Below are 90,559 nucleotides of genomic sequence, written 5' to 3'. Positions count from 1 at the left end.
TGCGAATAAACAATACATTGGCTATACCAGCAGAAGGTAAGGCGGTAGCCTTGACTAGTTTAAAGCCGTTGCGCAACGTCCTAGACTTACAAATTGGACAATAACAAGTATAAGTTTGGATTAAATGAATGATATGGACTTTATGGTGATGATAAATACCGTTATAAATAGGAGAATCATAAAATTTAGGATCAAAATCGAGTCTAAGGTCTTTAATTCCGAGTGAAATTCTAGTAAAATTATTCATGAGAAAACATTCTTTCTTAACTTGTCAAAAGGCAAGTTTTATTTGAAGGTGAAGTGACGAGACTTCATCTTTTTTAGTATAAAACAAAAAATGGTATTGATAGAATATTTTTTCTATCAGTACCATATATTATAGAACCAAAAAAATTGCAAACAATAGCTTTTTAATTGTGACTAGTATCGTATTTTATGCTAAACTAGTATTGTTACAACTCATTCCCGAAAGGATTCATAGTAGTGTGAAGATGCCTTGTAACCAAATAAAAAATATGGGGGAATATATAATTATGTCAGAAAGACGTTTATTTACATCAGAGTCAGTTTCAGAAGGACATCCAGATAAAATTGCTGATCAAATTAGTGATGCAATTTTGGATGCTATGTTAACGCAAGATCCAGACGCACGAGTTGCTGTTGAAACTACTGTTACGACAGGATTAGTGGTAGTTGTTGGTGAAGTTTCAACAAGTGCATATGTTGATATTCAAAAAGTTGTTCGTAACACAATTAAGGAAATTGGTTATACTCATGGTAGGTATGGATTTGATGGAGATAATTGTGCAGTTTTAGTTGCTCTAGATGAGCAATCATCTGATATTGCTCAAGGAGTTGATAACTCTCTTGAAGTAAAAAAAGGCAATGGTGATGTTTTAGATCAAATTGGTGCGGGAGATCAAGGCATGATGTTTGGGTATGCTATTAATGAAACACCGGAATTAATGCCATTACCAATTTCCTTAAGTCATAAACTAATGAGAAAAATTGCAGAGTTACGAAAAGATGGTTCTATTTCTTATCTAGGTCCAGATGCTAAAGCTCAAGTAACAGTTGAATATGATCAAGATAACATAGCTAAAAGAGTTGATACAGTAGTTTTATCAACACAACACAGTGATGAAGTATCATTAGAACAAATACGTAGTGATATAATAAGCAAAGTTATAAAAACGGTAATTCCTGAAAAATATCTTGATGAGGATACTAAATATTTTGTAAATCCAACAGGGCGTTTTGTTATTGGTGGACCGCAAGGTGATGCTGGTTTGACAGGACGGAAAATTATTGTTGATACGTATGGTGGAGCAGCTCATCATGGTGGTGGTGCTTTTTCTGGTAAGGATGCAACAAAAGTTGATCGCTCTGCTAGTTATGCAGCGCGCTATATAGCAAAAAACATAGTTGCTGCTGATATAGCAAGTGAAGTTGAAGTTCAATTAGCTTATGCAATTGGTGTTGCACAGCCAGTATCTATTTCTGTTAATACATTTGATACTAGTAAGTATAGTAATGAAAAAATTGTCAGTGTTATACGAAAAGCTTTTGATCTTCGTCCAGCTGGAATAATTAAAATGTTAAATTTAAAGCAACCTATATATAAAAAAACGGCTGCTTATGGACATTTTGGTCGTACAGACATTGATTTACCATGGGAAAAAACAGACAAAATTGATGAACTTAAAAAATTAATTGAAGAGATATAAGATACTATTTTAATGGAGCAAGATCATTGCTCTATTTTTATGCTTATAAATATTTTTTTACTTTACAGAAACATTACAAGTGATTTAATTTTAACAAAAGTAATAAAAAAATCATTATAATAAAAGAAAAGAGTTATAGTTGTTATTAGGTGTATCGGTGGAGGGATTCGCATGAAAAAAAGAAAAGAACGAATTGAACAACAAAAAACATTTCACATAGTAAATAATTTAAAATCAGTAAAAAAAGCTACCACATATATTGGTACAACTGTTTTAATGGGTACAGCAGGTATTACACTTAGTAAGACAAAGGTTGCAGCTGATACTGTAGTTAATTCTAATATGAATTCTGCCAGTAGTTCATCTACAACAGATAGTGCAGTGTCCGAAACAGAAAGTTCAAGTTCAGTAACTACAACTAGTGTTGATACTGCTTCAAGTTTAGATAGTAGTAGTTCTGATTCAAGTGCAAATCAAAGTTCAGTGCAGACTACAACTAAATCAATAGATAATAATAGCGTAGTTTCGTCAAGTTCAAATACCACATCCTTGGTTACAAGCAATATAGTAAGTGCAAAAGCGGTTACTACATATTCAAGCAATGTATCATCGTTTTTGAGTAGTATAGCTTCTTCTGCTCAAACTATTGCAGAACAAAGAGGATTGTATGCTTCTTTGATGATTGCTCAAGCTGCTCTAGAAAGTGGATGGGGAACTAGTACTTTATCTACATCTGCTTATAATCTTTTTGGAGTAAAATGGAATGGTTCAGGTGCATATGTAACTATGAATACACAGGAGTACTATAACGGTTCTTACCATGTGGTTTCTGCAAAATTTCAAAAGTATTCCAATTATTCTGAATCATTGAATGCATATGCGAATCTAATCATAAATAATTTTCCTAATTCAACAAAAACTAATGCTTCTACACCAGAAATTGCAGCTAAGAATTTAAGCAATGGTGTGTATGGAACATATGCAACTGATCCCAATTATGCGACAATTTTATCTAATTTGATTAAAACTTATAATTTGACACAATATGATTCATCATCAGATAATTCAAATTCAGATAACAATTCAAATAATAATAATTCAGATAATTCAAATACAAGCACAACGACATATACGGTAAAATCAGGCGATAGTCTATGGGCAATAGCCAATAAGTATGGCATATCAGTAGCGACATTGAAGAGCTTAAATAATTTGAGTTCAAATACTATATATGTAGGTCAAACGCTGAAAGTAAGCAGTACAAGTAATAATAATGATAATTCAGATAATAATAATTCAGATAATTCAAACACGAGCACAACGACATATACGGTAAAATCAGGCGATAGTCTATGGGCAATAGCCAATAAGTATGGCATATCAGTAGCGACATTAAAGAGCTTAAATAATTTGAGTTCAAATACTATATATATAGGTCAAACGCTGAAAGTAAGCAGTACAAGTAATAATAATGATAATTCAGATAACAATTCAAATAATAATAATTCAGATAATTCAAATACGAGCACAACGACATATACAGTAAAATCAGGCGATAGTCTATGGGCAATAGCCAATAAGTATGGCATATCAGTAGCGACATTGAAGAGTTTGAATAATTTGAGTTCTGATATAATATATATAGGTCAAAGCTTAAAAGTAAGTGGTACAAATAGTAGTGATGGCAATTCAGATAACAATTCAAATAATAATAATTCGAATAATTCAAACACGAGTACAACAACATATACAGTAAAATCAGGGGATAGTTTATGGGCGGTAGCTAATAAATATGGTATATCAGTAGCAACGTTGAAGAGTTTGAATAATTTGAGTTCTGATATAATATATATAGGTCAAAGTTTAAAAGTAAGTGGTACAAATAGTAGTGATGGTAATTCAAATAATAACTCAAACAATAATAATTCGAATAATTCAAACACGAGTACAACAACATATACAGTAAAATCAGGGGATAGTTTATGGGCAATAGCCAATAAATATGGGTTAACGGTAGCCAAACTGAAAAGCTTGAATAACTTGAGTTCAAATACGATCTATATAAATCAATCGCTAAATGTTACTAATAATAGTTCGGCTACAACGAATCAAAGTTCTAGTTCAACTACGTATACAACAAAATCAGGAGATTCATTGTGGAAAATTGCATCAACTTATGGGACAACTGTTAGTCGATTAAAATCATTAAATAATTTAACTTCAGATATTATATATGTGGGTCAAACATTGAAAATTAATTAGTTAGCTTGCATTTGATGGTACATTTTGCTAAGATAATGACAATAATAGATGCAGACAAGGAGTAGTAGTTAATAAGTTAATTACAGAGAGTGTGTGAATTGTTGAAAACACATATTAACACGTTAATGAACTCACCTTTGAGTTTTCATATTGAATAGTTAAGTAGGTATGAACGTTTTTTCGCGTTATGAAAATGAGCGTCAACATGTACATGTTGGAATATAGGTGGTACCGCGAAGAAAATTCGTCCTATACGAGTCACTGTGTGGGCTTGTATAGGATTTTTTGTATTTAATTTTACAACTACTAAATCTTGGTAAACTGCGAAATACAGAATTTTATTAATGGAAGGAAGAATTAGTAATGTCTTACAATCACAAGGAGATAGAAAGAAAATGGCAACATTACTGGGACGAGCATAAAACGTTTAAAACAACAGAGGATGAAAAGAAATCAAACTATTATGCTTTAGATATGTTTCCATATCCATCAGGACAAGGGTTGCATGTAGGACATCCTGAAGGATATACAGCAACAGATATAATCGCTCGAATGAAAAGAATGCAAGGGTTTAACGTATTACATCCAATGGGATGGGATGCATTTGGGTTACCGGCTGAACAATACGCGCTCAATACAGGACATTCTCCACGTGAGTTTACGAAGAAAAATATTAATAATTTCCGCCGTCAAATTAAATCTCTAGGTCTGTCATATGATTGGGATAGAGAAATTAATACAACAGATCCTTCATATTATAAATGGACACAATGGATTTTTGAACAACTTTATAAACGTGGATTGGCCTATGAAGCCAAAATACCTGTTAACTGGAGTCCAGATTTAGGTACAGTTGTTGCTAATGAAGAAGTTATTGATGGTAAGACTGAACGAGGTGGCTTTCCTGTTATTCGCAAACCAATGCGACAATGGGTGCTAAAAATAACAGCATATGCAGACCGTTTAATTGATGATTTAGATGACTTGGATTGGCCTGAAGCAATTAAGGAACAGCAACGTAATTGGATTGGCCGATCGATTGGTGCAAGTATCAAATTTGCAGTAGATGGTTTTGAAAATGTTGGAATTGAAGTGTTTTCAACACGACCGGATACTATATTTGGGGCTTCCTGTTTGATTTTAGCGCCAGAACACGAACTAGTAAAGAAGTTAACAACTGACGATCAAAGGGAAAATGTTGAGGCATACATAAAGGAAGTATCACATAAATCAGATTTGGAAAGAACTGATTTAGAAAAGAACAAAACAGGTGTATTCACTGGTAGTTATGTAATTAATCCTGTTAATGGTGCAAAGGTTCAAATATGGATTGCTGATTATGTTTTAGCATCATATGGAACTGGAGCAATTATGGTAGTTCCTGCGCATGATGAACGAGATTATGAATTCGCAAAGAAATTTGATTTGCCTATTATTCCAGTTATTGAAGGTGGAGACATTGCACAAGAAGCCTATATAGGTGATGGGAAGCATATCAACTCTGGATTTTTAAATGGTTTGGGCAAAAAAGATGCTATTGAAAAGATTATTTCCTGGTTGGAAGAAAGACAAATTGGAAATAAAAAAATTAATTATCGATTAAGAGATTGGACTTTTTCAAGACAACGTTATTGGGGTGAACCAATTCCTGTTATTCATTGGGAAGACGGAGAAACAACATTGGTTCCTGAAAATGAATTACCATTACGCTTGCCAGTAGCAACAGATATTAAGCCATCTGGTACAGGAGAAAGCCCACTAGCTAATTTAGATGATTGGATGAATGTTGTTGATGAAAATGGCAGAAAAGGCAAACGAGAGACTAATACAATGCCTCAATGGGCAGGTAGTTCTTGGTATTTCCTAAGATATATTGATCCACACAATCATGAAAAAATTGCAGATGCAGAAAAGTTAGAAAAGTGGATGCCGGTAGATCTATATGTAGGCGGTGCAGAACATGCTGTACTACATTTATTATACGCACGTTTCTGGCATAAATTCTTATATGATATAGGTGTTGTTCCAACTAAAGAACCTTTCCAGAAACTAGTCAATCAAGGAATGATTTTAGGAAATAATCATGAGAAAATGTCTAAATCTAAGGGAAATGTTGTAAACCCAGATGATATCGTTGAAAAATATGGTGCTGATACTTTGAGACTATATGAAATGTTTATGGGACCATTAGATGCATCTATTGCTTGGAGTGAAGATGGGTTAAATGGAGCAAATAAATTTATTAATCGTGTTTGGAATTTAATTATTGATGAAGATAATAAATTACGTGATAGAATAACAACTATCAATGATGGGAAACTTGATCGAGTGTATAATCAAACCGTAAAAAAGGTAACGGAAGATTATACAACGTTGCATTTTAATACTGCGATTTCACAAATGATGATTTTTGTAAATGAATGTTATAAAACAGACGCAATACCATTTGAATATATTGAGAACTTTGTAAAAATGTTATCACCATTAACACCACATTTAGCAGAAGAACTATGGATGAAGTTAGGAAACGTAGGCAGTATAACTTATGCAAAATGGCCATCATACGATAAAAATAAATTGGTTGAAAATGTTATTGAAATAGTAGTTCAAGTTAATGGAAAAGTGCGTCAACATTTACAAGTAGAAAAAGGGACATCTAAAGAAAAATTAGAAAAATTAGCTTTAAATGATGAAAAAATTAAAAGTGAATTGAAAGGTAAGACAATTAATAAGGTAATTGCAGTACCTAATAAATTAGTTAGCATCGTAATTAAGTAACTTGAAATTACAATAATAGGAATTGAGTCCGAGACGAAAGTCTTTGGACTCTTTTTATCTCCGAATATTCGATGAAAATTCTACTTTAAAAAGCAGCTAGATATACTTAAATCCGTAAGCAAGACAGCGTAGAACTCAGATTATTCGATATACAATGTTAATGTAATCTAGATGACTTTTGTTTGTTTCACCAGCAAATATGTTTAGAAAAAGTGGAAAATATAATTAGAATATTTTCATAAATACACTTGCTTATTATAAATATTTTTTATAAAATAGTATGTACAGTTAATTTTTGTCTAAAAAGTTAAATTATACAATTTCAAAGGAGTTTTTTACATGAAAAACGAACTATCGCGTTCTTTAACGCATCGTCATGTGCAAATGATTGCAATTGGCGGTGCTATAGGGACAGGTTTGTTCTTAGGCTCAGGTTCAGCTATTCAAAAAGCAGGACCATCATTAATCTTGGCATATCTAATTGCTGGAATTTTCTGTTTTTTCATGATGCGAGCAATTGGAGAATTAGTTTTATCAGATCTTTCAAAAACATCTTTTATTGAATTTATTAGTGAATATATGGGTAAACGTTGGGAATTTATTATTGGATGGACATATTGGCTATGCTGGATTAGTTTGGCAATGGCTGATTTAACAGCTAGCGGAATTTATATTCGTTATTGGTTTCCCAATGTACCTCAATGGTTAACAGCACTAATAATTATTGTAGTATTACTAACTTTCAATTTATTAAGCGTTGGATTATTTGGTGAATTAGAAACATGGTTTTCTAGCATAAAAGTTACTGCAATTTTAGCATTAATAATTACAGGCCTGATTCTGTTAGTTACTTCAGCAGATATAGGTGGACATCATGTAACTATTTCAAATTTGGTTAATTATGGAGGCTTTTTCCCTAAGGGAATAGGCGGTTTGTTAGCAGCTTTTCCGATGGTTATCTTTGCTTTTACAGGAATTGAGATGGTAGGATTAACTTCAGGAGAAACAGCAAATCCTGAGTATGATTTGCCACGAGCAATAAATAGTTTACCTATTAGAATAGGATTATTTTACATAGGTTCAATGTTTGTATTAATGTGTCTATATCCATGGAATGATATTGTAACAACTTCAAGTCCCTTTGTTCAGGTGTTTAAAGGGATTGGAATTAATTTTGCTGCTGCCATTATTAATTTTGTAGTTCTTACAGCGGCATTATCTGCGTGCAATAGTGCTATTTTTAGCACAAGTCGTACTTTGTTTGTATTAGCTAATAGTAAACAAGCGCCTAAAGGTCTAGGCAGTACAAATAATCGTAGTGTTCCGGTAAAAGCTTTATTATTTTCTTCAAGCATTCTTTTTATTATTGTTATATTAAATTATGTATTACCTTCAACAGTATTTGAAATTGTATCAGGTGTGGCAACTGTTAGCTTTGTTTTTGTATGGATTGCTCTAGTATGGTGTCATTACAAGTATCGAAAATTAAATCACAAAAAGAAGATCCTTTTTTCAATGCCATTCTACCCGATGACTAATATTTTAACAATTATTTTCTTTTTTTCTGTATTAGTTTTACTTGCTTTTAGTAAAAGTACATTGATTTCTTTAATATTTTCATTAATATGGTTTGCTGTTTTAGCTATTATATATAGTGGTATTCAAATTAATAAAAGAAAGTAATATTTTTAATATATTGATCTATCAAGAAGATGGACGCTATACAAAAGAGCGACTATCTTTTTTTATATTCAAATTACTTAGCTAATGCTAAAATTGATATAAAAAGAAAAAAAGTGTAAGATTAAATTGTTTAAAATATGAAAGTAGGTTTATCATTGGTTGAAAAATCAGTTCACAAAATAGATAAAGAAGTAAGTTCAAAAGAAAAAATGCTGCGTGGATCAGCATGGATGACATCGGCGAGCATTTTTTCACGTATTTTAGGAGCGATATATATAATACCTTGGTATAGTTGGTTTGGTACACATCGATTACAAGCAAATGCACTGTATGCAAAAGGCTATACGGTTTATGCTGTTTTTTTAATGCTTTCAACAGCAGGTATTCCGTCAGCAGTTTCTAAACAAGTGGCACATTATAATTCATTAAATGAATACGGAATTGGCAGAAGATTATATAAACGTACTTTTATGTTAATGCTACTTTTAGGAATATTAATGGCGATAGTATTATGGTTAGCTGCACCAATATTAGCTGCAGGTGATTCAAGGACTATTCCTGTATTTCGTTCATTGGCTATTGCCTTAGTAATTATTCCATGCATGAGTTTAACGCGTGGCTTTTTTCAAGGATATCAAGATATGGCACCATCAGCTGTATCGCAGCTAGTGGAACAAGTTGTTAGAGTTATATATATGCTTGCGACAGCTTTTCTAATAATGAAAGTTATGAATGGTAATTATGAATTTGGTGTTGTACAATCAACATTTGCTGCTTTTGTTGGCGCAATAGGAGGAATGTTAACTTTAATTATTTATTATTTTCGAAAAAAGAGAAAATTTGATAATTTAAATGTAAATAGCAATAACGTTATTGAAGTATCGAATGGACGACTAATAAAAGAACTATTAGCACAATCTATACCTTTTATTTTTATTGGCATTTCGTCAACATTGTATAATTTAGTCGATCAGTATTCATTTCCTTCTATTATGAAAGCTGTAACAAATTATAGTGACAATTATATTGATGCAATGTATGCATTATTTGCAGCAAATGCTAATAAATTGATTATGATTAGTATTTCTCTAGCGTCAGCAATGGCTGCAACAACAATACCTTTACTAATAGAAGCAATTACAAAAAATGAAAAAAAAATTGCACAAAAACAACTTGTTGATACAATAGAACTTTTCTTTTTTATAATGTTACCAAGTTCGTTAGGCATAGCTGCGGTTGCTCGACCATTGTATGTTGTATTTTATGGATATAGTACATACGGTGTTTATATATTAAAGGTTTCTGCATATACAGCGATAGCTCAAGGATTATTTGTGATATTAGCGAGTTTATTACAAGGAATCTATGAAAATAAGCGAGCGGTGATTTATGCTATTATAGGATTAGTAGTTAAATTGGCTGTTCAGTATCCGTTGACTGTTTCATTAGCAGCTTTTGGGCCATTAATTGCAAGTGCGATTGGAATGCTAGTATCTAGTTTTTTAATGTTTCGTTTTTTAAAGAGAAACTATAGTTTAAATCTCAAACAAATTCAAAAAACCTTTAACTTATTAATGACGTTCACCTTTATAATGTTCTTGATTGTTAGTGTTTTAGTCTGGATACTAGGATTATTGTTTAATCAAGAAAGTCGCATAATTGCTTTAATAGAGATTTTATTTTCTGCAAGTATAGGCGGGTATATATATGTATTATTGTCTTTGAAAACACGAGTAGCTGACCATATATTAGGCGCAAAGGTTGAACGTATTCGAACATTATTACATATAAAATAAAAAGAGGTAAAAATGAGATTAGATAAATATTTAGCATCATGTGGCGTAGGAACACGAACAGAAGTGAAAAAAATATTGAAGCAAAAAAAGGTCAGTATTGCTGGACAAATAGAAATTAATCCTAAATTGCAGATTAATGAAGCAACAACGGCTGTTCGTGTTGCGGGTCAGCAAATTATTTATGCAAAATATCAATATTTTCTTTTAAATAAACCTACAGGAGTAATCACAGCTACTAAAGATAAAAATCAAAAAACAGTTTTAGATTGTATTCACCCAAATGATTGGCAAGAAGACTTATTTCCAGTTGGAAGATTAGATAAAGATACGACCGGGCTAGTATTAATAACTAACGATGGATCATTAGCGCATAAATTATTATCTCCCAAGAAGCATATCAAAAAAGTATATAGTGCGGTGATAAGTGGAGAGGTTAATTCTCAAACAATAAAAAAATTTTCTAAGCCAATGCGTTTAAAAAATGGTGATATTACCAAACCAGCAGATTTAGTATTAAAAGAATATAGTGCAAAAAGAAATATTTCCCAGGTAATAATAGCAATTAGTGAAGGTAAATATCACCAAATAAAAAGAATGTTTGCTGCTAATGGTATGCACGTCGAAGCATTACAGCGGATTAAAATGGGAAATCTAATTTTGCCAAGTGAATTAAAGCAAGGCGAATATCGGAGATTAACAGAAAAAGAAGTAGAAAATCTAAAAGTACAATAAAAAGTCATACTAAAGAGATACCAAAAAAGATTAACTTTTTGGTATCTCTTTATATATCACAAGTGTTTTATTATTTTTTCTGAGATATAAGCATGTAATGTTGCAATTCAGCAATGATATCAGAAGGTAAAACGACATATTTTTGAGTAGCTAAACTGGATGCAACAGCACTATGGATATAGACAGCAGCATCTATTCTATCAGAAGTGGAAACTTGTTTGAATTGGCATAAAAATGCAGCGATAATACCAGTCAATGTATCTCCCATACCACCTGTAGACATATAAGGACCGCCAATTGATAATTGTGAGATAGAGCCATTTGTATGATAGATCTCAGTGTGGTATTTTTTTAGAACAACATTAGCAGAAAGTGATTCTTGTTTACTTTGATTACTTTTTATGTCTTGATTGGGAATTGGAATTCCTGACAAGCGTTGCCATTCCATTTCGTGAGGAGTAAAAATGACATTAGCAATTTTAAGTTGAGATAAAAGATTACGATTTTTTGCTAGAAGAGTTATTGCAGAACCGTCAACGATAATAAAATGATTAGCAGAAAGAGCAGCAATTGTTGTTTTAAGAATGGCTAAGCTTTGCGCAGTAGTCCCAAGGCCTGGACCTATAACAACGACATTGCTTTTTGTTATTGCTTGGTTGAGTTTAGTTGTATCAGTATAGTCAATAAACATGGCTTCGGGTAGCTGTGCATGAAGTGCGGTTACATTGATTTTAGAAGTAGCGCAAGTTACAAGCCCAGCGCCTGCATGTACAGCTGCATTAGTGGCCATAATAATTGCACCACCATATTCTTCATTACCACCAATAGTTATTACACGGCCAAAGGAACCCTTGTAGCTTATAATAGGACGAGATGAAATTACTTTATTTAAAATATCGTCTGCAATTTTTTTCATAAAAACGCATTTCCTTTCTATTATAGTTAAATTATAACGCATTATCATAGAAGTCAAGATTCTTTTTGTATGGTAAAATGAACTAAAGTGATTTAGGAGGAATAAGGATGATAATTAATTGGCAAACTGAAGTATTAAAACGTAAAGAAGACTTATTAAGAGATTTGAAATCAATGTTACAAATTCAAAGCGTAAGAGATGAAACACTTGCAACTAAGAGTGCACCACTAGGGCCAGGCCCCAAAAAAGCACTTGATAACTTTTTAGAAATTGGGAAAAGAGACGGGTTTGAAACTTTAGAATTAGATGGATTAGCTGGACATATAGCGTATGGGCAAGGAGATGAGACACTTGCTATTTTGGGGCATGTCGATGTAATGCCTGCAGGTAAAGGATGGAATACGGATCCTTTTGTACCAACAATAAAAGATGGTCGCTTGTATGCCAGAGGTGCATCTGATGATAAAGGACCTAGCATGGCTGCTTATTATGGACTTAAAATTGTGAAAGAGTTAGGCTTACCAATTAACAAAAAAATTAGATTTATCCTTGGAACAGACGAGGAAAGTCAATGGCGTGGAATGACACATTATTTTGATAAAATGCCAGCACCAGATTTTGGCTTTTCGCCGGATGCTTTTTTTCCAATTATTAATGGAGAAAAGGGAAATGTAACATTTGTTGTAAAATTTAAAGGAGATAATAAGAAAGCACCAACAAAATTACTACACTTTGAAGCTGGATTACGTGAAAATATGGTTCCACGAGATGCATCAGCAATTATTATTGCAGATAATTATAGTGAAATTGCAGATGATTTCAATAAATTTATTCAAAGCAATCCAATTTCAGGGGAAATACATGCTAAAAATGACAAAATAGTGCTTGAATTAATAGGCAAAGCAGCTCATGCACAAGAGCCAAAAAATGGTGAAAATGCTGGAACCTATTTAGCTAAATTTTTACAAAAATATGAATTTGCAGGAGATGCCAAAGATTTTATTGATTTTGCGGCAAATTATTTACATCTTGATTCTAGAATGAAAAAAATGGATGCAGCATTCAGTGATGAAATAATGGGTGATCTGACGATGAACGCTGGGATTTTCAATTTTGATGAAGAATCAACTAATAATACAATTACGTTAAATTTCCGTTTTCCAAAGGGAATGGACGAAAATGATATAAGGAGTAGTATTGATAAAGTTACTTCAAAAATGAATGTTTCATTAGAACAAGGTAGAGTGCAAGTACCGCATTACGTTTCACCTAAAGATCCACTAGTTAAAACATTACTTGATGTTTATCAACGCCAGACAGGTCAAGAAGCCCAAGGAATGGTTGTTGGTGGTGGAACTTATGGTCGACTTATGAAGCGCGGCGTTGCTTTTGGAGCAATGTTTCCAGGTGTTCCGGATACAATGCATCAAGCAAATGAGTTTATTCCGGTAGATGATGTACTAAAGGCAGCAGCAATTTATGCTGAAGCAATTTATGAATTAACAAAATAATTTGATATATTTATTGAGAGATAAGACTAAGAAGTTTTTCTTTTTAGTCTTATTTGTTATCTATTTATAAAATAGTTGATAATGTTCAATTACAAAGAAAGCTAATAGAATACAGAGAAAATGTATTATTGAAGTAGTAAATCGAAATATGAATATAGGCAGTGGTTTGTAATTCTTTGAAAAAATAAGTTAAAAGTTGTAGAATTAAATTATAGTTATGAAAGGAGTTTCAAATATGGTGGAAGTCAATAATAAATTTATTAAGCAGGTTTTAGACAATGTAATTGCAAGTGATAGCAATTCAAAAACATATTCAGTTCCTAGTAGGCGCGAAAATTTAGAAATTCGTATTGATAATAATGTGCTAGATAAACTAATAAGTAATGATCGTTTTGAAAAGATGATCAAAAATTTGCTTCGTACAAAGTCTAAAGCTACTCAAAAAGAAGTAGTCAATATTTCTAAAAGAAACTATCGTATTTTTTTATAAGTTAATTTCTATGTTTTATTTAAAGAAAGGCTTGCTACTTGAGAAGGAGATGAAGAATATGTTAGAAATATTTTATACGGCTGATGGTGAAAAGAAAAGTATGCAATTTAAAGATCCAGCAGCATTTGTTGCAAATTTACAACTTGAGGTGCCTGCTTTACAAGATCACTACAGAGTGGATAATGTTCTGATTAATGGACAGAAAGATATAGACTTTAAAGGTAAAACGGTAGTAGATTTATTCAATTTTTATCTTTAGTGCAAATGAATGTATTTTTAAGTATCAATGTAAAAGAGTAGAAAGTTATTAGAGTTAGCAGGCAAGTAATTGATATATTGTTGAAATAGCAACTGTAGATTGGATATTCTTCTAATCTAGGTGCTTTTTTTTTTAAACTTTTTAATTGGACTGCTAAAAAATGAAATTAGTTACAGAACTTGATCAGTATAAGTTAGATAATAATAAAGTCAATTATATATCTAAAAAAATATTGTGTAATGGTGTAAAAAAATCCGAGAATATATTGTAACTACTCGGATATTTATGTAAATTTATTAGTAATTGAAGTTGAATGTTTTATAATTCAATAACGATTCTGATGGCTTTACCTAATATTCTTGCGGGATTATCCTCATTTATTATAATTGGGCTATAGTCTGAATTATCAGGTATCAAAAAAGTTACACCATTCGATCTTTTAATTCTTTTAAGCGTGGCTTCATTATTATTCATTAATAAAACTGCCGCAATTTCCCCATCTTCGACATCATTTTGTTGTCTAATTAAGACCTTAGAACCATTTGGAATAGTGGGTTTCATGGAAAAGCCTTCTGCTTTTAAATAAAAACATTTTCCCGACGGTAAATAAGTAGATGGTTCATCAATGTAACCATCTATATTTTCTTCAGCTAATATAGAATCGCCACAGGCTATCGTTCCGAGTAATGGGATTTTAACTGTTTTAATTACAGGAATAACATTAGGGAGTTTACGTTCGACTAAATCTATTTTCTCAATGTTGAAATAGTTAGCTAGTAATTCAATTTTATCAATTCGAGGATAGGTTTTGCCATTTATCCAATCACTAACTGTGGTGTATTTTAGATTTAAATCTGCTACAAGCTTATTACGATCAATTCCGCGCGATTTCATATAATATTTAATGTTTTCAGACATTATCTCTTTATTTCCTAAGTCAGACATTAATTCATCTCCTTTACAATTGAATATTATACGATTGAACCGTAAATAATACAATTAAAAGGGTTATTAATTACGGTTTATGTTGAATATGTCATTGACTTTACGGTTAAACCGTTATATCATATTTGTAAAAAGGAGGATTATCTATGAAATTAACGCTAAAAGCATTGCGTGTATTATATGGTATGACACAAAAGGAAGTAGCTGAAAAGATTGGTGTTAGCGTCGATACATGGTCAAGCTATGAAAATGCAAATACTTTTCCAAATACAAAAATACTAAATAAAATCCAGGAAATATTTGGAATAAGTTATAATGATTTAGTTTTTTCTCGTTATATACGGTTAAACCGTGAAAATGAGATAAAAAATCATAAAACTAAGCCGTAAAGAAATAATTTTATGATTTTTATAATATTCAAATTTGAGTTAGTACATAATGTATGGAACAAATAGTAAGAATAGCTTAATTATTTTCTTGTTCTAGCATTTTCTTAATTACAGGAACTTGACCTAATGAGGTTATTTCATCTTTTGAAAGTACAATCAGATTTGTTTTAGATTGAGCTAATTCGCTAAAAGCATGGATACTTTGATCTTTAAAGTAATTTTCAGTAACTGTTTTTAAACTGTCTTGTATTTTATTTATTCGATAGTTTTCAGCATCAGCTTGTGTTCTCGTTGCTTGAGCTTGGGCTTGAGCTGTTTCCACTAAAGCCTTATTATGTGCATCTGTGGTTAATTTAATATTCTGGGCTTCACCTTGAGCTCGCGCAATGGTTGCAATCCGTTCGCGATCAGCTGTTAGTTGTTTATCCATAGCTTCTTGAATGGAGGTAGAAGGTGTCAATTCATCAATATTAACTCGATCAACATTAATACCATAAATATTTGTTAGATCACCGATAGCACTTGCAAGATCTGCATTAATTTTGGACGTCGAACCTAGAGCATCAGTTAACTCAAGTCTACCAATAATATCACGTAAATGTCCACGAACTAATTGGGCCATTGATTTTACTGAATCAGTATTTTCATATACATATTTTTGTGCATCTGTGACATGGTAGTTTAAAGTTACGCTAGCTTTAATATCTGCATTATCTTTTGTAATAACAGAGTATTGTGAAAGCTGTAAAGGCCGCATTGCAAGATTTACAGTTTGAATGTGTTGGATTAGTGGAATATAAAAATGCAATCCAGCATTAATACTGTGACTGTATTTTCCGAGCGTTTCGACTAAGCCTTGACAATTTTGTTGAACAATTTTGATTCCGAACATTGTATTTCCCCCATATAGTTTAATAAGTTTGATGAACTATTTAATTGGTCGTAAAGTAAGAATATTTCCGTTAGCTTCGATTACAATATATTTTTTAGTAGAATCAAAGCTTAAATTGCTTTCAATTAGATACCGATAAAATATGCCATTTACCTGAACAAGACCATTTTTTGAATCAACTTGTGTGTTTGAAACTATTTGACCGATGAATTGTCTATTTTCAAGCGAAGTAGCAGAATCTGGTCGATTAGATAAAAAGTCTTCAATTATATTTTGCAAGAGACTATTTAAGCTACGATTCTGATCTTTTGCAATTGATTCTAGCTGGCTTTTTAGATTCTTGGATATTCGCAATAGAAAACTAGTTGTATCATTCATTTTGGTCACCTCTATTTCTAGATAGTTAGTTAACTGATTGAATGATATCATAATGATATCAAAAAAGCAAAAAATATTGAGTGTTTTTTTAGAAAATGAAATAAAACACGACATTAAAATGAATTTTTTATGGGATTTTAAAATGAAGGCTTGCAAAAGCGCGAAAATCAGTGCAATATAATAGTTATAACTATTATTTGAGGAGTTTTCAAGCATGTCTAAAAGAGGAATGTTAATAGTACTTTCAGGTCCTTCAGGTGTAGGTAAGGGAACAGTTAGAAAGGCTATTTTTTCACAAGATAACAACAAATTTGATTATTCAGTGTCAATGACCACTAGACCGAAGCGTCCAGGAGAAGTCGAAGGAAAAGATTATTATTTCGTATCCAAGGAAGAATTTGAAAGAGAAATTGTAGAAGGCGGCATGCTTGAATATGCGCAATACGTTGACAATTATTATGGTACACCGTTAAAATATGTTAACGAAATGCTAGATGAAGGAAAAGATGTTTTCTTAGAGATTGAAGTCAGAGGTGCAATGCAAGTTAGAGAAAAGGTTCCTGATGGCTTATTTATCTTTTTAACGCCACCTGATTTGATGGAATTACGTCAACGTTTGGTTAATCGTGGTACTGATAATTTAGAGGTCATTGATATGCGCATGAAAAAGGCAGTTGGCGAAATTGAAATGATGCAGAATTATGATTATGCGGTAGTAAATGATGAGGTTGCTGAAGCGGCTGAAAAAATCAAAACAATTATTCGAGCTGAACGTTGGCGTGTAAAGCGTTTCTTGCCAGATTATAAAAAACAAATAGGAGATGTGCTTAAATGATATTATATCCGTCAGTAGATGATTTATTAGAACGTGTTGATTCACGGTACTCGTTAATTATGTTAGCTTCAAAACGTGCTCACGAATTGGATAGTGGAAAAATGCCTATGTTGAATAAGTATCAATCAGTTAAAAGTGTGGGACGCGCATTAGAAGAAGTTGTTGCTGGTGATTTAAAGATTAAAGAATAGGTATCAGCAAAGTCAACTTTAGTGATATAAACACTATAAAGCTAAGAAAAGAAGGTGGCACCAAGATAGCGCCTTTTTTCTTAGCTTTTTTAGCTTGGTATATCTAATAAAAATTGTTACAATGGATTTAAGATTGACTTGAAAGGAAGGCGTTGAATGTGGAACAAAAACGCATTGCAGTATATATTACAGGTGGTATTGCAACATATAAAGCAGTATCTTTAGTCCGTTTATTGATTAAAAACGGTATGTTAGTTCGAGTAGCAATGACAAAAGGAGCACAAAAATTTGTTACCCCCTTAACTTTTGCAACTTTGACAAAACATGATGTATATACGGATGTTTTCAATGTTAACGACAATGAATTTGTACCACATATTGCTTTAGCAGATTGGAGTGATATTGCACTTGTTGTACCAGCAACTGCAAATATAGTTGCTAAAATGACACATGGAATTGCGGATGATATTGTTTCAACGGCTTTATTAGCAACTGATACACCTAAATTTGTAGTTCCTGCAATGAATGAAAAGATGCTACTAAATAAAGCAACTATTCGTAACTTAAAGCAACTTGTAGCCGATGGAGTACATATTCTAGAACCGGCTACAGGCTTTTTGGCAGAGGGATATAGTGGTAAAGGTAGAATGCCAGAACCTGAAGAAATATATGAGTGGTTGCAAGCTAGTTTTAAGATACAACAGGATTTTCTAAATAAGAATATTGTTATAACGGCTGGAGGTACACAAGAAAACTTAGATCCAGTGCGTTATTTGACGAATAGATCAAGTGGAAAAATGGGATATGCTTTAGCTAAAGTGGCTCAAAAAAGAGGAGCTAATGTTACTTTGATTTCTGGAGTAACTAAGCTAAGTCCACCAGTAGGAATAGAAGTTAAAAAAGTAATAACAACCGCTGATATGGCAACTACTGTAAAAATAGCTTTTGAAAAAGCAGATATAATGATTATGGCAGCAGCAGTTTCTGATTATCGTGTTGCTAATCCTGCAAAGCAGAAAGTAAAAAAGGATAATGACCATTGGCTAGTTGATTTAGTAAAAAATGAAGATATTTTAAAAAGTTTAGGTAAGTTAAAGGGAAAGCAAATTTTGGTAGGCTTTGCAGCTGAAACAGAGAATTTAATAGCTAATGCATCTAAAAAAATGTTAGCAAAAAATCTTGATTTATTGGTTGCAAACGATGTTTCGCGAAATGATATTGGCTTTGGAACTGATGAAAATGAAGTTACATTATTACAGCCTAATCAAGATGCAATTCAGCTGAAACGAGCGAATAAAGATAAGATAGCAGATAAAATTCTTGATACAATTCTTAAAATTAAAAATTAAAGAGCGAGGAAATTAAAATGTACGCAGAGGTTATTGTTGATGTAGCAACAATGCAGACCAATCAACCATATACATATGTAATCCCGTCAGAATTTGTTAATCAAATTGAGGTTGGGATGAGAGTTGTTGTTGGATTCGGTCGAGGTAATCGGCGCGTGCAAGGTTTTATTACTAAAATATTAGCAGAGACGACACTTGCTGGACCAATCAAACCAATACTTTCTATTCAAGATATAACACCAGTTTTAAATACCGAAGCAATGTTATTAGCTGATTGGTTGGCGAAATACACTTTTTCTTTTAAAATAAGTTGTTTGCAAGCTTTATTACCTAGTGCAATGCGCGCAAAATATCTTAAAACATTACGTTTAAAAACACAAGATGTTTCACATGAAGTTTTGACTCTTTTTGAAGATAAAGATGAAATTAACTTTGATGATGATAAAATATGCTCAAATTTGCGAGCAGAATTAGTAAGGTTATGTAAAAAAGACAAGTTAGAGATTATTTCGCATGTTAAAGATAAAGTGCAAGTGAAAAAAGTACCAGCTATAATTCGTATTTTGGATGACCATGATTTGCAATTAGAAAAAAGTAAATTACGTCAAACAGCAGCCAAACAGCTAGTTTTGCTAAATTATCTATTGAATATACCTGTCGGAAAAGAAATTTTGCAAGCAGATATACAAGCAAAAACAGGGTTGACGGCTGTTAATTTTAAAAATGGAGCTACTAAGGGGTGGCTAAGGCAAGTAAAAGTTGAAAAGTATCGTAATCCATATATGGATGTAAATATTAAAGCAACAAAGCCCCTAAAATTACTTCCGCAACAACAAGAAGCTACAAAAAAAATTAATGATGAAATTTTGCAGCATAATCATCGGGTATTCTTATTACAAGGTGTAACAGGTAGCGGGAAAACAGAAGTATATTTACAGTCGATAGCCTATGCTTTAAAACAAGGGAAGCAAGCGCTGATGCTTGTCCCAGAAATATCCTTAACTCCACAGATAACCCGACTTGTTAAAAGCCGCTTTGGACAAGATGTTGCAATGCTACATAGTGGATTATCTGAGGGTGAAAAATATGATGAATGGCGGCGAATCGAACGCAAGGAAGCTAATGTTGTTGTTGGAACACGTTCGGCAATTTTTGCGCCATTGACAAATATAGGCATTATTATTGTAGATGAAGAACATGAATCTAGCTATAAACAAGAAGACATGCCACGCTATCATGCGCGCGATGTTGCAATTTGGCGAGGTAAGTATCATGATTGCCCAGTTATTTTAGGAAGTGCAACTCCAAGTTTGGAAACACGAGCAAGAGCACAAAAAAATGTGTATGGTTGGTTACAATTAACGCAGCGGGCAAACGGTAATGCACTTCCACAAGTTAAATTAGTTGATATGCGACAAAAAGCACGCTTTGCACCTGCACCAGATATATCTAGTGATTTATTACAGGTTATTCAAAACAGGTTAAACAAAAAAGAGCAAGTCGTTTTAATGTTAAATAGACGTGGTTATTCATCTTTTGTAATGTGTCGAGAATGTGGATTTGTTTTAAAATGTCCTAACTGTGATATTTCGTTAACTTTGCACATGAATACAAGAAGCATGCGTTGTCATTATTGCGGTCATGAAGAGGCTATTCCTCAAAGTTGTCCAAGTTGTCGCGGAAAACATATTGGATATTATGGAACAGGAACAGAAAAAATTGAAACAGAGTTGCAAGAACTTTTGCCAACTGCGCGAATTTTACGAATGGATGTGGATACAACTAGACGCAAAGGAGCACATGAGCGTTTATTAACTGAATTTGGCGAAAAAAAAGCGGATATTCTGTTAGGAACACAAATGATTGCTAAGGGATTAAATTTTCCAAATGTTACTTTGGTAGGAGTTTTAAATGCTGATACAGCACTTGAGTTACCTGATTTTAGAGCTAGTGAGAAGACATTTCAACTATTAACTCAAGTGAGTGGGAGAGCAGGGAGAGCAGAAAAAAAGGGTGAAGTTTTAGTTCAAACATTTAATCCTGATAATTATGCAATTAAATTGGCACAAGCACAAAACTATGAACAATATTTTAGTAAAGAAATGAGATTGCGCCATCGAGGAGGATATCCGCCATATTATTATACGATTCAAATTACGACGAGTTTTAGTGATGAAGTAACGGCTGCCAAAAAGATTTTTCAAATTGCGGAACAGTTAAAGCAAGTTTTAACAGCAGAGGCACAAATTTTAGGGCCAACACCACGTTCTATTATGCGGATAAATAATCGTTACTACTATCAACTAGTAATTAAATATAAAAATGAACCTAAATTGAATGAGTACTTACAGAAACTACTTATTCATAGCCAAAAAGATGAAAGAAAAGGATTGAAATTGATTATTGACAGAGATCCGAGAAACTTTATTTAAGGACGTGAAAAAGATGACATCAATTGTATTTATGGGGACACCACAGTTTGCAGCTGTAATTCTAGAAGGGTTAATTGAAAAGAATTATGACATTAAAGCGGTGGTGACACAACCAGATAGGCCAGTGGGAAGAAAACATGTTTTAACAGCTTCTCCAGTGAAGAAAATAGCAGTTAAATATGGGATTGAAGTTTTGCAGCCGCAAAAAATGAGTGGCAGTTTTGAAATGCAACGTATAATAGAAATTGCACCAGATTTAATTGTAACAGCTGCATTTGGACAGTTCTTACCTGATAAATTAATAGCAGCGGCTAAACATGCGGCTATTAATGTTCATGGTTCATTATTGCCTAAGTATCGTGGAGGAGCACCTGTACAATATGCAATAATGAATGGAGATAAAAAAACAGGTGTGACAATCATTTATATGATTAAAAAGATGGATGCGGGCGATATGTTAGCCCAAGCAACTCTTCCAATTGAAATTGATGATGATAATGCTTCAATTTTTGCTAAAATGAGTATCTTAGGTCGTGATGTTTTATTAGAAACAATTCCTAAGTTAATGACAGGTAAAATTAATGCGAAAAAGCAAGATGAAACAAAGGTGGTGTTCTCACCTACGATTAAACCGGAAGAAGAAATGTTAACACTTATGATGGATGCCAAACAATTGGATTGGAAGATTAGGGCATTACGTCCAGCGCCTGGTGCATATTTTCCTAATATGAATGGTAAGCGTACGAAGCTTTGGAACATTACCCCGCTGGATGTTAAAACAAAGGATCCAGCTGGAACAGTTGAACTAGTAACCAAGCATGAATTACATGTAGCTGGTGCAAATGGAAGTATATACAAAATAAATGAGCTACAACCAGCTGGCAAGCCACGTTTAAAGGTGACGGATTACTTAAATGGTGTAGGTAAAGAAATAAAACAAGGTCAAAGGATTATTATGGATGAATAAAAATATTAAACAAACACCTCGTTATTTAGCGGTAGAATTATTAACTAATGTTTTGCAACAAGGAACATATTCTAACTTGGGCTTAAATCAAATAATCTTAAAGCAGCGGTTATCTGATCGAGATGCACATCTATTAACCAATATTGTGTATGGTGTGATTCAAAATAGATTAACACTTGAATATTATTTAGCCCCATTTATAAAGAAAACTAAAAAAATAGATTTTTGGGTAGAAATGTTGTTACTTTCGGCAATTTATCAGATGGAATATTTAGATAAAATACCAGTACGAGCTATTTTTAATGAAAGTATAGAAATTGCCAAAGCCCGTGGACATGAAGGAATCCGTAAATATGTAACAGGAATATTGCATAGTTTGAAACGACATGGAGTTCCACCTTTAACAGAGATTAAAAATGAGAAAGATCAACTTAGTATTTCATCAAGCACACCTATGTGGCTAGTGGAAGAATTAATTACGCAAGTGGGGATAAAAAAGACGAGAAACATTTTGGCGACTATCAACCAGGTGCCTCAGCAAAGTGTTCGTGTTAATTTAGCCAAAACAAGCATATCCAAAGTTATACAAGACTTAGCAACAGAGGGTTACGATATAAATCAAAGTACTCTTACACCACTTGCATTGCATTTTAATAAGGGCTTTGCACCAGATAGCAAGGCATTTAAACAAGGCAAGATTATAGTTCAAGATGAAAGTGCAATGCTTGCAGTTGAATCTATGCAAATTTGCGCAAGTGATTATGTGCTAGATGCTTGTGCGGCTCCTGGTGGCAAAACCACTCAAATTGCAATGGAACTTGATGAGAAAAAAGAGGGCTGTGTCTGTGCATTAGATATCCATGCTCATAAAGTAAAATTAATAGAAAAAAATGCCAAAAGATTAGGTGTAGCAACACGAGTTGCAGCACAAAAATTAGATGCACGCAATGTTCAAAGTGAATTTTCTATAGAAAGTTTTGATAAAATACTTGTTGATGCACCATGTTCTGGTATAGGATTAATACGACGCAAACCAGAAATAAAGTATATGAAGACAAAAGAAGATTCGTTGAATCTACAAAAAATTCAAGCAGCCATTTTAGATGCTGTTGCTCCAACCTTAAAAAAAGGGGGATATCTAACATATAGTACTTGCACAATTTTAAATACAGAAAATCAAATGGTAATTGATGCTTTTTTAAAGAGACATTCTGATTTTGAACAGATTAAAACAAAAACAGCCAATGAAATTAAAGAAACGAGAGAAGAATTAGGATTAACAATATATCCAGATGACTATTTATCAGATGGTTTCTTTATTGCAACTTTACGCAAGAAATAACGATGAGGCTGTTGGTTGGGAGCTAAAAATGGATATAGCATATCAAAGTGATGTTGGACGTGCTCGTGAAAAAAATGAAGATAGTGTAGGCTATTTTAAAAATAAAGCTGGTGTTATTTTTGCAATTGTAGCAGACGGTTTAGGTGGACATCAAGGTGGAGAGGTTGCTTCGGAAATGGCTGTTTCTCACTTGGGATATCAATTTGAACAAACCAATTTTGAAGACTTGCAAAAAGCAATATTCTGGTTAGAAAATAGTGCTAAATACGAAAATGAGATGATTTTAAAGCGTGCGGATCAGTATTATGATTTAAATGGTATGGGAACGACCCTTGTCTGTGTGCTAGTTTTTAAAGATAGCTTTGTATTAGCTAATATTGGTGATAGCCGAGGCTATCTTTTACGAGAAGGCAAGTTGTCACAGTTGACAGAAGATCACTCATTGGTTAATGAATTGGTAAAACGTGGTGAAATTAGTGCTGAAGAAGCACGCAATCATCCTCAAAAAAACATAATTACACGTACATTAGGTATTTCTAATGCTGCAAAATTAGATATTAATAGTTTTGCAATTCAAAAAGATGATTATATATTGCTATGTAGTGATGGTTTAACTAATATGTTGACTAATGATCAACTGCAAGATGTTGTAAAAGATAAGAATCTATCGTTAACTTCAAAGTGTCAGAAACTAATTAAGAGTGCTAATGCAGCTGGTGGGTCGGATAATATTACATTATTGCTAATGCATTTAGATCGCGAGGTGAGTGACTAATGCGAGCTGGATATGTATTAAATGAACGCTACAAAATTATCCGAACGCTTGGAGAAGGTGGGATGGCCACAGTATATCTTGCAAAAGATATATTTTTGAATCGAGAAGTAGCAATTAAAATATTACGGTTAGATTTGCGGGATGACTCTAACGCTTTGAGACGCTTTCACAGAGAAGCACGAGCTCTTACAGAACTATCAAATCCACATATTGTTAATATTTATGATATTAGTGAAAAAAATGGACTACAGTATTTGGTGATGGAGTATGTTCCTGGAACAGATCTAAAAGAATATATCAATAAGAACTTTCCCTTTTCATATCAACGAGTTGTAGAAATTATGCAACAAATTTTAACTGCTGTTAGTGAGGCACATGAACATGGTATTATTCATCGCGATTTAAAACCACAAAACATACTAATTGATAATAATGGTGACGTTAAAATAACAGATTTTGGGATTGCTGTAGCAGTTGCTGAGGATACATTAACAAGAACGAATACTTTAATGGGATCAGTGCACTATATTTCACCAGAACAGGCACGTGGAAGTGTAATAACAAAGCAGTCAGACATCTATTCTTTAGGAATAATTATGTTTGAGATGCTTACGGGCCATGTTCCATATGAAGGAGAAACAGCTGTTTCAATAGCTTTAAAACATTACCAAAGTGAAATGCCTTCAGTGCGTATATATGATGAAAAAGTTCCACAAGCACTGGAAAATGTTATATTATGTGCAACGGCAAAGAACTTACATGATCGCTATCAAGATGTTGATGCAATGGCAAAAGATCTTGCTACTGTGTTAGCGCCAACACGAGCAAATGAGAGTAGATGGCAACCTACTAGTCAAGGCGATAACGATCAAACGATGGTATTGCCAAACTTAAATGAGACAAAAACAGTTGCTACTAAAAATAAGAAAAAATGGACTAAGAAAAGAAAAATAGTTACAGTTGGGATAGCATTGTTATTATTATGTGTTGGTGCTTTTTTGGTGTATCTTTTTAGCACACCAAAAGAAGTGAAAATTCCTGATTTAAGGGGAATGACACAAACAGAAGCAAAAGAAAGTTTGGAAGATGAAAGGTTAAAGATTGGAAAAGTAACTAAAAGATATAGTGATCGCTATTATTATGGTCAGATCATTACTACAGATCCAAGTGCAAATACTGTTGTCAAGCAAAATGGTACGGTTGATATAGTTTTATCTAAAGGTGAACAGAAGGTTAAGTTTGGAGATTATGAAGGTCAGTCTTATGATACCGTGGCTAAAAAGCTTAGGAAAAAAGATGTTAATGTAACTAAAACAAGTAGTTACTCAAATAAAATCGCCAAAGGGCATATTATTTCACAAAGTATATCGGCATCAAAAAAGGTTACTTTAAATAGTACAAATGTTGTTTTTACAGTAAGTGCAGGTGCTAAAAGTGAAAAAATACGTGATTTAACAAACTATACAGAAAAAAGTGTCCAAGATTATGCAAAAGATTTGGGCTTAGAATTAACGGTTACTGAAGAAGAGTCTAGTTCATCAATGTCTGGATTAGTTATCAGTCAAACACCTAGTGCAGGTACGAAAGTTACTTCAGGTGATGCACTAACAGTTGTTATTGCAAAATCCAATAATAGTGATTCATCAAGTACAAGTACTTCGACAACTAGCTCAGGAGCAACAACTTTTAGTTTTGATGTTACAGTTCCATATGCTTCAACGACTAGTTCGACAAACAAAGTTCAAATTTATTTATCAGATGACTCACATTCTTTTAGTGATGTTTATCAAACAGCAAGTATAACGCAAGATACTAATTTTACATTGACGTTTACGTTAAAGCCAAATGAAATTGGTAAATATAAAGTGGTTCGTGATGGTCAAACAATTGCTGAAAATGATAATGTATCTCATTAATATAAACGTAGTTAAGTAAGTGATAAAGAAGTATTTTAATCTCAACTTTAATTTGAAAAATAATTTTTTTAGATTGGTTGAGACAAATACTTCTTTTTTTATAATTTTGGTATTTAACTGGCACAATCGTTAAAATTTTAGTAAACTGTGATGAGAAAGGTAGGTCAATTATTTGGTAAAAGGACAAATTAGGCAATCTCTTAGCGGTTATTACGATGTAATGGGAGAAGATGGTATTGAATATCGAACACGAGCGCGAGGAAACTTTCGAAAGAAAGGAAAAACGCCATTAGTGGGGGATTGGGTAGATTTAAAAGCTGATAAGCCAAAAGAAGGTTATATATTAAAAATATATCCACGTAAAAACGAATTAATTCGGCCTCCAGTTGCTAATGTAGATGCAGCTGTTGTGGTAACAGCGTGTATAGAGCCGACATTTTCTAGTAATCTTTTAGATAGACAACTATTAATGCTAGAGATGAATAACATTAAGCCTATTTTGTATTTTTCAAAATTTGACTTATTGGATGATACAGAGACTTCAAAAATGCAAGTAATTATAGAATATTATAACCAACTGTATCAGACTTTTTGGAATAGCGAGCATTTTGAAGAAACTAGCTATGCTAGGTTATTAGATGCATTAAAAAAACAAATAGTTGTATTTATGGGGCAAACAGGTGCAGGTAAATCAACATTACTTAACAAACTAGATCCAAAATTGAATTTAAATACCGGCGAAATTTCAAAGGCATTAAGCCGCGGAAAACATACAACGAGAAAGACAACTTTATTGCCAATTGCGGAAAGTTTATTAGCTGATACGCCTGGCTTTTCTTCTTTTGATATTCTTGGAATAACTAAAGAAGAATTACCTAAGCTTTATCCTGAGTTTCGAAGACTAGCGGCAAAATGTAAATTTAGAGGTTGCTTACATGTAAATGAACCTAAGTGTGCAGTTAAAGATGCTGTTACTCAGGAGAAGATTCTTGCTAGTCGATATGATAATTACTTACAATTTCATAAAATGATTTTGAACCAAAAACCAAAGTATTAAAGTAAGGAGCGATTGAAAATGAAAATTGCACCATCAATTTTAAGTGCAGATTTTGCAAATTTAGAAACAGATATAAAAAAGGTAGCGAATGCAGAATATCTTCATATTGATATAATGGATGGTCACTTTGTAGATGATTTGACCTTTGGTGCTAATGTTGTACAGGCATTACGTAAGCATTCTGAGCAAGTTTTTGATTGTCATTTAATGGTTGAAAATCCAGACAAGTATATTGATTCATTTGCTCAGGCAGGTGCTGATATTATAGGAGTTCATGTTGAAGCAACACCGCATATTCACCGCGTGTTAAGTCATATAAAAAAAACTAGCGCAAAAGCAGGGGTTGTTATTAACCCGGGGACACCAATCACAGCGATAACAGAAGTTTTAGGTATGGTAGATCAAGTTTTAATAATGACTGTAGATCCAGGAATGGGTGGACAGGCTTTCTTAGAAGAGACAGTTGGTAAAGTAAAAGAACTTGCTCACTTAAAAGCGCAACATGGTTATAAATATGAGATTGAAGTAGATGGAGGAATTAACGACCAAACAATTAAAAAAGTTGCCGCAGTTGGAGCGACAGTAGCTGTGGCGGGATCATTTGTTTTTAATGCACAAGATCCTACTAAGCAGGTAGCCATATTACGTGAGGCGGCACAAATTAATGGAGATTAATATCTTAGTTGGAGGACCGAAAGAACAATTACCAGATAATTTTGCGCAAATTGTATTGTCAACTAAAGCTCCTGATGTGTGGGTAGGCGCAGATTATGGGGCGGTAACACTTTGTAGAATAGGAATAAATCCAAGTTTATCAATTGGAGATTTTGATTCTTCAGATAATGCGGAGCAGTTTTTAGTACAAATTAAGAGTCAAAAAATCATTAGTTCACGTTCTGAAAAAGATGATACGGACACGCAATTAGCTGTGCGATTAAGTAATCAATATTTTCCACATGCATCTGTAATAAGAATCTATGGTGCAACAGGTGGACGCTTAGATCACCTACTGTCTAATATTTTCTTTGTTTTAGCAGATGAATTTAAAAAAATTGCGCCTAAAATTGAGTTAATTGATCGTCAAAATAGCGTTAGATTTTATTTACCAGGAACCTATATTATTGAAAAAGAGCTAGATAAGAAATATCTAGCGTTTATACCACTAACAGCGGTTAAAAGTTTAACGTTAGTAGATGAAAAATATCGACTTACTAAAACTGATTTTAATGAACCTGTTTCGCTTGCTAGTAATGAATTTATGGGAGCAACAGGGACATTTGGCTTCTCATCAGGAGTTGTTTGTGTAATTCAAAGTACTGATTAAAATGAAACATAGAAATAGGGTAGATTGAGAAAATAATAGTCAATCTACCCTATATGTTCATTAAAATAATAGTTAGCAATTAAACGCGAGTAACTTTACCGGATTTTAATGCACGTGTTGAAACCCAAACTCTTTTAGGCTTACCATCAACTAAGATACGAACCTTTTGCAAATTTGGTTTCCAGCTACGGTTTGTTTGGTTTAAAGCGTGTGAACGTTTTTTGCCAAAAGTTGTTTTACGGCCTGTAATGAAATCTTTTGCCATGATTAATTTCCTCCTAATCAAATACAGATTTATTGAGTAATTATTTTACTCACTCACTAAATAAAATTATCATAGATAGCGTGCAAATGCAAGAAAAACCTGTAAAGAAAAAATACTTGTCAGTTAAAAATATTGCTAAATTAAGTAGGTTTGGTATTATTATAATTGAAGTATATATAGTTATAAGATGTCTAGGCAAAAAGCACGTCAGCTTTTTTTTAAATACGGACTATGATAAAATATTAATATGATTATCTGGAAAACTAAGGAGGCTATGTTTAATGGCTGTGAAGATTCAAAATCAATTTGGTAATATTGATATCAGTAACGATGTTATTGCTACTGTTGTGGGCGGTGCTGCTACGGAAATCTTTGGAATTGTTGGAATGGCAAGTAAAAACCAAATCCGAGATAATTTGAATGGAATATTAAAACGTGATAACTATTCCAAGGGGGTTGTTGTGCGCCAAGAAGAAGAAGGTGTAGCAATCGATGTTTATATTATCGCCGGATATGGAACCAAAATTTCAGAAGTTTGTCGTAATGTTCAAGAAAAAGTCAAGTATAATTTGGGATCCATGCTTGGAGTAACAGCAAAATCTGTAAACGTCATTGTGCAAGGCGTGCGGGTGATTGAAGATTAAAATCATGGAGAACCAAGGAGGAAAGTTTGCTTTGAAAGTTACAAAAATTACTGAAACAGAATTTCGCAAGATGATTTCAGTTAGTTCGAAGAGATTAAGTAGTAATGCGGAATTTATTAACTCACTCAATGTATTTCCTGTACCAGATGGAGATACCGGAACGAATATGAGCTTATCATTAGCTAGTGGGGAAAAATACGTATCTGAAGCTACTACAACAAGTGTAGGAAGTTTAGCTAATTTTCTTGCTAAAGGTTTGTTGATGGGGGCCCGAGGTAATTCAGGTGTTATTTTATCTCAAATTTTTCGTGGCTTTAGTAAAAATGTTGCAAAAAAAGATGCGCTTAACGCTAAAGATTTAGCACAGGCTTTATCTGCAGGGGTAGAGACAGCCTATAAAGCTGTTATGAAGCCAACCGAAGGGACAATTCTAACGGTGGCTAGAATGGCAGCTGAAGCAGCAAGAAAAGCTGTTAAAAATAGTGATGATGTAATAGTAGTTATGGAAGCTGCGTATAAGGCTGCTGATGCAGCTTTGCAGACCACACCAGATTTGTTACCTGTTTTAAAAGAAGTTGGTGTGGTCGATTCAGGTGGACAGGGGTTAACATTTGTCTATCAAGGTTTTTATGATGCTTTAACTGGAAATGAGCGAAAAGAAGATATGCATCAACCATCAGTTGTAGAAATGGATGAGATGGTTAATGCTGAACACCATAAAAGTGTCCAGAGCCAATTGAGTACAGAGGATATTAAATATGGTTATTGTACAGAAATTATGGTTCGTTTAGGTGCAGGGCGCCTAGTGGAACATCAATTTGATTATGATAGCTTTCGTGATTATTTAGCACAAAAAGGTGATTCTTTATTAGTAATTGCAGATGATGAAGTTGTTAAAGTGCATGTTCATACAGAACATCCAGGAGAAGTTTTGTCATTTGGGCAAGAATATGGATCTTTAATTAAAGTTAAAGTTGATAATATGCGCTTACAGCATGAAACAATTTTAGAACATGATGAAGATGATAAAGTACAAGTTAATGAAGATTTAACGGGTGATTATGGTGTAATCGCAATCGCTTCTGGAGAAGGTATTTCACAATTATTTAAGAGCTTGGGTGTTACTTATATTTTAAGTGGTGGACAAACAATGAATCCTAGCACACAGGACATAGTAGATGCAATCAAAAAAACAAATGCTAAAAAAGTATTAATTTTACCGAATAATAAAAATATTTTCATGGCTGCAAAACAAGCAGCACAAGTGGCTGAGATGCCAGTAGAAGTTATTCCAACTACAACGATTACGCAAGGTTTATCTGCGATGCTAGGCTTTGATAAAGATGCAGATTTAGCTGCTAATAAAGAAGCAATGCTTTCTGAACTTGATGGAGTTAAATCAGGGCAAGTAACGATAGCCGTGAGAGATACAACTATTGAGGGACGCGAAATCAAAAAAGACGATTATATGGGAATAGTCGATGGAAAAATAGTCGCTACAAATTTGAAGCAAAAAGATGCCGCTATTGAAATGGTTAAGCAAATGTTAGATGAAGATAGTGAGATTATCACAATTATTTATGGCGAAGAAGGTTCTAAGCAAGAGGCTATTGCTATCAAGGATGCAGTTGAAGAAATTGATGAAGATGTTGAAGTTGAAATTCATGCTGGAAACCAACCAGTGTATTCATATCTAATATCAGTTGAATAAATTTTAAATAATAGTAAGCAGATAGCGTTATTTGTCAGCGTCAGAGGTTGGGAATTTATTTTCTCAACCTTTATCTGTAATTATCAATGAATTTTGAAATGTTAATATCAAGCTGGTGTGTAATGGAGGGGATGTAGATGCAACGGCAGCTTATTGATAGTGTAGGCGTACTAAAAGGTGTAGGGCCTAAAAAGGTACAAGCATTAAATAAGTTGGGGATAAGTACGATTGAAGACTTATTAACATATTATCCTTTTCGTTATGATGATTTAGTGGTTAAACAATTAGGCGAAATTGCCGATGGGCAAAAAGTTGCTGTAAAAGGGGTTGTAGCATCTGAACCGGTGTTATCACATTTCGGCAGAGCTAAAAGTCGCCTTAGTTTCAAATTGTTGGTAGAACATGATGTGGTTTTAATAACTTTTTTTAATCAAGCATACTTAAAAAAACAACTATCAACAGGACAAGACATTGCAATATATGGTAAATATGATTCAAAGCGGCAAAGTCTTGCGGGAATGAAAATACTTGCGGTACAAAGCAATGACTTTGTTGGAGTATATCGTGCTTCAAAAGAAATAAAGGCCAGTACTATAAAACAGATAATTCAGCTAGCTTATGTTACTTATGCTGATTTTTTAGAAGATATTGTTCCTGTGACTTTACAACATAAGTATCGTCTTGAATCAAGAAAACAGATGATTTATGATATGCATTTTCCTAAAACAGCGAAAGTAGCACAATTAGCACGTAGATCGGCTATTTTTGAAGAATTCTTCCGTTTTCAAGTTGGAATTCAACTTTTAAAAAAAAGTGAGCATAAAGAAAAGGGTGTGCGTTTACAGTATGACAATACGAAAATACGTGCATTCATCACAAAATTACCGTTTGAATTAACAGCTGCTCAAAAAAGAGTAGTTAATGAAATTTGTTTTGATATGCATAGAGATATGCATATGAATCGTCTGTTGCAAGGAGATGTCGGTTCTGGAAAAACAGTTATTGCTGCGATAGCAATGTATGCAGCAGTGACAGCGGGATATCAAGCTGCATTAATGGTTCCAACGGAAATTTTAGCGCAACAACATGCGGAAAAATTTAGTCAACTATTTGAAAACTTCAATGTTAATCTAGCATTATTAACGGGTGCAACTTCAAGTAGATTAAAGATGCGGCGTGAATTATTAAAACATTTAGCTAATGGCGAAATTGATCTTGTTATAGGTACACATGCTTTGATACAAAATGATGTTGAATTTAGTAAACTAGGTTTAGTAGTTACAGATGAACAGCATCGTTTTGGAGTTGAACAACGGCGTATTTTACGGGAAAAAGGTTTAAAGCCAGATGTATTAACAATGACAGCTACACCAATTCCAAGAACATTAGCCATAACGGCTTATGGGGAAATGGACGTTTCAGTTATTGATGAGTTACCTAAGGGTAGAAAACCGATTAAGACGAACTGGCTAAAAAAAGAACAGATGACTGAAGTATTAAAATTTATTTCTAGCCAAATTAAACAGGGGAGACAGGCATATGTTATCTCTCCGCTGATTGAAGAATCAGAAATGATGGATTTACAAAATGCGCAAGAAGTTTGGCAGAATATGAAAGATTATTTCGCTCCACACTATAAAGTTGGACTTTTGCATGGCAAAATGAAGAGTAAAGAAAAAGATTTAGTTATGCAACAGTTCAAAAATAAAGAGCTTAATGTTTTGGTTTCAACAACTGTAATCGAAGTCGGAGTTGATGTACCTAATGCAACTCTTATGGTTATTTTAGATGCAGATCGGTTCGGATTAGCGCAGTTACACCAACTTCGCGGGCGTGTTGGTAGAGGCCAAAATGAGTCATATTGCTTGTTAGTTGCTAATCCGCAAAATGATTATGGAAAAGCAAGAATGAAAACGATGGTAGAAACAAGTGATGGGTTTGTAATTGCGCAAAAAGATTTAGAATTACGCGGACCAGGTGATGTCTTAGGCTATAAGCAATCAGGTATTCCTGATTTCAAGGTTGGAGATCCAATTGCTGATTTAAAAATATTACAAATTGCTCAAAATGAAGCACATAAAATTATATTTGCAGAAGATTTTGAGAACAATACAGAAAATATAGGGTTGCTGCATTATTTAAACCGGAAATTACGTTTGGAAAAAAATTTCGATTAATGGATATAAAAGAGAAAGGATGATTATTTTGAAAATAGCAATAGATGCAATGGGCGGGGATAATGCACCTGACGCAGTAATTGCGGGTGTAGAGTTAGCACGAGATGAATTCAAAAATGTCGAATTTGTGCTTTTTGGAGATGAAAAAAAAATAACAGCTTTATTGAAAAGTAAAGAAAGAATTATTATTGAACATACAACAGAAGTCATAGATATGAATGATGAACCTGTCCGAGCAGTAAGAAGAAAGAAAGACTCTTCAATGGTAAAAGCAGCCTTAGCGGTTAAAGAAGGCAAGGCAGATGCGCTTTTTTCTTGTGGGAATACAGGTGCGTTATTAGCAGCAGGTTTATTAGTAGTAGGTCGTGTTAAAAGTGTTGCACGACCAGGATTGTTATCAACATTACCAGTATTAGACAGTCCAACTGGTGATGGAACTTTTAACTTACTTGATAGTGGTGCGAATGCAGATAGTAAGCCAGACCAGTTGTATCAGTATGCTCTTTTGGGTAAATATTATGCTGAAAATGTGCGTGGTTTAAAGAATCCGCGAATTGGATTATTGAATAATGGAACCGAACCACATAAGGGAAATAAAGTAACACTTGAAGCACACCAACTAATTGCAGCTGATAAGACAATTAATTTTATTGGTAACATTGAATCTCGCGACTTGTTGAAGGGGTTATGCGATGTTGTTGTAGCAGATGGCTTTACGGGAAATGCAGTTTTGAAATCAATTGAAGGAACTGTTAGCGCAGTAATGTCATTGTTAAAAGAATCAATAATGTCCTCAGGATTAAGTGGTAAAATGGGGGCAATGTTATTAAAGCCGGCATTTAAATCTATTAAATCAAAGATGGATCAATCTCAATATGGTGGTGCGGTATTGTTAGGAACAAAAGCGCCGGTTGTCAAAGCGCATGGTGCAAGTGATGCGAAAACAGTATATTATACAATTAAGCAGATTCGAACAATGATTGAAGGCGAAGTTGTTCCGAAGTTTACAAAGTATTTGGCAGAAAATGAAACAGAGGAGAAAATCTAGCAAATGACTAGACTTTTTTCAATAAAGTGGTTACAATATTTTTGCTGAGTGTTTATATTAAGAAAGATAATATAATGATGAATGTTTGAATACGTTTATTAGGCGGTAAAACAAAAAGAGATCTAATAAAAGCATAAATAACATTTAAGCAAGGAGATATAGAAATGACAGAAGAAGAAATTTTTGCTAAAATTGCACAAATTATTGAAGAACATTTTGAGATTTCAGCAGATAAAGTTACTAAAGAATTAAGTTTTCAAGATGATTTGAATGCTGATTCAATAGACGCAGTTGAATTTGTACTAGAACTTGAAGATACATTTGGTTCAGAGATTTCAGATGAGGATGCTGAAAAAATTGCGACTGTTGGCGATGCAGTTAAATTTATCAAAGTACATCAAAAATAGTAAGCAATTAAAGAGACTGAGAAAATGTTTTTCTCAGTCTCTTATTTGCTTAAAGAAAAAAGCACCGAAGATTGTAGAGCACAGTATTCTTATTGGACAAATTAGAATATCAAGTGTGTATTTGGTATAATTAGTTGATGCAAAAATTATAAAGAGGAGATTTATATATTGATAATCGGATTAGCAAAAATGTTACATAATGATTTTCAAATTGATATTAAGAATAATGATTTGTTTGATGAGGCATTTACGCATGCTTCATACGTTAATGAGCATCCTAAAGAAAAACTGAAGTATTATGAAAGAATAGAATTTTTAGGTGATGCAGTGATGCAGTTGTGTGTTTCTGAATATTTATTTGAACGTTATCCTATGTTACCAGAAGGAAAATTATCTCGCTTAAGAGCCGCAATGGTTTGTGAAGAGAGCTTTAGTCGTTTTGCTAAAGAATGTCATTTCGATGAATATATTCGTTTAGGAAAAGGAGAAGAAAAGGCTAATGCGCGTCAGCGACCATCTTTATTATGTGATATTTTTGAGGCGTTTATTGGAGCCTTGTATTTAGATCAAGGAAGAAAAGTTGTTATTCAATTTATTCACAAGGTTGTTTTTCCAAAACTTGATATGGGATGGTTTGATCATTTGTTGGATCATAAAACGGAATTACAAGAATATTTGCAACAAGATGGTGACTGTGCTATTCAATATGATGTTTTATCTACTGAAGGCCCTGATAACGATAGAGTTTACCAGATGGCCGTTTATGCAGAAGGCAAGCTGATTGGCAAGGGTAGTGGTCATTCAAAAAAGGCAGCGGAACAAATGGCAGCTAAACAGGCTTTAAAAAATATTCGTCAATAGTAGATTAAAAATTGAAGGAGGAGCTACAATTTGAGATTAAAAGCACTGACATTAAATGGCTTTAAATCTTTTGCTGATAAAACAAAAATTGAGTTTCAACCTGGGATTACAGGAATTGTTGGTCCTAATGGTAGTGGGAAAAGCAATATTATTGAAGGCTTACGTTGGGTATTAGGTGAGCAATCAGCTAAAAGCTTGCGTGGAGGTAAGATGCCAGATGTTATTTTTGCAGGGTCGGATACGCGTGCAAAATTAAATCGTGCTGAAGTTGAAATTGAACTAGATAATTCTGATTATTTTTTGAAAAAACAACCAGCACAAATAGTCATTACGCGTAGAATTTTTCGAAATGGTGAAAGTGAATTCTTGATTAATGGTAAAACGGTACGTTTACGCGATATAGTAGATTTATTTTTGGATACGGGATTAGGTAAAGAATCGTTTTCAATAATTTCTCAAGGACGAGTAGAATCTATTTTTAATAGTAAGCCACAAGACAGACGTAGTTTAATCGAGGAAGTTGCAGGTGTATTAAAATACAAAAAAGAAAAAAGCCGTGCGCAAAAAGAACTTGAAGAGACAACATCTCATCTCAATCGAGTTGCTGATATCATTACTGAATTATATCAACAAAGACAGCCATTAGAAGAACAAGCAAGTATCGCACATGATTATTTAGAACAAAAAAAGCAGTATGATCACTTTGATTTAAATAATTTAGTATTAGAGATTAAGTCTAAAAGCGCAGAAAAAGAAAAAATTCAAATAGAACTACAAAAAATTAAGCAAATTGTGGAAAAACATGAGCATAATGCAAGAAAACAAAAAGATTTAACTCAGATGCTGCATGAACAACAGCAGCAGTTAGAAGAACAAATTGATAGTGCTCAAAAGAGATTAGTTGAATTAACGCAACAAAAAGGTTACCTAAGTGGTGAACAAAAAGTTTCCAAGCAAACACATGAATATCAAGATATGCAAAGAAATGATGCTAAACAAAGGATTTCTGAAGATCAACAAAGTTTAACTGATGCAAATCAAGATAAAAAGCAAATTTTGCAACAAATCGCTGAAATAGAAGCAAAGAAAGCTGAATTAGAAGAACAAATCAGTCAGTTGAGATTAGAAGGACAAACTGATGCAAAAACATTGTCAGCACAAATTGAAAAATTGCAACAAGATATTTTTAACGATATCAAAGCGAAAGATGCTTTTGAAAATGAACAAAAATATTTGGAAAAAGAGTATTTGAATCAAGTTGCTGTTCAACAGAATACAAATACAAAACTTAATGATGCAAAAGCAGAATTTTTGAATAATGAAAAGCAAATTAAAGAAGCTGAAAAAAATTTAGCAAGACTCAACAGTCAACTAACAGATTTACAGCAAAAACAAACTGTTGCTAACGAAGATGTGGTTAAATGTACGCGAAGATTGGATAATCAAAAAGAGCGGTGGTACCAAGCAAGCGATATTTTGAAAAAGGCTGAAACGCAATATGACACATTGAAAAATGTGGCTGCTAATTATTCGGGGTACTACCAAGGCGTTAAAAAAGTTTTACAGGCTAAAAGTAAATTATCCGGTATTGTAGGAGCAGTTGCAGAGCTATTTAAAGTGGCACCTGAGTATAGTAAGGCCATTGAAACAACATTAGGTGGTCAGTTACAAAATGTTGTAGTAACAACAGATAGTGCCGCTAAAGAAGCAATTAGATATTTATCAAAAAATCATTATGGAAGAGCAACCTTTCTACCTAGGAATACTGTAAGAAAACGTAGTCTGAATACTAATCAATTGCAAATTCTAAAAGAAACAGTTGGTGTAATTGATGTAGCCAGCAATCTTGTGCAAGTAAATGCTAATGATCAGCCAATTTTGCAACATCTGTTAGGGACAACAGTAGTTGTTGAAAATTTAGATAATGCAACAGTTGTTGCAACACGACTAAACCATGCTGTAAAGATTGTAACGCTTAACGGTGATATTATTAATGCTGGTGGCTCAATGACTGGTGGGAGTACGCAACAAAAACACACAGGCTTGTTAGAACAAAAGCAACAAACAGATAGTTTAGCTCAAAATATAGTAACCATGCGCAAAAAGATGGAAACAGTTGAACTTGAAGGTGCTCAGAATAGAAAGCAGTTAGAAAAAAGCCAACAGTATTTAGAAGAGCTTAAGATACAGATAACGAAGCTAGAAGAAGCAAAGCAACCTGTACAAAAAAAATATGATGTTTTAAAAATCGAAATTGAGCATCAAAAACGCGAAGTCGATATGCATATCCATGCACAAGAAGATGCTAAGAAAAATGAAAGTAACTATCAATTACAAAAAGATGAATTAGCTGTAAAGATAAGTGATTTGGCGCATAAATTAGATAAGCAAAAACAGCAATTAGAGAGTAAAAAAGCCTACTTTAATAATGCAGAACATATGCAACAAAAAAATGAGCATGCACTAAATGAGGCTATTCAGTCTAAAGCAGTTATTGATGAGCGGTTACAGTCGCAAAAGTTACAATTAAAAGAGATAACTAATCAAATAGAACGATTAGAGCAAAACATTTTGAAAACCCAAAATAGGCTAAATAATTTGTTATCAGAACAGCAACAGCATAGTGGGCGAACAGAGGATTTAGAAGCTAAGAAAAAAGCGGTTGATAAAGAACATACTATGTTGAATGTTAAAGTTCAAGAAATGATTAGTCAGCGAAAACAACTGCACAAAGAAGTTACAATTGCAGAAAAAGAGCTAACGCGTGTTAACGAATTACAAAAGGCAGCTTATGATGAGCAAAATGAGAAAACACGTTATGATAGTCATCTCGAAACTTTATTGGAAAATTATTTAAATTCACTTTCTGAACGGCATGAACTTACTTATGAAAAAGCGTTAGAAAAAGAAGATTTAGAAACTGATTTAGAAAATGTCAAACGCCGCTTGAAGCTTTTAAAGTTAGGTTTAGATGATTTAGGTGAAGTTAATTTAGGTGCGATTAGCGAGTTTGAACGTGTTAATGAACGTTATGAGTTTTTAACGAAACAACAAGATGACTTATTGGAAGCCAAAGACCAGCTTACCAATAGCATGGATGAAATGGATGAAGAAGTAAAATTGCGATTTAAACAGACATTTACAAAAGTATCTGAAGCATTTACAGCTATTTTTCCAGCTATTTTTGGCGGTGGACGTGCACAACTTAGTTTAACTGAGCCAGATGATTTATTAACAACGGGAATTGAAATTATGGCGCAACCGCCAGGAAAAAAATTTCAGGCGTTAACATTGCTTTCTGGTGGAGAAAAAGCATTAACAGCTATTGCACTTTTGTTTGCAATTTTAAAAGTACGACCGGTTCCATTTGTTGTTTTGGATGAAGCTGAAGCAGCATTAGACGATGCTAATGTGGTGCGTTACTCACAGTATCTTCAGAATTTTGATATGGAAACACAGTTTATTGTGATTACGCATAGAAAAGGAACGATGATGAATGCAAATACTTTGTATGGAGTAACAATGCAGGAATCTGGAATTTCAAAAATGGTTTCCGTTTCCCTAGAAGAAGTAATGTAATTTTAATTAATTTTTGCTAGAATGAACTAAGCGGAACAATACACAAGAGGGGGTATAGTATGGGTCTCTTTGATAAGTTAAAAAAGGCATTTGGGGTACAAGAAGAAAAGCCTCAATCAGAACAAAGCGAAGCTATAAAAGAAAACCAAGCTGATGAACAAGTAGCAATTAAGCAACCAGAACTTGAAGAAAATCAAGATAAGACAACCTTAAAAAACGAAGAAACCAGTAACCAAGCTGATGTCACTGTAGATGAAGTTAGTGAAGTAGCGACAGAAAAGACAGTAGATACAGTAGAAAATAAGGCAACTGAAGAGGTTACTTCAGTAAACGAGCAGAATCAAGCCCAAAATGTTGCTGAAACACAAAGATATTATCATGGCTTAACTAAAAGTAGAGATGGATTTGGAGCTAAGATTAACGCTTTGCTTGCAAATTTCCGAAGTGTAGATGAAGATTTCTTCGATGATTTAGAAGAGACATTAATTGAAGCGGATGTAGGTTTTGAAATGGCTATGAAGATTAGCGAAGAATTACGCAATGAAGTAAAATTCCAAAATGTTAAGCAAAAAAAAGATGTATCAAATGTAATTATTGAAAAACTAGTTAATATCTATGAAGAAGAAGGCAAAAGCGAAGATAGTCAGTTACATTTTGCTAAGCAAGGTCCAACAATCTATCTGTTTGTAGGCGTTAATGGTGTAGGAAAGACAACGACAATTGGAAAACTGGCACATAGATATCAAACTGAAGGTAAAAAGGTTTTAATGGCAGCTGCGGATACGTTTAGAGCTGGCGCCATTGAGCAATTAGTTGAGTGGGGTCGCCGCGTTAATGTGGAAGTAGTGCATAAAGAGGAGAAAAGTGATCCAGCTGCAGTTGTTTTTGAGGCAGTCCAAAAAGCTAAGAAAGAAAACTATGATATTTTGCTGGTTGACACAGCTGGTAGGTTACAAAATAAAGTCAACTTAATGAATGAATTGGAGAAAATTCAAAGAGTAATAGTTCGCGAGCTTCCTGAGGCGCCGCATGAAGTTATATTAGCATTGGATGCAACAACTGGTCAAAATGCTTTAACTCAAGCTAAGCAATTTGGAGAAGTTACAAAAGTTAGTGGCATTGTGTTGACAAAGCTTGATGGAACAGCACGAGGTGGTATTGTTCTCGCAATCAGAAATGAATTGCATATCCCAGTTAAGCTTGTCGGTTTAGGTGAAAAAATGGATGACTTACGCGATTTTAATTCTGAAGAATTTGTATATGGTCTATTTAAAGGCCTTGTAACGCAAGATTAGTTGGTGAACAAATGGCAATCGAGAAAACAAATCGGATAAATGCTTTATTTGAGTTTTATGAACCACTACTAACAAAAAAACAGATGAATTATATTGAATCATATTATCGTGATGATTACTCTTTAGGCGAAATTGCTGAAAATTATGCTGTTTCACGGCAAGCGGTTTATGATAATATAAAGCGAACAGAAAAAATTTTAGAGGAATATGAAAGTAAGTTACATCTCTATCAACATTTTCAATTAGAGAGTGCACAAACTGATGCTCTCTTAGGCTATGTGCAAGAAAATTACGCAACAGATAAGAAATTATTGGACTTAATCAAGAATTTGGAAAACTTAGAAGAATAAGAAAGATGGTGCTTGACAATGGCGTTTGAAGGATTAACTGAGCGACTTCAAAATGCAATTAGCAAGTTGAAACGTAAAGGCAAGATTAGTGAGTCAGACGTAAAAGAAGTAATGCGTGAGATTCGATTAGCCTTACTGGAAGCTGATGTTAATTTTAAAGTTGTTAAAGATTTTGTAAAAAAAGTAAGAGTTCGTGCTGTTGGTGTAGAAGTGCTAGAAAGCTTAACGCCAGCACAACAAATTGTTAAAATTGTTAATGAAGAGTTAGTTAAAGTAATGGGGGAAAAAGAAAGCCCATTAAATAAAGCGCCTAAAATTCCAACAATCATAATGATGGTTGGTTTGCAAGGTGCAGGGAAGACAACCACTGCGGGTAAATTAGCACTTAAATTAAAAAATGAACAAAAAGCTCGACCAATATTGATAGCAGCGGATGTTTATCGGCCAGCTGCGATTGACCAGTTGCAAATCTTAGGACAAAATATAGATGTTCCCGTTTTTTCTTTAGGCACAGATGTTAATCCGGTTGAAATTGTTCGTCAAGGATTAGCAGAAGCAAAAGAAAAGAAAAATGACTATATTATTATTGATACAGCCGGGCGTTTGCAAATTGATGAAAAACTAATGGATGAGTTACATCAAATTAAGGAATTAGCGCAGCCTAATGAAATATTGTTAACTGTTGATGCAATGACAGGACAAAATGCAGTTGAAGTTGCCGAAGGATTCAATTCGCAACTTGATGTAACTGGGGTAGTTTTAACTAAATTAGATGGTGATACACGTGGTGGAGCAGCTTTATCAATTCGTGCAATTACCAATAAACCGATTAAATTTGTTGGTCAAGGAGAAAAAATGACCGACTTGGATGTTTTCTATCCGGAACGTATGGCTTCGCGAATCCTTGGCATGGGAGACATGCTTACTTTAATCGAAAAAGCACAGCGCGATTTTGATCAGAAAAAGGCAGAAGACATGGCTGAAAAAATGCGTGAGAACAGCTTTGACTTTAACGATTTTTTAGATCAAATGGAGCAAGTGCAAAAAATGGGTCCAATGGAAGACGTAATTAAAATGATTCCAGGAATGGCCAATAATCCGGCTTTAAAAAACATTAATGTTGACCCTAAAGATATTGAACGTACAAAAGCTATTGTATACTCGATGACACTAAAGGAAAGAGAAGATCCAGAACTTTTAAATCCAAGTCGTCGACGTCGAATTGCAGCTGGTTCAGGTCGGCCTGTGCAAGAAGTTAATCGTATGATTAAGCAATTTAAACAGATGCGAGACATGATGAGAAAAATGTCGAATGGTAATTTTTCTGGAATGGAAGGCCTATTAGGTGATGGAGTATCTGGAAAATTAGCTAAAATGTCAATGAATCGAATGGTTCGAAAGAACAAAAAAAGAAAATTACAACGGTTAAGAAAAAGGAAAAAATGATATTAAAAGAATTTTTTTATGCCTGTCAAGAAATTTTCCTTTACACCGAGTCAAATTACTGGTATATTAAGAAGCGTTGAGATGATTTTAGGAGGTGAAAAGATGTCAGTAAAAATTCGTTTAAAGCGTATGGGTTCTAAAAAGAGTCCTTTTTATCGTATTGTTGTAGCTGATTCCCGTTCTCCACGTGATGGCCGTTTTATCGATATGGTAGGAACATATAATCCATTAACAGAACCAGAAACAGTAACACTTAAAGAAGAAGAAATTATTAAGTGGTTAAACAATGGTGCGCAACCTTCAGATACAGTTCGTAATATTCTTTCAAAGAATGGTATTATGAAGAAATTCCATGAAGCAAAATTTGCTAAGAAATAAGGTAGATTAAATGACAGAGAACGATGTGAAGCAATTAATTATAACAATTGTTAAACCACTAGTTGCTAACCCTAATGTTGTAGATGTAGCTATTAAGAGGGATACACATTTTCTGAACTTTAATTTGGCTGTCGCTCCGGAAGATGTTGGCCGCGTAATTGGTAAACATGGGCGAGTTGCACAGGCGATTAGGACACTTATTTATAGTGTCCGGTTAGCTGACACGTCTTTACGAGTTCGCTTAAACATCATGGATGATTAGAAAAAGGTCTCTAAATAAAACAGTAATGTTTTATCTAGAGACCTTTCTTTTTTTAGAAAGGAACGAAAAATGGAATATTATAAAGTGGGAACAATTGTAAATACGCAAGGCATTCATGGGGAGTTACGTGTGATTGCTACAACAGATTTTAGTGCAAAAAGATTTCAACCGGGAACACACCTCTTTATTTTTAGTAACAAAGAGGCTGAACCTAAAGAAGTTGTGGTTAAAACACATAGACAGCATAAGCAGTTTGAAATTTTGTGTTTTAATGATCTTGAAGATATTAACTTGGTAGAAAAATACAAGCAAGCCGATTTAAAAATATTAGCTAGTCAACAAGATAAACTTCCTGAAGGCGAGTACTATTATCGTCAAATTATTGGTTTGAACGTTGTAACGCAGTCAGGAGAGAAAATAGGTATTGTAAAAGAAATTATGACACCTGGAGCAAATGATGTTTGGGTTGTTCAAAGACCAAATAAAAAGGAATTATTATTACCAGCAATTGCTGATGTTGTAAAAGATGTTCAATTAGATAAAAAGCAAGTGATTGTGGAAATGATGGATGGATTAGAATGATGATGAGAATTGATATTTTAAGTCTATTTCCTACGATGTTTCAGCCATTAAAAGAATCAATATTAGGCAAAGCGATTGAAAAAGAACTATTAGATATTGAGATTACTGACTTTAGAGAATATACAACGCAAAAACAACATCATGTTGATGATACTCCATATGGTGGCGGAGCAGGGATGCTACTTCAAGCACAACCTATTTTTGATGCTGTGGCAGCAACGCAGAAAAAAGCAACAAGTAAAGGGCGCATTATCTTATTGGATCCTGCAGGTCGTAAATTTGATCAAGAGGTAGCAACACAACTGGCTAAAGAAGATCACTTAACGTTTATTTGTGGCCACTATGAAGGTTATGATGAAAGAATTAGGTCGTTAGTAACAGATGAACTATCATTGGGAGACTATGTTCTTACAGGAGGAGAACTAGCTGCGATGGTAATGATTGATGCTACAGTCAGATTATTACCAGATGTTTTAGGGAATAGTGAATCGGCGCAGACAGATTCTTTTGCAACAGGACTATTAGAACATCCACAATATACTCGACCAGCAGATTTTCAGGGCATGAAAGTACCAGAAGTACTAATGAGTGGAAATCATGAAAAAATTGCAGAGTGGCGGCATAAGGAATCCCTTAGACGGACTTTTGAACGAAGACCAGATTTGTTAATAGATTATTCATTAACTGCTCAAGAAAAAAAGTGGTTGAGTGAATTTGAAAAAAATAAAAAATAAGAACTATTTACACATATAGAAAGATATGATAAAATAAAAATTGACTGTGGTCATAACAAACAATAATCCGCTGTAAGAAACATGATTATTAGTGAAAGGAAGAAATTTTAATGTCAGTAAATCCATTAATTGCAAAGCTTACAGAATCACAATTACGTGATGATATCCCAGAATTTAGAGCAGGGGATACAGTTCGTGTCCATGCACGTATTGTTGAAGGAACACGTGAACGTATCCAAATTTTTGAAGGTGTCGTTATCAAACGTCATGGTGAAGGAATCTCGGAAACATACACGGTTCGCAAAATGTCAAATGGTGTCGGGGTTGAACGTACATTCCCATTGCATACACCACGTGTTGATAAAATTGAAGTAGTACGTTATGGTAAGGTTCGTCGTGCTAAGTTATATTACTTACGTGCATTACATGGTAAAGCAGCACGTATTCCAGAAAAACGTCGTAAATAAATCATTTGAAAAGCCTTGTGTATCAAGGCTTTTTTTATTTTGCAAGAATAAATTGGCTTTGTAAAAAAACTGTACTTTTATGTTCAAGGGGCACAAAAGGGGCAAACTAGAGTTGGTCGAGGTCATTTCTAAGTTTTTTCTGTGCGTTTTGAGTGACGTGCAAATATATTTTTGAGGTGATCTTACTACTCTCGTGTCCAACTCTTTCTTGGATCACATAAAGTGGTGTTCCAATTTCTGCAAGTTTAGAAATATGCGTGTGCCTAAAGATGTGGCTTGAAAGTGGCTTGTTTATTTTTAGCTCTGTTTTAGCTTTTCTCAAGAAAGAATTTATTGCTGAAATACTTAAAGGCGTTTGATTAGATGTTTCAAATAGATAGTTGCTTGATGGATTAAGCAAACAGAGCTTATCGTATATCTCAACCGCCTTATTAGGCAAAGCAACAGTTCTCATTCCTGCTGCCGTTTTTGTCATCTTAGTTTTTTTCTGATCGTTAATTTTAAGCCCATGGTAATCCAGTGTACCGCTGATGTCAACGTAGTATACGCCTTTATCTTTGAAAATATCCTTCTTATTTAACGCTAGAGCTTCTCCAGCGCGCATGCCAGTTAGATATAGCCATTCGAACAAATATCCGTACATGGCGTTTCTGTGGTAGGTATATTCCAACAGCTTAGCAAGTTCATCACTGTCTAGGAATTTATTCTTAGTATTTGATGTTTCGTTGTTTTTAAATGATATTTCTAAATTATCAACTGGATTATTTTTGGTATAATTTTGTGAAATTGCATATTTAAATAACTTGTTAAGCCTTGATTTAACAAGCGATACGTATTTATTAGATAGCTTATCATCATAGAGCATACTTTCAAGAGCTTGTTTAATTAACTTTGAGTCTATCTTAGAAACCACAACTTCATTACTAATTTTGCCAGCAAAAGTATGTAGATTATAAACGGCAGACATATACGTTGAGTTACGTACTCTTTTTTTATAGAATACAAGCCATTCTTTAATTAGCTCGCCAATTGTAATCTCTATAACCTTTTGGGAGTGTCGGTGCAATTTATCACTTATTTTTCTATCAAGCGTTTGTTGGGCTTGCTTGACTGCATGAGTTGAGTTGCTGTTCATCAGAACGGATACACGCACGTATTTGTCCGTATAGGGATTCTTATACCTTTCTATAAACTTAAACTTTTTATCAGCAAGTTTCTCGTACCACATTGTGTATTTCCTCCTTTTGTTACGCATAGCAACGTTATTTGTGTTGCAAAAATGCATTAATCACTTGTTTTTGCGTAATTATTTTAAATTATACGCACATATGTTCTTATAAAAGCTAAAATAAAAATCCCAAGTGGGATATAAGTATCGCAAATTTAATAAATTCATTAAAAAAACTGCCGAAAATCCTCTTTTTCCTTTGCGATAGTCTTTTCAATTTCAATCTTTTCAAGCCTTTGTATAAAGTTTGTGGGAAGCCTGCAACTTTTTATGAATTTGTAAAATGATGTTTTACTGTGCTGTGATTTTGTATTATTTTTTTCCCATATAGATAGCTGATCAATCATGTATATAGAGTCATACTTGTCCATTAGTAATATTAAAGAAATCAAAAAAGCAAAAAGATCATTTCTTCCAAGACCGTTATTAAAAAACTCTTTTCTAGTGACAGTGTTTTCTTTTATGAAAATATTTAAAGAATTATATTTAAGCGATTGACTAGAGTGAAAGTTTACAATTCTGTTTCCATGGGCAAAGGCATTTCGAAAATCTTTTATTATGGTAATCATATTTCTAGTAGTTTCTATTAGTTGGAGGACAAATTTGTCAATATCTGAATCATTCCTGATATTGCCCATATTTTCATAGGCTACTAATCTTAGCGAAGATTGATAGTCATATTTTTTATTACGATAGTTGTGAATGGGTAATAATTCTGAAACAACATACTTTGTCATTGAATATGGAAAAATAGAAAATAACATTCGGGTTTGTCCAAGAGATAAATTGCTTAGCATAATCCATGGAGGAACATAATCATATTCATCTTTATAATATTTTGTGGGGTTATCATTGCATTTTTCAACTTGCATTAAGATGAAAGAAGTTATACTTTTTGCTTTCCTTTTATTTCGAAAATTTATAGGATCTAAGTATTTTTTAGGTGAAACGCCTAGTTGCTTTGCTAAAATGTAGGACATAGTTTCTTTAAAACGCTGTTCAAAATTTATTGTAAATTTGAATAAAATGTTCCTTAGATCGTCTTCAATACGATGGTAGTAATATAAATCTGTTATGTGAGTATTGGGCTGAAAGTTTTTAGTATTAGGTATAGTAAATTCTTCTTTATACCTGTTTATTAAATTGTAGTATCCACGTGACTTTAAAAGTTCAATAGCTAAATATTCATTATCAATTATCATACCCTTGTCACGAAGCTTGTTGATCATGTGTTTATAATTTTTAAAAGTTATTTCTGAATGTCTTGTATACACGAAAAACACCTCATAGTAACTCTACTATGAGGTGTTTTCACGACCTGAATATGAATACAGGCATTTCAACTTTATCTCATAGTAAAGCATAAAATTAGTTTTGTCAACTTATAAATAAAAGCCCCAAGTGGTGCAGATATCATTTTTTACCGCTGTTTTCTTCTTCGGATTTCAAAAGGGCAATGATATCAAAATTATTAAGTCTATTGATTGAATAAAGCACTTTACCTTCAAGTCCAGATTCTTCAATTTTATTTTTTTCTAATATGAATGGCTTTTTGTCAAGAAATGATGAAAGAGGATGAAATTGATATTCTACCAGACTGAGTTCTTCTACTTTGTAAAGATGAAGAAGAAAATGTTTATCAGTCGATTTAAAAGCAACAATATCTTTATCTTTGATATAGTTAAGCTTGTTTTTCTTAAGTAATGCAATACATACGATGTCTCCAGATTTTAAATAAGGATTATCACTGGTTGTAGTAATGGGGCTATATTCAAAGTTCAAATCAGAATAATCTGGGTCAATTATATGAATCATCATGTCATTTTTGTTCAAGAAACACTCCTCCTTAAGTAGGAATCACAAATTTAAAATTTTTTCTTTGCTTTGAATTCTTCTGAGACAGTTAAGAAGAATTTTCGAAAAGGAAGGTTAAAGGCTAAAAGTTTTAATACATACCAAATCGATATTCAACTAAACTTTTAAGTCGATCTAAATCATCATGATTAATATCAAATAATTCATATATAGTTATATTTATTTTAGACAAAACATCAGTTTCTTCGTGGGAGTTGATGGCAAAAAAATTAATAAATTCATTTAGCGCATTAATCGAAAAAATTGGGATACCAGTCAATAATATCGTGATAGCTATGAAATTCACAATATTAGATAATACTATTCGACCATTAGCATCAAGCTTAAAATAATCCGATAAACCAGCGCTTGTTATGCGGTTTTTACTGATACGTTCTCGTATTTTGATATTTAAAATTCTATTTCCATGAGCGGCTTTATTGCGAACTTCCAGAGAGTAGTTTAGAAAAGACTTGAAAAGTTCCTTTTTATCCTCCAATTTTAAGTTTAATCTTGAAGGCTCATCCATAAAATTTTGTGTAATTTGAGATTTAGGAGCTTCCTTTAGTATGGAGTACCAATTAATAATGCGTCCAAAGGAAAGATGTTGTATTAAATACCATGCAGGGAGACAGCCATTCTTTTCTTTATATTTTTCAAATTTTTCAGCTATATCACTATTAGGATTATTGCAGATATCTTTATTTAATTTACTTAGTATCGAAGAGTTTCTGTTACTATAAAGGGTTGGCCTTAAATACTGTTTAGGACTTTCTCCGTAATTACAAATTATTTTTGAAAGTTCAGATTTTAAGTGTTTTTCAGTTTCAAGTGAATATTTTAGTAGTAAATTGCTTAGAGATGAATCAAGCCAATGGATATGATACAAAATATCAATACTTAAATTGTCCAAAAATTTATTATTACCTGTTTTTAATATTGTTTTTTTATAACCCTTAATCAGATCGAAATAAGATAGGTTTGAAAGATATACCTTTAATGCTTCCTTGTCTGGTTGATTGGCAAATTGAGAAAATGCCTTGTTCAATAACTCAATATCATTTAGTTGTTTTCTGTTTTGCATGCAAAAATGGCCTCAGCTCTAAACTGAGACCATTCGCAGTCGCTAACACGACCAGCCATAATCTCAGTATATATTATATTTTTTCAAGTGTCAACGGTTTTAATTAAAGAAATCTACGATATCTCCAACTTTGATTTGTCTGTCTTTTTCAGTATCTATGGGGGAAAGCTTGTCAACATTAAGTGCAATCTTTTTCTTGGAATTTGTTAGAGCGAAAGTAAGGGGATTTCCATCTTTATATCCATAATTTGTGGCAATAATGAAGTTATCTTGTATGTCAGATATCTCTAGACTTTCTTTGTATATAGTATAAGTTCCTAAAATGTTCTGTGTTTCAGGGTCTTTAATCTCAACCTTTTTTTGAACAATTTTTGCAACGTCTCCTTTACCTACGCCTAAACTTTCTATTTCATCTTTAGCAATGTTAATTGCAACGGAATATCTATCTATGATAGTTGCAACCTTATATTCTTTATTCATTTTTTCATCTCCTAAATTTAGGTTCTTTTTGATTGTGTATTAATTTTTTAGCAGCTGCTAATGATAAGTTATTTATATTCATTCAGTGTCCTCACTATCTATACGAATTTAACATTTATATAAAAACCCCAGAATGGGGCGTGAAATTATTTTCTTAATCCTAGCAACTTTAAAAGGTCTAAGGATGTTTTATTGTAAACAGTATTGTATAGCTTCTTTCTTGGATGCAACCAACCAGTTCCTTTTTTCCCATAACCGGGAATTAGCGCTTTTTTCAAACGTCTTTTGTAAGGAGCTTTATATTTAGCTGCAAGAGATTTTTTCAAAGATGGTTTTCTGATGAATGATCTTGACATAAGCATCAATCCTCTAATTTTTAGTTTTTTAAGCTATGTAGTTGTCCTTGGAAGGGCAATAAACTGTTTTGTTTATCGCAATGATTTTCTGTACCCGGCCGCTTGTGCTTCCGCCTCTGTACTGAAATAGACAGCATTGGCCGAATTCATGTGGTATCCAGCTTGACCAGGAACATGATAAATATGGGATTGCGAGTTTCCGATAATTTTACCAGATGTTCCAGTATAGAGATCATCTCCCGAGTTTGTAGTTGTAGTTGCTTTTGAAACTGCAGCTTTACTACTTGCAGCCGCCGCTACTCTCGAAGAAGATGCTGCATAACTGCTAGACGCTGCTATTGACTCAGCAACAGATTGAGAATTAGAAATTGAAGCAGCAATAGAAGATGATTCTGCAATACTAGAAGCAACTGATTCTGAATCTGCAATTGATTCACTTTCAGATATAGCGGCGGCTCTGCTTTCCGATTCTGCCTTTTTAATAGATTCCTTTTTTGCTTTTTCTTTCTTGGTGGTCTTATTAGCTTTAACAACCTTTGAAGTACTCTTAGCTGAAGAATTAGAATTATTAGAGCTAGAAGTGTTGGCACAACCCGATAATGTCAGTGCACAAAGCACACTTAAAAATAAATACAATTTTTTCATAAATAGTTCCCCCGAACCTAGTATTCAGCTTTTAAAGTCATCAGTATTTGGACAAAAATTATTTACCAACCCATACTTTGCCACAATCTCGGCACTGATATTTGGTTTGTTTATTTTTAGTCCTCAATCCTATGCCAGGTGTAATAGCTGTGAAACCTGCAGTTGAAGCAGCTAGAAGTGCTTTTTTACCAGAAAATTTTTTCTTTTTAATCTTTTTTTCGTGGTGATCAAAAACCGTTAAAGGGTGAAGTGGGTTCAAATCAACAGATGTTGTTCTTTTAGTTTTTGTGTTTATTTCTCGTTCAATTACTTGAATGTTTGCAGACTTACAATGTGGGCAAACCAATGCACCTAAAGGCTTACGAACACGTTTTTCTTTTTGAATAGGTTTGAAAGTACCGTCGATAGGAACCCCACCAATATGTTTTGTGCGATCGGGTAAATTCTGAACAAATTCTTCTGCTTCTTTATACTTAGCGTTTTCTTTGTCTCTTTTATCAGCACGTTCTTTAAATTGCGGTTGCGTACCTTGGAACAACCAAACACCTATAAACACAATAATCCCTATATGCCACCAATGAAGAAATAAAATATTGATTATTCCAGCAACAATGCCAGCCATTAGCCCACTAGCGAATCCACCAACAGGATCGCCTTTCCAAAACTTAGGTTCTTTCTTTTCTTCCATAACTAATCCCTCCTTAGATATAAAAAGAGCGTTATACATAATAGTATAACGCTCGCCTATGGAAGCACATCTGATTTGAGACCTTAATAGGTCGACAGTTTGACCTGCCCATACGTTAATTATACCAAATATTTCAAAAAATATTATAGAAATTTAATTCAGTAGTCCAATTATTGTTATTGATAATCCAGCGACAGTTAAAAGAGCTTTCGTGGCAGATATTTTTATGTCAATGGTTTAAGAATCCCTCCATGTAATCCCCATACAAATCTATTTTTCAATCAAACTATTAATAGCTAATGACAATCATTATTATATGGTAAATATTCTCCTGAGCATGCAATTTCGTGAATAAGCTTATTTAATTTGCCTTTATCCATTAGGATAACATCTGTACCAAACGCAAGTTTCATAGCACTATCTGTAAAGAAATTGTTCGTTATTACCATTGCTTTATCAAGCTTATAAAATGTTTTACCAGCTATCACTTGCTGTACTGCGAAATTTCCAACGGGTGATGAATATAATTTACATTGAATTCCTACTTTTTCGCCGTTTTTTTCAGCAATAACATCTAGTCCTTGGTCGTTGGTGTCTTGAGTTCTTATTATATTAGTGTATCCTAAATACTTGAAAAGATAAGCTATATATTTTTCGAATTCTATGCCATCTATGGAATCAAGCATTGAAATTTCACGGTCATAAATTATTTCTCCAATAACTGTGAAGTATTGCTTCCTTTTCTTATATTTAGAAGAGACAGTATCTAGTTCTTCGTTTAGTTTATCTATGGAGTTGTTTACTTTTACCAAATCATTTTTTCTATTTTTTAGTATTTTTTCTTTTTCGTTAATTGCTGAATCCAACATTTCAACATAGTATATTTTTTTGTTAGTAGAAATCGAATTGCTAATTTCTTCTAACAAAAGTATATGTTGTCGTATCTTTAGCAATAATAATATACGTTGAATATCTTTTTCTCTTTCCCAATTAGTAAAACTATTTAATGCTTTTCTTTTTTTAACTTCAAGTTCTCTTTTTAAATCATTCAATTCAGCATTTTCTTTAATTAATGCTTTTTCCTTTTCTTCGTTAAACCCCTTTTTAATTAAAGAATAGAATTTATGTAATTTATTTAAAAAGGGGGCTAAAGGATTTTTGTTAACTAACTTAAACCCGATAACCAAAAAAGGGATAAATAAAATGACTAAAATTATAGCAAAAGGGGTTTCTAATATTGCCGTTAGCATAAGAAACATTATAAAAAAAGAGTTAATTGTCACTAGTATCCAACCCAGCAATTTTTTTATTAAGTCCAAATTACTACACGCCTTTTCCTTTATATGAATCTCCATTAATAAAATAATCATACGAAACGCCAAATTCGTCGATAGAGAACTTCTCTAACAATCCATTCGCGAACCTATCAGCTTCCGATTCCATCTTCCTTTTAGTAGTTCTGTTCAACAAATAATAATTTTGTATACCATTGTGCAGCACGACATGACCTAGTTCATGCGCGCATACAACGTATTTTTTAGATTCTTCCTCTATTGTATTGGATAAAAGAATAACAGGGGAGCTGTCTAAATAGATAGTATCTCCAAGTGGATTATCAACATTGATGTATTCAATTGGAATCCCCATGTTTTTGCAAATACAAAATGGATTACTCGTATTATATTCCCTAGCTAAAACAACTGCTTCATTCTCGTATTTCCCCATAGCAACACACCTTTAATCTTTTTTATGATACTTCCAGAAAACTTGTGTTAAGGCAATTTTTAGTCGTTCTTTGTCTTCTTCTGTAAGTTCCTTATCCGCATAAGTCATACCTTTTTCAAGATTTTGGTCTAGGAAGTCTTTTAGATCCTTTTCATCTGAATTATTTGATGTTTTATTTTCTCTATCAAGAAGATAATCTGTTGAAACACCAAATAGTTTTGAAATGCCTTGTATCGCTTCAACAGTTGGTTGCCTAGTCCCACGTTCCCAAGCACCTACTGTTTTATAAGAAACGTGCAATATTTTGCCTACATATTCTTGTGTATAATTTTTGTTAAGTCTTAATTCCTTTAATTTTTGTGAGAACATATAGTAGCATCCTTTCTTAATATAATATGATAATACTACTAAAAGTAGATTTTTTTGATAAAAACTACAAAAAGTAGCAAAAAAGTATTGACTAACTACTTTTAGTAGTATATTATAATAAATGTAAATTGCTACTAAAAGTAGTGTTGAAAAGAGGTGAGTTTATGAGTGAATTAGCTAAGTTACGTAAGAATCATAATCTAACACAAAAGAAATTGGCAGAAAGCCTACAAATTAGCCCCAAAAGTATAACTGCTTACGAGAACGGATACCGTACTCCGTCACCACAAGTTATGCAAAAGATAGAGGACTATTTTGGAGTACCTAAAGAGGTTATTTTTAGTACAGCTTTTTGCTACTATAAGTAGTAAACATAAAGGAGATGGATAACGTGGAAAGTCTAGTAATAGTAAAAAACGACCAACCAGTCACAACGAGTTTAGATGTCGCAAAGACATTTGGAAAAGAACATAAAAATATTGTTCGAGATGTTAGGAATCTTATTTTAGAAAGCTCAAAAGTGAGCTCTGTTGATATATCAATGTTTCTGGAAGATAGATACACCGTCAAAAATAATTCTCGAAGTTATCCAATGTACTACATGAATAAAGATGGTTTCACATTGTTGGTCATGGGATTCAACGGGCGTAAGGCGACACAATTCAAGCTTCAATATATCGCACAGTTTAATCGCATGGCAGATGAAATCAAAAATCGTAATCAAGTTTCATTGCCAAGAACTTATGCAGAAGCATTACATCAACTTGTGGAAAAAGTTGACGAAAACGAGAAGCTTAAAGCACAGCTTACACAACCAGATTTTGAAAAAGAAGTTTTGAAACAAAGTAAACCAATAAACGTGTTATACACCACGGAAGAAGTAGCTGAATACTGTGGGCTCACATCTGCAAGATTATTGAACAAAGAACTAAACAAGAAACGGATTATCTACTTTCAAAAAGGACTGTGGCACTTATATTTTCCTTATCAAGGAAGAGGATATAAGGATATGAGTAGCAGACGTAATTCGCAAATGTGGACTGATAAAGGCAGAGAGTTCATTAAAGAAAACGTAAAGGAGTGATTACATGAAATTAACAATCGAAGGCGACACGGAAGAAATAAAAAACGTGCTCCAAGCTATTAGTGGTAGCGAGGAACACGAATTGAAAACAATTACTTTTGATCGTCAGTATTCAAATTTAGATTTCCAGAGAGTGTTACAGCTACAACTTCTTCAACAAAAATCACAAGGCGTTGGAATGTAGTTTTTGTGTTCAATTCAGTTACATCCGAAAGCCATATCGAATTTAATTGAAGATCATCGTGATTGGAAAGAAGTGCCTCATGCACATTGTCTTGCTTAACATATTCTAGCCATGAAGAACCTATTAAATCTTCTTGAAATTTATTTTCTTCTGGAAGATGAATTTTTCCTTCAAAAATTCCGGCAGATGTTACAACAACTAGTTTTAATTCAGAGTTCTCTGCTATTTCTGGAGTATCTAATTCAGTAATTTGTTGCATTGATTGAATCCAAGTTAGAAACAATTTTCGATAGTTTGTCATTATTATTCTCCTTTCAATTACTAGGCAAATGTGTCAGTAACTAGAGAATATCATTTAAATATCAAGTTTTCAAAGTACAGGAGGAACATTTTAACTAAGTTTCTAATTTTATTCTACAGGAAAAACCCGTGTATGGCTGACATCATACACGCAATTAAGAAGGTGAGGATATATCAATTCATATCTTAAAGAATTTAGGAAGAAAAAAGGTCTAAAACAGCAGGAAATGGCAGATGTTTTGCAAATATCATATTCACATTACGTAAAGTTGGAGAACGATTTTGTAAATCCGAGTTTTGAATTGTTAAAGAGAATAAAGGAAAAATATAAAGATTTCAATGTTAATAGATTATTCAAATAAAAAAGCTTGCCCAATCTAGCGCTTGAACAAGCTGCGAAATTTTAAAAGCCTACGGTAATCGCTAGCTTACCTTTAATACTTTGTTGGTATCGCACCCAACACTGCAATTAAAAATAGAGAACATATTTCTTTCATCAACCCCAAACATTTCTTCCGTTCCGGTTAGGGAATTTCAGACCCATCCATGGTTAATTCCATTTTAATGCTGCTGGTCAGCTACGGTGTGGAAAGAGAACGCACATAGGTAAATATCAAACTCTATTGAGGCACAGTTGAGATCAAAAATGTTTCCAAAGCCTATCAGCCCCTTTCACAATTTAAACTCAAAAATATTATATCGAAATATTCTTTTAAAAGGAATGTTTAAAGGAGAGAAGTTACTATGAATTTATCAATAACCTTAGGAAAAGCCATGAAAAGACTAGATTTAACACCCACCGAATTAGGCAGAATGATCCATCTGTCTGGTCAAGCAGTATCAAATTACAAAACTGCATATAGGCATATATCAGTTCAAAAAGCTAAAGAAATGCAAGATGTTTTGCATGATGTGCATTTTGGTAACCATGCAGCAGCAGAATATTTTGGAACGTTGCTAGAACGCACTACTAAAGATTTAAGCCATCCAGAAGATAGCTTTTTAATTCGAGAATTGAGAGATAACGAAGAACTTGAACGTCAACAATTGGATGACAAAGCGTACAAAATATTTATGATTCCATATCAAAAAAGAACAATGTCACAAAACGAGGTTACGGAACGATATTTAAAGGAATTTGCCGAAGAGATGGCAGTTGAAATGCTTTCATTTTTTAAAGCATGTGAAGAAGCTCAAATGGATCCATACGATATTTTACAAGAAGTAAATAAACAAAACGAGGAGTGATGAATATGGTAAGAGCGTGGCTGTCAAAAGATGAATTTAAACGTAAGTATGGCTACAAAGAAAGCAAATATCAAGCTTTCACAAAAGAAATACTCGAATCTGAATACAGAGATGCAATTATCAGGCCTTCAAACAAAGAAGTATGGATTGATGAAGAAATACTTCAGGAATTTCTGATATGGAAGTCACAGAACAGATTTAAAGTGTTAGCAAGATTGTAGTGGGAGGTAAAAACCATGGAAATAACGATATTAGATGACAGATTAACAAAATTAATTAAGGCAAAGTCTCGATATGATACTGAAAAAAACATATTCAGAGAATTTACTGTGGAACAACTTTCAACTTTAGGAGATATTTACAGCGAATTTTTGTTTGAAGATGGTAACAAAATATTTGCAGCATTGGAGGAATTGGAATGAAAGCTAACTTAACAGCAACGTTCATCATCGGCTTTTCAGTGGCTTGGATGATGTTCACTAATCACAACTATATGAGCACTATTTTGTTAGGAATTGGCTTAGCACTAATCACAATTAGATTGATGATGAAGCCATATCCAGATGAGGAGGAAGAATGAAAAGTCTATTGATAATACTAGCTTGCATAGCAATAGCAAGCATATGTACGTTTTTTGAGCACAAAAAAGAGTCGGTTGCAGCCGACTCTAAGAAAAATGTTGAGTAAAAAATTCTATATATGTATTTTAACACGGAGGAATGAAAATGGAAAATCAAGTAGCTAAAAAAGAAAGTTCAGTTTTTAAAGTCGAATACATGGCAAACAATGAACAAGTGAAATTAACGCCACAAACAGTACGTCAAACATTAGTGCGCGGTGAGGGAAAAATTACAGACCAAGAAGTAATGATGTTTATTACGCTTTGCAAATATCAACATTTGAATCCTTTTTTAAATGAAGCCTACATCATCAAATTTGGGACACAACCAGCACAACTTATCACGTCAAAAGAAGCTTTCATGAAGCGAGCTGAATCAAATCCACAATATGACGGAATTAAAGCAGGAATTATTGTTTTGAGAAAAGATGAAATTGTATATAGCAATGGAGCGTTCAAGCTTAAAGATGACGATTTAGTAGGCGCTTGGGCAGAAGTATATCGCAAAGATAGAAAAGAGCCACATAGAGTTGAAATTTCAGTTGATGAATTCAATAAATCACAGTCAACATGGAAAACCATGCCGGCAACCATGATTCGTAAAACTGCAATGGTGAACGCATTACGTGAAGCGTTTCCTGAAGCTTTAGGTGGTCTGTATACGGAGGATGACCGCAACCCTAATGAAACGTCTGCTAAAGATGTAACGCCACAGGTCAACATGGCAAATAACTTACTTAAAAATGCAATTCAAGAGCCTAAAAAAGAAGTAGAAGTTGAACAAATAAAATATGATCCGCGAGATGAAGAAACTGGAGATGTAGATATTTTTAAGGAAGCAATGGAACGTGAACAAGCTGAAAAGGAGGTACTAGAAAATGCCAACAATACAGTTGAATCAAGATAACTACTACACAGCTAACGCTAATAAAGATTATATGTCAGTATCACTTTTTAAAGATTTTCAGAAATGTGAAGCTGCTGCATATGCCAAATTAACAGGTGCTTGGAAGCCTGATGATAATGTTACGGCTCTATTAGCTGGAAATTATGTTCATTCATATTTTGAAAGTGAAGAAGCACACGAAAAATTCATTGAAGCACATCAAGATGAGATGATTTCTAGCCGTGGAGCTTCGAAAGGCAAATTAAAAACTCCGTACAAAATAGCACAGCAAATGACTGAACGTCTTGAATCGGATATAGCTTTTCAAAAACTATATTTGCCCGGTGAAAAAGAAGTAATCGTAACTGGCAAAATAGGTGGCGTTAAATGGCGAGGGAAGATTGATAGCTTAATTTCAGAAGAAAACTATTTCTGTGATATTAAGACTAATCAAGATTTCCATAAAGGATATTGGAATCCTGATGAGCGTCGAAAAGTGTCATTTGTGAAAGCGTACGGATATTACTTGCAAATGGCTATGTACAGAGAACTTATCAAGCAAACATTTGGAGTTGAATGCCAGCCTTTTATCTTTGCGGTTTCCAAGCAAACACCTAGCGACATCATGGCTATTAGCTTTAATAGCGAACAAGACCAACTGGAATTGGAAAGCGCTATGACGACTATTGAAGCATTTCAAGATAAATACAGGGCGATTATTGAAGGCAAAGAAGAGCCTAGTAGGTGTGGGAAATGTGACTATTGCAGGTTAACTAATAAAATTACTGATTTTGTGAACGCGTCTGAAATTGAGGTGGATTGAATGTGAGTTTAACTAATCAAGGCGTAGCAACGTCATATACGAAAGATAAATTGGAAGTGGGACTACTAGACCAAATCAACGTTGAACGGCTTCTAACGATGTATCAAGGCGATTTAAGCAAGGTTGAAGTCGAGGTCATATTCCCCGATCCAAGGCAAGCTACTAAAAAACAAAGAGCATTATATTATGCACTTTTAGGTGATATATACGCTTGGAGCGGTCATAGTGTCGAGTTTCTAGATGAACTATTCAGGACTAAATACACGATTGAAACTTTAGGGGATGTGATTAGCCTATCAGACGCCACAGAATCAACCGTGAGCGACGCAAACAAGCTTTTGGATATAGTTATAGATTTCATGTTCAAGTGGCTTGTACCTTTCAAATATGGCTATGAATTACTACCCAAAGAAGAGAATTGGTATCTATATCGCTGCTGTAAATATCGAATGTGTTGTATATGTGGAAAACATGCAGATATACAACACGTAGATGTTCTAGGAACAGGGCTTAATCGAAACAAAGTTGACCATACTAAAAGGCATGTATTGCCTCTTTGCCGAGAACATCACGGGCAGATTGAACAATATGGGAATGAGAAGTTCGGTGAGTTATATAAGATACCGACAACTGGAATTAAATTAGATGAGCAGACGCTTAAAGAGATTGGAGTGAAAGGGAACTATGAGTGAACAACCAAGCTATTTTTCAATTTTAACTGCAAGCGTGAGATATGACAAAAATCTAAAGCCAAATGAAAAACTACTTTTCAGTGAAATAACAGCTTTATCGAACAAATACGGATATTGCACAGCAAGTAATTCATATTTTGCGAAGCTTTACGAAGTAGACAAGTCAACAATTTCTAGGTGGATAAGCAATTTACAAAAGTACGGATACGTGCACGTGGAACTAATCAAGGAAAATCAACAGGTTAAGCAACGAAAAATATACCCGTCTGCAACACCCCTATTGACGAAAAAATCAATACCCTATGCGCAAAATAATCAATACCCTATTGACGAAAAGATCAAGGAGAATAATACAAGTATTAATAATATAAATATAAATAATAACAACAACAATAACGGAGCAAAAATTAATGCATTTGAAACTCTTCAAAAAGCAGGAATCAGATTAAATGGAATTACAGCTGAACCGTTTTTGAATTATGTAAATGAATTAGGTGATGATGTAGTCGATTTTGCAATAACTAAAATGTGCGAGACGGCAGCACATGCTTCGTGGGGATATTTAGAGAAGATATTGACGTCTTATGAAACCAATGGAGTTAAAACCTTAGTAGAAGCAAAAGCGCTTGAAAACAGATTTAAAAATAAAAGGCAACAACCTAACAGCAGTTTGCCTAACCGAGGAAGTGAGATAAATGGAGTGTCGTTCTGATGATTTTGTAGCAACTTTAGGAATGTTTGTGCCTAAGCGGTCAGATGAATATTGTGAGAAACACGACAGCCCTAAATACGTTGGGAAAAATGGTAAAGCAATTTGCTACCAGTGTGTTAAAGAAAATGTCAGAAGAAAAGATGAAGTTCTAGCTAAAGATTATCTTTTTAAAAAGCGTAAGTATTCTTTGGAAGATAACAGCATATGGGGCGATCCAGCACTGGGCAAAGCAACTTTTGACAGCTACCGAACTAAACCTAACAGTGAGGAAGAATTTAACAAAACTAAAGCTTTGAAACTTGCTAATCAGCTTTTAGATAGAAAACAGGAATTTAATATCATTTTGAGTGGCAACCCTGGCGTTGGGAAAAGTCATCTAGCAGCTTCGATTTTAAGATATGTAATAGAAAATTCAGAGCAGGAATGCCTGTTTATCAACATTGACGAGTGGTATGGGGCTATCAAGGACAGTTGGAATGGTGGAGAAAAGCCTAAAGCTAATGTTCAAAAAATAGTAAATGCTGATTTAGTCGTAATTGATGATTTAGGAACTGAAACTTCAATGAAATCACAGCTCAAAGAAGCTAATGACGATTTGCAAGGACGATTATTTAGCATTTTTGACAGACGAAAACGAACGATAATCACTACTAATATGCAGAGTACGGAGCTCAACAGCATGTACAATGCAAAGCTAATCAGCAGAATGTTTTTAGGAATAAATAAAAGAACGCAAGATGAACGAATTATAGCGTTTAAAAATGCAGTAGACAAGCGAGGGTTTCTGTAATGCAAGAAAAATACAAAGGCGTATATGTATTTGAACCAACAGGCAAATACGAGGGTTCGAGGGATGTGTTAGAGATGTTAGCAGAGCTAAAGGAGGCAAAGAAAAATGGAACAAATGACAAGCTACGAGTTAGAACATTTAACTAAGAAAATTGATGAAATTCAATCTGAATTTGAAAACTTTAGCAGTGGATACAAACGTGCAGGACTGGGTAAACAAGCAGCTAAAGTTGTGAGAGCTTTAAATACGCTATATGAGGAACTGGACGACAAGGCAGATGAAGTTTGGGCTAAAGAACAGGAGTTTCCAATATGACAGATTATGATGTACCAACAAGCATAGCACAGGCGCTCATAGAACTTGAAAAGAGCGCATATAAAGCTGGGTTAGATAATTTATCCATAATAGGATTAAAAAGCCACAGAGAGCATGTTTTGGGCGTTTTAGAGAAAGAAATAAGCAGAGCATACGATAGTGGCTGGAATAGTGCACTAGAAGAGTTAAAGCATAGGAACGAAGCATATGAAGCGTACTGATTTTGGACTAGTTAGTAGTGAGTATGAGTACAGAATGCTTGCTAGATTGAATAAGCAAGTTAAGGCTAAGCCAAAAGTTAAGCAAAAAAGGCAATATACGGTGAACTGGAGGACAAATAATGAGTGAAACCGCAAATATGGCATTAAGCAGACTTGTTGAAGAACATAACTTTCCTTCGGTGGTTCTGAAAGATGTTTTTACAAGAATGCAGAGTAATCAACTTGGAAATAACGATGAAGAAGCTAAAGAGGCATATGTTTGGCAGCAAGTTAGATTTTTAGAAAATTATTTGAAATATATGGAGGTTGAATAATGAAAAAAGGAATAATAACTTTAGTCATAGTAGCTGTAATTATTATATTTGGTATTGGAGGTTGTTCATACTGGTATTTTACCGACACAGCATCTGGAGTTAGAACTGTAAAAAATGTTCAGTCAGAAACCAGCAATGGAATTGAACGAGAAATAACAGTTTACAACGCAGATGGAAAAGCGATAATGCATTTTAAAGGAAAATTTGATATATCACATAGTAGCCGTTCATTGCAATATATAGACCAGCAAAACATGAAACATAATATCTATTTTGGTGATAATACAACAGTTATCGTAAATGAATTGAAATAGGAGATTAGAAAAAAAGCCGTCCATCAGACGACTAAGCTGTTAATTTAACATAGCTACACCAATTGTTAGATATGATGCAAATACAATCCATACAAAATAAGGAACGAACAAGATACTTGCTAATTGGCTTGATTTGAAAAAATTAATGATACAGAGTAAAACAATTAAATCAAGGACAATTATTACAGCAAAGCTAAGCCAATACGCTTCATATTTGAAAAAGATAATACTCCAAATAAAGTTAATAACTAATTGGGATCCAAAGAGTATGTAATTAATAACTTTATCATGTTGGATAGATGGAGTGTAATAAATTAAATATCCTGCTATTCCTATAAGAGCATAGAGTATGGGCCACACAATTCCAAATAAATAGTCTGGCGGTGATAAGACAGGAAGATTTAGGCCATTGTAAATGCTTTTAATATCTCCAGCAAATAGCGCCGATAAACTACCAATAACTTCAATAACGATAATGAATATAAATAAGTAAATCCAATTAAATCTTATACTATTGTTCATTTTCATATTCCCCTTTCTTAAGTGAAGTATAACACTAATATTTTAGTTATTCATTGATAGTGACTTTCGTGGGAGATAATTAGAAAGTGGAGAAAAATTATATGATGGTTTAAGTCGGAGCAGTTGTTTATATTGCAAAAATTGTGGCAGTCAAATTAATTATTGCTCTAAATGTGGCAGAAAGTTAGGAGATGAGTAGATGCACAAAAATATCGAAGTACGCAACGTTGAAACAGGAGCACATGAAATTGTTGAGGTTGAAACGGAATCTGAATTTAACAATTTATGGCATTATCCATACACAGGCACTGGAGCAAGTTTTAATAGCTATCCATGGGTTAACGATTAGGAGACGAGTAGAAAGTGAGGTGATTACGTGGAAGCAACAAAAAAGCACCTACTATCCCTAGTAGATACATCACAATATAATATTAACACAAAGGGGCTGTATGGTGTGAATCTAAGTTTATTTAGGGAAGTTGATACAGAAAAAACTAGACAAAAAGCAGATGATTTGCTATTGCGATACAGAAGCTGTTTAAGAATAGCTTGCGCTGGATATGAACCAAAAGTGACTGCAACATATAGCATTGAACCAATTACGCATAGCAATGTTAATCATAACCGTATTGACGATAATTTGATACTTCAAGAAGAAGCTAGGAATGTTGTTGATGATATTCTTAAAGCTTACAATTCACTAAATGCAGACGAAAGAGCGTTGATTTACGATAAATATTTAAGCAAACGTAGATTAGTTGATTATAAGATTTACATAAAATACAACTGGTCAGAGGCAACGTTTTATCGGGAATTAAAAAAAGTATTAGTGATGTTTGCAGAAGCATATCGAGGTGGAAAGTTACTCGTTTTTGGAAATGACAGAGATTTGATTGATTTTTGATTGAAAAGTGACAGAAAGTTGATTGAATATTGACAGACTATTGATTGAGGAATGTGAGAAAATGATATTGTCCGATGGTGACGGATAGGTATTGATTTTCATAGTAAAACCTCCTTTTTAAGATAAGTGGCCTAGCATGATCTAGGATATATCCCTATAGCAGTAGGGATACACGCAAGTATACTAAGCGGTTCCAGTTAGTCTTGATCGGGTGGCTGGGTTAGAAATATCGTGTGGGGCAGTACCACATGCTTGCATTGGCAGATAGCCAAACAAAATATTTCTTTCAATTTCATTTTCTTTGAAGATATTCCATGTTGATGGAATGAATAACACTAGCTCACTTCGGTGGGCTATTTTTGTTTACAAGATAAATATATCGCGCATTAGCGTGTATGCATGAGAGTGTGCACGCAATTACATGTATCCATAATAATTATTTTTCTAAGCAATCAGTGATGGTTGCTATTTTTGGTGTATAATTTAGGAAATATTTATAGTGGGGAGTATAGAAATATGACAAGAAAAATTAAGAAATGGTGGAATAAAGAGACCAGAAATAGTGATGTGTTAATTCTCAACATAACTATTATTTTTATGGGTATAGTATTGCCACAAACCTCTATCTGGTTCTCCAAAATAGAATGGGGTTCAGTAGCTGATTGGGTAAGTGGTCTCGGAGCTATAGGTGCTATTTTTGCTGTTATTTGGCAGGTTAATAAACAAAAAAATATTGAGAGAGCATTAAACATTATTAATAAAAGGCCAAGATTTAGTCTTACAACAACAACTAGTCCAAATAATGAAACTATTGTATTTGCGAAAGAGAAAAATCTAGAAGGAAGTGGATATAGCCTTAATTTAAAAAAAAAGAATAGTGAAGATGCATATATTTGCATACAGAATATTTCTAATAATGTTATATATAATTTCGATTTGATTTTAAATTACAAATGTGGTAAAGACAAAACTGATTTTGAACACTGGAATTTTAAGGGAGTATATCCAAACCAAATTGTAACTTTTTTACCATCTTATTGGTTTGAAGACGAGAATGATAGTTGCAAAATTAAAAAAATAATTATTAGATTTTATAGTCCGGCAAGTGAAATAGGTTATTTTGAAGTATCAAATAGAAAAGTTAATGAAAAGGGAAGATATAATTTTGATGAAGGCAAATATTACTTTTTAGAAGATGCTATAAAAGAAATAGGAGAATTTTCTAAAGATGAAATGATTGAGGATAACTATGAGCTTTGTCAATTATACAAGGAATATAAAAATGGAGACAAATATGCTACACTTAGTAGCACATTCAAAGAATTAAAAGAAATGAACGAAAGTTTATAATAGTAGCCATTGAGCTGCTTTTTTTGTACGCAAAACAAAACACTTTCAGGAGGTGGTGGATATGAATGCCTAGAAAAAGAAATCCGAAGCGAGAGAAAGCGAGACAAATGTGGCTTGATTCTGGCGGAAAGAAGAAATTAATAGAAATCGCTGATGAACTTGGAATTAATCCAACGCAGATTAGAAAATGGAAATCATTAGACAAATGGAGCAACGATTTAAAGGGTAACGTTACTAAAAAAAAGGAACGTTCCTCTATGAAAGGTAATCAGTATGCTAAAGGCAATCCAGGTAACCCACATGCTTCACCACCAAAGGGTAATAAGAATGCAGTAAGCCATGGACTATTTGCTAAATGGTTACCTGAAGATACTCGTGCGCTGGTCCAAGAAATATATACGTCTAAGCCAGAGGATATAATTTGGAATAACATTATGATTCAGTATGCTGCTATCATTCGATCAGTAAAAATCATGAATGTGGCTAGTGAGTTTGATATGACTAGTGATGTTACGGAAATAGACCTGAATCCAGCAATTGTAAGTAAAAAGACCGGTAAGCCAGTTCAGACTAAAGAAGTTAGACAATATCAATACGCCTGGGACAAACAAGCTAATTATCTACAAGCATTATCCAGGGCACAAACGACGCTAGGAAATTTGATAAAGCAATTCGTTAAGATTGCAGATGAAACAGACGAGCGTAGAAAGAAGCTAGCTTTAATGGATCAACAACTTAGTATCCTCGAAGCTAAAGCACGTATTTTGAATGATGATGGTAATGATACAGAAGCTAAAGTGTCTAAGTTATTGGATAAGATAGACGAAACGTTAGGCGGTGATGAAAATGATAAGTGATTTATATACTGACAAGCAGATTCAAGTACTGCAATCATTAAGACGTACGGATTGGCGGTTACTGATCAATTATGGTGCTGTCCGTTCAGGCAAGACTGTTGTGGATAATGATGTGTTCTTGTTTGAACTAAGACGTGTTAGAAAGCTCGCTGATGAATTAGATATCGCAGAACCAATGTATATATTGGCTGGTTATTCTAGTAAGTCATTGCAGAATAATGTGTTGCAAGAATTAACTAACAAGTACGACATGCAATTTAAATTTGATAAGCACAATTCGTTTAAACTATTCGGTGTTAAAGTTATTCAGACGTTCACCGGTAGCATTGCTGGTTTGGGTGCTATTCGTGGTAGTACGGCTTTTGGTGCATATGTTAATGAAGCTAGTTTAGCCAATGAAGAAGTGTTTAATGAAATCCTTAATCGCTGTTCAGCGCCACACGCTCGAATAGTATGTGATACTAATCCGGATGTTCCTACTCATTATCTCAAGAAAGATTACATCGATAACAAAGATACACAAGCAGGCATTATTAGCTATCATTTTACAATCGACGACAACACTTTCCTACCATCTGAATATGTTCAGCATATGAAAGCTGGAACGCCAAGCGGCATGTTTTACGATCGTAGCATTTTAGGTTTGTGGGTGTCTGGTGAAGGCATGGTATATCGCGACTTTAACAAAGATACAATGCTTATTCCTAAGTCAAAATTACCTGGTAATTTAACATACTACGTCGGCATTGACTGGGGCTACGAACATAAGGGCACGATAGTATTGATGGGTGACGATAGCCAAGGCAATACGTATTTAGTTGAAGAACATACTCGACAACATGAAGAAATAGACTATTGGGTCAACGTTGCTAAGGACATCTGCAAGCGATACGGCTCACGCATTCGCATGTGGTCTGATTCCGCTCGCCCAGAGCACGTTGCACGTTTCAGGCGTGAGCATTTTAATATTTTTAATGCAAATAAATCAGTACTAAGTGGTATCGAATCAGTTGCAAAGCTGATGAAAGACAACCGCTTTTTTGTTGTTGAAGAAAGCGTTGATAAGTTTCTTGAAGAAATATATCAATATATTTGGGACGAGAAGTCGGGGTTACCCGTCAAAGAGTCAGACGATGTTCAAGACGCTGTGCGTTATGCGATTTTTAGCCAACATAACGAATTAAGTAAAGCTCAAGCAGTAGTTAAACCAAGATGGATGAGATAAAGAAGGTGGTTACGATAGATTTACTAAATTTTAAAGGTGAAAGAAGTTCAAATGTGGCTGTTGATCCAACACTAATTGGTGATGTTAATGACCCAAGTTATGATGCTATTAATTACGCAATCAATGCACAGAAGGTAAGAATTGAACGTTTTAATTGGTTAGAGGATTACTACGAAGGTAATCAAGATATTTTTAAGCGTCAGTTGACCGGTAGCTTAGGCAAAGCAAATGAAAAAGTAATGATTAACCACGCTAAATACATCACGGATATGAATGTCGGTTTCACAACTGGTAATCCTATTGCTATTGCAGCGGGCCAAAGCAAAAACATTAAGCCAATTCAAGAACAGTTAGATGATATGGACATATCGGCACATGATACAGAATTAGAAAAAGATTTAAGTGTGTATGGCTGTGGTTATGAACTACTTTATATTAAACAAAGCAATGGCACGCCAACACTGTCTATCCAGAAGATTGACCCTCGTGGCTGTGTGCTAGTGACAGATGATACGATTGACAAAAATCCGCTATTCGGAATCCATTATGTGCAAAAGTTAGATTTACTTGGTAATCCCAGCGGCTATTTAATTACTGTTTACACGCAGAAAAGCATTATTGCTTACCGTACTAAAATGGGATATGAACTTTCTGACACAAATATCGCTGATGGATATCCACAAGTTACTCAACATTACTTTGGCGATGTGCCTTTGATAAGCTACAGAAACAATGAGGAAAAACAAGGCGATTTCGAGCAGGCAATTAGTTTGATTGACGCATATAACGAGCTTCAATCTGACCGAATCACTGATAAAAGGAATTTTATTGATGCGTTGCTAGTGGTTTATGGTTTTTCGTTAACTGATGAAAAGGGCAATGACATTAACGTTGATAAAGACCACACTATGATTTATGCACCACCTAAAACGGGCGATAATGCAGCAGCAGTTGAGTGGTTGACTAAGTCGTTTGATGAATCACAGATTCAAGTTCTGGTTAAATCAATCAAAGACGATATCCACCAAATGACTTATGTTCCTAATATGCTAGATGAAAACTTTTCAGGTGTAAGCTCCGGCGAAGCTATGAAGTATAAACTATTTGGATTGTATCAGTTGTTAGCTACTAAAGAACGTTATCTAACAAAAGGCATTCGTCAGAGATTACAGTTAATTCAGAACTTACTAACATTTAAAGGGCAGCAATGTGATGCATCTGGTGCGATTATTTCCATTAATCCAAATATTCCAGTCAATATGACTGATATTATCAATAATATTAAGAATGCAGATGGCGTGATACCACAGAAAGTTGCGTTAAGTTGGTTACCTGGTCAAAACGACCCGGACGAAATGATTAAAGAATTAAATCAAGAAAAGCAAGATAATATTAAAATGCAAGACGAAATTTTAGGCGGTACGTCTCAAACTGAAGGACAAACTGTTGATGACAATGGAAACGTGATAGACAAACAGCAGGAATCAGGTGATAAATCATGATTAAAGCTGTTTTTTATTTGCACAAAAAAGATGTAATCGGCTATGACATTAGTGGTCATGCACAATTTGCTGCTAAAGGTTCAGATATCGTATGTGCGGCAGTGTCAGTACTAAGTCAAGCCGTTACTAACGAGCTAAGCAATGCAACATTGAATGACGATGATGGTATTTCTGTTAGCTTGATTGAGCCAAATGAGAAGAATAAGGTGTTATGTGAAATGCTAGTGCATAGCCTCAGGCAAATAGAAGATCGGTATCCCAAAAATTTGAAGATAAACATAGATAACTATTGACAAATACACAATAACCCTTAAATATTAATTGTATTAACTTTTAGCTTTATTTGATTAGAATAAAGTACGCTACAGATGTGAGTATTTGTAGCATATTTTCGGGGGTGCATATTATGAAAAAGTCTTCAATAGGAGAAAATATAAGAAAAGTCCGCTTAGATTTAGGCATGACTATGAATGAGTTTATAATTGCCATTGATGGACAGGATGGTAAAGGTAGCAGAGTTTTAGTGAGCAATTGGGAAAGAAACAAACATTTACCTAATAAAAAAAGATTAAAAAAAATTGCAGAGTTAGGCAACACTACGATTGACGAATTAGTAAATTCCAACGAGGTACACAAGTCACTAACGATTTGGTTCCACAACGGGCAAAATATAAAATTTAAAGATGTAAAAATTATAGAAGAAAGTAAAAAATTGATATTCACTTACTTTTCTCAATCTGATTTAGTGCAAAGAAAAGCAGAATTTGATCGCAATTGTATAGCTGGCTATGCATTTGGATAATCAGGGGGTGTGATCATTGGCAGACAATCAGAAATTAACTTATTGGCAGTTGCGTGCGATACGTAATGAGGAAAAGTCACATGAAGCTGCTAATGATAGCATTCCTACGATTGCAGCTGCTTATATTCGCGCTCAAAATTATTTGCAGGGTGAAGTTAAACAGATATACCGCAGATACTTCACTAACGGCGATTATACCGAAGAGCAAGCAGTAGAAATCTTGAATACTCGTGTTAGCCCTACTGAACTGGTGACTTTGCGAGCATTAGCAAATAATATTACTGATAGTGAATCAAAGAAACAAGTTACTGATTATTTGTCTGCGTTAGCTGCTAAAGGACGAATAACACGCCTTGAAGAGTTACAAGCTAAGTCATATATTGCTGTCAAGCAAGTGTCTAGTGTGGAAATTCAAGAATCGACTGACTTATATACAAAAGTTATCCAGCAAGCTTGGAATGAGGCGACTGCCGAGGGTGTTATTGGCGATGTTGGCAAAGATGTGCAGCTATTTGAAAAAGGCTATGTGCCCCAGATTGACAAAAAAGCTAAGGAAGTTAGCATTTTAAATCCCGAAACGGGTAAAGAGATTACTAAGGTTAAAGCTGTGCCAGATAAGGCAATAACAAGCTTTAAAGAGCTGTCTGGAAAGTATGTTAAAGCTGCACTTGATACACCTTTTTATGGTAAAAACTACTCACAACGTATCTGGGGCAACACTGATAAGCTAGCAGCTAGGCTAAAAGAATTGTTTACCGCACAACAGATGTCTGGTATGAGTGAACGTGACATGGCTAAGGCGTTATCTGATGAATTTGGCAGTGGTATGGCTAACGCTAAGCGGTTAATTAGAACAGAAGCTAATTATTTCCACAATACCACTAAGGTAGCAGGTTGGAAACAACGTGGAATTAAGGAGTTTGAAATAGTTGCTATTCTTGATAATCGAACTTCACAAATATGCAGGAATGCTGATGGAAAAGTTTATCCAGTAAGTGAGGCAGAGGTTGGCAAGACAGTGCCACCGCTGCACGTCAATTGTCGTTCTGTCGCAGTAGTGCATTTTGCTAATAGCAAGTACACAGGGACACGTACAGCTAACAATCCTAACATTGGTAAAACGTTCAAGATTGACCAAAGTAAGACTTACGAGGATTGGGAACAGATAATTAATGATACCAGAAAGGAAAATAAATCATGAAAATGTATGACACAACTATAAAAATGTCAGATGGCTTTGAGTTCGTAAATTGTGTGTCAGCTGAAAACGTTGAGCTTGCATTACGTAAAACTAAAGATATTCTAGAAATGCCGAATACAATTTTCAGTTCAAATGAAGGAGCGTTTTGCTTTAATCCAAAGCAAATTGTAAGTATGAAGACTGTTGAAACGAACAAGACATTAATAAAGCTTGATGATAATACAATACTTTTTGATTTTGAAAACAAAGCTAAGAGAATCCGTAAAGGCATTTCGAAGATTAGACACGTTAAACGTGCTTCAAGACCTAAAGAAGAAACAGTGGTTATGGACATGATGGGCAACATTGTTGCAAGGGTTGGTGATTAACATTCGTTGCTGTGGATGTGGCTGTTTAATAGCCTTATGTATAACGTTTTGGGTGTTTGTATTTATAGCCATATTACTTTAAGGAAGTGGTCTTATATCTCACAGCTATGTGTTAAATAGTAGATTATTTTAGGAGGAAAATAACATGAGTAAATTAAATGCTGAAACATCAGAATATGAAGTGGTTAATATTGCTAAACTAAATGCAGAAATTGAACAATTAAAACTAGCTCTAGCGACTACAAATAATACAGTCGTACAACTGGTTAATGCTTTGGAATTAAAAGTTGACAAGGACGATATTGTAAAGCAAATTAACGCTAGTCCAGAAGATATATTGGTTGAAGGCAAAAAGATTCACATTACTGGTGAAACCATGATTGATAATAAGGCTTTCGCAGAGCGAACCAATGGTGTGACTATTGACGCAGGGCAAATTACTGGTGAAACTATAAATGCAAACACAGAAGGCATGGATTTCGGTGAAGCGTTAGAAGCCGTAAAAAATGGTGAAAAAATTGCTCGTCGAGGGTGGAATGGAAAAGGCCAGTATGTTTTCTTAATTGGAGGCATGGAATTAACTGAATTTATTACAAAAAATAAGTTTGGTGATTTTGCACCTGGAGTATTAGCAATTAAAACATCTAATGATGTAACTCAAGTAGGATGGCTAGCAAGCCAAACAGATATGTTTTCCAGTGATTGGTATATAGTTTAACTGTTTTGACCCAAGCAAGTCACTAAACTGCTTAAATCAAATAGCATGCGTGGGTCTGCTAAAGATACCACTTTAGAATCAGCACAATGTGTGGGGCGAAAGCAATGCATGGGGTGCTTTTTTGTGGACTGAATTAGCAGAAATGCGTGGGCGAAAGGAGTTTTAACAATGACAAAAAAGCTACTAAAGATGAATTTACAAATGTTTGCTGACGAAGGTGGAGAAGGTACTGACAATGCCGGTACTGAATCAACTGAAACCACTAAAACAGAAAGCACAGAATCAACTAAAAGCACTGAGACTGAAGTCAAACCATTTAAATCATTTGCTGATGAGAAGGAATTGCAAGCCTACACTGATAAGTTAATTCAGAGTGCGATTAAGACGCACGATGAGAAGAAAGCTATCGAAGGACAGCAACAGAAGTCTTATGAAAAAATGACTGACTTGGAAAAAGCTCAGTACGATAAAGAGCAACTTCAAAAGCAGTTAGCTGAGTCACAGACTCATGCTAAGGTAGTTGAAAATCGCGCAAAGATTACTGAGCGATTGGGTTCAGACGACTTGCCAACAAGTCTAATCAGTGTTTTTGGTGCAGATGTACTAGCTGATGATGAACAGCTTGAAGAAGCGTACAAAAGCGTTTCAAAAGTGTTCAGTGAAAGCTTACAAAAAGCAATTGATAAACGTATTGCCGGTTCAAGTACAACGGTTACTGGCGGGGCAAATAGTGTAAAAAAATCTAATGGAGCAACAGTCGCAGAACAATTTAACAAGGAACAACAGCCAGTTAAGTCCAGCTTATGGGCTACAAAATAAAGGAGGAATTTAAGATATGGCTTATGTAAGAGCAACAGAAACAGTAAATGAAACTAATTTTTTAGCTTCATCTCATTTTATTTCATTTCCACGTCAAGTTGATTCAACTAGCTATGCAGTAACAACTGATGGACGTGGTCGCAAAGTAATACCAGCTGGTACCGTTTATCCAACTAATGATGCTAGCGCAGAAGGTGTAACCATTGACGAAGTAGACGTAACAGACGGTGCACAACCAGTCGGTGTGATTGTAGAAGGCTATATTTTTGGTAAGAAATTACCAGTTGAACCGGCAGCCACTGCTATTACGGCACTAACAAAAATTACTTTTGTTGATGAAACAGCTACTTCAACAACAAGTGGGTCTTAATCAAAGGAGGAATTTAATTTATGACAACAATCGGAGATTTATTTTCACAACACGATTTAATTGATTATTCTTTAAATCGCCAGTATGCACCATTTTTAGGTGATGAATTATTCCCAGCTACTAAGGTTAATTCATTGACCGTTGACGTGCTTAATCGGATGAATAGAACACCAATTATTGCTTCTGTGGCCGCATTTGATGCAGAAGCAGAAATTGGTAGCCGTTCAGCTTCAGAAAAAGTTATTGAATTGGCTTTAATCAAACGCAAAATGCAGATTAAAGAACAAGATTTGTATGCTTTGCTTAACCCACGAACACCAGCAGAAGCAGCATACCTAAAACAACATGTGTTCAATGACTTTGATGTACTTAATCAAGGGGTGTTAGCACGTGTTGAAAAAACAGCTATGGAAGTACTAGCAACAGGGAAAACTACTCTAGCTGATGAAAACGGAAAATTGAGCATCCCACTTGATTATGGTGTTCCCGCTTCACATCAAGAAGCTTTATCTGGGACATCTTTATGGGATACAGATACTGCTGATATTTTAGGGGACATTACACGTTGGTGCGACGCATTGGATATTACTCCTACACGTGCTTTGACAAGTCGCAAAGTATATCGTGCTATTACCACTAATGCTAAAGTGTTGCAAGCAATCTTCGGTACTTCAACACGTGCACTTGGCCAAGCTGATTTTGATGCATTTATGCAATTACAAGGCTTACCAATTATTCGCACATACGATCAAAAGTATAAAGATGGTTCAGGTAAATCATATCGTTACTTCCCTGAAAATCGCATCGTATTGATGAATGATGACCCATTAGGCAACAAAGTGTTTGGACCAACTCCAGAAGAATTAGCACAATTTAACGGTTCAGCTCAAGTAAGTTCAGTTGGTAATGTGTATGACATGATTTACACAGAATCACACGATCCGATCGGTACATGGGAAAAGGCTTCTGCTGTTGCATTGCCTGCATTTGCCGCTGCTGATGAAGTATTTCAAGCACAGGTTTTAGCTTAAGAGGTGCTTTAAATGAAAGCTAAAGTAAAGAATATAGCCATTAGGTACAATGGAAAAAGGTATGAAAAAGGCGAAGAGCTTGTCATTGAACAAAAACATTTCAATGATGAGCTTTTTGTTTGCCTGGATTCAGACAAGAAGGAAAAACAGGCAGTAAAGAAATAGAGGTGACAGTTAATGGCAATACCAGATAAGGCGGGGCAACTTACTAAATTGTACGCACGATTAGGAGTGACTGCTGATTCAGATGATGCAGTAGTAGTTTCTGATATGTTTGATGATGCTATTCAAATGTGTCTCGATTACACTAACCGCACTGACTTTACTACACAAATTCTAATTCAAGCTAAGCGTTTAGCAATTGTTATGTACAATCAACAAGCTAACGAGGGCGAAACTGCTCGGTCAGAAGGCGGTGTATCGCAGACATTTGAAACTGGTATTCCAGCAAACATTCTGGCTGCACTTACACCATACAGAGTTGGTAAAGTGAGGGGATTTTCATGAGATTAAGACTTGGAGATTTGACTACCGTCTATGTTAGAAAGCCACAGCAGACAGTTGACGATGAGGGCAATATTATCACAGGTGGTTGGTCAGATCCAATTGAAATTAAAATGAATATCCAAAGTGCTGGCGGTCAAGTCAACGCACAGGTGTGGGGCAAGCAGCTTAAATACATTAAGTCATGCAAGTACCAAGGCAATGTGCTTAATGAGAACGAAAGCGAGAACTGGGGCGTTTGCTTAAACGCAGCCAAAACAGTTGAACCGGATTACTTGATTAATCAGATTCAGACATATTCAACTCACAAAAATATAACTCTTGAGAAGCGTGATCAAAATGGCTGAAATCGAAATTAAGAGTATGGATAAGCTTGTTGCTAAGCTACAAAAGCTACCCGAAATTTATAAGGATGCTATCTGGGACGGTGCATTTGATGTAGTGGAAAAGACACGAGGATATGCAGTCAGAGAGCTTCAATCTTCTGTTAAACACGGAACCGGTGAGTTAGCGCGTAGCTTGAAATATGAAGTGATTGAAAAAGACGGCAAAATAGTTGGGAGACTTTGGTCAGCTAGCGACGGTGAAAAAACCGGCAGTCTTCGATCAGACAACGATGTTGCGTGGTTCAGAGAACTAGGAACAGGTTTAAATGGTGAAAACTCTCCAAAAGATTTGCCTGAAGGCTTTGCTCCAGTATACAAGCAAGGTCCTTGGCTTATACCAGAAGCTAAATCCGGTGACTTAAGAATGTATGGTATGAAACGTATAAAAATCGGTGATTCTTACTGGTATCCCTCAAATGGTCAAATAGCACGGCCTTTTATTATGCCTTCAATAAGAAAGGTCTCAAATGAGGCTGATGATATTGTTTCTAATCGAATTAATACAGCTTTGCATAATGAATTAGGAGGTGAGTAGTTGGATATCATTAATGTCAAAACAATAGCGTATAAGACTATTAAGTCAGTTACGGATATAAAGCTTGTTACAACAAGTTACCCAGATACCTTTACAGTTTATCCAACGGCTATTTATTCAACTGCTCACAACTCATATTTCAGAGATGGGCAAATGAATGAAAGTCTAACGAAATGGACGATTACTGTTGATTTATTTACCAACTCGGGCAGTTTAACAGATATTACTAATCAGCTCACAGCATTATTTGGTGCTATGGGTTTTTCTAATGACATTGGAGACGAAAATTTGAGTGGAATATCGCGTGTATTTATTAAATTTACCGGAATCGTAGATAACGAAACCGGACGAGTATATGAAAAATAAGGAGGAATAATTAATGTTTAAAATTGATTTACAAAAATTTGCAGACGCGTCAATTGAGGGTCTGTCCGCACAAGGAACTACACTTTCTTATGCAGCACATGGAGCAACTTCTTTTACTACTGTAGCAGGTGTTAAAACAGTGCCTGCTATTGGTGGGTCGCCACAAACGATTGATGTTACTGCTTTGGATGATGATTCAAAAAAGAGTGTAGCTGGATTGCAAAGTGTGTCTAACTTGGCGTTTACGACAGTTTACAAAACATCAAACTTCAGTGCTTTAATTTCTAAAGCTGATGGCAAAACTATCTACGACTGGAAAGTGACTTACCCAGACGGAATGGCAGCTACATTTAGCGGGTCATTCACTTTGGCAACTGCTCAAGCTGCTGTAAACGGTGCAATTGATTTCACCATTACCGTAGTTGTTTCAGATGGGCCTGACTTCACCGCACCCAGTACAGGAACAAGTGGAAGCTAAAACAACAACGTATTATCCAGAATCATAATTTATTAAAACAGAGACGAGATAATGTGAAACGAAAATAGGAGGAATAAAAGAAATGGCAACAAAGAAAGCAATGAAAGAATTCCAATTGGGAGATTTAACATTAGAACTTAAACTTACTACTCAGGACATGGTAGCTATCGAGGCGCGTTTAGGAAATCGCTCACTAATGAGCCTTTTTATGGATGGTGATGGTGCAAAAATGCCATCAATTAAGGATTGTTTGATATTCTTGCAAGGTGCAAATCAAGTACATGGTGTCACTGATGAAAAGATAGCTCAAGCGTTTGAAAAATTCTTACAAGCTGGAAATTCGCCCATAGATTTAATTACTGTAATTAGTGAAGTTTTACAAGAATCAGGTTTTTTCGGCAAAAAGGTCACGCAATCCAAGACCAATTCGGTATTACAACTGGAGAAATAAGTGGAAACACAAAAACGTATAGCAATGTAACGGATTTGATAGAAGATTTATATCCAGTTGCTGTTCAGTATGGTGTGGACGCTGAAAGATTTTGGGGTATGAGCTTCAAAGAAGTTATGATACAAACCCTTGCTAATAGAAAGAATCGAATAGATGAAATGAAATTTAGAGCTATGATGGATCATCAGCAAGCCAATCTAATTGCTTTTGCGTTTAATGACCCTAACAAGATGCCTAAGCCAGAAGAAGCTTATCCATTCTTGAGAGACGAAAAACAAAAGCAAGCTGAACAAGCACCTGAATGGAAAAAAGATCAGATGCAATTAATGGCTCAAGCAGCAAGAGTTAAAGCATTTAACAAACTAAAGAAAGGGGGAACAGAGCATGGAACTTGAAAGCCTTGAAACGATATTTAAGGTTGATTGGAGTAATGTAAAAGAACAGCTTCAAAAAATGCAAGAAACATTTCAACAGTTTGGCGATTTAACAGCTACTACAGCCCAACAATCGATGCAAAAAACTGAACAGGCAATGGATTTATCTGAAGGATTGCGTAAAATTCAAGAAGAAATTCGACAGGTCGGACAAACAGTTACTGAATCATTCAGCAAAATATCTGAAGGTGCACGTACTGGGTCAGAAAAAATTAGCTTAAATGCGGGCAAAATGTTTAGTGGAACGAAACAGCAAGTCGGTACAGATTTACAGGCCGTAATAGCCGAAATTAACGCTAAGATGCAACAAGCTAGAGCAGCTCAAGCTAAGATGAATGATTTAATAGGTCAAAAGAGTTCATTGAGTACCGCACAGCGAAACGGCTCCGAAGGTGTTAAGTTTGATAGCCAAATAGCTACAGCGCAAGCACAAATGACACGTTATCAAAACCAAGCTAAAGCATTAGCACAAGCAATGAAAGGCGAGTTTAATGCAGTTCCTGAATCGCTACAACGTATCGCTAAAGCGATGGACCAGAATGAAGTTAAGATAGAAGCCTATCGGAAAGATTTAACTAGATTAAGTGCACAACTAAAGGAAATGCAACAAACACCAAATTCAATGCAAAATGATAAGTGGGCTAATAGTTATGCTAAAGTTGAACGGGCAATCATTGGCACGCGAGAAAAAATGAACAAACTCATTTCATCTAGTGATAGCTTAAATGATGCGTATACTTATGTAGAAAAACGTGGGGCAGCGCTTAGCAACGTTGTAGGAACGCTGAATACAGAGCTAAATCAAGATAGTACAAATGCACGTAGAGCAGCTACCTACATGAACGAAATGGGTAGTGCTGCTAGTCGTGCAAGCATGAACATGAGCAAGATGTCAGGTGGAAAGTTTGGCAATTTCTTCAATAAAATAAAATCTGCTATTAGTAGTGCAAGCAGTAGCATGAAAACATTTGGTAAAGATAGTGAGTCGTCAATGAACATGGCTTCACGTTCTAGCAAAGATTATTCTGGCGTGATTAACGGTATAAGAATGCAGCTTGCATTTTTACCAGGTCAGATAATTGTTTTTGGATTGCTTTATAATGGAATTTCACAGTTAGCAACGGGCATGTTATCAGCTTTCAAAACTAATACGCAGTTTTCTAGTAGTTTAAACCAGATTCAAGTAAATCTGCTAACTGCATTCTATCCAATTTATACTTATGTTTTACCGGCAGTCAATGCACTGATGAACGCATTATCTAAAGCCACTTCTTATATTGCACAATTTACCGCTGCATTATTTGGTATGAGTAATAGTGCTGCTAAGAGTGGGGCTTCAAGTTTATATTCGCAAATTAAAGCAATGAACGATACAAGTTCGTCTAGCTCTAGTGCTTCTAAAGCTATTAAAGAAGCAAATAAACAAATCACCGCTTCTAATAAAGCAAATAAGGAAGCTGTTGCTGAAGCTAACAAACAAATTACTGCTTCTAACAAGGCTGCTACAAAATCCTACGAAGAGCAAAAAAAAGCTGCTGAAGAATTATCAGAATCGTTACAAGGTTTTGACGAGCTTAATGTGCTTGATAGTAATCAATCTAACGATCTTACTAAACCTGATGCACAATCTAAGGAAACATATACACCACAATCTCTTGAAAGTACGGATACAGATAGTGATTCAGATGATGATGGCTTAGATTTTAATACACCAACTACTCAGTTTGCTGGATTACAAGATACGGTTAACAAATTCAAAAAGCTATTAGGTGAGTTATTCGATCCTATGCAAGAGGCATGGAATAGTAAAGGCAAAGAGGCTACCGAAGCTGCTAAATACGCATGGGAAGAAGTAAAACGTGCCTTAGAAGATGTTGGAACATCATTCTTGCATGTTTGGGATAATGGTACTGGCGAAAAAACAATAGAGTTATTGCTTCAATTGTTAGCTGATATGTTGAATATTATTGGCGATATTGGTAAAGCGTTCGATGAAGCGTGGAATCACGGCAATGCTGGTACTAAGTTGATTCAGACGATTTTTGACTCATTAAATGATGTACTAGTATTACTGCATGATGTTGCTACATCGTTCAGGCAAGCATTTAATGATAACAATCTTGGCGAACAGATAATCAGTAGTCTTATTAAGTTAGCAACTACGCTATTTGATATTATTGGTGATATAGCCAAAGCATTTGACCAGGCTTGGCAAAAAGGTGATGCAGGGACTGACATGTTCAAAGCAATTCTTAATGTGGCTAATCAACTATTAGTTTTGCTGAATAATATTGCTACATCTTTCCGTAACGCATTTAACGATGGAACTGGTGAAAAAATATTCTCAAATATTTTAGGAATTGTTACCGATGTATTTGATGTTATTGGAAACCTTGCTAGTCAATTTGATAAGGCTTGGCAGCATGGAAATACTGGTACCTCAATCTTTAAAACACTATTAGGCATGGTGAATGATATGCTTGGTGCTTTAAAAGATATGGCTGATTATACAGTGAAATGGTCATCTAAACTTGATTTCTCGCCATTACTACAATCGTTAGATGATTTATTAAGTGCAATAAGACCTGTCACCAAAGACGTTTTTGATGGTATTGATTGGGCCTATAAAAATATTCTTTTACCATTGGCTAAATACTATATATCAGAATATTTACCACAATGGTGGGAAGACTTGGCAGCGGCATTTAAACTAGTTGGTTCAATCATTAATGCTGCAAAACCTGCATTTCAGTGGATATGGGATTCATTCTTTGAACCAATAGCAAAGTGGACTGGTGGTGTGATAGTTGCAGTTATGAAAGACTTAGCTTCTATTATGAGTGGATTAGCAGATATTATAGACAAACATAAAACTGCGTTTGAATTAGTTGCAAAAGCAATTGTAACGATGCTAACAGTTAAATTAGTTGCTGGCGGTTTAGACAAAGGTGTGGGGCTAGTTGGAAAGTTAGCAGACGGTGCCACTATATTATCTGGTAACAAACATTTATTAATGGACTTCTTTGGTAAAATAACAGGACTATCTGATTTAAAATCAGCAGTTACAAATTTAAAAACTATAAAAGATGTTACAAAAGAACTGGTGGTCCAGAACTGGCAAAACTTTGTAGCAGATGCTAAGAATCTTGCAAGTATAACATGGTCATCATTCACAAAAATTGGAACACTCATAATTGATTTATCAAAGGCTACTTGGGGAGAATTCATGACCTATGTCAGCGGCATGAAAAAATTGGCGCAAATGAGCTGGTCAGGATTAGTTACAGCCGCTTCAGCTATTAAAAATTGGGGCGGATGGTCTAAAGCTGCTGCAGTAGGACAAGCAGCTCTAAACGTAGTCATGGATGCTAATCCTTTTGTTTTACTAGCAAGTGCAATTGCTGCCATTGTTGTTGCTTTAGCAGCATGGTGGTTAAGCGATGATAAGAATCGAAAGAAAGTAGCTAAGGCATGGGATAGCTTTAAAACTTCAATGGGTCAAAAGTGGGATGATTTAAAAACAGATGCAAAAGAAAAATGGGGGAAAATTAAAGAACATATTAGCGATGCGGCGGAAGATGCTAGAAAGAACGCTAAAGATTCATGGGATAAGTTAAAAGAAAAGACTAGCACTACGTGGGATGATTTAAAAACAAGCACTTCTGACAAATGGACTACAATCAAAGAAAACATTGGCTCACTTGCTGGAACTGCACGTGATAAAGCAGGCGGTGCTTGGGATACAATTAAATCTCATACAAGTGACGCATGGTCAAATGTTAGTGATGGGACTCATTCCACATGGCAATCGATTCATGACAAAATCAGTAATATGTCCGATCAAGCAAAGACCAAGGCATTAACGGCATGGCAAAATTTGCAAGATAACACACCTGGGTATTTTAGAAACATTAAAGGGTATGCGAGTGATGCGTGGACTACTATTACTCAAGGTGCTGGTGGTTTAGGCTCTAATATAGCTTCAGGAATCAGAAGTGGATTTCAATTTGTACAAGATGCCATGTCAGATTTAAAGAAATATATTATTGATCCTGTCAAAAAAGCAGTTGGAAAAATAAAAGATGGTATTGATTGGGTTTTGAGCAAGTTAGGTGCCGGAAGTACAAGTTGGGGCCTATTTAGTTGGGCAAGTGGTACAGCCAATCACCCTGGTGGATTAGCTATGGTCAACGATGAAAATAGTTCTAATTATCGAGAGTCATATCAATTACCTAATGGCAAGCAAGGAATTTTCCCAGATGTACGAAACTTAGTATTACCATTGCCTGCAGGGACCCAAATTAAGTCTGCTTCAGAAACGCAACAATCATTAAGTCAAATCATGCCACACTATGCAACTGGCATTGGTAGTTTTGATTTTGATTTCAGCGGGTTAGATGCATTAGCTAACATTGATTGGAGCAGTATTTTCAGTGGTATTACAAGCACAGTGGGTGATGCTTTCGACACAGTTTTAGAAGATGTAACACATCCACAAAAGTTACTTGATTATATTGCTGATAAATTCATGTCATACGATTGGGGCTGGACTGATACTCAAACTAAACTAGCTAAAGGCTCAGTTGGTACACTTGAAAATGGATTAACAGACTGGGCTTCAAATATTCTAGAGAAATTTGGCATAGGTACGCAAGAAGGTTCTGGAGCCGCTGGTTGGACTGATGCTGTAAGAAAAGCTCTGGCTAAATTAAGTTTGCCTACAACTGATGAGTATGTAAATGCGTGGGTAAAACAAATTAACACCGAATCAGGCGGTAATGAAAAGGCTATGGGTGGCAATGATGGTTTATCCGATGGCAATGCTGAAGGATTACTACAAGTTAAACCGGGTACATTTGCTGCTTATCACCTATCCGGATATAACGATATCTGGAAAGGCTGGGATAATATGCTGGCCGGCATTAATTACGCTAAGCATCGTTATGGATCAACAGGAATGCTTTCAGTAATTGGTCACGGTCATGGTTACGAAAATGGGGGATTGGTAACAGAAGAAAACTTATACCCTCTTGCGGAAGGAAATAAGACTGAGATGGTATTACCATTGACCAACAAAGGTAGAACATTGCAATTGATTAAAGAAGCTATGAGTTATATTGGTGAAAACTTTACTAGTGGTTTGCAGATGCCAACAACCTTAACAGCAGATACTAATTTAAGCAGTCTCGAAACTTCTGTAAATACTAATTCAAACACTGCTAGTCAGATTCAAACTACTAATTTAGAACAACTAGGTTCTACTATTGTTAATGGGCTTTTACAAGGATTACAATTATTTACTAATCAAAGTTCAGACAATTCTCAAACGTCAAACATTACATTAAATCTCAATGTTGATACAACTAAATTCGGACAACTTGCTATTAAAGGTATTAATACAGTTAATGCTCAAAATGGCAAGAATATGTTGAATATATAGGGGGTGAGTAACTTATGTCTTATTATTTATCAATCAATGGGGTACAGGTGAAAGCTCCAGCTTCTCTCGAAGTGGCAATTCAAGATATTGACACCAAAGCTTCACGTGATGCGAATGGATTACTTCATCGTGATCGTGTGGCTATTAAAAGAAAACTCACTGTAAAGTGGGGGCCATTAACTGTTTCTGAATGTAGCATGATTTTAAAAGCTATATCAGAACAGTTTTTTTCTTGCTCATATCTTGACCCACAAGAGGGTGGTATAGTCACTAAAACATTTTATACAGGCGACAGAACTATGCCGTTTTACACGTTCAACCCGGCAACAACGGAATATGTATGGCAAAATCTGTCAGCTGATTTCATTGAACAGTAAGGGGGTGAAAATTATTGATAATACAAAGTGATGCAGCAATTGCCGCATGGCGTGCTACAGAACGAACATTAGATGCCAAAGTTACTATTACAGATAGTAGTGGTAATGAAACTGATTATGCAACAAGTGATATTACTTCGATCGCCTATGATTCAGGCGCGTGGACTGGTGACACATTTAGCATTGGCTCAACGTATGAGAATAACATAACTGTAACTTTCGCACATTTAGTAGAAGGATTAGAGCAAGGATATAAAGTAACAGCTAAAATAGGAATTAAATTGCCTGATGAAACGTATGAGTATGTTTCGTTAGGTGTTTTTATTATCAGTGATGATATTGAAATGGACCGCAACAACGATATTACAACGATTAAATGTTATGACCAATTCAGTTTAATGGAAGGAACATATACTTCTTCGTTAACTTATCCGGCTAAACTAACAGATGTTATTGCAGAAATTGCAAATAATGCAGGCGTTGAGTTAAACACTGATGAAATAGCGGAATTGCCTACTCAATCTGATTTATCAAGTGAAATTAGCAGTCAAACATATCGGGTAGCAATCGGGTGGATAGCCCAATTCTATGGCGGTTTTGCGATGTTTGACCGCAACGGAAAACTAACCATTAGAACTACCACTAGTCCTAACTACATTTTAGATGCTAGCCAATATGAACAAAGCGGATTAACTAAAAATGAAGCAACGTATAAAATTGGTGGCATGTCTGTTTCTGTTACAACGTCCACGACAGATTCAACTGGTGAAAGCAGTGAAACGACATCTACGTTGACCACTGGTGAAACTACTGGCTCACAAATAGAATTGACCAATAACGTTATGACACAAACAAGGCTAGATAATATCTGGTCAACAATTAAGAATATAACATTTTATCCGTTTGATTTAACCTGGTTTGGTAATCCTGCAATTGAAGCTGGTGACTGGTTAACATTAAAGGATACTAAAGACAATAGTTTTAACGTGCCTAACAACTCATATACAATGACTTTCGATGGTGGACTAACAGCGACTTCTAAAGCTGACCAAACATCTACTTCAAGCAGTAGCTATTCGTATTCGGGCACATTATCGCAAACAGTCAAGGAACTAGCTGGACGTATTGGGGCTACTGGAAATTACATTTATGGTGAAGACGTAACAGAAGAACCGACTGGGGCTAAGATTAATGATGAATGGTACAAGCAGAATGGTAACAAGATAGAGTTATGGCGTTACGTAAAACAGTCTGACGGTACTGGTAAATGGACGTTGATTGTTAGTGATTTAACTGGTGTTGAAATTAGCCAACAAGTTACTACAGCTCAACAAGACGCTATCACAGCAACTACTGCAGCGAATACCGCGGTAGATACAGCTAATATGTCGTTAACTACAGCTACAAATGCAGTTGTTACAGCTCAAACCGCAAGTGATACAGCAACAGCGGTTCAAGAACAAGTTACCACCCTTAAGGGTGGTTCTGCTATAACTTTAGCGGAACTCGAAAACGGACTAGCTACTAAAATTTCAAGCGATGAGTTTACATCATATAAAACTCAAACGGATAATGCCTTGATAAATAAGGTGAGCAGTACAGATTTTGCGTCTTATCAAACTCAGACAGACAGTGCTATTCAACAAAGAGTAACGAGTGATACTTTTAACGCAGAGACAACAACTTTATCTAATATGATCAATAGCAAAGTAACCGCTGGTGGAGATGTAACAAATATATGTCTTAATCCGTATTTTAGCGACGGTTCTACAACTGGGTGGTCTGGTATTGCTGGTGTAAGTACAGGAAACGGTTCCAGTCCTACAAAATATTATGCCGGACAAGTTCAAAGAGATGCATACTATGGTGATTGGTTTAATGTCGTAAAAGGTGATGTGTACTATATCCAAGGCTTCGCATGGACTGATAATTCTACAAATTTATTTAATATTGGTCTTACATTTACAGACTCATCCGGCACTAATACACAAATTTGGAGAGCACCAATAAAATTTGCGGTCGTAGCGGCTAGCTCATCATCTACAAAAACAGGATCAATCGCAATTCCTGACGGTTATGATAAAGCAAAAATATGGACACAGATTGATGCCACATCTAACTTTGGAGAGTGGTGGTTTACTAATATTTATGTGGGCCGGACAGCGCCTGCAGGAGAAATGTATTCCCAAATGCAACAGTTATCCAATAACATTAACCTACGTGTACAGAAGAATGATGTTATTAATCAGATTAATATATCCACAGAGTCAATACTGATTGCTGGTAGCAAAGTCCACATCACGGGCACAACCACGATAGACGACGCAGTGATTACCAGCGCTATGATTTCTAGTCTATCCGCAAGCAAGCTAACTGCAGGCACAATTGATGCTAGCACTATTACAGTGATTAACTTGGACGCGGATAATATTACTAGTGGGACGATAAGTGGTACTAATTTGTCACTAAATTTAGGTACTGGGGAAGTTTCGTTTCAAAAAGGGTCAATTAAGAGTAGCTCAGGGACGATAGACTTAGAAATTGCGGACGGAACGTTATCGGTAACAAATTCGAGTGGAGATGGAGTCTTTTTCAAGAGTGGCACAATGTCATTAACGAGTGAAGCATTATTCGATTCTAGCGGTTCAGTAAAATATGGAAAAATTGCACTAGACACGAATATTTTAGCTCAATCAAAAAATGGTATGCACATCACTGGTACTAACGGTGTTCATATAGACACACTAAATTCCACTTGGGATGGATTAGGGGTAGCTAGTATGCTTGCAGCTAATAAAGTAGGAAGTTCAATAGGTATTTCGACTGACGGAAGAATTTTAATCGGTGGTAATAATATCATACAAATTCTAGGCGGTGCTAGCTATGGCAGTATGAACGTTTTACCAGCTTTATATGTCGGAAGCGATTCAAGTGGCACAGAAAGTATCGGAAAAGGCAAAAATATTTTTGCAGCTGCTGATAATATTTATTTTAACACTAATAGTAACGTATCAGTCACCGGTGGTGGATTTATTGCTACCGCAGGTGGCTCACATATCCAAAATACACGTATAGATAATGAATTATGGGTAAACGGAAACTTTTCAGTTTCAGGCACTAAAAATGCCGTAGTAGAAACCACTGCGGGTTGGGTAAATATAAATGCCTATGAAACGGCAGAATACTATTTTGGCGACATAGGCTTTGCAAACACGAGTTCAGGCTCAAAAGTTAAAATCACATTTGATAGTCTATTTCTCGAAACAATCAATACAGCAGTTGACTACCATGTATTTATATCGAGTTATGGCAACGGCTATGCTTGGTGTTCTGAACGTGGGGCAGACTATTTCGTTATTGAGTCAAACGTACCAAATTTAGATATTAGTTATGAAGTTAAGGCAAAACGTAAAGGCTATGAAAATGACCGTTTAGAAATTAATACTGCAATGGAAAATACAGGCGCAGCAGCCTAAAAGGAGAAAAAACAATGAGTAAATTAATTGAGTTTAAGAACGCAGATTTAGTACCAGTAGGAAACTTTTTGGCAGGGCTGAAGTTGAAAGGAAAAGCGAGTCGTGGGCGTACTAAGCTGATTAAGCTATTGGAAGATAAAAATAAGGAATACAACGAAGATAGAGAAGAAATCCGTGACCCTTATTTTGAACATGATGATAAAGGCGAGAGAGTAACAAAAGATAATGCTTATGTTCTGAAAGACAAAACCAAAGAAAAAGATTTAAACAAAGAACTTATTGACTTAGCAAATGAAAATTCCAAGATTGAGTTCACGGAATATTCAGAAAAATTCAAGGCGTTGTACGACGGACTTAACAATTATGATTATGAGTTATCCAACACAGACGCAGCGCTTTATGACTTAGTACTAGACCAATTAGAAAACAACTTTGAAAAGGAGAATGATTAATTATGACAATTTCACTAAATAGATTAGCTTATAGCTTCGGCACGGATGGCACTACATCAGCAGTTCAAGTAGGCTTGAATGGTTCAGAAGATAGTAATTCAGTTAGTGCTACTTTGCAGATTACGGCTAGTGACTTAGCAAGCGGTCAAACACTGGATGCTATGACTAAATCAGACTTTGAAACACTTGCTAAGTCCAAGCTAGCCACACTCACAGCAGCAACTACAGCCTAAGAGCTTATTTTTTTACAAAAACTTCGGGTGGGGCGGTTGGTGTTGGAGGTGAGATATGCCAGAAAAAGATGATGTAAATGTAATTGGATTACTGATGGATATCCAACAAAGGCTAGCTAAGGTGGAAACTAACACAAGTGGTATCAATGATACTGCCAAGAAAGCAGAAGATGCGTACAACCTTAGTAAGCAAAATGAGTCTGATATTAATGATTTAAAATCTAATAGCACGTGGTGGCAGCGCACAATGTGGGTTGCTATTATTTTGCCAGTCGCGTTATTTTTAATTGAACAACTTTTAGCAAATAAATAGGAGGAAACAAAATGAACACACAAAATATTACAGAAATTATTATCGCTTTAGTAGTGGCTATTATTGGAGGAACTACACCATACGTGGTCAAATTTATTAAATCCAACAAAACAGCTCAAACGTTAGTGTCAGTATTGCCAACACTAGCAAAAGATGCCGTTATTGCTTTACAAAAATTAGGTGTTACAACGTATATTGAAGGCGAGTTAAAGAAGTCTAAAGCGGTCACTTATGTTGAAACAGCACTCAAAAAATTAGGTTTTAAGTCAACTGACGCAATAACTATTGAGAATGCGGTTGAAAGTGCTTATGCAGAATTAACCAAAGACGGTACATTAGCGCAATACACACAAAAAACAGAAGCAGAAGAAACCGCCGAAACAAAGGCTACACAATTAGCAACGGCTAAGACAGCTTTAGCAAATGCGCAAGCTAAAGTTGCAGAATTGGAAAGTGCCACTGCAAAATAGGAGGTTACTATGAAAAAGAGAATATTTCTAGGAGTACTCGCATTCGTGAGTGCTTTTTTCTTTGCGATTAATGTACACGCTGCACGAACTGATATGATTGATATTTCCTCTCATAATAATAACGGAAACACTATCACAACAGAGCAATACGCTAGTTTGAGAAATAACTACGGTGTTAAGGCTGTGGTTGTTAAACTGAGTGAGGGAACAACGTATACTTGGTCTAAGGCTGCTGCTAACGTTTCAAACGCTAATGCAGCCGGTCTTTATACAAATGGCTATCATTATGCAAGATATACAACCACTTCAAAAGCAACTGAGGAAGCTCAAAACGCCGTTGCTGCTGCTAAAAACGCTGGGCTTGGTGTTGGTTCTGTAATCGTGGCGGACGTTGAAGCTGACGAACAAAAAGCCTTAACCAAGAGTCAAAACGATTTAGATAATATGGCGTTTGAAGCTGTGGTAGAAAATGCAGGATATCGTTTTGATCTATACACCATGGAATCAATGGTCAATTCAAAAATGACTATCGCAGACGGCAGTGGGTGGATTGCTAAATATCCAAAAAATGTTACGATCGATTTATTTACTAACCGGAATGGTTGGCAATTCAGTTCTAAAATGACGTTTAACGGTCTGTATGGTTACTATGATGTATCGCAGCTTTACACCAACTATTACACAGCTAACCAAGATCGAAATGCTGTTATTTCAAATTCAGATACAACGGACGTTTCAAAGGTTACTAAAAAGACTGTAACTACAACTAGTTCAACATCTGGTACGTTCAAAGATGGAAGTTATACTATCACACGTCAAAACGGTACGTTCTATCCAAATCAAACGTTGCGGATATTCAAGTATCCGGGTAGCCAAGCTACAGGCAAATATTACTACAAAGGTGAGCATGTGATCTATGACGGCTATGTACACGTAGGAAACTATATTTATGTTAGCTACAAAACATCAACAGGTTATCATCACTATATAGCTGTACGATACGCTCCAACTAGACGTGCGTTAGGCACATTTAAATAGTGTGATATAATTAAATGACCAACAAACATTGTAAAAGCCTACTCGATTAATTTCGGGTAGGCTTTTTTGTTAGTGACTATTTTTTCTTGAAAGTATATTATATGAAATATAGGAGGAAATGTAATGAAGAAAGAAAGTTTGTCGATTTATTTAAACTCGTTTTTAAATAAAGTGGCCGGAATTAATTCACAATTGAAACTGGTTGAAAAATCTACGATTAATGAAAGGTTTACTTTTTTAGATAATAAAGATGATGCGGAAGATTTAAAAGTTTTAGAAAAAGTCATTTATCTATTACATAATGATCAAAAATTATCAGAAAATGATGATAGAAAAACAATTGATTTTTATAATAGAATTTCAATAAAAATCAATTCAGGAGATTCAAATAAAATTTTGATTGTAAAAAATAAAAACGATGGGTACATGCTCTATTTGTTCTCAAGATTCAGATATTTAGAAAAGAATTTAATTCAAGAAAGGCAGCTACTTCTTGGTGCAATCGTACAGAGTCTATGTTCAAGCTTTGAACAATTGATTTTGGCATTTTATGAAGAGGCGTTATTAATGAAGAAAGATGGAGGCGTTTCAGAAAAAACCTTAAAATTTAGTGAAATAAATGATTTTAATGATGTCAATGAAATAAAAAAATATTTAGTAAAAGAAAAAATTGCAAAAAATGCTTACAAAAGTTTTAGAAATTGGTTTAAGATAGTAATAGATGAATGTGCAAATGAAAAGTATGAAACATTATTAAAGAAAGACAGAAATTTCAAAGAACTAATTGAAAAAGTAGCAGAAATATATGCAACTCGCAATATATTTGTTCATAATAACAGCATCATAAATATGCAGTATATTCAATTATCAAAAAATTCGGAAGCTAAAGTAGGAGAAACTAAAAGTATTGGGTTTAAGTATACGCAAGAGACTGCTAATTATTTTTTAAGACTGTTTTTTAAATTTTTAGTATTATTAAATGAAAAAAATGATGTATTCAAAAAACAAGATTTTTTCGATAATTCATTAGACCAAATGATAAACTGCATGCAAGAATATCCTAATGAAATTGGCGAATTAATTCATCATATCTTAAAAAAAATAAGTAACGATCAATATAATTATGATTTTAAAAATTTATTTTTTGTGGCCATAAACTTATGGCTTTGTTTTAAATTTTCAGATGAAAATTTAAATTTAGATGACGTTGATTTTGTTCAACTATCTCAAAAATTCAAAGGAAAATTTAAAAGTGAAGAAGACAAGAAGTACTATGATTACCCACTATCTTTAATGGAAAATGAAGAAAAAAGTGTTATTATTGATAATGCAATAAATTGTTTAGAAACTTGCAAAGATGAAAATGAAATGTTGAATTCGTTTAATCAGCCTATATTTGATTTCGTAAGAAACGAAGAAAAAGTAATTGACTATATACGAAAAAAGCGTTATATTATTTGATAGATGAACGAATAAAAACTTTGAATTTCAGGGGGTAATTATTATGTTATTGCCAAATGATGAGCTATTACAAAAAAATGTAACAGAAATTTTTTCAGATGATGCAGACAATTTTTTAATGAATAACTGTGACACCACGGATTAGAAAGTTTAATATTCAATAGAACTAGAATAATGCTCATGAACACCATTCAGTGTTTATAGTATCTTGAAAGCTAACTACCCCCTCTGTTAAAGCAAGAGTGGGGTTTTTTGTGCGCTTTCATTTTAGCTTTTTATTTTCTATATATACAAATAGTAGAAACACGTTTTAAAATAATAGTGCTGCAGTTAATTAATTAATAAAATACTATTGATAGTGTTAAGATAGGAGTATCATATAATCTTTGCTAA

General features: G+C 34.5%; 101 protein-coding genes, 1 riboswitch and 1 other annotated feature. Of the genes, 83 read left to right on the top strand and 18 right to left on the bottom strand.

Translation table 11 applies throughout. From position 1 onward, the window contains the following. Positions 1-447: 447 nt before the first annotated feature. Positions 448-533: riboswitch (SMK box riboswitch) on the top strand. From metK to LB941_RS06625, 6 genes are all read left to right on the top strand, one after another. After that, complete coding sequence (gene metK / locus LB941_RS06650; RefSeq protein ID WP_253360527.1) at positions 534-1,727, top strand: methionine adenosyltransferase; 1,194 nt, start codon at positions 534-536, stop codon at positions 1,725-1,727. It begins immediately after the preceding riboswitch. Positions 1,728-1,898: 171 nt separating this feature from the next. Beyond that, on the top strand, positions 1,899-3,989 hold the full coding sequence (locus tag LB941_RS06645) for a LysM peptidoglycan-binding domain-containing protein (protein ID WP_253360525.1): 2,091 nt from the start codon (positions 1,899-1,901) through the stop codon (positions 3,987-3,989). 42 nt (positions 3,990-4,031) lie between these two features. Further along, positions 4,032-4,244: a binding site (T-box leader), on the top strand. A gap of 108 nt (positions 4,245-4,352) precedes the next feature. Then, a complete protein-coding gene (gene leuS, locus LB941_RS06640) occupies positions 4,353-6,767 on the top strand; it encodes a leucine--tRNA ligase (protein WP_253360522.1) in 2,415 nt (804 codons plus the stop codon). 339 nt (positions 6,768-7,106) lie between these two features. Beyond that, the gene (locus LB941_RS06635) at positions 7,107-8,450 is read left to right on the top strand and encodes an amino acid permease (RefSeq protein ID WP_253360520.1); all 1,344 of its coding nucleotides are present in this window, start codon (positions 7,107-7,109) and stop codon (positions 8,448-8,450) included. 209 nt (positions 8,451-8,659) lie between these two features. Continuing rightward, positions 8,660-10,246, top strand: coding sequence for a putative polysaccharide biosynthesis protein (locus LB941_RS06630; protein WP_425270519.1), 1,587 nt, complete (start codon positions 8,660-8,662; stop codon positions 10,244-10,246). Between the two features lie 12 nt (positions 10,247-10,258). Beyond that, positions 10,259-10,978, top strand: a complete 720-nt coding sequence (locus tag LB941_RS06625; RefSeq protein WP_253360516.1) for a pseudouridine synthase — start codon at positions 10,259-10,261, stop codon at positions 10,976-10,978. A gap of 70 nt (positions 10,979-11,048) precedes the next feature. Here the strand turns inward: LB941_RS06625 and LB941_RS06620 are convergent, their stop codons facing one another. Next, positions 11,049-11,894, bottom strand: a complete 846-nt coding sequence (locus LB941_RS06620) for an NAD(P)H-hydrate dehydratase (RefSeq protein WP_253360514.1) — start codon at positions 11,892-11,894, stop codon at positions 11,049-11,051. A 107-nt stretch (positions 11,895-12,001) separates the two neighbouring features. Between LB941_RS06620 and pepV the strand changes: the two genes are divergently transcribed. The 3 genes from pepV to LB941_RS06605 all read left to right on the top strand — a co-directional run bounded on the left by pepV (position 12,002) and on the right by LB941_RS06605 (position 14,154). Continuing rightward, entirely contained in the window at positions 12,002-13,405 is a 1,404-nt protein-coding gene (pepV, locus tag LB941_RS06615) for a dipeptidase PepV (protein WP_253360512.1), read from the top strand. A gap of 235 nt (positions 13,406-13,640) precedes the next feature. Then, positions 13,641-13,895, top strand: coding sequence for a hypothetical protein (locus LB941_RS06610; RefSeq protein ID WP_253360510.1), 255 nt, complete (start codon positions 13,641-13,643; stop codon positions 13,893-13,895). Positions 13,896-13,953: 58 nt separating this feature from the next. Further along, positions 13,954-14,154 carry a DUF4649 family protein gene (locus LB941_RS06605; RefSeq protein ID WP_253360508.1) on the top strand — a complete coding sequence of 67 codons (201 nt, stop codon included), beginning with the start codon at positions 13,954-13,956 and terminating at the stop codon, positions 14,152-14,154. A gap of 318 nt (positions 14,155-14,472) precedes the next feature. On the opposite strand, the gene LB941_RS06600 is transcribed toward LB941_RS06605, so the two are convergent. Then, entirely contained in the window at positions 14,473-15,099 is a 627-nt protein-coding gene (locus LB941_RS06600; RefSeq protein WP_253360507.1) for a LexA family protein, read from the bottom strand. Between the two features lie 146 nt (positions 15,100-15,245). Between LB941_RS06600 and LB941_RS06595 the strand changes: the two genes are divergently transcribed. Continuing rightward, positions 15,246-15,488, top strand: coding sequence for a helix-turn-helix transcriptional regulator (locus tag LB941_RS06595; protein ID WP_253360506.1), 243 nt, complete (start codon positions 15,246-15,248; stop codon positions 15,486-15,488). Between the two features lie 76 nt (positions 15,489-15,564). On the opposite strand, the gene LB941_RS06590 is transcribed toward LB941_RS06595, so the two are convergent. Then, positions 15,565-16,380 (bottom strand): SPFH domain-containing protein, encoded by an 816-nt coding sequence (locus LB941_RS06590; protein WP_253360505.1) that lies wholly within the window; start codon positions 16,378-16,380, stop codon positions 15,565-15,567. Positions 16,381-16,416: 36 nt separating this feature from the next. Beyond that, on the bottom strand, positions 16,417-16,758 hold the full coding sequence (locus tag LB941_RS06585; protein ID WP_253360504.1) for a hypothetical protein: 342 nt from the start codon (positions 16,756-16,758) through the stop codon (positions 16,417-16,419). Between the two features lie 214 nt (positions 16,759-16,972). Between LB941_RS06585 and gmk the strand changes: the two genes are divergently transcribed. From gmk to LB941_RS06530, 11 genes are all read left to right on the top strand, one after another. Next, a complete protein-coding gene (gene gmk, locus LB941_RS06580) occupies positions 16,973-17,593 on the top strand; it encodes a guanylate kinase (RefSeq protein ID WP_253360503.1) in 621 nt (206 codons plus the stop codon). Then, positions 17,590-17,784 (top strand): DNA-directed RNA polymerase subunit omega, encoded by a 195-nt coding sequence (rpoZ, locus tag LB941_RS06575; protein ID WP_253360502.1) that lies wholly within the window; start codon positions 17,590-17,592, stop codon positions 17,782-17,784. Before gmk ends, rpoZ begins: the two co-directional genes overlap by 4 nt. Positions 17,785-17,942: 158 nt before the next feature. Next, on the top strand, positions 17,943-19,133 hold the full coding sequence (gene coaBC / locus LB941_RS06570) for a bifunctional phosphopantothenoylcysteine decarboxylase/phosphopantothenate--cysteine ligase CoaBC (protein WP_253360501.1): 1,191 nt from the start codon (positions 17,943-17,945) through the stop codon (positions 19,131-19,133). A gap of 11 nt (positions 19,134-19,144) precedes the next feature. Continuing rightward, on the top strand, positions 19,145-21,565 hold the full coding sequence (priA, locus tag LB941_RS06565) for a primosomal protein N' (protein ID WP_253360533.1): 2,421 nt from the start codon (positions 19,145-19,147) through the stop codon (positions 21,563-21,565). Between the two features lie 13 nt (positions 21,566-21,578). Then, on the top strand, positions 21,579-22,532 hold the full coding sequence (gene fmt / locus LB941_RS06560; protein ID WP_253360500.1) for a methionyl-tRNA formyltransferase: 954 nt from the start codon (positions 21,579-21,581) through the stop codon (positions 22,530-22,532). Next, positions 22,525-23,874 carry a 16S rRNA (cytosine(967)-C(5))-methyltransferase RsmB gene (rsmB, locus tag LB941_RS06555; protein ID WP_253360499.1) on the top strand — a complete coding sequence of 450 codons (1,350 nt, stop codon included), beginning with the start codon at positions 22,525-22,527 and terminating at the stop codon, positions 23,872-23,874. Before fmt ends, rsmB begins: the two co-directional genes overlap by 8 nt. Before the next feature lie 28 nt (positions 23,875-23,902). After that, positions 23,903-24,649 carry a Stp1/IreP family PP2C-type Ser/Thr phosphatase gene (locus LB941_RS06550; protein ID WP_253360532.1) on the top strand — a complete coding sequence of 249 codons (747 nt, stop codon included), beginning with the start codon at positions 23,903-23,905 and terminating at the stop codon, positions 24,647-24,649. Next, complete coding sequence (gene pknB, locus LB941_RS06545) at positions 24,649-26,565, top strand: Stk1 family PASTA domain-containing Ser/Thr kinase (protein WP_253360498.1); 1,917 nt, start codon at positions 24,649-24,651, stop codon at positions 26,563-26,565. Before LB941_RS06550 ends, pknB begins: the two co-directional genes overlap by 1 nt. A gap of 172 nt (positions 26,566-26,737) precedes the next feature. Then, positions 26,738-27,622: a ribosome small subunit-dependent GTPase A gene (gene rsgA / locus LB941_RS06540; protein ID WP_253360497.1), complete on the top strand. Its 885-nt coding sequence runs from the start codon at positions 26,738-26,740 to the stop codon at positions 27,620-27,622. Positions 27,623-27,640: 18 nt separating this feature from the next. Next, positions 27,641-28,297: a ribulose-phosphate 3-epimerase gene (rpe, locus tag LB941_RS06535; RefSeq protein ID WP_253360496.1), complete on the top strand. Its 657-nt coding sequence runs from the start codon at positions 27,641-27,643 to the stop codon at positions 28,295-28,297. Beyond that, positions 28,287-28,946 carry a thiamine diphosphokinase gene (locus tag LB941_RS06530; protein WP_253360495.1) on the top strand — a complete coding sequence of 220 codons (660 nt, stop codon included), beginning with the start codon at positions 28,287-28,289 and terminating at the stop codon, positions 28,944-28,946. Before rpe ends, LB941_RS06530 begins: the two co-directional genes overlap by 11 nt. Positions 28,947-29,025: 79 nt before the next feature. Here the strand turns inward: LB941_RS06530 and rpmB are convergent, their stop codons facing one another. After that, entirely contained in the window at positions 29,026-29,211 is a 186-nt protein-coding gene (gene rpmB, locus LB941_RS06525; protein WP_253360494.1) for a 50S ribosomal protein L28, read from the bottom strand. A 281-nt stretch (positions 29,212-29,492) separates the two neighbouring features. Here rpmB and LB941_RS06520 point away from each other — a divergent pair, with 281 nt between their 5' ends. From LB941_RS06520 to rplS, 15 genes are all read left to right on the top strand, one after another. Then, positions 29,493-29,855 (top strand): Asp23/Gls24 family envelope stress response protein, encoded by a 363-nt coding sequence (locus tag LB941_RS06520; protein WP_253360493.1) that lies wholly within the window; start codon positions 29,493-29,495, stop codon positions 29,853-29,855. 31 nt (positions 29,856-29,886) lie between these two features. Beyond that, positions 29,887-31,566: a DAK2 domain-containing protein gene (fakA, locus tag LB941_RS06515; RefSeq protein WP_253360491.1), complete on the top strand. Its 1,680-nt coding sequence runs from the start codon at positions 29,887-29,889 to the stop codon at positions 31,564-31,566. A 137-nt stretch (positions 31,567-31,703) separates the two neighbouring features. After that, positions 31,704-33,743 carry an ATP-dependent DNA helicase RecG gene (recG, locus tag LB941_RS06510; RefSeq protein ID WP_253360489.1) on the top strand — a complete coding sequence of 680 codons (2,040 nt, stop codon included), beginning with the start codon at positions 31,704-31,706 and terminating at the stop codon, positions 33,741-33,743. A gap of 19 nt (positions 33,744-33,762) precedes the next feature. Then, positions 33,763-34,791, top strand: coding sequence for a phosphate acyltransferase PlsX (gene plsX, locus LB941_RS06505; RefSeq protein WP_253360487.1), 1,029 nt, complete (start codon positions 33,763-33,765; stop codon positions 34,789-34,791). Positions 34,792-34,955: 164 nt separating this feature from the next. Beyond that, positions 34,956-35,198: an acyl carrier protein gene (acpP, locus tag LB941_RS06500; RefSeq protein ID WP_253360485.1), complete on the top strand. Its 243-nt coding sequence runs from the start codon at positions 34,956-34,958 to the stop codon at positions 35,196-35,198. 168 nt (positions 35,199-35,366) lie between these two features. Continuing rightward, positions 35,367-36,059: a ribonuclease III gene (rnc, locus tag LB941_RS06495; RefSeq protein ID WP_253360483.1), complete on the top strand. Its 693-nt coding sequence runs from the start codon at positions 35,367-35,369 to the stop codon at positions 36,057-36,059. 30 nt (positions 36,060-36,089) lie between these two features. Next, entirely contained in the window at positions 36,090-39,638 is a 3,549-nt protein-coding gene (gene smc, locus LB941_RS06490; RefSeq protein ID WP_253360481.1) for a chromosome segregation protein SMC, read from the top strand. Between the two features lie 59 nt (positions 39,639-39,697). After that, entirely contained in the window at positions 39,698-40,933 is a 1,236-nt protein-coding gene (gene ftsY / locus LB941_RS06485; RefSeq protein ID WP_253360479.1) for a signal recognition particle-docking protein FtsY, read from the top strand. An 11-nt stretch (positions 40,934-40,944) separates the two neighbouring features. Further along, on the top strand, positions 40,945-41,283 hold the full coding sequence (locus LB941_RS06480) for a putative DNA-binding protein (RefSeq protein WP_253360478.1): 339 nt from the start codon (positions 40,945-40,947) through the stop codon (positions 41,281-41,283). An 18-nt stretch (positions 41,284-41,301) separates the two neighbouring features. Continuing rightward, positions 41,302-42,729: a signal recognition particle protein gene (ffh, locus tag LB941_RS06475; protein ID WP_253360477.1), complete on the top strand. Its 1,428-nt coding sequence runs from the start codon at positions 41,302-41,304 to the stop codon at positions 42,727-42,729. 102 nt (positions 42,730-42,831) lie between these two features. Then, entirely contained in the window at positions 42,832-43,107 is a 276-nt protein-coding gene (gene rpsP, locus LB941_RS06470) for a 30S ribosomal protein S16 (protein ID WP_253360476.1), read from the top strand. Between the two features lie 10 nt (positions 43,108-43,117). Further along, on the top strand, positions 43,118-43,369 hold the full coding sequence (locus LB941_RS06465) for a KH domain-containing protein (protein WP_253360475.1): 252 nt from the start codon (positions 43,118-43,120) through the stop codon (positions 43,367-43,369). A gap of 69 nt (positions 43,370-43,438) precedes the next feature. Further along, complete coding sequence (gene rimM / locus LB941_RS06460) at positions 43,439-43,951, top strand: ribosome maturation factor RimM (RefSeq protein ID WP_253360474.1); 513 nt, start codon at positions 43,439-43,441, stop codon at positions 43,949-43,951. A 2-nt stretch (positions 43,952-43,953) separates the two neighbouring features. Further along, the gene (gene trmD / locus LB941_RS06455; RefSeq protein ID WP_253360531.1) at positions 43,954-44,685 is read left to right on the top strand and encodes a tRNA (guanosine(37)-N1)-methyltransferase TrmD; all 732 of its coding nucleotides are present in this window, start codon (positions 43,954-43,956) and stop codon (positions 44,683-44,685) included. Positions 44,686-44,795: 110 nt separating this feature from the next. Further along, the gene (rplS, locus tag LB941_RS06450; protein ID WP_253360473.1) at positions 44,796-45,152 is read left to right on the top strand and encodes a 50S ribosomal protein L19; all 357 of its coding nucleotides are present in this window, start codon (positions 44,796-44,798) and stop codon (positions 45,150-45,152) included. 106 nt (positions 45,153-45,258) lie between these two features. Here the strand turns inward: rplS and LB941_RS06445 are convergent, their stop codons facing one another. The 11 genes from LB941_RS06445 to LB941_RS06395 form a co-directional block, all read right to left on the bottom strand. Next, positions 45,259-46,380: a tyrosine-type recombinase/integrase gene (locus LB941_RS06445; RefSeq protein WP_253360472.1), complete on the bottom strand. Its 1,122-nt coding sequence runs from the start codon at positions 46,378-46,380 to the stop codon at positions 45,259-45,261. Between the two features lie 167 nt (positions 46,381-46,547). Then, positions 46,548-47,654 (bottom strand): Abi family protein, encoded by a 1,107-nt coding sequence (locus tag LB941_RS06440; RefSeq protein WP_253360470.1) that lies wholly within the window; start codon positions 47,652-47,654, stop codon positions 46,548-46,550. A gap of 139 nt (positions 47,655-47,793) precedes the next feature. Further along, positions 47,794-48,213, bottom strand: coding sequence for a hypothetical protein (locus LB941_RS06435; RefSeq protein ID WP_253360469.1), 420 nt, complete (start codon positions 48,211-48,213; stop codon positions 47,794-47,796). Between the two features lie 112 nt (positions 48,214-48,325). After that, positions 48,326-49,318 (bottom strand): Abi family protein, encoded by a 993-nt coding sequence (locus LB941_RS06430; RefSeq protein ID WP_253360468.1) that lies wholly within the window; start codon positions 49,316-49,318, stop codon positions 48,326-48,328. A 99-nt stretch (positions 49,319-49,417) separates the two neighbouring features. Further along, positions 49,418-49,798, bottom strand: a complete 381-nt coding sequence (locus LB941_RS06425; RefSeq protein ID WP_253360467.1) for a hypothetical protein — start codon at positions 49,796-49,798, stop codon at positions 49,418-49,420. A gap of 146 nt (positions 49,799-49,944) precedes the next feature. Continuing rightward, complete coding sequence (locus LB941_RS06420; protein WP_253360466.1) at positions 49,945-50,154, bottom strand: hypothetical protein; 210 nt, start codon at positions 50,152-50,154, stop codon at positions 49,945-49,947. Positions 50,155-50,226: 72 nt separating this feature from the next. Further along, positions 50,227-50,799 (bottom strand): sunset domain-containing protein, encoded by a 573-nt coding sequence (locus LB941_RS06415; protein WP_253360465.1) that lies wholly within the window; start codon positions 50,797-50,799, stop codon positions 50,227-50,229. 58 nt (positions 50,800-50,857) lie between these two features. After that, a complete protein-coding gene (locus LB941_RS06410; RefSeq protein ID WP_253360463.1) occupies positions 50,858-51,487 on the bottom strand; it encodes a hypothetical protein in 630 nt (209 codons plus the stop codon). Positions 51,488-51,783: 296 nt separating this feature from the next. Beyond that, positions 51,784-52,806 carry a restriction endonuclease gene (locus tag LB941_RS06405; RefSeq protein WP_253360461.1) on the bottom strand — a complete coding sequence of 341 codons (1,023 nt, stop codon included), beginning with the start codon at positions 52,804-52,806 and terminating at the stop codon, positions 51,784-51,786. Between the two features lie 4 nt (positions 52,807-52,810). Beyond that, a complete protein-coding gene (locus LB941_RS06400) occupies positions 52,811-53,212 on the bottom strand; it encodes an ImmA/IrrE family metallo-endopeptidase (protein ID WP_253360459.1) in 402 nt (133 codons plus the stop codon). 12 nt (positions 53,213-53,224) lie between these two features. Next, positions 53,225-53,581 carry a helix-turn-helix domain-containing protein gene (locus LB941_RS06395; RefSeq protein ID WP_253360457.1) on the bottom strand — a complete coding sequence of 119 codons (357 nt, stop codon included), beginning with the start codon at positions 53,579-53,581 and terminating at the stop codon, positions 53,225-53,227. A 164-nt stretch (positions 53,582-53,745) separates the two neighbouring features. Between LB941_RS06395 and LB941_RS06390 the strand changes: the two genes are divergently transcribed. Both LB941_RS06390 and LB941_RS06385 read left to right on the top strand, forming a co-directional pair. Then, positions 53,746-53,949, top strand: a complete 204-nt coding sequence (locus LB941_RS06390) for a helix-turn-helix domain-containing protein (protein WP_253360454.1) — start codon at positions 53,746-53,748, stop codon at positions 53,947-53,949. 23 nt (positions 53,950-53,972) lie between these two features. After that, a complete protein-coding gene (locus LB941_RS06385) occupies positions 53,973-54,665 on the top strand; it encodes a Rha family transcriptional regulator (RefSeq protein ID WP_253360452.1) in 693 nt (230 codons plus the stop codon). Positions 54,666-54,757: 92 nt separating this feature from the next. On the opposite strand, the gene LB941_RS06380 is transcribed toward LB941_RS06385, so the two are convergent. Beyond that, a complete protein-coding gene (locus LB941_RS06380; RefSeq protein WP_253360450.1) occupies positions 54,758-55,150 on the bottom strand; it encodes a hypothetical protein in 393 nt (130 codons plus the stop codon). A gap of 172 nt (positions 55,151-55,322) precedes the next feature. Here LB941_RS06380 and LB941_RS06375 point away from each other — a divergent pair, with 172 nt between their 5' ends. The 14 genes from LB941_RS06375 (at position 55,323) to LB941_RS06310 (ending at position 62,083) form a co-directional block, all read left to right on the top strand. After that, positions 55,323-55,511 (top strand): helix-turn-helix domain-containing protein, encoded by a 189-nt coding sequence (locus tag LB941_RS06375; RefSeq protein WP_275980005.1) that lies wholly within the window; start codon positions 55,323-55,325, stop codon positions 55,509-55,511. A 382-nt stretch (positions 55,512-55,893) separates the two neighbouring features. After that, positions 55,894-56,397, top strand: coding sequence for a helix-turn-helix domain-containing protein (locus tag LB941_RS06370; protein ID WP_253360446.1), 504 nt, complete (start codon positions 55,894-55,896; stop codon positions 56,395-56,397). A 5-nt stretch (positions 56,398-56,402) separates the two neighbouring features. Next, the gene (locus tag LB941_RS06365; protein ID WP_253360444.1) at positions 56,403-56,618 is read left to right on the top strand and encodes a hypothetical protein; all 216 of its coding nucleotides are present in this window, start codon (positions 56,403-56,405) and stop codon (positions 56,616-56,618) included. Between the two features lie 15 nt (positions 56,619-56,633). Beyond that, entirely contained in the window at positions 56,634-56,819 is a 186-nt protein-coding gene (locus LB941_RS06360; protein ID WP_253360443.1) for a hypothetical protein, read from the top strand. Continuing rightward, positions 56,816-56,977, top strand: coding sequence for a hypothetical protein (locus tag LB941_RS06355; RefSeq protein ID WP_253360441.1), 162 nt, complete (start codon positions 56,816-56,818; stop codon positions 56,975-56,977). Before LB941_RS06360 ends, LB941_RS06355 begins: the two co-directional genes overlap by 4 nt. A 145-nt stretch (positions 56,978-57,122) precedes the next feature. Further along, the gene (bet, locus tag LB941_RS06350) at positions 57,123-57,923 is read left to right on the top strand and encodes a phage recombination protein Bet (RefSeq protein ID WP_253360438.1); all 801 of its coding nucleotides are present in this window, start codon (positions 57,123-57,125) and stop codon (positions 57,921-57,923) included. Further along, positions 57,895-58,725, top strand: coding sequence for a PD-(D/E)XK nuclease-like domain-containing protein (locus tag LB941_RS06345; RefSeq protein WP_253360436.1), 831 nt, complete (start codon positions 57,895-57,897; stop codon positions 58,723-58,725). The genes bet and LB941_RS06345 overlap by 29 nt, the downstream gene beginning before the upstream one ends. Beyond that, a complete protein-coding gene (locus LB941_RS06340; RefSeq protein WP_425270511.1) occupies positions 58,722-59,417 on the top strand; it encodes a putative HNHc nuclease in 696 nt (231 codons plus the stop codon). The genes LB941_RS06345 and LB941_RS06340 overlap by 4 nt, the downstream gene beginning before the upstream one ends. Beyond that, a complete protein-coding gene (locus tag LB941_RS06335) occupies positions 59,410-60,129 on the top strand; it encodes a helix-turn-helix domain-containing protein (protein WP_253360434.1) in 720 nt (239 codons plus the stop codon). Before LB941_RS06340 ends, LB941_RS06335 begins: the two co-directional genes overlap by 8 nt. After that, a complete protein-coding gene (locus LB941_RS06330; RefSeq protein WP_253360432.1) occupies positions 60,113-60,919 on the top strand; it encodes an nSTAND3 domain-containing NTPase in 807 nt (268 codons plus the stop codon). The genes LB941_RS06335 and LB941_RS06330 overlap by 17 nt, the downstream gene beginning before the upstream one ends. 105 nt (positions 60,920-61,024) lie before the next feature. Then, positions 61,025-61,234, top strand: coding sequence for a hypothetical protein (locus LB941_RS06325; protein WP_253360430.1), 210 nt, complete (start codon positions 61,025-61,027; stop codon positions 61,232-61,234). After that, positions 61,231-61,455, top strand: coding sequence for a hypothetical protein (locus tag LB941_RS06320; protein WP_253360428.1), 225 nt, complete (start codon positions 61,231-61,233; stop codon positions 61,453-61,455). The genes LB941_RS06325 and LB941_RS06320 overlap by 4 nt, the downstream gene beginning before the upstream one ends. A 119-nt stretch (positions 61,456-61,574) precedes the next feature. Further along, positions 61,575-61,769, top strand: a complete 195-nt coding sequence (locus LB941_RS06315) for a DUF6877 family protein (protein WP_253360426.1) — start codon at positions 61,575-61,577, stop codon at positions 61,767-61,769. After that, positions 61,769-62,083, top strand: a complete 315-nt coding sequence (locus tag LB941_RS06310) for a beta-sandwich lipoprotein (protein ID WP_253360424.1) — start codon at positions 61,769-61,771, stop codon at positions 62,081-62,083. The genes LB941_RS06315 and LB941_RS06310 overlap by 1 nt, the downstream gene beginning before the upstream one ends. A gap of 39 nt (positions 62,084-62,122) precedes the next feature. Here LB941_RS06310 and LB941_RS06305 read toward each other — a convergent pair whose 3' ends face one another. Continuing rightward, complete coding sequence (locus LB941_RS06305; RefSeq protein WP_425270509.1) at positions 62,123-62,605, bottom strand: TspO/MBR family protein; 483 nt, start codon at positions 62,603-62,605, stop codon at positions 62,123-62,125. Between the two features lie 199 nt (positions 62,606-62,804). Here LB941_RS06305 and LB941_RS06300 point away from each other — a divergent pair, with 199 nt between their 5' ends. The 31 genes from LB941_RS06300 (at position 62,805) to LB941_RS06150 (ending at position 90,166) form a co-directional block, all read left to right on the top strand. Beyond that, on the top strand, positions 62,805-62,954 hold the full coding sequence (locus LB941_RS06300) for a hypothetical protein (RefSeq protein ID WP_253360420.1): 150 nt from the start codon (positions 62,805-62,807) through the stop codon (positions 62,952-62,954). A gap of 27 nt (positions 62,955-62,981) precedes the next feature. Continuing rightward, positions 62,982-63,509: an ArpU family phage packaging/lysis transcriptional regulator gene (locus LB941_RS06295; RefSeq protein WP_253360418.1), complete on the top strand. Its 528-nt coding sequence runs from the start codon at positions 62,982-62,984 to the stop codon at positions 63,507-63,509. 516 nt (positions 63,510-64,025) lie between these two features. Beyond that, the gene (locus LB941_RS06290; protein WP_253360416.1) at positions 64,026-64,859 is read left to right on the top strand and encodes a hypothetical protein; all 834 of its coding nucleotides are present in this window, start codon (positions 64,026-64,028) and stop codon (positions 64,857-64,859) included. A gap of 65 nt (positions 64,860-64,924) precedes the next feature. Further along, positions 64,925-65,716 (top strand): phage terminase small subunit, encoded by a 792-nt coding sequence (gene terS / locus LB941_RS06285; RefSeq protein ID WP_253360414.1) that lies wholly within the window; start codon positions 64,925-64,927, stop codon positions 65,714-65,716. Continuing rightward, positions 65,706-66,941, top strand: coding sequence for a PBSX family phage terminase large subunit (locus LB941_RS06280; RefSeq protein ID WP_253360413.1), 1,236 nt, complete (start codon positions 65,706-65,708; stop codon positions 66,939-66,941). The genes terS and LB941_RS06280 overlap by 11 nt, the downstream gene beginning before the upstream one ends. Next, positions 66,929-68,443, top strand: a complete 1,515-nt coding sequence (locus tag LB941_RS06275; protein ID WP_253360412.1) for a phage portal protein — start codon at positions 66,929-66,931, stop codon at positions 68,441-68,443. Before LB941_RS06280 ends, LB941_RS06275 begins: the two co-directional genes overlap by 13 nt. After that, positions 68,440-68,736: a ribosomal-processing cysteine protease Prp gene (locus tag LB941_RS06270; RefSeq protein WP_253360411.1), complete on the top strand. Its 297-nt coding sequence runs from the start codon at positions 68,440-68,442 to the stop codon at positions 68,734-68,736. The genes LB941_RS06275 and LB941_RS06270 overlap by 4 nt, the downstream gene beginning before the upstream one ends. A gap of 113 nt (positions 68,737-68,849) precedes the next feature. Beyond that, positions 68,850-69,245, top strand: a complete 396-nt coding sequence (locus LB941_RS06265) for a helix-turn-helix domain-containing protein (RefSeq protein WP_253360410.1) — start codon at positions 68,850-68,852, stop codon at positions 69,243-69,245. A gap of 16 nt (positions 69,246-69,261) precedes the next feature. After that, the gene (locus tag LB941_RS06260) at positions 69,262-70,446 is read left to right on the top strand and encodes a minor capsid protein (RefSeq protein WP_253360409.1); all 1,185 of its coding nucleotides are present in this window, start codon (positions 69,262-69,264) and stop codon (positions 70,444-70,446) included. Continuing rightward, positions 70,443-70,814: a hypothetical protein gene (locus LB941_RS06255; RefSeq protein ID WP_253360408.1), complete on the top strand. Its 372-nt coding sequence runs from the start codon at positions 70,443-70,445 to the stop codon at positions 70,812-70,814. Before LB941_RS06260 ends, LB941_RS06255 begins: the two co-directional genes overlap by 4 nt. Before the next feature lie 145 nt (positions 70,815-70,959). Beyond that, on the top strand, positions 70,960-71,532 hold the full coding sequence (locus LB941_RS06250; protein WP_253360407.1) for a DUF2829 domain-containing protein: 573 nt from the start codon (positions 70,960-70,962) through the stop codon (positions 71,530-71,532). 168 nt (positions 71,533-71,700) lie between these two features. Next, positions 71,701-72,351, top strand: a complete 651-nt coding sequence (locus LB941_RS06245) for a capsid assembly scaffolding protein Gp46 family protein (RefSeq protein WP_253360406.1) — start codon at positions 71,701-71,703, stop codon at positions 72,349-72,351. A 16-nt stretch (positions 72,352-72,367) separates the two neighbouring features. After that, positions 72,368-72,721 (top strand): hypothetical protein, encoded by a 354-nt coding sequence (locus LB941_RS06240; protein ID WP_253360405.1) that lies wholly within the window; start codon positions 72,368-72,370, stop codon positions 72,719-72,721. A gap of 20 nt (positions 72,722-72,741) precedes the next feature. Next, positions 72,742-73,752, top strand: coding sequence for a major capsid protein (locus tag LB941_RS06235; protein ID WP_253360404.1), 1,011 nt, complete (start codon positions 72,742-72,744; stop codon positions 73,750-73,752). Between the two features lie 12 nt (positions 73,753-73,764). Beyond that, positions 73,765-73,917: a conjugal transfer protein gene (locus tag LB941_RS06230; protein ID WP_253360403.1), complete on the top strand. Its 153-nt coding sequence runs from the start codon at positions 73,765-73,767 to the stop codon at positions 73,915-73,917. Between the two features lie 12 nt (positions 73,918-73,929). After that, the gene (locus LB941_RS06225; protein ID WP_253360402.1) at positions 73,930-74,259 is read left to right on the top strand and encodes a phage head-tail connector protein; all 330 of its coding nucleotides are present in this window, start codon (positions 73,930-73,932) and stop codon (positions 74,257-74,259) included. Then, entirely contained in the window at positions 74,256-74,603 is a 348-nt protein-coding gene (locus LB941_RS06220) for a hypothetical protein (RefSeq protein ID WP_253360401.1), read from the top strand. The genes LB941_RS06225 and LB941_RS06220 overlap by 4 nt, the downstream gene beginning before the upstream one ends. Further along, the gene (locus LB941_RS06215) at positions 74,587-75,177 is read left to right on the top strand and encodes an HK97 gp10 family phage protein (protein ID WP_253360529.1); all 591 of its coding nucleotides are present in this window, start codon (positions 74,587-74,589) and stop codon (positions 75,175-75,177) included. Before LB941_RS06220 ends, LB941_RS06215 begins: the two co-directional genes overlap by 17 nt. After that, positions 75,178-75,543 carry a hypothetical protein gene (locus LB941_RS06210; protein WP_253360400.1) on the top strand — a complete coding sequence of 122 codons (366 nt, stop codon included), beginning with the start codon at positions 75,178-75,180 and terminating at the stop codon, positions 75,541-75,543. Between the two features lie 13 nt (positions 75,544-75,556). Next, complete coding sequence (locus LB941_RS06205; RefSeq protein WP_253360399.1) at positions 75,557-76,021, top strand: phage tail tube protein; 465 nt, start codon at positions 75,557-75,559, stop codon at positions 76,019-76,021. Positions 76,022-76,103: 82 nt separating this feature from the next. Continuing rightward, the gene (locus LB941_RS06200; protein WP_253360397.1) at positions 76,104-76,472 is read left to right on the top strand and encodes a DUF6096 family protein; all 369 of its coding nucleotides are present in this window, start codon (positions 76,104-76,106) and stop codon (positions 76,470-76,472) included. A 35-nt stretch (positions 76,473-76,507) separates the two neighbouring features. After that, entirely contained in the window at positions 76,508-76,867 is a 360-nt protein-coding gene (locus tag LB941_RS06195; RefSeq protein WP_253360395.1) for a hypothetical protein, read from the top strand. Beyond that, entirely contained in the window at positions 76,857-82,346 is a 5,490-nt protein-coding gene (locus LB941_RS06190; RefSeq protein ID WP_253360393.1) for a phage tail protein, read from the top strand. The genes LB941_RS06195 and LB941_RS06190 overlap by 11 nt, the downstream gene beginning before the upstream one ends. A gap of 14 nt (positions 82,347-82,360) precedes the next feature. Further along, a complete protein-coding gene (locus tag LB941_RS06185) occupies positions 82,361-82,723 on the top strand; it encodes a DUF6711 family protein (RefSeq protein WP_253360391.1) in 363 nt (120 codons plus the stop codon). Between the two features lie 14 nt (positions 82,724-82,737). After that, entirely contained in the window at positions 82,738-86,199 is a 3,462-nt protein-coding gene (locus LB941_RS06180; RefSeq protein ID WP_253360388.1) for an autotransporter outer membrane beta-barrel domain-containing protein, read from the top strand. A 14-nt stretch (positions 86,200-86,213) separates the two neighbouring features. After that, the gene (locus LB941_RS06175) at positions 86,214-86,651 is read left to right on the top strand and encodes a DUF1617 family protein (RefSeq protein WP_253360385.1); all 438 of its coding nucleotides are present in this window, start codon (positions 86,214-86,216) and stop codon (positions 86,649-86,651) included. A gap of 2 nt (positions 86,652-86,653) precedes the next feature. After that, the gene (locus tag LB941_RS06170; RefSeq protein ID WP_253360384.1) at positions 86,654-86,884 is read left to right on the top strand and encodes a hypothetical protein; all 231 of its coding nucleotides are present in this window, start codon (positions 86,654-86,656) and stop codon (positions 86,882-86,884) included. Between the two features lie 55 nt (positions 86,885-86,939). Continuing rightward, positions 86,940-87,197 carry a hemolysin XhlA family protein gene (locus LB941_RS06165; RefSeq protein ID WP_253360383.1) on the top strand — a complete coding sequence of 86 codons (258 nt, stop codon included), beginning with the start codon at positions 86,940-86,942 and terminating at the stop codon, positions 87,195-87,197. Between the two features lie 11 nt (positions 87,198-87,208). Next, positions 87,209-87,667 (top strand): phage holin, LLH family, encoded by a 459-nt coding sequence (locus LB941_RS06160; RefSeq protein WP_253360382.1) that lies wholly within the window; start codon positions 87,209-87,211, stop codon positions 87,665-87,667. Between the two features lie 9 nt (positions 87,668-87,676). After that, positions 87,677-88,705, top strand: a complete 1,029-nt coding sequence (locus LB941_RS06155) for a GH25 family lysozyme (RefSeq protein ID WP_253360381.1) — start codon at positions 87,677-87,679, stop codon at positions 88,703-88,705. Positions 88,706-88,828: 123 nt separating this feature from the next. Beyond that, on the top strand, positions 88,829-90,166 hold the full coding sequence (locus LB941_RS06150) for a hypothetical protein (RefSeq protein WP_253360380.1): 1,338 nt from the start codon (positions 88,829-88,831) through the stop codon (positions 90,164-90,166). The last annotated feature ends 393 nt before the right edge of the window (positions 90,167-90,559 follow it).

It is taken from the genome of Ligilactobacillus ubinensis, from assembly GCF_024160875.1.
Lineage (GTDB): Bacteria > Bacillota > Bacilli > Lactobacillales > Lactobacillaceae > Ligilactobacillus > Ligilactobacillus ubinensis.
This window is presented reverse-complemented; position numbering and strand designations above follow the sequence as displayed.

What these genes read in the sequence shown, in the direction of transcription:
- LB941_RS06595 (WP_253360506.1), top strand. Translation starts at nt 15,246, where the DNA reads ATGAAATTAACGCTAAAAGCATTGCGTGTATTATATGGTATGACACAA.
- pepV (WP_253360512.1), top strand. Translation starts at nt 12,002, where the DNA reads ATGATAATTAATTGGCAAACTGAAGTATTAAAACGTAAAGAAGACTTA.
- rsmB (WP_253360499.1), top strand. Translation starts at nt 22,525, where the DNA reads ATGAATAAAAATATTAAACAAACACCTCGTTATTTAGCGGTAGAATTA.
- LB941_RS06185 (WP_253360391.1), top strand. Translation starts at nt 82,361, where the DNA reads ATGTCTTATTATTTATCAATCAATGGGGTACAGGTGAAAGCTCCAGCT.
- trmD (WP_253360531.1), top strand. Translation starts at nt 43,954, where the DNA reads ATGAGAATTGATATTTTAAGTCTATTTCCTACGATGTTTCAGCCATTA.
- LB941_RS06175 (WP_253360385.1), top strand. Translation starts at nt 86,214, where the DNA reads ATGAGTAAATTAATTGAGTTTAAGAACGCAGATTTAGTACCAGTAGGA.
- LB941_RS06610 (WP_253360510.1), top strand. Translation starts at nt 13,641, where the DNA reads ATGGTGGAAGTCAATAATAAATTTATTAAGCAGGTTTTAGACAATGTA.
- LB941_RS06550 (WP_253360532.1), top strand. Translation starts at nt 23,903, where the DNA reads ATGGATATAGCATATCAAAGTGATGTTGGACGTGCTCGTGAAAAAAAT.
- LB941_RS06320 (WP_253360428.1), top strand. Translation starts at nt 61,231, where the DNA reads ATGACAGATTATGATGTACCAACAAGCATAGCACAGGCGCTCATAGAA.
- LB941_RS06245 (WP_253360406.1), top strand. Translation starts at nt 71,701, where the DNA reads ATGACAAAAAAGCTACTAAAGATGAATTTACAAATGTTTGCTGACGAA.
- gmk (WP_253360503.1), top strand. Translation starts at nt 16,973, where the DNA reads ATGTCTAAAAGAGGAATGTTAATAGTACTTTCAGGTCCTTCAGGTGTA.
- fmt (WP_253360500.1), top strand. Translation starts at nt 21,579, where the DNA reads ATGACATCAATTGTATTTATGGGGACACCACAGTTTGCAGCTGTAATT.
- LB941_RS06305 (WP_425270509.1), bottom strand. Translation starts at nt 62,605, where the DNA reads ATGAACAATAGTATAAGATTTAATTGGATTTACTTATTTATATTCATT.
- LB941_RS06465 (WP_253360475.1), top strand. Translation starts at nt 43,118, where the DNA reads ATGACAGAGAACGATGTGAAGCAATTAATTATAACAATTGTTAAACCA.
- LB941_RS06430 (WP_253360468.1), bottom strand. Translation starts at nt 49,318, where the DNA reads ATGCAAAACAGAAAACAACTAAATGATATTGAGTTATTGAACAAGGCA.
- LB941_RS06165 (WP_253360383.1), top strand. Translation starts at nt 86,940, where the DNA reads ATGCCAGAAAAAGATGATGTAAATGTAATTGGATTACTGATGGATATC.
- pknB (WP_253360498.1), top strand. Translation starts at nt 24,649, where the DNA reads ATGCGAGCTGGATATGTATTAAATGAACGCTACAAAATTATCCGAACG.
- LB941_RS06150 (WP_253360380.1), top strand. Translation starts at nt 88,829, where the DNA reads ATGAAGAAAGAAAGTTTGTCGATTTATTTAAACTCGTTTTTAAATAAA.
- rpmB (WP_253360494.1), bottom strand. Translation starts at nt 29,211, where the DNA reads ATGGCAAAAGATTTCATTACAGGCCGTAAAACAACTTTTGGCAAAAAA.
- LB941_RS06410 (WP_253360463.1), bottom strand. Translation starts at nt 51,487, where the DNA reads ATGGAAGAAAAGAAAGAACCTAAGTTTTGGAAAGGCGATCCTGTTGGT.
- ffh (WP_253360477.1), top strand. Translation starts at nt 41,302, where the DNA reads ATGGCGTTTGAAGGATTAACTGAGCGACTTCAAAATGCAATTAGCAAG.
- LB941_RS06635 (WP_253360520.1), top strand. Translation starts at nt 7,107, where the DNA reads ATGAAAAACGAACTATCGCGTTCTTTAACGCATCGTCATGTGCAAATG.
- leuS (WP_253360522.1), top strand. Translation starts at nt 4,353, where the DNA reads ATGTCTTACAATCACAAGGAGATAGAAAGAAAATGGCAACATTACTGG.
- LB941_RS06155 (WP_253360381.1), top strand. Translation starts at nt 87,677, where the DNA reads ATGAAAAAGAGAATATTTCTAGGAGTACTCGCATTCGTGAGTGCTTTT.
- LB941_RS06630 (WP_425270519.1), top strand. Translation starts at nt 8,660, where the DNA reads ATGCTGCGTGGATCAGCATGGATGACATCGGCGAGCATTTTTTCACGT.
- LB941_RS06395 (WP_253360457.1), bottom strand. Translation starts at nt 53,581, where the DNA reads ATGTTCTCACAAAAATTAAAGGAATTAAGACTTAACAAAAATTATACA.
- rpsP (WP_253360476.1), top strand. Translation starts at nt 42,832, where the DNA reads ATGTCAGTAAAAATTCGTTTAAAGCGTATGGGTTCTAAAAAGAGTCCT.
- LB941_RS06335 (WP_253360434.1), top strand. Translation starts at nt 59,410, where the DNA reads ATGAGTGAACAACCAAGCTATTTTTCAATTTTAACTGCAAGCGTGAGA.
- acpP (WP_253360485.1), top strand. Translation starts at nt 34,956, where the DNA reads ATGACAGAAGAAGAAATTTTTGCTAAAATTGCACAAATTATTGAAGAA.
- recG (WP_253360489.1), top strand. Translation starts at nt 31,704, where the DNA reads ATGCAACGGCAGCTTATTGATAGTGTAGGCGTACTAAAAGGTGTAGGG.
- LB941_RS06315 (WP_253360426.1), top strand. Translation starts at nt 61,575, where the DNA reads ATGAGTGAAACCGCAAATATGGCATTAAGCAGACTTGTTGAAGAACAT.
- LB941_RS06415 (WP_253360465.1), bottom strand. Translation starts at nt 50,799, where the DNA reads ATGAAAAAATTGTATTTATTTTTAAGTGTGCTTTGTGCACTGACATTA.
- LB941_RS06230 (WP_253360403.1), top strand. Translation starts at nt 73,765, where the DNA reads ATGAAAGCTAAAGTAAAGAATATAGCCATTAGGTACAATGGAAAAAGG.
- LB941_RS06200 (WP_253360397.1), top strand. Translation starts at nt 76,104, where the DNA reads ATGGCAACAAAGAAAGCAATGAAAGAATTCCAATTGGGAGATTTAACA.
- LB941_RS06265 (WP_253360410.1), top strand. Translation starts at nt 68,850, where the DNA reads ATGAAAAAGTCTTCAATAGGAGAAAATATAAGAAAAGTCCGCTTAGAT.
- ftsY (WP_253360479.1), top strand. Translation starts at nt 39,698, where the DNA reads ATGGGTCTCTTTGATAAGTTAAAAAAGGCATTTGGGGTACAAGAAGAA.
- LB941_RS06420 (WP_253360466.1), bottom strand. Translation starts at nt 50,154, where the DNA reads ATGTCAAGATCATTCATCAGAAAACCATCTTTGAAAAAATCTCTTGCA.
- LB941_RS06325 (WP_253360430.1), top strand. Translation starts at nt 61,025, where the DNA reads ATGGAACAAATGACAAGCTACGAGTTAGAACATTTAACTAAGAAAATT.
- LB941_RS06425 (WP_253360467.1), bottom strand. Translation starts at nt 49,798, where the DNA reads ATGAATAAAGAATATAAGGTTGCAACTATCATAGATAGATATTCCGTT.
- LB941_RS06380 (WP_253360450.1), bottom strand. Translation starts at nt 55,150, where the DNA reads ATGACAAACTATCGAAAATTGTTTCTAACTTGGATTCAATCAATGCAA.
- LB941_RS06520 (WP_253360493.1), top strand. Translation starts at nt 29,493, where the DNA reads ATGGCTGTGAAGATTCAAAATCAATTTGGTAATATTGATATCAGTAAC.
- LB941_RS06300 (WP_253360420.1), top strand. Translation starts at nt 62,805, where the DNA reads ATGCACAAAAATATCGAAGTACGCAACGTTGAAACAGGAGCACATGAA.
- bet (WP_253360438.1), top strand. Translation starts at nt 57,123, where the DNA reads ATGGAAAATCAAGTAGCTAAAAAAGAAAGTTCAGTTTTTAAAGTCGAA.
- LB941_RS06235 (WP_253360404.1), top strand. Translation starts at nt 72,742, where the DNA reads ATGACAACAATCGGAGATTTATTTTCACAACACGATTTAATTGATTAT.
- LB941_RS06345 (WP_253360436.1), top strand. Translation starts at nt 57,895, where the DNA reads ATGCCAACAATACAGTTGAATCAAGATAACTACTACACAGCTAACGCT.
- LB941_RS06530 (WP_253360495.1), top strand. Translation starts at nt 28,287, where the DNA reads ATGGAGATTAATATCTTAGTTGGAGGACCGAAAGAACAATTACCAGAT.
- rimM (WP_253360474.1), top strand. Translation starts at nt 43,439, where the DNA reads ATGGAATATTATAAAGTGGGAACAATTGTAAATACGCAAGGCATTCAT.
- LB941_RS06480 (WP_253360478.1), top strand. Translation starts at nt 40,945, where the DNA reads ATGGCAATCGAGAAAACAAATCGGATAAATGCTTTATTTGAGTTTTAT.
- rpe (WP_253360496.1), top strand. Translation starts at nt 27,641, where the DNA reads ATGAAAATTGCACCATCAATTTTAAGTGCAGATTTTGCAAATTTAGAA.
- LB941_RS06370 (WP_253360446.1), top strand. Translation starts at nt 55,894, where the DNA reads ATGAATTTATCAATAACCTTAGGAAAAGCCATGAAAAGACTAGATTTA.
- LB941_RS06240 (WP_253360405.1), top strand. Translation starts at nt 72,368, where the DNA reads ATGGCTTATGTAAGAGCAACAGAAACAGTAAATGAAACTAATTTTTTA.
- LB941_RS06625 (WP_253360516.1), top strand. Translation starts at nt 10,259, where the DNA reads ATGAGATTAGATAAATATTTAGCATCATGTGGCGTAGGAACACGAACA.
- plsX (WP_253360487.1), top strand. Translation starts at nt 33,763, where the DNA reads ATGATTATTTTGAAAATAGCAATAGATGCAATGGGCGGGGATAATGCA.
- LB941_RS06160 (WP_253360382.1), top strand. Translation starts at nt 87,209, where the DNA reads ATGAACACACAAAATATTACAGAAATTATTATCGCTTTAGTAGTGGCT.
- LB941_RS06205 (WP_253360399.1), top strand. Translation starts at nt 75,557, where the DNA reads ATGTTTAAAATTGATTTACAAAAATTTGCAGACGCGTCAATTGAGGGT.
- LB941_RS06365 (WP_253360444.1), top strand. Translation starts at nt 56,403, where the DNA reads ATGGTAAGAGCGTGGCTGTCAAAAGATGAATTTAAACGTAAGTATGGC.
- rplS (WP_253360473.1), top strand. Translation starts at nt 44,796, where the DNA reads ATGTCAGTAAATCCATTAATTGCAAAGCTTACAGAATCACAATTACGT.
- LB941_RS06390 (WP_253360454.1), top strand. Translation starts at nt 53,746, where the DNA reads ATGAGTGAATTAGCTAAGTTACGTAAGAATCATAATCTAACACAAAAG.
- LB941_RS06645 (WP_253360525.1), top strand. Translation starts at nt 1,899, where the DNA reads ATGAAAAAAAGAAAAGAACGAATTGAACAACAAAAAACATTTCACATA.
- LB941_RS06600 (WP_253360507.1), bottom strand. Translation starts at nt 15,099, where the DNA reads ATGTCTGACTTAGGAAATAAAGAGATAATGTCTGAAAACATTAAATAT.
- LB941_RS06330 (WP_253360432.1), top strand. Translation starts at nt 60,113, where the DNA reads ATGGAGTGTCGTTCTGATGATTTTGTAGCAACTTTAGGAATGTTTGTG.
- LB941_RS06620 (WP_253360514.1), bottom strand. Translation starts at nt 11,894, where the DNA reads ATGAAAAAAATTGCAGACGATATTTTAAATAAAGTAATTTCATCTCGT.
- LB941_RS06290 (WP_253360416.1), top strand. Translation starts at nt 64,026, where the DNA reads ATGACAAGAAAAATTAAGAAATGGTGGAATAAAGAGACCAGAAATAGT.
- LB941_RS06270 (WP_253360411.1), top strand. Translation starts at nt 68,440, where the DNA reads ATGATTAAAGCTGTTTTTTATTTGCACAAAAAAGATGTAATCGGCTAT.
- LB941_RS06250 (WP_253360407.1), top strand. Translation starts at nt 70,960, where the DNA reads ATGAGTAAATTAAATGCTGAAACATCAGAATATGAAGTGGTTAATATT.
- LB941_RS06170 (WP_253360384.1), top strand. Translation starts at nt 86,654, where the DNA reads ATGACAATTTCACTAAATAGATTAGCTTATAGCTTCGGCACGGATGGC.
- LB941_RS06275 (WP_253360412.1), top strand. Translation starts at nt 66,929, where the DNA reads ATGGATGAGATAAAGAAGGTGGTTACGATAGATTTACTAAATTTTAAA.
- LB941_RS06310 (WP_253360424.1), top strand. Translation starts at nt 61,769, where the DNA reads ATGAAAAAAGGAATAATAACTTTAGTCATAGTAGCTGTAATTATTATA.
- LB941_RS06400 (WP_253360459.1), bottom strand. Translation starts at nt 53,212, where the DNA reads ATGGGGAAATACGAGAATGAAGCAGTTGTTTTAGCTAGGGAATATAAT.
- LB941_RS06590 (WP_253360505.1), bottom strand. Translation starts at nt 16,380, where the DNA reads ATGTTCGGAATCAAAATTGTTCAACAAAATTGTCAAGGCTTAGTCGAA.
- terS (WP_253360414.1), top strand. Translation starts at nt 64,925, where the DNA reads ATGCCTAGAAAAAGAAATCCGAAGCGAGAGAAAGCGAGACAAATGTGG.
- LB941_RS06220 (WP_253360401.1), top strand. Translation starts at nt 74,256, where the DNA reads ATGAGATTAAGACTTGGAGATTTGACTACCGTCTATGTTAGAAAGCCA.
- LB941_RS06585 (WP_253360504.1), bottom strand. Translation starts at nt 16,758, where the DNA reads ATGAATGATACAACTAGTTTTCTATTGCGAATATCCAAGAATCTAAAA.
- LB941_RS06360 (WP_253360443.1), top strand. Translation starts at nt 56,634, where the DNA reads ATGGAAATAACGATATTAGATGACAGATTAACAAAATTAATTAAGGCA.
- rpoZ (WP_253360502.1), top strand. Translation starts at nt 17,590, where the DNA reads ATGATATTATATCCGTCAGTAGATGATTTATTAGAACGTGTTGATTCA.
- LB941_RS06255 (WP_253360408.1), top strand. Translation starts at nt 70,443, where the DNA reads ATGAAAATGTATGACACAACTATAAAAATGTCAGATGGCTTTGAGTTC.
- LB941_RS06280 (WP_253360413.1), top strand. Translation starts at nt 65,706, where the DNA reads ATGATAAGTGATTTATATACTGACAAGCAGATTCAAGTACTGCAATCA.
- metK (WP_253360527.1), top strand. Translation starts at nt 534, where the DNA reads ATGTCAGAAAGACGTTTATTTACATCAGAGTCAGTTTCAGAAGGACAT.
- LB941_RS06355 (WP_253360441.1), top strand. Translation starts at nt 56,816, where the DNA reads ATGAAAGCTAACTTAACAGCAACGTTCATCATCGGCTTTTCAGTGGCT.
- LB941_RS06445 (WP_253360472.1), bottom strand. Translation starts at nt 46,380, where the DNA reads ATGTGGTACGAGAAACTTGCTGATAAAAAGTTTAAGTTTATAGAAAGG.
- LB941_RS06225 (WP_253360402.1), top strand. Translation starts at nt 73,930, where the DNA reads ATGGCAATACCAGATAAGGCGGGGCAACTTACTAAATTGTACGCACGA.
- LB941_RS06190 (WP_253360393.1), top strand. Translation starts at nt 76,857, where the DNA reads ATGGAACTTGAAAGCCTTGAAACGATATTTAAGGTTGATTGGAGTAAT.
- LB941_RS06605 (WP_253360508.1), top strand. Translation starts at nt 13,954, where the DNA reads ATGTTAGAAATATTTTATACGGCTGATGGTGAAAAGAAAAGTATGCAA.